Genomic DNA, 102,235 nt, shown 5'->3' with positions numbered 1-102,235 from the left:
AAGAGGATTAGCATTCATAGGGACGGCGGTGGATTGGTTAATTTTGTTGTTTTGGCGAACTCAAAACTAACCGGTTTTACCGCCGTCTCCTACTTTTTCACGCTAACCTGCGATGAACCTTTTATTTGTGCAAGGAAAGTTCCGGGCGATTACATGCCCAGGTAAGCCTCACGAACCTTCTCATTGCTGAGCAGTTCACGGCCGGTGCCCTCGATCACCACCTTGCCGGTCTCCAGCACATAGCCACGATCAGCCAGGGCCAGCGCCTGGGAGGCGTTCTGCTCTACCAGGAAGATGGTAATGCCCTCTTCCTTGAGCTCTTTGACGATGTTGAAGATCTCTTCGATGATCAACGGCGCCAGACCCATACTGGGCTCGTCCAGAAGCAGCAGCCTCGGCTTGGCCATCAGGGCACGCCCCATGGCCAACATCTGCTGCTGACCGCCGGAGAGCTCACCCGCCAGGTTATGACGCTTCTGACGCAGGATCGGGAACTTGGTGTACATCCGCTCCAGATCGTCCATCACCTCGGGGGTTTTGCCCCGGGTGTAGGCGCCCAGCAGCAGGTTGTCGTGAACGCTCAGGTCCTTGAACACCTGCCGGCCTTCAGGCACCTGAACAATGCCATTAGCCACCCGCTGATCGGCACCGATCTTCGACAGATCCTTGCCTTCGAAGGTTATCGCACCTCGGTCTGTCGGCTGCAGACCGGAGATGGTCATCAGCAGGGTCGATTTGCCGGCGCCATTAGCGCCGACAAGCGACACGATCTCGCCGCTGTTGATGTGGATATCCACATCATGCAGAACTTCAATCTGGCCGTAGGACGTTACCAGCCCCTTGATGGACAGCATTTCCTGTTTGGCATGGGGCGCCGTCACCCGGTCCGCATGCTTCAGGCCAAGACCACCGAACTTCTCTGGGGTGTAGCTGACAATCTGGTGCCGCAGTTCCCGGAACTCTTCCCGAACGCGCTCACCGAACAGCGGATCGTTTTCCACGTCCCGGGCTTCAATAATCTGCTGCCAGTCTTCTTCCGTCAGCAGTTTACGGGCCCGTGGGATAACCACGCCCTCTTCCTTGCGAATGTGCTTGCGCAGGGCTTCGGTGAAACGCGCCAGGGCATGACTGAATTCCTCGCGGCCTTCCGGCCAGCCTTCTTCGCAATCAGCCAACAACCGCCGCAACTCCACCAGCTTTTCATGACCGATGACATAGCCCTTCGCCAGCTTTTCCAGAAGCGGCGCCGTCTCAGGTGACTTCTCACTGAGCCGCTTGTAGAGCTCGATGTCCGTGGGTGTGCTATGGACCCGTTGGGAGAAGTGCTGAATGTAATCGAAAATGGTCGTTAACAGCCGCTCATCGGGCCGCTGATCGTTGACGTTCATATCACTCAGAAGCTGATCCAGCAGATCCAGAATCCGCCACAGCGCCTGGTGTTCATGAACAATAATCCTTACGGCCTGCTCACTGCGTGACTGGGCAGGCGCCATTTCAGTGTTTTGCTCGCTCATGTGAAATGTCTCCTTGCTCAGCCACCCAGATAGGCGGCGATAACATCCGGATTCTGGCGGATTTCCTCAGGGGTTCCCTCTGCCAGAACACGGCCGTAGTTAAGCACCAGCAACCGGTCAGATATACCCATAACCAGTTTCATATCGTGCTCAACCAGCATTACCGTGGTGCCCTGATCCGCAATCTTGCGGATCAGATCTTCCAGCGCAGCGGTTTCAACCGCGTTCAAACCGGCAGCCGGCTCGTCCAGAAGGATAACCTTGGGTTCAGCGGCCAGCGCCCGGGCAATTTCCAGGCGCTTGAGCGCGCCATAGGACATGGCCGAGGCTTCCGTATCCAGGTAATCACCACAGCCCACATATTCCATAAGTTCTGCAGCACGCTTGCGAGCCGCAGCTTCGTTGCGACGCAGGGAGGGTAAACGGAACAGAGTGGTAAACAGGCTGCTTTTGAGCTGCAGGTGGCGGCCCAGCATCACATTCTCGATGGCCGTCATATTCATGCAGATCTGCATCTGCTGGAAGGTGCGGCACATGCCCCGCTCTGCCAGCTCATTCGGCTCAAGTTTCAGGGTGCTTTCACCGTTGAGCAGGATCTCGCCCTTGGTGGGCGTATAGAGCCCGGTGATCAGGTTGAACAGCGTTGTCTTGCCGGCACCGTTGGGGCCAATAACCGAATAGACCTGACCGGCTTCAACAGAAAAGCTGACACCTTCCACGGCGTGGACACCACCAAAGGCTTTATCCAGCCCCTTTACTTCGACCAGTGCTGTCATGCCTCACCTCCCGCTTTCTTGCGCATTTTCTTGGACACAAACGCGGTCAGTGTGGGCAACAGGCCCTTGGGCATAAAAATCATGGTAAGCATCAGTATCAGGCCGAACATCACGTGCTCCAGCTCCTGGAAATCCGCCAGAACCTGGGGCAACAACTTGAGCACCACGGCACCGAGAATCACACCGAAGGTAGACCCCATGCCTCCCAGCACAACCATGGTGATGAAAAGGATCGAGAACTCGAAACTTGCCACCGCAGGCGTAATAAAGCCCTGGAAATGGGCATAGAGGCTACCCATCAGGCTGGCGTAAATGGCAGAGATCACGAACACGAGGCTCTTGTATTTTGCAGTGTTTACGCCGACAACGCTGGCGGCCACTTCCGAACCGTGAACCGAACGCAGTGCCCGGCCAATGGGCGACTCGATAAGGTTCAGGGCAAACCAGACTGCCACCAGAAGCACGACGCTGGCGAAGATATACCAGGCCTGAAAGCCTTCAATCTCGATGCCGAGCAGCGAATAGCTACCAAAAGCGCTCAGTTCCCAGCCAAACACTTCGAATGCCGGAACCGGCATGCCGTCCGGCCCGCCGGTGAGTGCCCGTTCGTTGTTCAGGATGATGGCAATGATAAAGCCCACAGCGAGGGTCGCCATGGACAGATAGTGGCCCTTCAGCCGCAGAATCGGCCGCCCGACGATCCACGCAATAAAGCCCACAACAACTGCTCCCACCACCAGCGCGGGCACTGAAGACCAGCCGTAGGTGCCGGTCGCGATACCGGTAAAGTAGGCGCCAAGACCGAAGAAACCGGCGTGGCCAAGACTGATCTGGCCAGCAAAACCCACCAGGAGATTAAGACCAACCACCGTAGCGGCAATGATCGCCATCTGGGTAACCAGTTCATAGTGGAACGGGTTACCGAGAAAAGCGGGCAGAATAATGAGAATGAGGGCAAGGATCACCAGCCCCCGGAGGCGCGACTGCATAAACGTATTCAACATCAGACGCGCTCCACTACCTTGGCACCAAACAATCCGCGGGGCATGAAGAACAGCACCAGCAGGATCATGGAGAATGCCACGGCATCCTTGTAGTCGGATGAGATATAACCGGCCGCCATGGCTTCAACGATTCCCAGCGACAGACCACCTACAACCGCACCAACACCGCTACCCAGGCCACCAATGGCAGCGGCCACAAAGCCTTTGAGCCCGAGAATGATTCCGATGTCGTAAGAGGTGAACGTGATCGGAGCAACCACGATGCCGGCTACCGAGCCCAGCAGTGCTGACACCATAAACGCCAGCATGAGAACCATCTGGGTCCGGATACCAACGAGACGCGCCGCCTCCTTGTTCATGGAAGTAGCCAGAATAGCTTTACCAATCAGCGTCTTGGTAAAGAAGAGCACCAGCCCCACTACCAGGATCGCACCGATACCCAGAACCCACAGGCTCTGACTGTTCAGTACCGCACCAAATACCTGAATGGGCTGATCTGTACTGAAATTCTGCATCACGTGGTATTCCTTGCCCCAGACTACCTGGGCAATACCGCGAATAAAGATCGACGCGCCGATGGTGATAATAATCAGGGTAACAACATCGGCCTGCTTGGCAGGCGCAATCGCGAAACGTTGCAGGGCGATGCCGAGGATGCCGGCCAGGATCACGGCCAACACGACTGCCACGATCATGGGCACACCCATGGCCGTCAGGGAAACCGTAGCCATGCCTCCAATCATCAGGAACTCGCCCTGGGCAAAGTTGATGACGTGACTGGCGTTATAGATCAGGGTAAAGCCGAGGGCTATCAGGGCGTAGGTCGCACCGATAGTAATCCCGGTGAACAGGTACTGTAAGAATTCTGCGAGCATAGCGGTGGTTCCGGTCGAACATCGGCTGGCGACCGCCCCCGGGAAGGGGCCACCGCCAGCCGCGAGACAGGTTAAAGGGGTATCAGTTAATCAGCTTCCATTCGCCGTTCTGGACTTCCAGAATCCGGAAGGATTCCGGATCAAGGCCGTTGTGGTCTTCCGGTGACATGTTGAACACACCAGTTACGCCGACATAGCCCTTGATGTTTTCCAGCGCGTCACGAACCGCTTCCGGATCGGTAGAACCGGCCTCTTCCATAGCGCGGACTGCAAGCATCAGGCCGTCGTAGGCGTAAGCACCGAAGGTGGACACCTTGGAGTTCCAACGGGCTTCGTATTCAGCCTTGTAGTTCTGAACCACTTCCTTCTGGGGGTCGTCGTCCGGCAGGGAGTCCGGCACCAGCAGCGGAGAAGCGGGCAGGCGCAGGCCTTCGGCAGACGAGCCAGCCAGATCGAGGAAGCTGTCAGAGGCGACACCGTGGGACTGGTAGAACGGAAGTTCCATGCCCAGCTGGGCATAGTTGCGGGTTACGATAGCCGGACCCTGGCCAAAACCGAAGTTCAGAACCGCTTCCACACCTTTTGTGTTACGGATATTGGTCAGCTGGGCGGTCATGTCTGTATCAGATCCGCTGTAGGTCACATCGGCCACAACTTCCATGCCCATCTGCTCGGCCACTTCCAGAGTCTGGGTACGACCGGAGCTTCCGAAACCACCTGTGCCGGAGATCAGGCCAAACTTGGTGATACCGCGATCCTTCATGTCGGTCAGAATACGCTCTGCCGCCATGCGATCCGTCTGGGGAGTCTTGAACACCCATTTCTTGACCGGATTGGTAATAACCACAGCGCCGGCCAGAGAGATGAACGGCACTTGTGCCTGTTCAATCAGCGGTACCGCCGCCATGGTGGCGCCGGTAGTACTGCCACCAACGATGATATCGACACGATCCGAACGGATCAGGCGACTGGCAAAGTTACGGGCAGAGGAAGCGTTGCCAACGTCGTCATAATGAATCAGCTCCAGCTGACGACCAAGGACACCGCCTTCTTCATTGATTTTTTCGACATACATCTCGAGCGTTTTCAGCTCGGGATCGCCGAGGAAGGATGCCGGACCTGTGACAGACAGGAACGACCCGATCTTGATAGGTTCAGCTGCCTGGGCGCTCATCATCATGAGACTGGCGGCTGCAACGGCTGCGCATTTTCCTGCGCGACGAATCACTGTTTTAAACATTGTTTTTGTTCTCCCGAATTGTGCAGGGGCTTGAGTATGTTTTTGTTTCATCGTCCGTGACTACGACAGTCCCTTTTCTTCGCTCCCGGTAAAATTCGATACCATTGACGAATATCAAACGAAGTTATTGTATCATAACTCTCGTGTCAACTGATTTCAGGGAGTGCGGCCACAGCTCTTTCAGTAAAGCCGACACTGGCGCAACGCGCCAGCACGGCTAATAGAAAGACAAACCTTTACCTGACACGTAAGAACCGCATAATACGTACAACGTGTTTCATTGATTCTTATTTGCGAACTCAGGCCATGACTGCAAAAAGCCAACTAGAATTGCTCGTCAAGAATTTCCAGAAGAAGCGACCGCTACGCGCCGGCTCACTCATCATCACCATTTACGGCGATGCCATCGTTCCCCGCGGCGGCAATGTTTGGCTGGGCAGCCTGATGAAGCTGGTTGAGCCCATGGGGATCAGTCAGCGACTGGTCCGCACCTCAGTGTATCGCCTGGTCCAGGAATCCTGGCTGCAGACCGAAAAAGTGGGCCGTTGCAGTTATTACAGCCTGACCGGCCCTGGACTGCGCCGGTTCGAGCAGGCCTTTCAGCACGTCTACAACCTGGACACGGAGGAATGGAGTGGCAGCTGGTGCCTGGTATACCTGAACCAGCTGTCCCCGGAGCTGAGGCAGAAAGTCCGGGAGGAACTGAAGTGGCTGAGTTTTGGCAGCATGGCGCCAGGCCTGATGGAACACCCCCGATTCACCCGCAGCGAGTTGATCCCCATGCTCCAGGAATGGGGTGCACTGGAAGATACCATTGTGATGCAGACCATGCCCATGGAGCAGAAGAGCCCAAGGGCGCTGAGACTGCAGGTTCGCGAAAGCTGGAACCTTGAGGAACTGGGTGGCCGCTACCGGCGCTTCCTGAGCCAGTTCCGCCCCTTGTGGCGCGAACTCCAGACCGAGGACACACTCAGCCCCGAAGAGTGCCTGATTCTCCGGGTCCTGCTGATCCACGAATATCGGAAAATTCTTCTGCGCGACCCACTGCTGCCTGATGAGCTGTTACCCGGTGACTGGGAAGGCCGCAGTGCCAAGCAGTTGTGTCGAAACCTCTACCGACAAATCTACATGCGGGCGGAGCAGTGGCTGGACGAGAACCTCGAGAACGCCTCCGGCCCCCTTCCAGGTCCCGGAGAGAAGTTTTACAAGCGCTTTGGTGGCCTGAGAGATACGGCAGCCCAGACCTCCCTGAAGACTGAACCGGAAGTGCTATAACCGCCGATCAGTCAGATGATTGTCCGGCAGCGGTAGAAAGCTGCTTTCTGGTTGCCAGGCGCCCCTCTCGACGAATCTGTGCGTTTTTGTATCGGCGCTGCTGGTCATCCGTCTCCGGAATCACTTCCGGGACATCCACTGGCCTGTCATCTTCGTCCAGAGCAACAAACGTGAAAAAGGCCGAAAGAATATGCCTGGTATCGCCAGTGTAGCTGTTCTCGGCCTCTACCCTCGCACCGATCTCCATGGACGACCCCCAGCTTCTATTCAGCGACAGGCTGAACAAAAGCGTATCGTTACCCTTCGCCGGCGCCCTGAAATGGATTGAGTCTACAGCTGCCGTCACACAAACATGGGCGGAGTGGCGCTCAGCCACGACCAGCGCCAGCCGGTCACATTTCGCCATGATCATGCCGCCGAACACGGTGTTGTGGGAATTCATGTCGTTCGGAAACACCTTGTACACGTGTTTCTCAATCGCCGATGCGGATACCGGCTTTGAAGGCTTTCCTGGCATGATTTCCTTTCCTATTCGACTGAATTTTGATCAAGGACGCAATTCAACCGGCAGCGGCAGGTTCGCCCTGGCGCTGCTGCGCCCGCCGTGCGAGATGAAGCATAACCACACCCAACGCCATCACCACCAGCGTTAGCCACAGGCCGTTGGTGTAATTGCCCTCAACATCGGCGAGATAACCGACCACTGCGGGCGCAATCATCTGGGCGATACCGTAGCTGAAGGTCAACCGACTCATGGGGCGTGAGGGGTTCTCGGGGAAAACCCGCCCCACCATCGCCAGCATCATGCTGACGATGCCGATAAAGCTGGCGCCGTATATCACTGAACTGAGCATCACACTGGCCAGACTGGTATTCACGATCAGCATCAGGATGCTGACGGAGTTCAGGGCATAAGCCAGATAGAGCGCCAGCCACTGCCCCCAGCGGCGGGAGAACACATCCCATAACCAGCAGGCCGGCGTTGCAGCAAGGCCAGCAATCAGCCAGACCAGCCAGCCCTGCCCCTGAAGCTCGGGCATGGATTCCGCAATCGCCACCAGGAAAGTGGCCGTCACCACATAGCCCACACCGGCGCAGAAATACGCCAGCTGCAGGATCCGGATGAACCGGCTTCGCTCATCACCGGCCTTGGCCGCACCTGTTTTCGGCAAGGCACAGGCCCGGTAGTCCGGCATCCAGAGCCAGGCAGGCACCAAAAGTGCCAGGGCCACCAGCCCATAAATCACCCATTGCTGATCCCAGGTAAACGGATCCTTGATCAGCTCCGCTGTGACAGCAGTAAGGACAATCCCAAGGCCGATACCGGAAAAGAACACGCCAAGCTCGGATTTCTGGTTGTTCTTGATCAGCCAGCTCATCAGCAGACCGGCGCCGAGCAACATGCCTGCGGAGGTACTCAAGCCGGAGATAAAACGCAGAATGGACCACACCCACACATTGGTGGTGTACCCCATGAGAACCGTTGAAACCACGGCAACCACCAGCCCGAGCTGGTAAAGCCTTACCTTGAGACCAAGATCACTGATCCGGGTAATGAGTACCGCGCCAGTCAGGTAGCCGGCGTAGTTCACCGTTGCCAGCATGCCGACAACGGATTTGCTCAGCCCCAGGGCCGCGACCATCTCCGGGATCATCGGCGTGTAGGAAAACCGGGCAATCCCCACCATGACCACAACAGCAATCACGCTGGCAACCAGCACTTTTATTGTTTCTATCGGCTTCACAGGGTGTCCTTACTTCGGAACGACTTTAACTCAGGCGCGGCCCAGGAACTTGCGCTCCTCCACGTTAATGCGAATGCGATCTCCGGTGGAGATGTGCTCTGGAACCTGCACCACCAGACCCGTGGCGAAGCGCGCAGGCTTGGTTCTGGCCGTCGCCGAGCCGCCTTTGACAGACGGATCCGTCTCTTCAATTACAAGCTCAACGGTGGGGGGGAGTGCGAGTGCAACGGGAGAATCCTTGAGCAGGATGACCATCACACCCTGGGTATCTTCAGAGATGAACAACAGCTCGTCAGCAATCGCGTCGCGGTTCAGGCTGTACTGGGTGAAATCCTCAGTATCCATGAACACATACTCATCGCCATCCGCGTAGGAAAAGGTGGCTTCCCGGCGGGTAAGGTCGGCCAGGTTGAGCATGTCCGAATCCTTGAAAGTCTCGTCCAGCTTCTGACCGGTTACCACATCGTACATGCGCATGCGGTAAAGACTGCCGCCAGCCCGGCCCTGAGGCACTGAACGCTCGATGTCCTTTACAAAATACACCCGACCATCGTATTCAACGGCGGAGTTCTTTTTGATTTCACTGGCTCTGGGCATGTCTTCTGTTTCCGTAAAATTTGGGGTTTTGGGGCTGCTGATATACCACGACTTCGCCCCGGAATCGATAGCTCTTAGCTCACAAGGGCTCGCACATCCGACAGGAAGCGGTCTACCTGTTCATTGGTCGTTGCCCAGGAACACATCAGCCGGGCACTGCCACCGATAAAGTTATAGAAGCGCCAGCCTTTGGCCCGCAGTGCCGCCTGCAAAGGCTCCGGCATCTCCACGAAAACACCGTTCACCTGTCTCGGGTAGCGTAGCTGGATTCCTGGAAGGCCTTCCAGCCCCCGGGCAAGGCGCTGGGCACAGGCATTGGCATGGCGGGCATTCTCCAACCACACATCGCCTTTCAGAAGCCCGCACCAGGGTGCCGAAATGTAGCGCATCTTGGAGGCCAGCTGGCCCGCCTGCTTACACCGCCATTCGAAATCCTCCGCCAGAGAACGGTTGAAGAACACCACCGCCTCGCCAAGCGCCAGGCCATTCTTGGTACCGGAAAAGCACAGAACATCGACACCGGCCTTCCAGGTAATCTCTGACGGATGTACATCCAGCGCAGCCACCGCATTGGCGAAGCGGGCGCCGTCCATGTGGATATTGAGCTTGTGGTGATCTGCGACCGACCGAATAACCCTCAGCTCCTCGGGTGTGTAGACCGTCCCAACCTCTGTGGCCTGGGTAAGGCTGAGCGCCTTGGGCTTGGGGTAGTGAATATCGGTCCGCTTGGTTACCAGGTGTTTGATGCTCTCCGGTGTCAGCTTGCCGTTCTCGCCCTGCCCCAGAAGCAGCTTGGCACCGTTGGAGGCGTACTCCGGGCCGCCGCATTCATCGGTTTCAATGTGGGCCAGCTCGTGGCAGATCACGCTGTGAAACGACTGACCGATCGAGGCCAGGGCCAGAGAGTTGGCGGCGGTGCCGTTAAACACGAAGTAAACGTCACAGTCGGTATCGAACAGCGTCCTCAGTCCATCCGCTGCCTTTTGCGTCCAGCTATCCTCGCCATAGGCTGGTTCATCCATCCGGTTGGCCGCTTCCATGGCTTTCCAGGCCTGCGGGCACACACCACTGTAGTTGTCGCTGGCAAACTGTTCGGACTGGGACACAACGCGCTCCTGAATTCTGAAAGGAAAGCCTTTAACGTTATAGGAACCACCCATCATTGCCAACTTGCGTTCCATCCCAATTCGGGTGAAGCCGGGGGAATGACAAAGCTCGATACTTTATACTCGTGCCTCTGAAAGCCAGCAGAACAAGGACTCTCCCGCCATGAGGCGCTTCAATATCGCCAGCATTCCTGGCCGGATCATCACCGCTATCCTCGCAATTGCCTGCCTGGCCGGCAGTTATTACACCATGACCACCGGTCTGAGCCAGCTCACCGAGGCACGGCAACTGGAACGGCTACCTGAGACGCCCGTCGGCGCTTTGACCACAGGCCCTTATGTGGTCGCAGGCGAAGTCACGGATCAGTTGGGAACTCTGGAAACGCCCTACTCCAAAACCGAGGCGGTCTACTATCGCTACAAACTGGAGGAGGAATATCGCGACTCCGACGGTGATCTGCGCATCCGCACCCTGGATTCCGGCGCCCGCGGCGGCGACTTCCAGCTCAGGGACCAGACCGGCTCAGTCAATGTGGCTGCGGGCAGCGATCTGGAGGGGGTCGAATGGAATCTGGAGCGAACCTATCGCAATCAGTCCGGCCGCAGGATCTACTCGGAGTGGGCGCTCATTCCCGGACACACGGCGCGCGTCATCGGCCAGTACAGCAGCGAAATCAGTGCCGTTACCTTTTATGACCTTGAAGACTTCAGCCTGCCGGCCATGGTTTCCCGGAACACGCTGGCCGTGGACAGTGGCGACCGCTTCTTCGAAGCCGCCATCCGCATTTCCATCGCAACTGGCCTTCTGGCTCTCGGTATCGCGCTTTCGCTTCCTTTGATCAGAATTCACCGGTTCTGGATCTATGTTCTGGTAATGACCATTGCGGTGTCCGGCACGCTCTCGGTGCTTGGCATCAACAAACTCCGGCAGGAATGGTCTGCCATCGCCGATTTGTATGAGGCCCGCTATCAACAGATTGACGAAGCCGACAACCGCTCGCTGGTGCTTGCCGACGTGTCCGCTCTGCAGCAACTGATCCGCCAAAGCACCAGTGGCTGGCTGGATCGCTGGATGTTCCGGAGCGTGGTCCAGAATCGCCTGCCAGTTCCTGAACTTGATGAGCAGACCGCCGGCATTGCCCGGTCCATCGTGGCCAGCCAGCCCGAGGGCCGATACCAGCACGCCTGGACCAGCCGCGGACTCGCAGCAGGCAGCATTATTGCTGCCCTGCTGCTCTTGTGGTTGTCGATCCGGACCGTCAAATTCAAGCGCCTGATCGAAGCGGTTCCTACCAGCAGCACCCGGGGGCTCAGTTTTGGCGTCTCGGAGCTCAAGGCGATGGTGGATGTCGATGATGACCACCCGCCCCTTCGGGACCCATTGAAGAATGAGAAATGCGTGGCCTTCGACTACAAGGTGGAAGAAAAGCGGGGTTCCGGAAAAAACGAAAAATGGCGAGTCATCGAGCATCGGGAAGAACGAACGCCTTTCTGGCTGGAAGACAGCGAGGGAAAGGTTCTCGTCCAGCCAGACGGTGCGAAGATCGAATACCCGCAGTACCATTCGGAGCGCCGGGGCGACAGGCGTTACACCGTCCGCTTCCTCGACACCTTCGTGAACGTCTACTGCCTGGGTTTTGCCGGCCTGGATCGCGATCAGCCGGACAGACTCACGATCCAGAAGGATGATGCCTCACCCTTCCTGATCAGTGGGAACGAAGAAGAGGACATTGTGCTGGATCGGGGGGCACGGGGTTTTGCGGGCATAGCCCTGACGCTCGGCCTGTTCCTGTTCTCCACTACCGCCCTGTTTGCCGCGGATGGCGGCTTCAGCCCGGACAACCTGATTCTGTCTGCCCTGACAGTACCGATCGTCCTGCTCGTCTACACCGGCATACTGCACTACAACGACATTGTTTTTCTGAAGAACCGCGTTGATCGGGCAGCGGCCAATATCGACACCATTCTCCAGCAACGCCATGAGCTGTGGCCCAACCTGGAGAAATTCGTAAAGGCGTCTCTGGCCCATGAAAAACAGCTGCTGAAAGCCATTGCCCAGCTGCGCAGTGCGGACCCTGTCGAGATGAGCTCAAAGGGCCAGGCGGACAATCTTATCCAGTTTGAAAAGAAGGTAACAACTGCCCTCCAGGCCCGGATCGAGGGATATCCGGACCTGAAGAACAATGAGGTTATTCAGAAGTTCATGTCGATCATGTCAGAGACGGAAAACTACCTTTCGCTCCTGCGAAACAGCTACACCGAGAGCGCGATGATCTACAACACCCGGATCCAGTCGTTCCCTGACGTGATCCTGGCAAAACTGTTCCGTTTCCGCGAAGCACCGCAGTTCAGTTCGGAAACGTGAACTAGCCGTTCAGGCCAAGGTGCTCGGCATCCTGCTCGATACAACGATCCAGCAGCGCCAGATAGTCCGCTTTGGCCTTCACCTTGGTTTCACGGTGGGCGCGCATGTTCAGGGTTTTGAAATGGAGCGCCAGCTCGGTGGCCCGCTCAACCAGTTTGTCCTGGGCAACCACTTCATCCAGGAAGCCCGCCTGCACGGCTCCTTCCGGATTGTAGATCTCAGCGTTCACGACCGAACGGTAAAAGTGGGCCGGCGCCAGTCGATGGCGGGCAATTTCAATCCCGGCGTGGTGCATGGTCATGCCGATTGCCACTTCGTTCAGGCCAAGCTTGAAGGCCCCCTCAACACCAATGCGGTGATCCACTGACAGCAGAATGAATGCGCCCTTGGCGATGGCATGACCGCTACAGGCACCAATGATCGGCAACGGGAATGCGGCCAGACGCCGGGTAAAGCTGGAGCCGGTTTTTACCAGCGCGGCTGCTTCTTTCGGCCCCTTCTGCATTTCTTTCAGATCATATCCGGCAGAGAACACCCCTGGCTGCCCGGTCAGGATCACAACGGCCTTGTTCTGCTCGGCCCGATCCAGCGCCGCGTTGAGCCCCTCGAACACTTCATGGCTCAGGGCATTGGCCTTGCCATTGCTGATGGCAATCGTGGCAACACCGTCTTTCAAGTCATAACTTACCAGTTCAGTCACCTGTTCTACCTCTCTACCGGAATTAAAGTGAGCGTTTGTTTACTTCGATGGACCTGATTGTGGGTTAGGCGCGCCAGAGATTCAATATCCATTGGTCATGTCGCCAAAACCTGGCCGAAATTTGAGACAGTCAGGTATCCGGTAAGGTCGCAAAGCGCGACACTCAACTCCAATAACGGCGAACTGCGCAAACGCTGGCTGCTTTTGAAGACTAACCCTATGCTCTAATTTCAGGCGAAGCGCGTCGACTCAATCGGAATGAAAATATGTCCTACAAAAAGGTGATCTTGAGCGAGTTCGGTGGGCCAGATGTCCTGGTCGTTGAAACAGTTACGGAGGTCCCAGAGCCCGGACCAGGTGAAGTCCGCGTAAAAGTTCTGGCATGCAGCGCTGCTTATACCGACACATTGATACGTCGCGGCATCTATCCTGATGTTAAACAAAAGCCCCCCATTACCCTCGGCTACGACATGATCGGCGTTGTCGATAAAGTGGGCGACCAGGTAGGTCATCTCGCTAAAGGCGATAAGGTCGCCGAACTCACTATCCTCGGCTCCTATTCGGAGTACATGGTTCTCGCAGCCGAACAACTCGTTCAGGTCCCGGAGGACCTTGACGACCTTGAAGCCCTGTCTCTTATTCTCAGCTACGTAACGGCCTTTCAGATGCTGACTCGGCTGGCCGGAGTTCAGGCCGGCGACACTGTCCTGATCCATGGTGCAGGAGGTGCTGTCGGAAACGCACTGGTACAACTTGGGGCGGCAATGAATTTGAAGATGTACGGAACAGCCTCAATCTCCCAACACGATGACTTACGGAATCTCGGTTGCGAACCAATCGACTATAAAACAGATGACTTTGTTCTTCAGATGAAGTCGTACGAGCCACAGGGAGTCAACGCAGTGTTTGATTCCTTGGGCGGAAATCACTTCAAGCGTTCTCTCAAAGTGACCGCAGACCGAGGGACGCTTGTTGCCTATGGCTCATACAATGCAGCGTCATCGGGAGGTTTAATTAAAGACTTCTTACTCGTTAGCTTGTGGGGCTTGTTGCCGTGGCTACCGTCCACAGCTTTCTATTCCATAGGGGCTTGGCATAACAAACATCACGACTGGTTTAAAGAAGATCTGTTGACGCTTTTCAAGTGGCTATCTGAGGGAAAGATCAGCCCCGTCATCAGTCAAAGAATGAAGCTGGAAGAGGCTTCGCGGGCGCATGGGCTTTTAGATAGCGGCCAGGCTAAAGGCAAAATTGTGTTGATGGTTGGGCTATAGTCCGCCAATTGGGACTCGATAGTCAAAGCAGACCTATTGGCCCGGTTTCTTCGTCAGTTCAGTGGTCAGCAAGTGGCAACGCGAACATTCAGATTGGGATAATGCTATGCGGCTAATTCCGGACATTGGGGGAATCACGAGAGCCAGCCTGAGAGATTATCATCCAGCCCGAGACTGGCGAGGACAACACCAACAACAAGACCTGCAGGCAGGCTAAGACGCCGCAACAGCGGTGTTTCACGCACCCTCTCAGGTCTACGTGCTGGCCGTATCCCACTCGGAAAAAGCTTTTTACCCAAGCGGTCATGCAAGAACACGATAAAAAACAGTACAGCGGACAACACTGCAATGTTGAATACCGCAGCCCAAGCCCCGATAAACATCAATTGAACCAAGCCGTTAATTGCCACCCCAAGCAATACACCAATAACGACGTTTACTGCTGAGCTTGCCAGATGGCCGGCCTGTGCAAAAAATGCGGCAGCCCGCTGGGCACGCACCTCAGATTCCTGTTTGTCGGGCTTTGCATCTGGTTTGAGCCGCGACCAGATGACCAACGCCATGACAACGCAGATGAAGGTTAAGGCTATGAGAAAGTCGACTATGGTGAACATGAGGTCACATTTGCTCCAGCCTGAGCATGAACGATAAAAACGCCACTCTCTTCACTGATGTGCCGGACCCGCAGCAGCCAGACCTTTCACCATTAAAGGTCTGGCCGCGGCAGTTTGGGTAGCAGGGCCTCCACGTTAATCGTGTAGGTAGAGAAAAAAGCTTCCGCCGCTTCAATTAGAGCAGTCTCGTTTTCAAGTATCCCAAGATAGACCGGCCACTCGGCGTCTATCAGTTCCGTGCTGTAAAGCTCCGGATCGACGCTCCCCAGCTGTGCAAGAAACCGGAACTCCGTCTCGTTCATGACGATGTAATCGCACCGTTTGTGCAGAAACATTTGCAGCATCTGCTGGGCATTGTAGCCGTCATGGCGCACCAGATGGCTCCCGATCCGCGCCTCAAGTCGATCACTGTAGACAAACCATCTGCGAAGACAGATACCTCCCTTGAGGTCATCGAAGGAGTCCGGTTGCCGGCCAGGTTGCGCGAACACACGGTCACGCCAGGTCAACAGCGGCCCTACGGCGTGCATTCGTTCCGGCAAAGGCATCCATAACGGGTTGGCGAAAACCGCGTTGGCTAGTCCTCGCTCCAGAGCCCAGGCCTGGCGTTTGCGCGCCATGGGGAGGAAATCGGCTGCGATGCCGGTCTGTTTGGTGAACTCATTGATCACCTCGACCAGAATGCCCTCGTTGAGGTTGTTGCCGTAATAAAACGGGAGAAAGCTCTCGTCCGAACCCATAATCTTGAGCGTTTGGGAAGAAGCCGGGAGGAGCCAGAATGCCATGATGATAAACAGGACTGCTCTCATTCGGTCCTCGTTGGAGTGATCAATCGGGTAAGGCCGTCGCTTGCCCGACTATGCCTTGCTGGTCACAGACAGTTTGGCTCGAATTCTGGCTACATACCATTAGAAAATCGATGTCGCTGCAAAGTCAGCTTTACCCACAAAAACTGTGGATAACTTTGTGGGAACAGCTCGGATAGGTGCCTTCAGCCCTGCAATGGCAGGGCCTCATCAATTGTGGCGTTTTAATGACCGGCCAGCGAATAAATAGCCTTATCAGGTTAGCGAATACCCTTGGACTGCAGCCATTGATTGATCTGCACCTGATTCATGGCGCCGCTCTGGCGGGCCACTTCCCGGCCATTCTGGAACAGGATCATGGTAGGGATGCTGCGAATGCCAAACTGGCTGGCCGGACCCTGGGCCTGCTCGGTATTGAGCTTGGCAAAGCGCACCTTGCCCCGCCAGTCTTTCGCGGCCTGTTCGAACTGGGGCGCCATCATTTTGCAGGGGCCACACCAGCTCGCCCAGAAGTCCACCAGCACGGGGAGATCACTGCGCCCGGTATGGGCAGCGAAACTCTGGTCTGTAAGTTCCAGTATCTGGTCGGGCCACAGCGGTTGCTTGCAGGCGCCGCAATTGCCGCCAGATGACAGTTTATCCGCAGGCACGCGATTTACCTTGTGGCAGTTGGGACAGACCAGGTGTCGGATGTCAGTCATGATCGATTACCTTCAGGTGGTGTACTGGGATAAATGATCAGGGCAGACCAGACGAAATCAAGCCACGCTTCTTATTAGTCGCCTCGCAAAAGCGGCGAGGCAATGAAAACCGTGCTTAGAAATCAGACATTACATCCTGAAGATCCTGCTTGAGTTCTGCAGGCTCAGTGATCCATACCGTTTTGTCGAGGCCGGGAAACACACCCACATCGAGGCCATCCTTGGTCAAGCCGGGAACCCATTTCCGGAAAAAGTCTGGCAGCGAAATACTGCGGGGAGTCAGCTCATCGCCGCCGTTGGCGTATTCGGAGGCAAACGCCGAAGCTGGCCACACGGGCAGGTATTCCACATCGCCGTCGTCCGAGGCGATTTTGAGGAACCGACTCTCGCCGTTAACCAGAATCCAGATTTCCCGTTCCTCGGCCACCTGGCTCAGGAAGTAGTCGTACCGCTCTTCACCATCCATTTCCATTACTTGATTGAGGTCTTCACTGCTCATGTCAGGTACGCCACTCCAGTCGTTTGCTTTTGGGTATTCGACGGAGACTAACACGTATTTGACGGAGTCTGGCGACCGCTTTTCCAAAACATTATCAGCAACGCTGCAAGGGCTATGTTGCCGAACAGCATGAAGGGATACATTTCAGGTGAGATTCTCAACCACTCACCGGTGAAGTTCATCATGGAGTGGAAAATCAGGACCGCCAGAACCATGCTGAACCACAAGACACTATTCGCGCGTAAAAGGAGCATCACTGAGGTCAAACCTCAAAACCGCGCCTGCCCCACATTAATCGGAGCTTCCGAATGAAAAAGTACTTTGCCCTCCCGGCTCTGTTTATCGCAATCCCGAGCTTTGCACAGCCGGCACCTGCGCAACCGGGATTCAGTGGTGAAGTCTCACTGAATGCGGTAATTGTCTCCTCAACGTCCAACTTTAACGTCGATGGCGATACAACCATCAGTTCCTTGGAGAACAAGGCAGACAGTGAGTCAAAGGGCCTGATTGCGCCGCTTGGCAATGTTGCCTACACCTTTGGCGAAGGACTGAAACAGCAGATTTACTTTGGTACCACACGGGAGGACATTGCGGTCGGCACCCTGGCTGTGCAACTGGGGTATAAACACAAACTCAGTTCCGGCACGGAAGTGGATGTTTCCTTTTTGCCCACGGTGATTTCGGGAGAGACCTGGCAGAACCCTTATCAGCTCAACACGCCAAGGAAAGAAACAGACATCTCGGGCAACGCCTACCGCCTGCAACTGAACAGTATTTCCGGCTCCGGTTTCAGTCTGGATCTCGCCTATGCGACGACGGATGTTGAGGATGATCTGACCGCAGGGACAGACCTGGCCCGCGATGCCGACAGTTACTACGCCAAGAGCAGTTACCGCTTCACCGTCTCGAGGACCAGCTTTGTCTCACCCTCTGTCCTTTACATTCAACATGACGCCGATGGCAGCGCCAGCAGCTTCGATGCCTATGGCGCTGAAGTCAGCTGGTTCAATATTCTGGGCAGGCACAGCCTGGTACTGACCGCAGGTTTCACAAAGCGGGACTACGACAGCGCCAGCACATTGTTCAGTAAAAAGCGTTCGGATGATGAGTTCAGCCTCTTTGCAGCCTACGAGTACCCGGAGTTCATGGGCTGGAAGGATTGGTCGTTTATTTCGTTTGCCGGCTATGGCGACACCCAATCCAACCTGACCTTCCACGATGAATCCTCGTACCTGTTTGCGGTAGGGCTGAATTACAAGTTCTGATTCGGCCTGGCCCTCAAGCGCCCAACCTGGGCTCAGTTCTCCACCACCCGGGCCCTGAGCCTGGGCAACTGGGCCGGGTAATGTTCCTGGATGAAGGTTACCATGCCCTCCCGGATGGCACATCTGAGGTCCCAGTTCTTGCTGGAATCGGCAGCGCTCATCAAGAAACGCACCTGGATCGCCTGGTCACTGGAATCGGTGACCTGTACTGATGAAAACTCACCGTCCCAGATCCCGGAATCATGCAGCAAGCGGGTGAATTCCTGCCTCAGCGGTTCAACCGGCATGGTGTAGTCCACCCAGATAAAAACTGCCCCCAGCAATTCTGAGGTATTTCTGGACCAGTTCTGGAACGGGTTCTCGATAAACCATTGCAGCGGAACAACCAGGCGACGGAGATCCCAGACGCGCAAGACCACATAGGTCGCTGTCACTTCTTCCACCCAGCACCACTCGCCCTGCACATGCAGCACATCGTCTATACGGAAGGGCTGGGTCAGGGCAATCTGCATGCCCGCCAGAAGGTTGCTGAGGACGGGGCGGGCCGCGAAGCCAAGAATCAGGCCGCCGACACCCGCGGAGGCCAGCAGGCTGGCCCCCATATGCTGAACAGACTCAAAGGTCATCAGGGCAGCGCCCAGGCCGATGATTACGATGAGAATGTTAAGTGCGCGGACCAGGAAACGGGTCTGGGTTTCAACCTTGCGCGCCCGCTTCCACTGGCCTTCCAGCACCGGATTGAGCGCGACAATGACCTCACCAATGGCCGAGGTCAGTCGAACAGCCGCCCAGGTAATAGCAAGGATGAGCAGAAGGGTGGTGATTTGCTGAATCGCCGCCATCAAAGGCAAATCCGGTGGGGCAGTTTCCAGAGAACCTGCCAGGGCAAGCAGGCAAAAGACCACACCAAGAGCACGGGCAGCGGCATCGAGGAACAGCCGGAGAACCGTTCTGGACTCTGAAAAATGCCGGAATACGGCGAGGGCCAGACGGTAAACGATGTAGGTTATCGCAACCGCCAAAATCGCCGAAAACCCCGGCCACAACCACGCCGTGAAACCGGCTTCAAACGATTCCAGCATCAGCCCTCCCGGAGCTTTCAATCAGAGGAGTCAGCCTGCGAACACCTCCGTGTGTTCTGCTCGGCTCTGTACAAGCCTAGACCAGCCCCTGCTCCCGTGCCATGGCCATGGCCGCTTTCGGCCCGGTCCAGAGCGATGGAAGGATAATCAGTGAAACCGGAATGGCTGTCAGCACAATGAACTGCTGGAGCACACCAATCTGGCCGGCGCCCATATACAAAAGAATGGCCGCCATCAGTGCCATGGCACCACCCCAGAACACACGGATCCACGGGTTCGGTTCGTCATGGCCTGCCCCGACCATGGCAATGGAATAGCTCATGGAGTCGCCGGTGGTGGCCACGAAAATGGTTGTCAGCAACAGAATCGCCGCCGCCATCCAGGTGCCGCCGGGCAGGGCCTGAGCCACGGTCAGTGTGGCGACATCAAAGCGGAAGTTGTTCAGTGCTTCGGTCAGGTCGAAGGTACCGGCAAGCTGGTGATAGATGCCGGAGCCACCGAGCAGGGTGAACCAGATGGTGGTCGCGATGGGGGCCAGAACGGCCACCGCCAGAACCATTTCACGAACTGTCCGGCCCCGGGAAATTCTGGCAACGAACACGGCCATCAACGGCGTATAACCAATGAACCAGGCAAAGAAAAATACCGTCCACCATTTCATCCACCAGGCCGGTGCCGTTTCAGCGGTCATGGTGGCCATGGCAAAGAACGAGGTGACGTATTCACCCATCGACTGGGTGTAGGTATTGGCCAGGAACAGCGTGGGGCCGAAGACAAAGATGACCCCGGCAATGACCAACGCCAATATCACGTTAAAACGGCTCAGCAACTGAATGCCCTTATGCAGACCGGTCATGGCAGAGGTCATGTAGACGCCGGCGAGCACCACCAACACGGTCAGCTGGGTGCCATATCCGTCCGAAACGCCAAACAGCTCATGCAACCCAAAGCTCATCTGGGTGGCCAGAAAACCAATGGGCCCGACGGTTCCAGCCACCACGGCAATCACACAGAAGGCATCGATAACACCGCCAAGGCGCCCCTGAATGACCTTCTCACCAAACACCGGGTACAACAGCGTTCTGGGCTGGAGCGGTTTGCCCTGGCCGTAGTGAGCCCGGGTCAGTACCAGAGCTGTAAGCGAGCCGAGCACGGCCCAGGCCAGGAAACCCCAGTGCGTGAATGACTGAGCCATAGCAGGAGCTACCGCTGCAGCGGAGCCAGCTTCAGTATCAAACGCCGGCGGCGTAACAACAAAGTGGTACACCGGTTCACCGGCGGCAAAAAACACTCCGCCCCCGGCCAGCAGGGTGCACATGATCATGGACAGCCACCGGAAACGGCCAATCTCCGGTCGATCCAGTCCGCCGATTCGGGCCGCACCGGCCCGGCTCAGGGCTGTTCCTATGGCTATGAAGAACGTGAGTAACAATAGCACCTGGAAAAACGAGCCCAGATACGTTGCCGTCCACGCAAACCCGGCTCCGATCAGGTCGGACACGTATCCGCTGTCGACGATAGAGGCTCCCACGAACAGAAGTATGAAGCCGATTGTCAGCACCAGAACAACGGGATCGCTATCAGAAAGTGGCCCGCTTCTGGCTCCTGGAGCGGGTCGGGATTTCACGGTCATAAGATCTGCCTCCGGAAGAAAAAGCCGCGCAGGCTACAGGAAGTGAATGAATCATGCACGGAGATTTCTGAAAATACGCATGGTCTGATGAAATATGCCACCGTATTGTTAGGATTCTATCTTTCGAGGAGATCACTCTTGTCGCATCTGCACCTGGCCATACTGCTGGGCATGACCGTGGCACTCGGGCCACTGGCGCTTGATGCCTACCTGCCCGCTTTCCCGGAGATTGCCGACGGCCTGGGCATTGATCACGGGCACGTGGGGCTCACGCTCAGCGCCTATGTCACCACACTGGGTCTTGCCCAACTGGTAGGCGGCCCCCTGTCTGACCGATACGGTCGCAAACCGGTGCTTTTCGGGGGGCTGCTGATCTTTATGGCAGGCGCTGTCATGGTATCGCTGGCTGATAGCCTGTCCGACATGGTGTTCTGGCGGATAGCGCAGGGTATTGGTGGCGCCTTCTGCGCGGTGTCGGTGCCTGCCATTGTCCGCGACGAAGTCAGCGGACAGGACGCTGCCCGGCTGTTCGGGCTCATTGGTCTGATTATGTTCATAGCGCCCGCTGCGGCACCCTCGCTGGGTTCACTGATGCTTGCACTCGGCGAGTGGCAGTGGATATTCCTGATGCTGGCCGGCTATGCCGCGTTTCTTGTGCTGACCCTGCAGGTGGCGCTTTTCCCGAGGCTTCAACCCCGCACACCGACAACCACGCCTATTCGCTCCCTGGTGACCAATTACCTGCTGGTGCTCAGGCACAAAACCACCATGCGCTTTATCGGCATTCAGGTTCTGTGTTTCAGCACCATGCTGTTATTCATCACCCATTCCTCATTTATCTATCAGGAATGGTACGGCCTCTCCAACAGCACGTTTGCCATTCTGTTCGCTGCCAACATTGCGTTCATGGCAGCACTGAACCTGATTAACCGTCCGCTGCTGAGGCGATTTTCCTCGGTGCAGCTGGTGCGCGCCCAGGTTATTGCACAATGCCTGGCTCTTGTCGCCCTGGTTGCCAGCGTGCAGTTCCAGGGGCCTCTCTGGCTGGTGGCGGGGTGCATCATCGCTGCCATCGGCTGCCAGGGCGGCATCGTGCCCAACAACATGGCGAACGCCATGGAGTTCTTCCCGAATCTCAGCGGCACTGCGGCGGCTCTTCTGGGCGCATCGCAGTTCACCATTGCCGGGGCAGTCAGCACCCTCTCTTCGGTCTCGGGTGACCAGACACTCCTGAGCATCGCAGTTTCAATGCTTGCCTGTTCATCAGGTGCCGTTGTTCTTGCCCTGGGCGCGCCTAGGGCGGTCTCGCGAGCCAAAGGAGCTCGTGTATCCGAATTAAACGCCGGATAGATCAACGCTGATGGTCTGTCTACCCATGTGGCAGCTGTTCCCGGGCGATGTTTACACCCCTCACTGTGTAGCAGAGTTATCCAGGCCTGGCATTTCCTCAGCGATATTCAAAAGGCTCTTGGCTCATTATTCGAGCTATCGTGCCATCCTCGCGCATATCCTCGAGAGCCTTATCGATCTCTGCTAACAAACCGAATGCTCGACCAGTCTTAGCCAGGCCTATTCGGAAACCAACTGACTCGAAGGGCCCTTCATGCGCCACCATCCTCGCTTTCAACAGCGGATAATCATGGAGCGCATAGTCCGCTGCCATCCGGTTGACCAGAAAAACATCTATCCAGTGACGATCCAGACGCCTGAAATTACCCAGAATTGATGGTGCTTCATCCACCATAAGATTCGATTGCACTACAGCAGTGTTAAATGGCTCACCATAATTGAAACCTGTCACCACCCCTATTCTAAGCCCCTGCAAATCGGCAAACCTCGAACGCGGAAGGGCGTGGGGGCTATCAATTCGGTACCAAAGCACGTTGGTATCGGAAATGATCGGGCGACTCATGAGTAGAAACTGCTTTCGCTCCTCGTTTTCGGTGAGCAGCATGATGCCGTCAACGTCGCCATCCTCTGCCATTTTGAGGCATCGAAGCCAGGGAAGGATTCGCAACTCGACCGGTCGCGCAATTCGGCCTGATATCTCATGCAAGAAATCAACTGCATATCCACCGATGGCTAAACCATCGTCATTACCATAACTGTAAGGTGGCCAGTGGCTGTTACAGAAGAGGAGAGGCTCGTCGGACACCTCATCACCATAGACAGCCTGAAAAGAGAAGAACAAAAACAAAAACCAGCCTAGAACCTTCATCGGGACGCACTCGAGAAAAATACGCTTCAGCAGACCTGTACATGAGGCTTACAATCGAATTGTGAACGCCCTCAGACTTATTGTAGCCGCTTTTATACCCCGACGAATTGACTAAATGCTGGAAGGTTTGACCAAAATTTACTTGGTTGGTCAGCTTTGCTTGAGGAAACGAAAGCAGCCGCGGAAAAAGAACCGCGGCTGGGATAGAGAAGTTACTTCTCAACCTGTTCGAAGTAGCCAGTCAACCGCTCCTTGTTGGTGGCAGCTGCTGCGGTCAGTTTATCGACGGCTGCTTTTGCAGCGCCATAGTTCGCCGGCTCACCTACCTGAATCACGCCAGCCATGTTCAATGCCGCGTGGGGCGTGCACTTGTAGACGTACACTCCTTCCTCATTCAGCGTCACTGTGATGCCCTGGTTCATGGCGCCCTGCCAACCTTCCGCGCCCTCAGGCACCTCAACGGAGACAGAATTATGGGCAGGATCGACCAGGACAAACTTAACCGTGTCACCGGGCTCAGCTTTCACAAAGCCTGGCTCGAAGACCATGGCACCGTCAGCGCCGGAGTTTTTCATCTCAACAACGTGCTCCGCTGCCATGGCAAAACCGGAAACCAGGGTCAGTGCTACTGCGGTCAGACCGTTCTTGAACGTAAGTTTCATTTTGACTTCACCTCATTGGTTGGTCGTTGAAAATACTCGAGACATTACGCGCCTTAAACACAGTGGGATTCTTTTCCGGGCTAAGGGCATATCCTTATGGGAATGACACTCGTGTTTCGCCAGCGATCGAGCCTGAGAACCAAAGAGGGCCTGTTTCGTACAAACCTCATCGTGTCTGAGGAAATTTAATGATGGCGGAACTTAACATCGACGGTATACACCACCAGCTCTCTCAGGTTGGAGTAAGCAGGCAGTTCGAGCAGGAGCTGCGTTGCAGTCATGCGGGAGAAACCGGTGCCGTGTGGATTTACCGGGGGATTCTGGCGACGCGCCCCCGAAAAGAGCTGCTGGATTTCGCAACGGAGCACCTGGCGTCGGAGAGCGAGCATCTACGTTTCTTTAACCAGCTTCAGTGCTGCTATCGCCCAAGCCTGCTGCTGCCACTGTGGCGCCTGGCCGGTTTTTTGACGGGTCTTATCCCGGCATTGATGGGAAAACAGGCGGTTTTCGCCACGATCGAAGCCGTGGAAACCTTTGTTGACCTGCACTACCAGGAGCAGATCAAAACGCTTTCTCCGTATGCATGGCGCGAGTCGGAGCGGGCTATACTTGCAGGATTCGAGAAATGCCGGCTCGACGAAGTCCACCATCGTGACGAAGCCGGGCAAAATCGATCCGCCGAAGCGAGTCTTCTTCTAAGGCTATGGACAGGGCTCGTGGGGGCCGGTTCCAAAGCGGCTGTCCAGTTTGCCCGACTGATTTGAGAGTCATTCCATGAGCCTGATATCCAAACCCTTCGATGACAGCGGCGTTGAAATGGTGGACGAGATTGCCCAATACGGTACGGCCATCTCGAAACGGCTCGAACAATTCCGATCGAGACATCAGCTGCGTCACGACACACCCGGAGGTTACTCAGGCATAGTGATCGCAGCCTCCATCTGCAATGCGATGGGAGACAGCATCAAACGCTCGAACCAGGAGCCTTTTCGTGCCGAGTATGCCCGAGCGGCCGAAACGTTTTTCTTTGAACATGTATCCCCGGATGCACCATCAAACCCTACACCTCTTGACGATTGCCGTTCTTCTCACGAACTCATACAGGTCGTAAATACCTTATTAGCAGACGACCAGATACTGCCCGCGGATGGCAGCGTTTCACTCCAGACCGTCATGATGGCTCTGGTCTGGTCGGCACTAACTTTTGCAATGGAGTCTCTACCGCCGGAGCAAGCTCGCTCTTATGTGCAGCAGCGGATCCTGCACGGAGGCTCAGAATCGGCTCGCCATTAGTCAGAAAGGGCTTTATGCAACAAAAGACGATCACCGACGAAACCTTGAGGATGGGCGTGGACGTCCTGGCGGAGAAAGATCCTGATCTTTACGGTATCCGAGCCCGACTCGGATACCCGCCAATCTGGACCCGCGAACCCGGCTTTGCCTCATTGGTGCACATCATTCTTGAGCAGCAAGTTTCGATCAAAGCCGCGGCCACCATGTTTGAACGGCTCGCGTCCCACCTTGAATCGGTAACTCCTGATTCAGTAAAGAGGGCCGGCGAGTCTGGACTCAGGAGTGTCGGGCTCACACGGCAGAAATCCCGGTATTGTGTTGAGCTGGCCAATCGGATAGCCAGCGGTGCGCTGGATCTCTCCCAGCTCGAAGCACTTGACGATGCGCAGGGCCGAAGTCACCTTTTAGAAGTACCCGGTTTGGGCCCCTGGACCGTCGACGTCTATTACATGATGGCGCTAGGGCGGCCGGATGCCTGGCCTCAGGGAGACTTGGCACTGGCATCCGCAATACAGGACATCAAAAATCTGGATGCCCGACCAACAAACTATGAGCAACTGGGCTTTGCCAAACAATGGGCGCCGTGGCGAGCGGTAGCAGCCCGCATGCTCTGGATGCATTACCTGGACGCCCGAGGTCAGTGAAGGAGGAATTGTGATCTACGAAACCGAGATGAAACATCTTGCCCGCTGTGTTGAGTTGGCTTCAATGGCGGTTGATAGCGGAAATCCGCCTTTTGGTTCTGTGCTGGTGGATGAAACCGGCGCGGTCAGATACGAAGGGCATAATGAAACTGCCGGTGGCGATGAAACCCGGCACCCCGAGTTCGAAATAGCCCGTTGGGCTGCCGCCAACATGACCCCGGATGAGCGAGCCGCCTCAACGGTGTATACCTCAGGCGAACACTGCCCGATGTGCGCGGCAGCCCATGGCTGGGTCGGCCTTGGGCGCATCGTTTATGCAAGCTCGTCAGAACAGCTTTCAAGCTGGCTGGACGAGCTGCACGTTACGCCACCACCCGTGGCAACGCTTCCGATCAACCAGGTCGTTCCGGGTATCCCCACTGAGGGTCCTTTCCCTGCGCTCTCAGATGCCCTGCGCGAACTTCACAAGCGCTATGCTTTGGCCGGTCGGAACAAAACGTAATTTCCCAGCAGTGCCAGCGTGGCACCCAGTACCGCCGTTGTTGTCCACTCAAACCCCTCGAGCCAGGTCGAAACGCTCAGGGCAACCACGGGAAAAAGCACCGTCGCGTAGCCGGCCTTGTCGGCGCCGAGCGTCTGAATCACCGTGATGTAGCAATAGAACGCGATGATTGAGCCGGGAACGGCCAGGAAGACAGTTGCGCCCCAGAAAGTCGCTGAGGTGGGGAGTACCCACTCAACACCCTGAAAAAGGCACCAGATGCCAAGAATCACCGCGCCGTAAACCATGGCCCAGGCATTGGCCAGTAACAGCGGCACCTGAGACATCCGCACCTTGATGCTGACCAGGTTACCCATCGAAAACCAGAAGGTGCCGCCAATGGCGAACAGAATGCTCGTGGCTGTGGCGTTACCCAGTTGCAGATCGTGCCAGAACAGTAGTGCCACACCTGTGATCCCCAGAGAGATCGCCGGATAAAGCCGGGCGGTAGGCCGGAGCCTTAACCAGAGCCAGCCATTCAAAGCGTTAAACAAAGCGGCCAGCGAAAACACCACCGCCAGCAGACCGCTTGTCATCGATTCTGCAGCACGATAAATCAGCAAAAAGTTCAGGCTGTACAGGGTTGCTCCCTGCAGCACCAGCCAACCGTGCTGTTTCAGGGTCAGCTTCTCCAGCCTGCGCACCATGGCAAGAACCACGAGTGTCACGACAGACGCCATAACGAATCGGTAAAACACGGATATATCGACAGGTGCTGCTTCGACCTGCAGGCGAATCGCTGTCCAGGTTAGCCCCCAGATCAGTACCGTCAAACCATAGTGAACAGAGATAGGCATGGCAGTGATTCCTGTTGCTATCGGGAACAATCGTTGAGCAGGGATCATCATATGACTCAAACAACACCAAAACTTGTCAGATCCTGCTGAACCATGGATGATTCTTGCGGAGGCTCCCTATGCAGACCGATTCTGAATCCATGCCCAAAAGCCCAACGCAATCGCGCCCGGCAAATCGCGACATTGTCGATACCCTGAGAACCGCTGGCGTCGCACCTCAGAAAATGCTTGAACTCGATCAAGGGCGGGCTCTGGCGCAATGGCAGAATCGTCAGGGCGAGGTGCGTTACGAACGGCCCCGTCACCATGCATTGAGCATTTACATAGACAAGGGCGAACAGGCCAGAAGGGTATTGAACGGTAAGGTTGTCAGCCAGGGCTTTCCGGGTGCCGTATGCCTGTTCCCGGCGGGCAGCCGCTCAAGTTGGCAAATCAGCGGACAGTTCGAGTTTTTTCATCTCTATTTCAATGACCTGGACGTCGCCCGGTGCGCCGAACAGACTTGGGATGCGGATCCGGACAAGCGCCAGCTTTCCGAGCTTTACCACGCCGAAGACCCGGTTCTCGCCCAGGCCGGAAAGCTCCTCGCGCTCAGCGACTGGCAAGCACCCGGCCAGACCATGGCAATGGATCACCTCGCACAATGGCTTCTACTGCAGGTCGTCAGCCGCCACTCTGATATTCGGCAACCCCTTCCGGAAGTCACAGGGCAGCTGTCACTTCGATACCGCCGGCTCTTGCAGGAACGCATCGATGCGGAACTGGGCCAGGCGTTAACGCTCGCCAACATGGCCAGTTGGGTCAACCTGAGCCCCTATCATTTTGCCAGGGTTTTCAAGGCCACATTTGGTTGCGCGCCCTATCAATACGTCCAGGAGCAACGATTAATCCGGGCCCGCGACCTTCTCCGTAACAACAGGCACAAAATCACGGCCATTGCACTCATGTGCGGATTCAATGATTCCAGCCAATTCAGCCGTGCGTTCAAAGCAAGGTTCGGAGTAACCCCATCGACCTACCGTGCAGATGCGAACTTAAACCACTGATCCCGGAGACTTATGCGCATTCGCGTAACCCATCAAAGGATTACTCTTGTTCTGCAATTGATACTGCTTGGTGAAGCAGTGTTCGCGATCTGGGGCCAACGATGGTTCACCGCTTTCTTGACGGCCATGATTATCGCCATCACCTTCTTCCCGTTGCTGTTTGAACGCCGTTTCCGAATCCACATTCCACCGGAACTGCAGCTAGCCGCCATAGGGTTTGTGTTTGCTTCCCTGTTTCTCGGAGAGATCCGTGATTACTACACGCGGTTCTGGTGGTGGGATATGGCGCTCCACACCACGTCGGGATTCTTGTTGGGTATTCTCGGCTTTCTCCTGGTGCACATTATGAACGAGACCGAAAAGATTCACGTGCACATGAATCCCGGCTTTGTCGCATTTTTCGCATTCATGTTTGCACTGGGTGTGGGCGCACTGTGGGAGATTTTCGAGTTCACCATGGATTCCCTGTTTGGCATGAACATGCAAAAGCCCATGCTTGGTGATCCTTCCGGGCTGACGGATACCATGTGGGACCTGATCGTCGATGCGACCGGGGCACTGGTCATTTCCGTATTGGGCTGGCGCTATCTGAAGAACGCGGACAAACGCTCCTTTCTGGAGCGCTGGATTGACTCTTTTATTGCTCGCAACCCACGATTTTTCAAGAAATGAAAATCGGGCATTCAGTCACTCCACAAGGCCTGACCGGGGCACCAAACACGCCATCGCTGTGAGTGAAACGTCTCGAAATACGCCCTCCGCGGCCACAACACTCGGGAATCGGTCGTAAAGCATCCGCCGACACGTGGAGGTTCGTGCCTCGGCTTTTTTGACGCAATCGCCATGGGCTTTGGTTTCACTGCCCTCGCCCGTGGCGTCTGAGCAGAAGTCCGGAATCTGCCCAAAAATCCAGTCGACGGCGGCGCTCAACTCAACCGGATTGGCCCGCAAATTGGAAAGGCGGCTGGCATCAACTGGCTCGGGTTGCTCGCGGGTCTGATCCCAGAGAACAAACAGCAGGGCAGCAGCTACCAGTACAACAGTGACCTTGGGAAACTTCATGGGCGCCTTTTCATTCCGGTGAATCAGATCGCCGATCATAAACGCTCAGGCATCTGCTGTCCCGGTTTCCTATACTAATCAGGATTTCACACAAAAGGGCTTTCGACGGAAAGCGCCCTGCCAATTAAGCCAAAAGGAGTTTTGCAAATGACCACACTGATTGTTGGTCTCATTCTGTTTCTCGGCGTGCACTCGCTTTCCATGATTAACGAGCCGCTGCGTAACCGGTTGAACGCGTCCATGGGCGAGGGAGCCTTCAAAGGACTGTATTCCGTGGTGTCCCTCGTCGGTCTGGTTCTCATCGTCTGGGGTTACGGCGCCGCCCGGATGGATCCGACGCTGATCTACATGCCGCCCGCCTGGCTCAAGCATGTGTCCTTCCTGCTTCTGGTGCCTGTGTTCCCATTGCTCTTCGCCACTTACTTCCCGGGGAAAATCAAGGCAAAACTGGGGCACCCCATGCTGGCTGCCGTCAAACTCTGGGCTCTGGCTCACTTGCTGGCCAACGGGATGCTCCACGACCTTCTGCTGTTCGGCTCCTTCCTGGCCTGGTCCGTAGCCGACCGGATCTCCATGAAGCGCAGAACCCAGCGGGCCATTCCAACGCTGCCAGCCACCAAAGCCAATGACATCATTGCGATCATTGGTGGCCTTGCGGTGTACGTGATCATGGTGGTCTGGGCCCACCAGTGGCTATTTGGCGTAGCACCGGCCTGAACGACCGGCGCTCAAACGGATTAGAGGCCCTGTGCTCCGCGGCGCAACCAGTCATGCACGAACGCAAGCTTGCGTTGCGCCGTTTCCGAGAGCACAAACGGATAAAGGTCAGACAGCCCCATGGAACGGTTCACGTGGTTAACCCGAATGGCCAGTGACGCAGCAACGTTGATCAGCATCGCCGTGTCGGGCTCCGAGTATGGATCCCAGCCCTGTCTCGGCACCTCGGGCGATGTCAGACCGGCTGAAACAAGACTGTCAGTGATGTCCGTCAGGTGCAGCAGGTGTGCGGCAGTCTCCGCCCAGTCTTCGTGTGGGTGTGCCGAGGCGTAGCTGGTCAGGTAGAACAGTCTCCAGTCTTCCGGCGGACCTTTATGGTAGTGATGTTCGAGGGCCGCCGGATAATCGGCGCGCTCGTCACCGAACATCTCCCGGAATGCATCCAGAAAATCTTCCCGCAAACTCAGCCGCCACCAAAGCATATGAGCGATTTCATGGCGCATATGGCCGACCATGGTTCGATAGGGTTCGTCCAGGGCTTGCCTTCGGGTGGCACGAACCACCGGATCCGCCTCTGCAACACTGATCGTTACCACACCATTCGCGTGCCCCATGGCAACCGGGGTCAGGCCTTCCGCCAGCATGTGAAAAACCGGGCGCGTGCCTGGATCCTCCGGGCGAAACCAGTGCCAACGGCCGAGATTGTCCAGCACCCAGCGCTTCGCAGCCTCAGTTTCGGCCCAGTTCGGCATGGCATTGAAAATATTCGGGTCTGGCGCCAGCGCGGTCATCGCGCAAGACCGGCAGAAAGCCCCCTGTTCGGGCGCAATCCAGTTGCAGCCAATAATATCCCGATTAACACAGAAGGGAGGCATGGGAACAAACGCCCTTGCCTGGGGGTCGTAGGCGACCGGTGTACCCTGGGCAGTGGTCAGATTATCAAACCACAAATTCCCGGAACCAACCGGGTTGGAAAAAACCTTCATAGAGCTGGTGCTCCTTTTGAACGGCAGCGTGCCTGAAAATGAATTGCCGCTTTCCCGAACCTATACTTTATGGCGAAGGAACACCAGCCCGAGCGAAAAATCCACTGACCTGGCGCTACATTCTGATTACCAGATCATCATAATCAAAGCGCACTTTCGGCAGGCCTGAACTTCGGTCACGAGCACTGCGATAGCCCAGAGCGACGATAGCCGAACTCTCCAGACCCAGTTCTGCCAATCCAAGCACCTCATCGTAGGCTTTTTGGTCGAAACCGGTCATCGGGCAACTATCGATTCGCATTGACGCGGCTGCAGTTAGAAGAGTGCCCAGTGCGATGTAGGCCTGTTGGTGTGCCCAGGCCTGCTTCTCCAACCGGGATTTGGCCGCAAGGGCCTGTTTCATATGTCTCACATAGCCCGAGATGTCTTCTGCAGGCACGCCTCGGGTTTTCACAAACTGGGTGACATACCTGTCGACAGTATGATCACCAATGTCTGTCTGCGCCGCAAAAACAATCAGGTGCGAGCAGTCCAACACTTTCTGCTGGCCAAAGGAATAGGCCAGCAAAGCCTGCCGCAGCGACTTACTCTCCACAACCAGGATTTTGTAGGGTTGTAGTCCATAGGAAGAGGCGCTCTTGCGGGCCGCATCGACCAGCGTTTCCACCGTCTGGGCATCGAGCTTCTCGGGCGAAAATTCACGGACGGCGTAACGCCAGTCCAGGGCTTCGTGTATGTTCATAAAGTTGTCTCCTTCGGGTTGAAGCAGCAACTCTATGAGACCGTAGTGACTAAAAAAACGGATAGAATAGAACTACATATTTTCCATGAAGGAAATAATGAGGAGGTCACCGCAAACACCTAGTGCACTTTGCACTACTCCCAGTAGGGTTTCTCCCCAAGATACTGATCGAGGTGATCAAGCAGCAGGCGGACCTTGGTGGGTTGCTTGCGCCCGGGTGGGAATAGGGCGAATACAGTGTAGGGTTTTGGTGGGAAGTCTGGCAGCAGGGGAATCAGTGCGCCTTTTTCAATATCTCCCTGAACCAGAAACCGCGGCAGGAAACCAACGCCGACTCCCCTCAACAGACTCTGGCGGATCGCCAGGCTGCTGTCCGTTCGATAGTTGCCGTTGACCCTTACCTCCCGATCGCCCAGCTCCCAGACTCCGGGTCTGTCATGCAGCGAAAACGTCAGACAGTTGTGCTGTGTCAGGTCTTCCGGGTCGTGGATCTCCGGGGCACCTTCCAGATACCCGAGCGATGCGCAAACAATATTTCTGGACGTTCTCAGTGGCCTGGCCATGAGGCTCGAATCGGCCAGGGAGCTTCGAACCCGAATGGCGATATCGACGCCCTGCTCCACCAGATCAACCATTCGATCACTGAGCTGAAGGTCGATATCGATTTCAGGATAGTCACGGAGAAAACTGTCGATGGCCTCTGTTATGTGGGTCAAACCGAACGACATGGGCACATTCAGTCTTATCGTCCCTCGGGGCTCCGCCTGGAACCCTCTTGCCTCCAACTCGGCGTCTTCCAGCTCATCCAACAGCGACTGAGTGCGTCTCAGAAAGGCGAGCCCGGCATCGGTGAGGTTCATGCGTCGGGTGGTTCGGTTGATGAGTCTCGTGTCCAGATCCCGCTCCAGAAAGGCAATGTGCTTGCTGACCGTTGCTGCGGTGATCTCAAGGTCGTCCGCAGCCCGGGTAAAGCTGCCCAGCTCCGCAACGCGCCTGAAGATCGTCATCGCTACCAGCTTGTCGGTGGCCACAGAACCCCTGATTATTTCTGATTTGGAAGGAGTATTGTTCGAATGCACCCAATTATCAACTGAATCAACTGCGGCAAACTGGTTCCTGGTGATATCCCTCCACAACCCGGAGTACTTGGTGATGATAGCCTCGATGCAGCGTGCAATTCTCCCGCCCCAGGCCGCAGTCTGGGGACTTCTGCTGGCCAATGGATTTCTGATCGCGCTGATGCTGGCGCTGGCAAAAGCGGCGACCTCCCAGGGTATGCCGGCCATCACCTATGCGTTCTGGCAAACATTGATAGCAGGAGCCGTTCTGCTGCTGTGCGCCCAGAAACGCCGTTCTCTGTTGGAACGTCGCCTGACCCGCTATTTTCTCATCAGCGGTTTGACTGGTATCGCGATCCCGAATGCCATCGGGTTTTATCTGGTCACCAAACTCGGAGCCGGTTTCACGGGGATCATGTATGCCCTGCCACCCATATTTACGTTCCTGCTCGCAACCAGCATGGGGCTGGAAAAGCGTAGCTGGATCAAACTGACCGGGCTATCCATTGCGGTCGTCGCCTGCGCCTGGATTGTGCTGCAACGTCATTCAGAGATCAGCAACCCGAACATACTCTGGTTCGCCATGGGGCTTATTATCCCGGCCATGCTGTCCATCGGTAACGTCTATCGCTCAGTAGCCTGGCCTGATGGTGTAAAACCCATGATCCTGGCATCGGGTACACTGTTGGCGTCGGCTTTCACGCTTGGCCTTTTCGCAGGTCTGACGGGGACCTCAATTTTTCCGGAAAGCACAGAATTTCACCTCCATGGCATTGTCGTGCTTCAGGGCCTGCTAACCGCGCTGACCTACCTTTGCGCCTTTGAGCTGCAGCGTCGCTCCAACCCGGTTTTCTACAGTCAGCTCGGTGCAGTAGCGGCCGTATTCGGGTTGCTGATCGGGGTTATCTGGTTCAGGGAAAACTACTCGTTAACCATCTGGCTGGGAGCGTTCCTGGTGATCCTTGGGCTCAGGATCAGCAACAGGAAGAGCGTGCAAACCGCCGCAACCTGAAACCATCAACCAGATTCATAACCACCCCTCAAACAAATTCATTTGTCTAATCGGAGCCCCGTTCCTAGGATGGTGACTTCTGTCACCCACAATAAGAATCACACCCCGGGGAACCAGGTACCATGACTTTCCGCTCCGTACTGATTGCCAATCGCGGCGAAATCGCAATCCGCATTGCCCGAGCCTGCAACGAACTGGGATTGCGCTCTGTGGCCGTATTCTCTGAAGACGACGACGCCAGTCTGCATACCCGTATGGCCGATGAGGCAGTGGCTTTACCGGGCCATGGCGTAAAGGCCTATCTGGATGGAGCGCAACTGATAGACGTCGCAAAGGCCCATGGCTGCGAGGCGGTCCATCCTGGCTACGGTTTCCTGGCGGAAAACGCCAGTTTTGCCCACGCATGCGAACAGGCCGGGCTGATTTTTATCGGCCCTTCGCCAGAGGTGTTGGAGGGGTTTGGTGACAAGTCGGCTGCCCGGGCCCTGGCGGAAAGCTGCGACGTTCCTCTGATCAAGGGCATCAACAAAACGGTGAGCCTTGGCGAAGCCAGGGCTTTCCTGAGGGAGCATGGCCCTCTTATGCTCAAGGCGATTGCAGGCGGTGGTGGCCGCGGCATGCGGGCGGTCTATTCCGAAACAGAGCTCGAGCAGGCTTTCCAGCGCTGCCAGTCTGAGGCTCAGTCAGCCTTCGGCAGTGGATCGCTATACATTGAACAACTGATCAGGCGTGCGAGACACATTGAAATCCAGGTAATTGGCGACGGTACCGGGGCCGTCAGCCACCTCTGGGAGCGCGACTGCAGCATCCAGCGGCGCAACCAGAAGCTGATCGAGATTGCGCCGAGTCCTTCATTGGACGCCTCGATCCGGGATGCCATGATCGACTGCGCCCTGAAGCTGGCCCGATCGATTAACTACCGCGGACTTGGAACCTTTGAATTTCTGGTGGACCAGGACCAGCCGGGCCGCTTCTATTTCATGGAGGCCAACCCCCGCATTCAGGTTGAGCACACTATCACCGAGGAAATCACTGGTGTTGATCTTGTGCAAACCCAGCTGCAGTTACTTGCGGGGCACAGCCTCGCGGATCTGGCCCTTGAGTCTGCACCAACGATGCGGGGATTCGCGATTCAGGCGCGGATCAACAGCGAAACACTTCACGCCGATGGTCATGCCACCGCCGCTACTGGCACGCTGAGCACCTACGAGCCACCGTCGGGCCCCGGTTTACGAGTCGATGGCTATGGTTACGCCGGCTATTCCGTCAGCCCGTCGTTTGACTCCCTGCTCGCCAAGCTGGTTGCCCACGGTAGCGATTATCCATCGACGCTCCGACGGCTGTATCGGGCCCTTTGTGAGTTCCGGCTGAACGGTGTCAGCAACAATATTGGACTGCTCCAGAATCTGATCCGCCACTCAAGTGTTGAAACCTGGGCGGTTACTACCCGTTTTGTCGAAGACAACCTGGCAGCCCTGATCCCGGAAGAGACCAGTACAAGCCATCCACACCTGCACTTTGGCAACACATTTGTCGCGGAGGACCCCGAGAGCCCGGGCGACACAGCCGCACCGGCAGGCACCATAGGCATCGAAGCGCCCGGTTCAGGCACTGTTGTCAGTATCGATGTTGCACCGGGAGATTCAGTCGCCATCGGCGACCCGATCGCGGTGCTTGAAGCCATGAAAATGGAATTCGTGGTCAAGGCAACGCAATCCGGCATCGTCCACACAGTTGCCGCAGAATCAGGGAAAACGGTGAACGAAGGGCAGGCGCTGGCCTACCTGGAACCCGCCGACGTGGACGCCAGCGGCACTCAGACCGAAGAGAGGGTTGATCTGGAGTACATCCGGGCCGATCTCGCCGAAGTCTCCGAGCGCCACGATCTTCTGACCGATGAACGCCGCCCGGAGGCAGTCGCCAAACGCCGTAAAACCGGGCAGCGAACCGCTCGTGAAAACGTTGAGGATCTGCTCGATCCGGACAGCTTCAACGAATACGGGTCCCTCGCACTGGCGGCACAGCGCCGCCGCCGTTCGGTGGATAAGCTGATTGAAATGAGCCCGGCGGATGGCCTGATTACCGCCATCGGCAGCGTGAACGCCCCCGAATTCGGAGCAGAGGCCGGCCGTTGCGCCACCATGGCCTACGACTACACCGTGTTTGCCGGCACCCAGGGGCTGGCCAACCACCGCAAGGCAGACCGCATCCTGGCTCTCGCCGAGCAATGGCGCATTCCGCTGGTTCTGTTTGCGGAAGGCGGCGGCGGTCGCCCATCCGACACCGACACCAATGGCGTGTCCTTCCTGGACTGTCATACCTTTGTCAGCATGGCACGGCTCTCCGGCGTGGTCCCCACGCTCGGCATTGTCTCTGGCCGATGCTATGCCGGCAATGCAGCCCTGCTGGGCTGCTGCGACACCATCATTGCCACCGAAGATGCCAATCTGGGCATGGCAGGGCCCGCGATGATTGAGGGCGGCGGCCTTGGGCGGTTCAGCCCGGAACAGGTAGGGCCGGTTTCCGTCATGGGGCCCAACGGAGTGATAGATATCCTGGTCAAGGACGAAGCAGAAGCTGTGCGCGTGGCGAAGCAATACCTGTCTTACTTTCAGGGCCCGGTGAAAGACTGGCAGTGCGCCGATCAACGACGGCTCCGCCACCTGATTCCGGAAAACCGGATGCGGGTCTACGATATCCGCCAGGTCATCGAAACCCTGGCCGATCAGGACAGTGTTCTGGAACTCCGCCGGCAATTTGCCCCCGGGCTGATCACGGCACTGGTGCGCATTGAAGGCCGCCCAGTGGGCCTGATCGCCAACAATCCCGCCCACCTGGGCGGGGCGGTCGATGCCAACGCGGGGGACAAGGCAGCCCGCTTCATGCAGCTGTGCAACGCCCACAACCTTCCGATCGTGTCACTGTGCGACACACCGGGCTTCATGGTGGGACCTGACGCCGAAAAACAGGCCACCATTCGCCATGTTTCGCGCATGTTCGTGGCAGCAGCCAAGCTCAACGTGCCTTTCTTCACCGTGATTCTGCGCAAGGCGTACGGCCTTGGCGCCCAGGCCATGGCAGCGGGCAGCATGCTCACGCCTTTCTTCACGGCCGCCTGGCCCAGCGGTGAGTTCGGGCCCATGGGCTGGGAAGGCGCCGTGCGCCTGGGCTTTGCCAAAGAGCTGGCCGCCCAGCCCGATGAGGAATCAAGGCAGAAGATGTTCGATACCCTGGTTGCCAAGGCCTATGAGCAGGGCAAGGCACTCAACGTGGCCAGCTACCTGGAGATTGATGCGGTGATCGACCCGCAGGAAACGCGGGCGTGGTTGATCAGGGGCCTCAATTCTACGTCCGCCGGAGAACCTGACGGACGTGGAAATCGGCGGTTTGTGGACACCTGGTAAACGTCAGTCTCAACAACTTGTGACCTTGGTAACCTTGACACGAAACTCGCGTGCTGCACACGGCAAGGTCTCGGGCACTTCCTTTGTGTCACCGTAGCAACCGTTCACATTGTTCAACATCGTTTCCATGACACCACGATGCTGAACACTTGCGGAGCCCGGACAATAGACTTCGAAATAGACATCAAGGCATCCAACCTCTTCCGGCTTGATGTTTGGGACAGTTCCGAAAACGTGCTTGGAGGGTCCGGGACAAGATCGGCCATAAAGTTTTATACCCTGCTGCATTGCTGCCAGATAAGCCGCCCGACGAGCCTCGCGCTCTGCCCTCTCACGCTCTCGCGCCTGCTGGCGCTCCAGTATTTCCTGCTGACGCGCCAGTCTACGGGCCTCTTCAGCCTGACGGCGCTCTTCCGCTCTTTGGCGGGCTGTTTCCTCAGCCTGTCGACGTGCCTCAAGCCGTCTCCGCTCTTCTTCGGCACGTTGTCGCCTGTCGATCAGCTCAGCTTCCCTACGTTCTGCCTCGGCGAGCTGTTGAGAGCGCCTACGTTCCATCTCGCGTCGCTGCTGTTCCTGCTGACGTTTTATGGCCTCCTGGCGGAGTCTTTGCTCTTCATACATACGCTGTTGCATCTCAAGCTGCTGTCTCTGCTGGGCCAACTGGTTTTCGGTGAACTGTTTGAATTGCTGTACCGTCTGGTTCAGCATCATCATCGTGTTGTTGGAGTTGGAACCGGACGGCTGATCAGAGGCGGGCTCACGACAGTACCTTGGATTCTGGTACCCGTCCACACAGTCCTCGTACTCTCTGCGAATCGGACAGTTTGCACTGCACTCCTGAATCCGGCGCTCCATTGCCAGGCGTTTTTTCTCTTCCTCGGCAATTTCGTACATCTCCGTTCGATAATCTCGGGCCTCTGCCAAGCGCTGCCGTGACGATTCATCGAAAACGAGCCGCTCTGCCTCTTTTAGCTGCCGGTCGGCGCAGGAAAAGTTCCGCGCGTCCACACATTCATAGGCCTTGTCGACGGCGGCGCTGAAGTCCTGACGATCCAGCCGGTCCAGTTGTTCCAGCATTTCAAGCTGTTTCAGCATCTCTTCCATGTTGTCACTGCCGGGTTTTGGCTGATTGGCCGCCACTGCCTGGACAAAACAAGCCAAAACAAATGCAAGCAGAAAAGGGGGCTGGCGAACGGTCTTCATTACAGCGTCCTCAGGTAGGCAAGGTTTTCGTGGGTCTGTTCGATTTCAAGACTGAAATTTCTCAACGCCCGGACACTCCCGTGCCACTCGGGCAGCCAGTCGTTTACCAGCCGTTTGGCAATGACCAGAGATCCAGGCTGATCGCAGTCTGTCCCAACCGTTGGAAACAGCTGCATGAAGTCGGGGCCCGGTATCCCCTTCGACACCGGCAAACGCCCCTGAAGCTTCCGAACCGGTTGCAGGAAACACTGCTCAAGCCACCGCCGATGAGTATCTTGTTCCATTTCATTCAAACTGTTCTGAAGCGAAGCCATAATTTCGGGATCACCCAAAAGACTCATCAGGGATTGAAGGCGGGCCTGCTCAAGGCCTATCAAGGCCCTTTCCTCCAGCAGCAAATGAGCTTCCCGGGCATGCTGATCATGAGAGTAGACATCCAACAGCAAATCGGATTTCAGTGTTTTCAGCAGGCGCATCTTCGCCGGGGTGCGAAGATATTCATCAAGTGATGAAGGTGTATTCCAACCTGCGGTGCGGCTAACCAGTTCGAATGCCCGTTCGTAATAGGGTCGGGTGCTGGGGAAGTAATATCCCTCCCGTTCGGCGTTTGTCAGAGACTCAAGAACACGGCCATCTGCCAGTTCGCTGCGCCTGAGCGCTTTGAAAAAAGAGTCCGGGCGCAGATACCCCGTTTTCAGATTACCCGCTACTGTGGGTTCATCTGACGCCTGTTCCACGAGGGCTGCCAGAGTGTCTTGCAGGAGGGTGGCACAATTATTCGTGAAAAAGCGGTAGTTGCCCCTGAAGCTCCAGTGAATCTCCGACAACTCTCGCACCACTTGTTCCGTTTCTTCGGGGCGTAAGTTCAGGGGAACTGAGAACAGGTTCCTGTCCGCAAGTAAGGTATTGGTTCGGTAAGCTTCCATAAAAGAAAAGCCGGTCAGATGGGCGTCGTATCCGCCGAATGCTCCTTTGATCAGACTCATTTCAAGTTCATTTATGCGGGCAACGTAGCCAAGGACCACATGATCGAAGATATTTTCGTTGCACTCGGCATCACTCGAGGACCTGGAGGGGCAGACAATGAGTCGAATAGACAGATGACCGAATCGGGAGGCAACCGACTCGCCTGGCGAGGCAAACATTATGTGTATGCTGCGGACAAGATCTGGCGCTACGGAAAACTGATACCCGCCTTTTTCACGGTCCAGCAGATAAAAAGGGACGGTTGGAGGGCACTCTCTGTAGTCCAGGGGCTCCCCCAGCCTTTGTGAGAAATAGTAGGCATAGGCCGGGTGCCGACATTTATAGGACGGATCGGAGCGGTGCTTCGATAGTTCAATCAGGAAGTCTGCATCACTGCCCTGTTCTCCTGTCACCAGCCTGCTCAGATCCGAAAAGCGGTCGTCGGGTTCTATCGATGCTGCACCAGATCGATCCAACTCAAGCGTGCTTAAGCTGGAGCAGCCTCCCAACGCCAAAAGCGCCAGGGCAGAAAGAAGCAGGCGGAATTTCACGGCGAAAAAGCGTCAGCGTTTGTCCGCGGCCCTTGCGACCAGAGAGTCCGGGTTCGCCCAGCGGGCCGCAGCCGTTTGGCGACGCAATGTTTCCAACCTGTTGTCCTTGATCTGTTGGTCCGTGGTCGTTACCGGAGTCGAAAGCAGTTCTGCTGTGAACGTCGGCGCGACAATCCATGGGGCCGAAATAATTTGGGAAGAACCCGGATCATCGCCGTAGACCCCGAGAAGAGCAGACTCGGACATCGCAAAATATTCCATCTTGCTTGCCTCGAGATCATCAATTTTTTGCTGACGTTCCGCCTTCGCTTCCCATTCGGAAGCTGCCTGCGTATTGGCAGGTACACCATCTCCCGAGCGATACCGCTGCGCCATTCTCCTCATGGCGTCGGCATTGCCAGAGCGGGCGTTCGACAGCTCCTTCTCAAGTTGCGCCTGGGCCGCTTTTTCAGCGGCAATCCGGGCCTGTTCCCGACGTCGCTGTTCTGCTTTTTCCGCGGCTATTCTCGCCTCTTCCTTGCGCTGCGCTTCCTGCTTCTGGCCATACGCTGTCAGGGTTTTCTCTGGCAGGGAAACACGAACCCGCTCAGGCACACCGGCACGAAGTTCAATTCGTTTTTCGAATACCTGTTCAAATTCCCGACCGGCCGGGCGAACCACTCGCAGCTCATGAGCCCCAGCAGTTGTCAGAATCGGGAGTTTTGCATAATCCTCGCATTCGAATTGATAGACACCGTCGAGATACACGGCCGCACCGTTTGTGTCTTCCTGGCAATCAATGCGGACAAGGGAGTTAGAAGCGAGAACGGCCGAAGAGAGGGAGAACAGCAGGAAACCCAACAACAACTTCATTTTTTTACCTTTCCGGAATCAAGGTCTGATTACATATCAGTAATGTGATCACGAATTCGCCAATTGATCAAGATCAAGTTGGGTCAAAACTGGCTTCTGCCTCGCAGCAAAATCTGAAAATCATCAATACTGTCGTCGCCATCCAGGGGGAAGGCAAAATCCAGGTGCAGCATTCGTTGCACCTCGATACGGCTGGACGCCAGCCTCATGCCGAAGCCAACATCTTTCAGCACGCCTTCGTCCGGCCCACTGTTCCGGTCGTCGGTGAACCACGCACGGCCTACATCGGTGAACAGTACACCGCCTACCCGAAACAGTTTGAACGGATGCCAGTCCGGGAAATAACGCCGCTCCAGGGTCCATAACACACGGCGGTTACCCTGCTGGTACTCACTAGGGTAACCGCGCAGCCCATTCTCACCGCCAATGAGCAATTGCTGGTCGGCTGTCAGATTGTGTGCTGCCGTGAAAGCGAGGTTGGTGTACCAGCTGTTCCAGCGCTCCGAGCCTCCATGAAAATACTGAACGCCCACTGTCCCAATAAGGTTTTCCACCCGATCTTCATCGAGCCGGTAAGTGCCACTCTGGCTCAGTGAATAGCTGGCGTAGTTGGTCTCCGATACATGCAGTACATCCCGGAAATCCATGTTCAGCACTATGCGGTCCTCGGTGGCACCCAGCCCACTACCGGAGTAGCCGAGCTCGGTTCTCCACACAAAGCCATCCCGCACATCCTCCACTCGCTGGAGCCGCGTCAGATTGGTCATTTTCCGGAAGCGGTTCTGGCGGTAATCAAAGCCAATCCAGGGGTAACTGAGAGTCCGGTCGTCGGGCAGGATGTCGAGATTGGGTTCGTTGGGCAAACGGTCGAACACGAGTGCATCGTAGCGGTAGCCGGCAAGTAATCTCAGCTGCCGGTCTTTCCTCTCCGCCAGGCGCCAGCCTCCGTCGATACTGAAGAACTCGTGACTGCGCCGATAATCGGCAATGGCCTCCGCGCCAACGTAGCGGGATTCCTCCCGTACGTCGTCGATGCCGCTCAGGCCAAAGCGCCAGTTTGTGGTCTCGCTGAAGAAAGGCCTCTCGAGGTAGGCGCCCCGGCCCCGTCCATCGCTTCTCTCATCAAATGAGAAGCCCGCCTGCCAGTGGGAGCCCAGGACGTTCGGGTCATCAAAATACAGACTGGTTTCGGTGCGGTCCGGGTCTTTCGCATAGCCGATGCCAAGGCTTTTGCCTGACCCGGCAAAGTTGGGATCAGACAGCCCGAAGTTAGTGGTATTCTCACCTCCAGATCGCGACACGCCAACGCTGGGAAAAAGCGTCCAGGTATCCCGCGTCAGAACACTTACCTCGATTTCGTCCCCACAAACCTGGGTGACGCCCACCCACGCTGCGGTCAAATATTCCCGCTGACGCAGAACCCGCTCGGACTCGGAAATAAGCTCGGCCTCGAAAACATCGCCTTCCTCGAACACCAACTGGGAGCGCAAGGCAGATTCCCAGGTAGGCGTGTTGAGTGCGTTCAAAGTTCGATAGAGCGCGTTGTTCTGCTCCGGATCAGTGGTATCAAAGATGGGGCGGCGAAGAATACGGATACTGCCAATGCGCGCGCCCTCCGGAATCACCAGATCAGTCTGGCGGGCGAGCTGATCCCTCGGTTTGTCCAGATCAATGGCTTCCGGCTGAATACTACTGGCAATGCAATCGTACCTGCCCGACTCGGCAGCAGCGCAGGACCCGGCGAAAACCAGACCTGAAACAACAAGCGCTTTCCTGAACACCATACTGACCTCTACAACCGCATAGGCAATAATTTAGCCCAGCGTTACCGCACTGTCAGCGGTCCGGCGGCCGCCATATGGGAACATCCTCCTGCTTCGGCTCTTCCCAGTCCCGATGCATGGCGCTGTTAAGCGCTTCTTCGAGTTTCATGAAGAGTTCACCGTAGCGGGGACTGAACCGGATACCTTCCTCGATTTCTTTCCAGGCTTCGAACAGCTCATCCTCGTGGGCTTTCTCATTGTCCAGGAAAGCCCAGGTCATCTGACGGGCACGCATTGGATGCACCCCCATGGCGGTCAGTGCATGGCCGCCAAGTTCAAGTGCCGAATGATAGGTTTCACTCACCACATCATCGGCCCCTGCCTCCCGCAACCGGTATCCGTGGCCTCTGTCGAAAGCGCGGGCCAGCACCCAGACACCTGGGAAGAACTGCTTTACGTGCTCCACCATCTGGACCGAACGGTCACGATCGTCAATGGCCACTACCAGCAGCCGGGCCTGTTCGATGCCCGCAGTTTCCAGCAAATCGGGCCGAGTCGCATTCCCGAAGAAGCTCTTGATATTGATCTGCCGGAGGTTCTCGATCTGCTCGATCTCGTGGTCCAATGCAACAATAGGAACATTATTGGCCCGCAACAGCCGGCAGACAATCTGGCCGAAACGACCAACACCGGCAACGATAACCGGCGCCTGTTCGTCGATGGTATCCGCTTGCCGCTCGTCGTTTTGTGAACGACGATAACGAGGCAACACGATCCGTTCGTAAACGATAAACAGCAACGGCGTCAGGAACATCGACAGCGCCACCACCAGTGAGAGGACCTGGGAGGTTTCCACCGCAATCACACTGTTCTGGACACTGTAAGTCAGTAGTACAAAGCCAAATTCACCAGCCTGGGCCAGGCTCAGGGTAAACAACCAGCCGTTGCTGCCATGAACCCTGAAAAGCAGGGCCAGACCGAGGAGAATCGCCGCCTTCACGGCAATAACCGACACCGCAAGGGACACGACCGTACCCCATTGCTCTGACAGCACGTCAAAATTGATGCCTGCGCCCACGGTGATGAAGAACAGCCCCAGCAGAAGTCCCTTGAATGGTTCGATATTCGCTTCCAGCTCATGGCGGAATTCACTGTTGGCCAGCACCACGCCGGCCAGGAACGCCCCAAGCGCCGGCGACAGGTTCACCAGGCTCATCAGCGCGGCGATCCCGATCACAAGCATCAGCGCAGTGGCCGTAAAAACTTCACGCAACCCCGACTGCACCACATAACGGAACAGGGGCCGACTCAGGTAATGACCACCGACAACCACAGCAGCGATGGCTGCCACCACAACCAGCCCATGGGCCCAGCCAGGAAGACTGTCCACCAGGCTCAAGTGGCTGCCATGGTCATCTGAAGTGCTGCCGACAGCCATTAGCTCCGGCAACGCCAGCAACGGAATCAGTGCGAGCATGGGAATGACCGCAATATCCTGGAACAGCAGCACCGAGAAGGCACTGCGACCACCTTCGGTTTTGACCAACCCCTTTTCGTTGAGGGTCTGCAGGACAATCGCAGTGGAAGACAACGCAAAGATCAAACCGACGGCAAGTGACGTCTGCCACTGGAGCCCGAGCCAGGCGGCCACCGCCATGCCGGCTGCTGCTGTCAGCACCACCTGAAGCCCGCCAAGGCCAACCAGGCGGACACGCATGGCCCAGAGTGCTTTGGGGTCCAACTCCATACCAACCAGGAAAAGCATCATTACCACGCCGAACTCGGCAAAATGCTGGATAGTGTTGGCTTCCTGCCCCACCAGCCCTGTAACCGGACCGATCACCACGCCCGCCACCAGGTAGCCGAGGACCGACCCCAGACCAAGACGTTTTGCCAGGGGCACGGCGATCACTGCTGCCACCAGGTAGATAAAGGCCTGGACGAAATAAACGGTCATCAATGGTTTCCTTGAATCCGAACCGGTCGGCTAAAGATTTTCCGGAAGATCATTCCTGCAAGAGCTTTTCAGCTCAGGCCCTGAAATGCTTCCTTCACGTGAGAAGCAAGCGCATCGTTCAAGGGGTTGGAACCCCGCCTTACCAGGGCCAACTGATAAGAGCCGATGTCCGGCAGGCTGCCCCCGACCACCTCTTTCAGGGGCGGGTGTATCAGGCTTTGCGGAAACGGTGCCACAGCAAGATCTGCCAGCATTGCCGCCTCCTGACCTGAACAATGTTCACACGTATAGGCAATTCTGTAGGAAATACCCGCTCTGTCCAGTGCCCGCAGCGTCATCCGGCGCCAGGCGCACCCTTCATGAGCCATGGCGATGGGCAACGGTGAACGCTGGTAAGCGGATGACCCTTCCCTACCAGCCCAGACCAAAGGCTCTTCATGAACCAGCTCACCGCGGCCAATACCGGCCTCGTCCGCCACAGTAACCAGGGTCATATCCAGCTCACCCGCGTCGAGGCGGGCCAGGTTTTGCTTGCTTGAGCCCACAACCACATCAACCAGAACCGCGGGATAGGATCTGGCGAATTCCGCAAGCACCTCAGGCAAAATCCGGGTGCCGACGTCATCGGACGTACCAATTCCCACTTTTCCTTCGAGGGTCGGCGATATGAAGTGCTGGACGGCTTCCTCGTTCAACCGCAACAACCGCCGGCTGTAATCGAGCAGAACCTCACCCTCCGCCGTCAGGGTGACGCGCCGCGGTTCTCGAATAAACAGGGTTTTGCCCAGGTTTCTTTCGAGCTGCTTGATTTGCATGCTCAGGGCGGAAGGTGTCCGGTGCACTACTCTGGCCGCACTGGTGAAGGTGCCACTCTCAGCGATGGCTACGAAACTCCTCAGGACATCGTTATCAAGTAGCGGGATCTTCACGAATGCACCTCTCGAGTCGATTTTTGTGGCCTGAAACTGACTTAAGCATAACTGAACGAGATCTTAAATTCTTTTCGTTTGATTGAAGACTTGGAGGAGATCAGAATACTCACTGAAGGCACCCGTATGCGAGTTACACAACGTCCAAGCGAGCTGGTGCAGCCATTTACCAACTGTCGGGGCCGTAGACATGCAGAAGAGCACAGAGCATCAATCAAGCGCCGCAATCCAGCCGATCACCTCATGGTTTGAAGGGTATGCCAGGCGCCAGAAATTCCGCCGTATGGCGCAGTCGTTGCTGAAGGAAAAGGATGACACGCTGTCGGATCTCGGCTACGACCGCCATGATCTGGAAGGCGCCCTGCACCTTCCTATCCGGAACGATGCGATGCAATACATTGAGGTACGTCGCTCCAAACGTGCCATGGAAGCGCGCAGGACAAAAAGCCCTCGACTCGCCGGCTAACTGCGGGCCAATTCCGAGAACCGTACCAGGTTAAACTCGCCTGTCAGCACATCGGCCAGATGGCTGATGTGCTCCGGCGTAATCTCACAACAGCCACCAACAACGCCCGCGCCGTCCTCCAGCCACTGTTTCACCTGAAGCGCATACACCCCGGGAGACACGTCCGGCCTGGCTTCCAGTTCATCCACCAATGCTCCGCTGGCCATCGGCTCAACCGTTTTGAACGCGTTAGCGTAGCCACCCGTTAAGGGGAAAAGGCCGGCCAGTTCAGGCATTGCCTGCGAAATCACTTCCGGATCGCAGCAATTGAGCAGGATAGCCGTTGGCCCGAACGGCTTAACCGCTTCGACAGCCTCTGCAAGCGTTTCCCCGGACCGAAGTTTGCCATCCGTTTCCAGCCGGAACGCCACCCCAAAGGGCTTGCCTGATTCACCGGCGGCAGCACAGGCGGCGCTCGCCTCCAGCGAGTTCGTCATCGTTTCGATGAGGAAGACATCTGCCCCACCCTGAAGTTTGACCAGAATATCGAACTCCGATTTCAGATCCTCGAACGTCCGGGCAGGCTGGCTCCGATAACTTCCGACCAGGGGCGGCAGGCAACCGGCGATATCAACGTCGGCGCCCGTTAACGCGATGGCGCGCTCCAATACCTCGAACGCCCGTTGATGGATTGCACCGATCTCGTCGCCAAGGCCTTCTCTGGCCAGTCGCGTTGGCGTTGCGGCATAGGTGTTCAGTGTCAGGGTACGGGCGCCCGCCCTGATAAAATCAGCATGGACATCGGTAACAACGTCCGGCTGTTCCCGCATTACCGCCACTGACCATAGCAGTGACGTAACATTCATGGCTCTGCGGTAGATTTCCTGGCCCAGGCCGCCATCAAGAAGTGCAACAGATTTCATAAATTAGCCAAAATACTCCTGAATCCACTCGAACAGTTTGGTGGTTGTCATGTCGCCGAGCGCCATCTGCTGAAAGTCATTCCCTACCTCATCCTCAATGGTCACGAACTGATAAAGAAGAGTGCCAGGCTGATCATCGTGCAGTATAAGCGTAATTCTTCGGCGTGTGCGCAGACAGTCAATGGTCATCACATCCGCCGGTATACCCGCATCACGCATACCACGGCGAACCTCCACCACCGGATTGATGTGCTGGTGGGCTGCCTGAATTCGCGCATGGGCATCACTGGCAAGGTCGGACAGGGTTTTCAGGGGATCTTCAGACATTGGAATCCTTATGCAAAGACAAACGCTCAGTTCTTACTGATCTCAGAGTAGCACTCGGCCAGGTAGTCTATGAAGGCATTCACCGCCGGCAACAATCAAGATCAGCCCCCGGCTGACAGGGTCCCATGCCAGACCGGCAGGGCCAGATCCTCCGGATCATCATTCGGACCGCCGGTGCGACTTTTGAAAGCGCCTTCTTCAATCGGTATCCGGAATAATGCCGTTGCCTTTCTCTCCTTGTCATTGGGCGCCCTGACCTGCTCCCACCGCCCTGGTTCTATCTGGTTGATGATCGCGCGGAACGCGGCATCAAAAGCGGCATCGTCATGTACCGGCTCAGCTCGCCCATACAACACCAGGGACTCGTAGTTTGCGCTGTGATGGAACGCCGACTTGGTCATCACCCATTCATTCGTCACTGCGAACGAGATGCAAAGTAATACTCCAGACCCGAGGCGCCGGGACAAGCGTCCACCGTTCAACGTGTGTAGATAAAGATCATCACCAAGCCGCCAGGCAGTGATCGGGATGATGCGAGGCTCGCCATCTTCCACAAATCCGACATGCGCCGTTTTGAGCCGATCAATCAGCCTGTAGGCTGTTTCTCTGTCATAGCTTGCTCGCTTTACTGCCCGCTGCACCCTGCTGCGTGGGCAGGAAGTCAGTGGGGACGCGCTGGTCCCGGTCAAATCAGTCGTTGTCATCAGAAGCTCCTTTCCGGTCTTGCACTTCACAAAATGTACTTCTATTGAAAGGCACTTCTGATACCATCAAAAGATCCAGATTGTGACTTTTGATAGGACCAGTTGATGTGATCGACGATATCCGGCTGGACAGCGCGCGTCCGCTGCAGCATCAGCTGTATCAACGATTATCCGAACGGATACTCGACCAGCGATACCTACCCGGGCGCCAGCTGCCGCCAAGCCGCCAGATGGCAAAGGACCTGGGCATCAGCCGCAACACGGTGAACGCGGTATACGAACAGCTCAAGGCCGAGGGCTTTCTTCAAAGCCGTGCGGGCAAGGGCATTTTCGTCCATGAAGATATCAAGTCGGCCGTGAACCCCTCAGGGCCGGGCCTTGGCAAACCTCGTGGCGACTCTATGGAACTGCCACCGCTGCCTGCACTTCCACGGGGGAAGTCGAAGCCTGTTGAAGACGCCAGTTTGCCATTCCAGCCGGGCCTGCCGGACCTTGACGCGTTTCCGATCCGTACCTGGAACCGGATCATGCACCATCAGGAAAGCCGCCGGTCACTGCGGGGATATGACAGCATCCAGGGGTATCAGCCCCTGAGACGCGCCATCGCCGCCTACCTGAGAACCTCCCGCGGTGTTCGCTGCGAAGAAAGTCAAGTCATCATCACCAACGGTGCACAACAGGCGCTCTCGCTGCTTGCGGATGTGTTTCTGCAGCGAGATGACAGCATCCTGTGTGAAAACCCCGGATACCGTGGCGCCCGAAATGCACTTGGCCGTTTTGGCAACCCACTGATTCCAATACCCCTTAGAAACCAGGTTCTGGACGTAGAAGCGTTGCCCGGCCTTGAGCCTGCCAGGGCCAGACTCCTTTTCTGCACACCCACGCACCAATACCCCATGGGCGGCATCCTGGACCTGTCCCAGCGAATGGCGCTTGTTCAATGGGCCCAGCGCAATGAGTGCTGGATCATCGAGGACGACTACGACAGCGAGTTCCACTTCTACAACAAGCCCTTCGCCGCCATTCAGGGCCTGTTCGAGAATGCGCCCGTGCTCTACATGGGCAGTTTCAGCAAAACGCTTCTGCCGGCATTACGGGTGGGCTATCTGGTGGTCCCGGAGGCGGTAGTCGAACCCTTGCTCTGGGCGAAGCAGATTAGCGGTGGCGAAACGCCCCTTCTTGCCCAGGCAACCATCGCCGAATTCATTGAGAGTGGTCAGTTCACACGCCATCTGCGGCGCATGCGCCAGCTATATCGGGACAAGTGGCAACTCTTCCAGAGCCAGGTTACGGAAAAGCTCGGCGGTCTTGCTCAACCGGTGGCGGAAAGCGCCGGGATGCATCTGGTACTTGAAGGAGATTTTGACGACTGGGCGCTCAGCCAATGGCTGAAAACCAGAGGATTTGGCAGTACACCGCTGAGCGCGCATTTTCTGGGAGATTCTGCCAGAACCGGCCTGGTTATGGGGTTTGCCAGCGCCAACGAGCGCGAAATAGCCAAGTGCGTCACTGAGCTCCGGGACAGGCTAACGAACCAAACTCAGTCGAACTAGCTTTCAGATCTGCTGAAGTACGTGGAAAGTTCAGCCGCCAAAAAATCAAAGACCGTCCGAACCCGCAGGTTCATCCTGAGCTCCCGGTGGGAGACGAGCCAGACATCGCCGCCGAAAAACTTACCCTCGAAGACTCTCTCAACGTCAGGCTCTGCATCACCCAACTCAACGGGCATCATACCAATACCGATACCGGCCCGAGTCATCTGCCAATGAACCAGATGGCTGTCCGTCCTGGCAACAAAATGCTCGTCCTGCAGCTTGATGCCACGTTGCGCCAATGCGCCCATGTAAGCCGCGTTGTTCGAAAGAAAGCCAATGAACGGACCTTCATAAAGATTCTCAGGCAACGGCGATGGCAGCGTGGCAAGGATTTCCGGCCTGGCGTAGTGAGTCGCTAAAAATGCTCCTACCTTGCGGGCGATCAGATCAGGTTCGGTAGGCCGAAAATTACGTATGGCAATATCTGCTGCGCGGCGGCGAAGATCGCTGGCTTCGTTGGAGGCAACAAGATTGACGCGTACGCCCGGATACTGAAGTCGGAGTCGTTGAATAATCGGCGGCAGAATGTAGGCCGCAGTGATCTCCGATGCTGAAATCGCAATCTCGCCTTCAATGGAAGTTGCCCGACCGGTTGCCGCAAGCGAAAGGCTGCTGGCAGCCTCCCCCATTGCTCGAACATAGGCCAGCAAATCGAGACCCGCCTGCGTTAGCTCCAACCCCCGACCACCCCGCTCAAAAAGCGCGGTGGACAGTTCTTCTTCCAACGCAGCGACCTGCCTGCCAAGGGTTGGCTGAGATACCCCCAGAGCTTTTGCTGCAGCAGACAGAGACCCTTCCTCGGCAGTCACGAGAAAGGCTCGAGCCCGGTTCCAATCGAACTTAACAGATTGCCAATTCATTCACTATTGCATATCAGACATACAGTTATGGCAATACTACCAACAGATTTGCACAGATAGAATAGGTTCACTGAATTTATGCCGCCAGGCTGGAAAGGAGAGTTCATGAACTCATCTGTCAATTTCTGGAACCGCAGCGCTGCCCGATACGCCCGGCGCCCTATTGCAGACCGGAACGCCTATCTGAGAAAGATCGCCCTTACCCAAACGTACTTCCACCCTGGAATGGACGTGCTAGAGTTCGGCTGCGGCACCGGGTCTACAGCTTTGATCCATGCCCCCAAAGTCCGCAGCTACCTTGCAACCGACGCCTCTTCCCGAATGATCGACATTGCCCGGGAGAGAATGGCAGGAAATGGTCTAAACAATCTTCTTTTCGTCGTTGCCACGCTTGAGGACATGCAACATCGGCAGCAAGCGTTCGACGCGATTCTGGGGTTAAACATTCTGCACCTGCTTCGAGACCCAGAGCGTGCCATAGGCCAGGTTTTCAGCATGCTCAAACCCGGCGGTGTGTTCGTTAGCAATACCGCCTGCCTGCAGGACACGCGTCCATATCTCAAGCCAGTAGCCTGCCTGGCCCGGCTACTGCGATTTGCACCCTATGTAAAATTCGTATCGCGTCGTCAGTTGGAAATGCATCTGGAAAATGCCGGATTCCAGATCGATTATCGCTGGGTACCGGAAAACTCAAAAGACGTTTACTTCCTGATTGCCAAGAAACCAAAGTAATGCCAAGGCAACTGTCACAAGAGAAATGTCGACTAATGGAAAGAGCTGTTGGAAAAAACCAGGGACGGGTGGCAAGCTGCAGGTCAGCGCCATTCAAAAGGAGAATTCAATGGGAAGTTCCAAACTGGTCGGCATTGTTTTATTGGTCATTGGCATTGGGCTGCTCTACTTCGGCTACCAATCAACACAGTCCCTGGGAAACCAGCTTACCGAGACGGTCACAGGCCGATTTACCGACGACACCATGTGGTATCTGATCGGCGGGGCGGCCGCGGCTGCAGCCGGCGCTTTCCTGACATTTTTCAAGAAATAATCCTGCCGGTTTTTCACCGCTGGGGCCTGACCAGAAACCAGCTGGCCAGGACCAGCGCGCCGAACATCGTGTAAGCCAGAATAAACACCCAGTCCGGAGCACTGTAGTAGAGGAGGGACTGCAGCCAGTACTGGATGAACGATCCCTCATAGCCCGCCTCCCCGGCCTTGGCCCGAAGCGCCATTTCCCAGCTCGTAAGCGGGCATAACACGCCCAGCCAGGATTGCAGAACCACAACAGCAATAACCGCCAGGTGGCTCAGGCGGAACCAGAAATTGCGCACCCAACGCCAATTCAGGAAATAGCCAGCAAAGGTCGCCACCAGCCCCAGAATGACGAAAATGACCAGCATCGTGTGCAGGACCAGGAGTGCATCAGCGAATATCAGGTACCACTGAGGAGTCATAGCAAACCTCCAAATCGGGACTTGCCCGACTGTTCGAAAAATTGCCGGAATCCTAAGCCATTACGTAACGGGCGCGGCCCTGTTTTTTCGCGCAATACAGAGCTTCGTCGGCCCTTCGGATCATGTCGTCAATGGAATCGAACTCGTTGGCCAGTCCCTGACAGATTCCGATGGAACAGCTGAGCACCTTGCTATCAGGGCTATCCTCGTTTGGCACAGCACTCTCCTGCCATTGCTTCAGAACCTCAGAAGCAAGCAGCTCAAACCGGTCGGCATGCTCGCCCTCAATCACAGCCATGAACTCCTCGCCACCATAGCGTCCTAGGATATCTGTCTGCCGCTTGAATACCTGCCTCATGATGTCCGCATGCAGACGAATAGCCCAATCCCCCTCCTGGTGGCCATAGCGATCGTTGAACTGCTTGAAATGATCCAGATCCATCATGAATACGGCGAGCCGCTGGTTGGAACGCCGCTGCAAGGCAAACAAGCGCTCCGATTCACTCATCAGAGCACGCCGGTTAAGTAACTCCGTAAGACCATCCAGGGTACTCAGGTCAACCAACTGCTCATTGGCATCCTCGAGCTGACCCAGCAATCGATCAATCCTGTGCCTGCCAATCACACCGACAAACAGTGAGCCAACCACGAACCCGGCGTTCATCCAGGTTCGCTCGCCGTAGACCGAATCCAGCAGCATCAAACCGACAAAGCCGAGGGAACTGATCAGCATCGCGGTTAACGCGTAATAGAATTTCATTCCGAAAACAAAGAAACCGAAGAAGGCGTACAGCAGCGTGCCCTCATAGGGAAAACTGAATGCCGCATGCTCCCAGGCCACATGAATGAGGTAGTAATTGGCGTAGGTGATGCTGAGAACAGTCGCCAGGAAGGCCGTTTGTGCGAAACGGAGAAATTGCGGCGCGAAGGTGAAAGCAAGCAAGCCGGCAAGAATCGGAAGCTGGATGAGAGCCCTGCTGGTGATGTAAGAGCCCGCCAGTTCGGGCGGAATCAACTGAAGGTCACCAATCATGAACAAAGAGATCAGAATGCCGCCAACCACGATGGAGAATCGCAGCATAAGCATGTCGCGGGGGGATACGGTATTTGATTCAACCGACGGGATCGGCATAAAAGAGCTCATAGCGCACTTAATTCCCTGTACATGCCGAATCTAAACAAATTCTCGCCCTGACCACCAGTAAATAAGCGAATCAAAAGAGGTACCACCATTACGATTTTGGCGCGGGCCTCACTCGAAAATCAGAATTTTCACCATTCGACGGGCCGGGTCTCTGCCGCTTTTAGACGGCTCGATGTCGTATTGGATTTACCTGCCATCAGCAATTAGAGCCACATTGATTAAAGGCCCTGCCCGAAATGCGGCAGCGCGGTGGCATTCAATGCAGGTAGAGAGGATCCAAAATGGCACAACTACCGAAACGGGCAAAAGTCGTCATCATTGGCCAGGGCGGTATCGTTGGCTCGTCGGTAGCGCACCACCTGATCGAACAAGGCTGGGATGACATCGTGGGTCTGGAAAAATCCGCGATTCCCTCAGATATCGGTTCAACTTCCCACGCATCGGATTTCTGCTTCACCACCTCCCACGACAAGCTGAACATATACACCACCAAATACAGCCAGGCGTTCTATGAAAAGCGCGGCAATTATGTGAAATGCGGCGGCATGGAAGTGGCCCGGTCTGACGACGACGAGCGGATGGACGAGCTTCGCCGCAAGGTGGGTTCCGGAAAAGCGTTCGGCACCAATGTCAGCATGATTTCGCCCAAACAGGCAAAGGAGTTGTTTCCATTACTGGACGAAAGTCAGATCCAGGGCGCCATGTGGGACCCGGATGCCGGCTTGGTGGTGCCCCGCTCCCAGAGTGTTGCCGGCGACCTGGTGGAAGAAGCCGTGGCCACCGGCAAACTGCAGGCCTTTGCCTATACGCCGGCCATCCGCATTGATGTCCAGGACGGCCAGGTACGTGGCGTGGAAACCCACAAGGGCTACATTGAGACCGAATACGTCGTTCTCTCCATGGGCATCTGGGGGCCCCTGATGGCCAACACCGCGAACGCGACCCTGCCACTGATGCCACTGGAGCATCCGTTGCTGTTTTTCGGCCCCTACGAAGAGCTCAATGGCACCGGCAAGCAGATCGTCTATCCACTGTTCCGCGACCAGGGTAATTCTGCCTATGTGCGGGACACCGGCGACCCAACCACCACCGAAGGCGGCCGTATCGAATGGGGCTATTACGAAGCGGAGAACCCACGGCTGGTCTACCCCGGCGCCATTGCGGAGCCCGGTGATGCGCGGATGTCCCCCTCAATGCGGGATCTTTCTCTGGATCAGGTGATGGATGCCTACGAAAAGGCCATTGAGATGACGCCGATCCTCGGCGAGCTGGGGTGGGAAGAGAAACACTCCTTCAATGGCCTGCTGTCCGTGACGCCGGATGGCGGTTCCCTGATGGGCGAATCGCCGGAAGTCCGTAATTTGTGGTTTTGCGAGGCAGTCTGGGTGAAGGATGGCCCGGGTGCGGGCAAGGTACTGGCGGACTGGATGACCCACGGCTCCCCACAGATGGATCCCCACAGTGTCGATATCGCGCGCCACTACCCGCTGCAGAAAACCCCGGACTTCGTGTATAACCGCTGCTACGAGACGGCCAAAAAAATCTACACCCCGGCGGTTCATCCCCGTGAACCTTACCTGACCGGTCGCAAGATGCGAACCAGCCCTTTCTACCTGCGGGAAGTGGGTCTGGGTGCTTACTTCATGGAGGCCGCGGGCTGGGAGCGTGCTCACGGTTATGCAGCCAACGAGTCCACCCTGCTGGCGAAATATCGCGACCGGATCCCGGTGCGGGAACACGAATGGGACGCTCGACACTTCTGGGAGGTATCCAACGCCGAACAGCTTGAGATGAGCGAATCTGTGGGCATGATCAATCTCTCCCATTTCGCCATCTTCGATATTTCCGGCGCCGACGCGGAAGCGCTTTTGGAATACCTGTCGGTTGCCAAAGTCGGCGGTACCACCCCCAACGGCAAAGGTGTCTACACCCATTTCCTCGACGAGCGCGGGGGCGTGCGTTCCGACCTGACCATCATTCGGCGGGGTGCGCAAGACTATCGGGTCGTCTGCGGCGGCGACACCGGCCATCGGGACTATTGCTGGATCACCCGTATGGCCCGGGAGAAGGGGCTGGACAGCATCCAGATGCGTGATCGCACCGACGAACTGGCGACCCTCGGCCTCTGGGGGCCAAAGGCCCGGGAGACATTGGCCCAGTTCGTTACCGACCCGGACCAGTTGTCCGCGGACAATTTCCCGTTTGCCACCGCCCGGGAACTGAACATTCGAGGGGTCCCGGTCTGGGCCTTCCGGATTTCCTACGTGGGCGAGCAGGGCTGGGAGCTCTATTTCCCCTTCAGCTATGGCCTGAGAATCTGGGATCTGCTCTACGATGCGGGCGTTACGCCGGTGGGCATTGAAACCTACGCCAATACCCGTCGCCTGGAGAAGAGCCTGCGACTGCAGAACGTGGACCTGGAAACGGAATACAATCTCTACGAAGCCGGTTTGCAACGGCCCAAGGTCAAGGAAGCCGATTTTCACGGCAAGGTCGCGTATTTGGAGCAGCGGGAGTGGCCCCGACAATCGGCCTACCTGTGCACCATGACCATGACCGAGCACCGGGATGCCAACGGCATTCTGCGCTACCCGGTTGGCCAATGGCCGATTCTGGACCCACAAACCGGTGAAGTGCTGGTGGATAGCCACAGTCGCCGCTCTTACAACACCAGTGTGGCCTGGGGGCCTTCAGTGGGGAAAATTATCCTGCTGGGTTACATCCCCGCCGAGTACGCCCAGGAAGGGCGTGAGCTGACCCTGGAATACTTCCAGGAGCACTTCCCTATCCGAATCGAAGCGGTGGGTTACCGGGCACTGTTTGATCCGGACAACGAGCGGGTCAAATCCTGATCACTTATTGCACGATTTAGGGGCAACAGCTAGTGTTCAGGTAGTGATGGTCGGCACAGGCAATCCCGTGGCTGGCCGTTGCGACTGGCCCAGGCAGGGCCAAGGGGGTGTTTATGACCACTGATACCGGTTCGCAAACAGACAGGCCGATTCGGCAGCCCTATCGGGTCGGCTTCCTGCTGATCGACAACTTTACCCTGATTGCCCTCGCCACGGCGGTTGAACCCCTGCGGGTGGCCAACCAGTTGGCGGGCACCGAACTCTATTCCTGGCAACTGCTCACCGCCGAGGGCGGTTACGCCCGTGCCAGTGACGGTATCACCATGGTGCCGGATGCCTCCATTCAGGAAGCGCACAGCTTTGATCTGGTCATCGTGGTTGCCGGAATTGACGTCACCCGCAGTTTCTCCCGCAGAGAAGTCCAGTGGCTGAAACAGATGGCCCGGCGGCATGTCCTGCTGGGAGCTGTCTGTACCGGCCCCTATGTGCTGGCCAGTGCCGGCCTGCTCGACGGCTACGCCTGCAGTGCCCACTGGGAATGCCTGGAAGCCATGCAGGAGGACTTTCCCCGGGTTCAGACCAACAACCGCCTGTTTACGGTCGAGCGTGAACGCATGACCTGCACCGGTGGCACAGTGCCAATGCACATGATGCTCAGCTTCCTGGCCCGGCGGCATGGCCAGGAACTCAGCAATGCCATCTCCCACATGTTTGTCTGCGACCGGGTCCGGGAAGAAAGTGAGCAACAGCCCATGCCCATGCATCCGGGCCTGGCCCGCGCGCAACCCAAGCTGGCGGAGGCGGCCCAGCTGATGGAGTCCAATATCGAAGAGCCGATCGAGCTGCAGGAACTGGCCACCCTGGCAGGCATATCGCGCCGGCAACTGGAGCGGCTGTTCCTGAAGCACATGGGGTGCACGCCGTCGCGCTATTACCTGAGAGTGCGGCTGAACCGGGCGCGCCGTCTGCTCAAGCAGACTTCCTGTTCCATCGTGGAAATTGCCTCCATGTGCGGTTTCGTCTCCGCCACCCATTTCAGCCGTTGTTATCGCAAAACCATGGGGCGCGCACCCAAGTATGAACGAATGGAAGTGTTTACTCCGGCCAGGGCCGATGGCCTCCTGACCGACACCATGGCCAGTTTGCCGTCTTCATCCCTGCAGGCCCTGAAGCGGGCCCGGACCGAGCCCACTTACGGAACCTTTGAGGATTCCCCCGAGCACACAGCCTCAGGTTAGTCCCACCACAAGGCCATTTTCATCCAGCGCAATGTCCAGGGCCGCGGGGCGCCGTGGCAGCCCTGGCATGGTCATAATGTCGCCACAAACCGCCACCACGAAGCCGGCTCCGGCCGCCAGGCGCACTTCCCGCACCGGCAACATATGCCCGGACGGCGCGCCTTTCACCGACGAATCCACAGAGAAGCTGTACTGGGTCTTGGCAATGCACACCGGTAGGTGGCCAAAGCCCAGGCTTTCGTATTCTTCCAGCTGTCGTTTGGCGACAGTTGTGAACTCCACGCTTCCGGCATGGTAGATACGGGTGGCGATGGCGCGAATCTTGTCCGCCAGGGGCAGGCTGTCCTCGTAAAGAAACTTCACCTCGGGCCTGCCCTCGTCCATCTGGTCGAGCACAGCCTGGGCCAGCTCAGTGGCGCCTTCACCACCGGTTGCCCAGTGATCTGCGGGCACTGCCCGCACGCCCAACTCCTGGCTAATGGACTGGACCAGCGCCATCTCCTCCTCGGTGTCATCCGGGAAACGGTTGATACACACCACCGGGGTCAGGCCAAACTGCTGCAGATTGCGGATATGCCGCTCAAGGTTGGCGGCCCCTTGTCGCAGCGCCGCCAGGTCGGAAATCCCCAGCTGGCTGCGGGGAATACCGCCCTGCATTTTTAGGGCCCGGATGGTGCAGACCACCACGGCGGCGTCCGGGCGTAACCCCGTGTACCGGCACTTGATATCAATGAACTTTTCCGCGCCCAGGTCGGCGCCGAAGCCGGCCTCGGTAACCACCACGTCATTCAGGGCCAGCGCAGCCCGGGTGGCAGTAACGGAATTGCAGCCATGGGCAATATTGGCAAAGGGCCCACCATGAATAAACACCGGATTGTGCTCCAGGCTCTGCACCAGGTTTGGCTGCAGGGCTTCTTTCAGCAGTACGGTGAGTGAGCCCTCGACACCCAGGTCACGAACGGTCACCGGCGACATGTCCGAACGCCGTCCAACTATGATATTTCCCAGGCGCTGTTTCAGGTCCACGCGGCCATCCGCCAGGCAAAGGATGGCCATGATTTCCGATGACACCGTGATATCGAACCCGGTTTCCCGGGGCACGCCATGGGCAGCGCCACCGAGCCCGGATACCACATTGCGCAGGGAACGATCGGTCAGGTCCAGAACCCTTCGCCAGCTGACGTAGCGCGGATCCAGGCCAGCTTCATTGCCCCAGTGAATGTGGTTGTCGATCAGTGAGGCCAGAAGATTATGGGCGGTTGAAATGGCATGAAAATCACCATTGAAATGCAGGTTGATGTCTTCCATCGGAATCACCTGGGCCCGGCCTCCGCCGGCTGCCCCGCCTTTCATGCCAAAGCAGGGCCCCAGGGACGGCTCCCGCAGACACACGGAGGAGCGCACACCCAGCCGGTTGAAGCCATCGTTCAGCCCTACACTGGTGGTGGTCTTACCTTCCCCTGCCGGGGTTGGCGTGATGGCCGTCACCAGTACCAACTTGCCTCTGGGTGCCGAGTTGGACGTATCCACGTAGGCCATGTCCAGCTTTGCCTTGTAATGGCCAAAGGGCACCAGGCTCTCCGCCGGCAAACCGAAACGCTGCTGCGCCAGCAGAAGGATCGACTGGGGCTGGACCGAACGGGCAATCTCGATATCCGGAGTGCCAGGGGGCGGAAACTCCGTAGCTGCCGGTGTCTCGGGCGTGAGTTGATGGTACTGAAAACTCATGACACCGCCTCCTTCTTGTCGTCGACAGACCCACTGTGCTCCCGAATCCATTGCGCTGACTGGCGCAGGCCTCCGAACGGAAACAGATGAATGCCCCGCAGCAGGGTCTCCGGGTTTTCCAGGCAATACTGCACCAGCGCCCGGACCATATCGTCGGGTTTCCAGGCACCCAGCATTCGGGCACTGCCAGGGCGCCGAAGCAGCATACGTGCGGATGCGCCTACCCCACACATAGCTGCATAAGCGATAAGCGTTTTAACCCGGGTTGGGCCCGCCATGCCGATATAAACGGGCACCTCTTCCAGAATGTTGCCCAGCCCCTGTAGCCAGTCGATCACCACCTCAGCGTCGAAGGTGAACTGGGTGACCACCCAGAGCCTTGTGGCAGTAGTACGGGCGTATTCGCGCTTGATGCTCAATGCCTGTGCCAGGGTTGCCCGATCCGCCCTCGGATGGCCGTCCGGATGAGCCGCAACACCGATCCCGTGGAACCGGAACTGGGCCAATAACCCCGATTCGAGCACCGCCAGAGTGTCGGGAAACGGGCCGGCCACCGCATCGCTGTCGCCCGCGATCAGCAGCAAACGGTCTACCCCGCATTCATCCAATTGGGCCAACCAGTCCCGCAACTGGCCCCGGCTCTGGGCCATTCGGGCAGGCACATGGGGCACAGGCTGCATGCCCAGATCCAGCAGACGACGGGAAGCTTCCAGCGTGTCACCGAACTGCCCCCTTGGCAGGAAGGGTACGTACACGCAGGTGCCTGCCGGCAGAAGATCCGGCACATGTTCTGTCGCCAGGATCTGGCGGGGTGTGGCCTCGATGGACGCCGAGCGCACCAGATCACGAAACAGTGCTGCTGCCTCCTCATCGGGCCGATTGAATGCCTGTTGCTCTCTCACCAGTGTCATAACCGCGCACCCCATTGCCAACGGTGTTTACCAGACAGCTGCTATCGCCGGTCCTTCCCGCTCTGTTAATCGGCGAAGTCAATTCCCTTGGCCCGGGCTCTTTCGCGGGCGTTGGGATTCACCGAAGGCCGGAAGGGTACTTCTACCACTTCCGCCTCCACAGCGGTTGAGCCATCCGCCGCGGCGTATTCCACAGGAAGATGCACAGTCAGCCGCGTGCCGACGACTCTAAGGTCAAACGGCACGTAAGCCAGCGCGATGTTGGTCTCAAGCTCCGGGGAGTACCAGGGGGAGGTAACATAGCCCTCCGGGTCGCCGCCGTCCGGGCCGCTGATCAGCCAGAAATCGTTGGAGTAGTCAGTCACCTTGCCGCCGCCAAAACGGATGCCCACCATGATGTGGCTGAAAGGCGGGCGACCGGCGTCCAATTGCTCACGGACCTGCTCAAGCTTTTGCTTGCCGATGTAATCGGCCTCCTTGTTGCGCGGCACCTGGTAAGCCAGGTTGCACTGGAACGGCAGGGTTTCCTGATCCACATCCTGCCCCCAGGACAGAATACCCGCGGCAATCCGGCGATGGTGGGCAGGCGCGATGACCCGGAGGTTGTGGGGCTCGCCCGCCGCGAGCACGGCGTACCAGAGGTCCTCGGCATATTTGGTGGCATCCTTGAGGTAAATCTCGTACCCCTTCTCTCCGGTAAAGCCGGTCTGGGAAACGATCACGTCGTGGCCGGCCACCTGGCCTTCCATCAAGCCGTAGTAGGGAATGTCCCGAACGGCGTCGCCAAACAGGTCCGCCATCAGGGCTTCAGACTTGGGCCCCTGAATCTGCACGGGCGCCACATCGATTTCCGCAATGGTGACATTGAATCCCATGCCAACGTTTACGCCCCGCATCCACAGCTCAAGATCACTGTCGGAGAGCGAAAACCAGAACTCGTCCTCGGCGACCCGCAGCAGAACAGGATCATTGATGATGCCGCCCTCTTCGTTGCACAGAATGACGTACTTGCCACGCATGGGCTTGATCTTGGTCGCATCCCGGGTGATCACGTAATTCACGAACCTCTCGGCATCCGGGCCTTTGACCTGGATCTGACGCTCAACCGCCACGTTCCACATGGTGACGTCGTGGATCAGCGACTCGTATTCCAGCATGGCACCGCCGTCTTCCGGGCGGACATAACCCCGGGGGTGGTACATACGGTTGTAGACCGTCGCCCGCCAGCAGCCAGCCTCGTAGGCGAGATGCCAGTACGGTGACTTTCGAACCCGGGTGGAAATCAGCATCTCCACCGGCGTGGGGCCGGATTGGCGCAAGTTGATGGGAACGCGCCGATCAGACTGGTCGACGCTGTCGGGCTGGCGTGCAGCACCGGCCCGTTGTTGTGGATAATCCAGAAGTGCTTGCTCGAATTTAACAGCCATTGCTATCTCCCCCTTGCCGGGTTGTCGATAGCCCTAATGTGGCCCTCTTTGATCTTTTCGGAAGGAACCAATACGACACTGAGTCGACTAAAAACGTCAGAGGTGCCGCAGCCGTTCTAAAGGATCAACGTCAAACCACCGGTAACAACAGCGAACAGAATAGATAGCCAGATCACGGTCATCCAGGGGAACGGCGGTGGGGGTGGTTCAATCGCCAACTCTTTTTCCAGGTAGTTTCTGAGCAGGCGGGTGTTGCGGGTGTTGGCTTTGTATACCGCGTCAAAGGCATCACCCACCACCGGCAGCAGGCCACCCAGGAAATCAATGCCCATGTTGCGCAGCATGCGAAGCTTAACAGTCTTACTGGCGCCCGCCCGTTGCGCCTCCAACAGCACGTAGCCGGCGAGCACCAGCCCGGCGACGTCTCCCACCACAGGCAGCAAGCCAATCACAGCCTCTGCACCAATCCGTACATTGGTAAACGGAATCGCAATGTTGCTGTCGGTAAACCGGCTGAATTTATCCAGCCGCTCGAGAATGGCTCTTTGCCTGGCTTCGGAAGGTTTCGGCATGTCTTCTCCAGTTCAGGTGCTCATTCAGGCTTTGCGCCGATTTCCTCGAACGCCTGTACCAGGGTGTCGGGTTCCTGGGCGCCAGAGATCAGGTACTTACCGTTCACGATGAATGCCGGCACAGCAGAAACGCCGGCCTGCTGATAGGTGGCTTCGTCCTCCCGGACCACATTGGCGAATTCATCAGAATCCAGAATTTGCTTGGCCCTGGCGCGATCCAGCCCGATGCTTTCGACGCAGCCCAGCAACACGTTCGGGTCTGAAACATCCTCTGCCTTTCCGAAATAGGCCTCGAACAGCGCCTGCTTCATCTCCGTCTGTTTGCCCTGCTCACCGGCCCACTTGACCAGACGATGGGCATCGAAGGTGTTGCAGGTGAAGCGTTCCTGCATTTTCTCAAAGTTCAGGCCCAGGTCCTTCGCAATCGTCATCATCTGGTCCTGAGTGGCGCGCATCTCATCCTCGCTGCGGCCGTACTTGCGGGCCAGCGCCGGCAATATCGGCTCACTCTCGCCAGTGTGATCCGGATTGAGTTCGAAGGCATGCCATTGGAGCCCAAACTCGTACTCGGGCGCCAACTGTTTCATGGCCTGCTCCAGGCGCGCATAACCAATCGCGCACCAGGGGCAGGCGATATCTGAAACTATGTCGATTTGGATCTTTTGCATGGGGAATCCTGTCAATTGGTGGACGGTTCAAAAGCATCAAGAAAGGTCTGGAAATCCCGTTCCACACACTCCGCATAGTGGGTGGCAATCGCTCCCACCAAGGTAACAAATTCGCCCTCCCTGTCTTTCGTCAGTCTCTGCAGGGACTTTTCGAACATGAACGGCTGGTCCGGATTCAGGTGGCGGCTGGCGCGCTTGTGCTCGGTGGCCAGGATTTCACCCCAGGTGCCGGCCATCTTCAGGAAGTGCTTTTTCTTATCAAGCTTCTCAGTCGGAAAATCATCCTTGAAGGGTGACCGTTCCCTGACCGAGAACACTTGCCCCTCATATTCAAGCCAGCCAAGGTAACGGTCCGGATGCTCTGACAGGGCGCGGAATGCCGCTTCGTGCCTCACGCCCTCATTGGGATAGACACGCCGGTAGGCCTGCAGTTCCGGTTCTGACATGGCAAGCAACAAGGCCGGCCCACCCTGCTCCTTGATGTCGAGGATGATGTCATCATTCTGCGACCCGTCCTCGCCTTCAATCAGGGCATAGAATCGCATGGTGCCAAGGGAGCCTGTGCCGGCACTGATACGGCGAACCACATCCTTGAGCCGGTAAAAGTCATGCTTGCCGCCCTGTTCTCTTTCTTTTCTGTAGGCCTCGAACGATGCCACGAACTGTTTGCGGGCGACCGGAGACAAACGCTTGAGCTTGGGGTTGCTGGCATCGAAAGCCCGTTTGCCGTTTTTTTGCAGGCGCGTCCACTTATCGAGCATGCGCTTGCGGTCCTTCTTGCGACCAACCTTCTGCAGAAATTTCTTCAGCGGCTTGCCGGTGGTATCTGCGGTGTAATGCACTTCCCGCTCCAGATCACCCTTGCTGTAGTCAGTTGCAGTCTTTAGATAGCCTTTCACCAGAGCATTAAGGGCCTTGGCGCAGGTGGATTCATCAAAGCTGCCATTGGCCCGCGTATCGAGCACAAGGCTGATCGCCAACCGCCAGAGATCGTACTGGTAATCCGACACCACGGCGTCATCAAAGTCGTCCAGCCCGTAAATCACGTCGCCGTCGTGATTGGCGAAGGCCCCGAAGTTATACACATGGGCATCACCCTGTATCCACGTCTGGGTGCCGGCCACCCCACCAAACAGGGCAAACCGCCAGTCGTTATACATGTCCTGCCAGAACAGATGGCTGGTGCCACGGAAAAACCGGTAGGGCGATTCAGCCATGGCCGCAAACTTTTTCTTGCGTGCCGGTGCATCAAGCTCGGCGTTGTTCTCGTTGATCGCTTGAATGACCTGTTGATCGCGGTTGTGAAGCGTCAGATCCTTGATCATATTCAGCTCTCTTGGGAAGTTTTCGCACAATGGATCCAGCCTAACATGGAGACTGGTCAGCCATCTCCCGCCAGATGCTCCCGGATCAGCTCCGCCATCTGCCGTGCAGGTTCCGTCGGGCGGCCCGATGGCCGATGCAGCGCCATCTCGATGGACTGCAGGGCCGGCATACCGCTTCGTTCGTCCAGAACACGCAACTGGGGCGTGAGCATATCGCGGGTTACCGGCACCACCGCCAATCCGGCCACTACCACTGGCATCAGCCCCGTCATCGACTGACTTGAGTAGGCCAGGCGCCATTGCCGACCCGCAGAAAACAGCGCCTGCTCCGCCACCTCCCTGAACACATCAGCGCCCGGTGAGTAGAGCGCAAGAGGAACAGGATCTGTGAGGGACGGCTGTTTCTCGGCGCCCACGGCCCACACCAGTGGCTCCCGGCGAATCACCTCGCCCCCGGGAGAACGGGTCTGGCGTGTTACAACCGCCAGATCCAGCTCACCGGCCTGCACCTGCTGTAAGAGCCTGACGCTCGAACCACAGATAACCTGAAGCTGAACCGCCGGAAACAACTGGCTGAAGTGGGAAAGAACGGAGGTCAGCAAAAACGCATAGTCTTCAGGGATACCCAGGCTCAGCTGTCCTGAAACCTGCCGCTGCCGGAGCGAATCCAGTGCCTCGTTGTTAAGGGCCAGCATCTTCCGGGCGTAGTCGAGCAATTGCTCGCCCTCGGCGGTAAACCGTATTCGCCGGCCCTCTCGCTCGTGAAGGGGCACTTCCAACAAGGCCTCCAGACGATGCAACTGCATGCTCACGGTTGACTGGGTATAAGCAAGCCGGTCTGCGGCAGCGGTAACCGTTCCGGTATCGGCAATGGCCACCAGCGTTTGCAGCACGTTCAGATCAAGAATCCGGGGACGCAAACCATCATCTCCTGTGATGTTTTTGATCAAAAACCGTTGTTTTTGTGATGCTTAAACCGAGTATATCCTGCCACTGTCAAATCGCAACACACCGGCTATAGGAGGACTGCCCATGAGGATTCTGAACGCGACCATCGGTCTGCCAAACATCCTGAGCATCATCGCGGCTCTGGTTGCCGTGGTGCTCTGGGCGGTGGCCCCCTTGCTCGTCGATGCAGCGCAGTCCATCCCGCCCTTCCAGCTTACGACCATCGCCCTGATCAGTGGCGCGCTGGCGGTGCTGCCCATGAGTTTCCGGGGGCGCGAAGCGCGCAGATCTGTGAAAGTGTCCTGGCAATGGCAACTGGTGATTTTCGGTCTTGTGCCTTTGCTGGTACTGGGGGCGGTCGGCGCCTATCTGGCCGGTTTGGGCATGGCGCCCACGGCAGAGGCGTCTCTGATCACCTATACCTGGCCGGTGATGTTCATCCTGATCAGCCAGTGGGCTTTCCATCGGCGGATCGCCCTCCCGGTTGTTGCAGGGGCACTGATTGCCTTTTCCGGGGCGGCTTTGCTGCTGGGCCCGGAGGCCCTGAGTAATGGTTTCTCAGGCAATCTGACTGGTTACGGATTGGCTCTTCTGGCCGGAGGGTGCTGGGCCCTGTATTCGTGGATATGCCAGGCAACACCCGTAGCGATCGCTCCGGTAATGCCCGGCCTGTTCCTTCTGGCAGGCGCCGGCGCGGCCGCCGCAGATACCGTTTCCGGTTCCGCCCATGCGCTGCCTACAGGGACCGCGCTTGCCGCTGGTGTCGCCCTGGGCCTGGGGCCATACGGACTGGCCATGGTGGCCTGGGATCTCGCCCTTCGGAAGGGGCCTACAGCCCTGGTGGGCAGCCTCGCCTATGCGGTGCCTGTACTGGCCGCTCTTTTCCTGGTACTGGCAGGAATTGCCGCGCCAGACTGGCGGCTTCCGCTGGCTGCGATACTCGTAGTTCTGGGATCGCTGGTGGCCGCCGGCGAAATCAACCCGGACTCGTCACCGAATTCCTGTTACTGAGTCGATCGTCCTCCAGGAGAACGCATGCCTTATCCAGCAGCAGGTTCAGTGCCTTGTTAACAATTAACTCTGCGCTGCCTGCTCCTCCCGCAGTTTTGCCCTCACATTCATCAACACCTTCCCATAACGGTTTTCGCCCCTCCGATCCCGACCACAGCCCCAGAAATAATCGAAATTGCTGTTTTCAACGATTTTTGTGTCACCGGTATCCAGCAGAGCTTCCGCCAGCTCGGGGTGGGTGCGGCAGCGCACGTAGATCCCCCGCGTCATAACGGTTTCGCGCACCTGCTTCCAATCCCGCCGCAGGCTCTTGTAGCGCTTGCGTCCGAGCTTTCCGGCCTTGCCGGGCGTATCGGCCTTGCGCACCTTTTCCTGGCGGTTGTCGTCGGTGAACTTCATGCCCTGGAAATAGTGTTCCACGGTTGGCCAGACTTTGCCTTCCAACTCGAAACTGTAGGGGGCATGGGTACCCAGAGGGTTTTCCGGGTCGGTTCGTGACATAAACAGGTCGTTTTCGCCATTGTCGTCAGGGAAAAGAGCCATTGTTGCGATCCTTGAGAAGAGAAGTGGTATTGAGTTCGCCCAGTATCAACGAGTCAAAGCCAATGGTCACGCCAATAAATCTGCTCATCTGCCAGACTCGAGATCTCTCAGATATCCAGCACCAAGCTGTGCAATCTGGCCCCGAATCCAGACCACTCGCTCCAACACATACGAGGATGGCGGGTTGACACGCAAAACGTTCGGATTCGGGAGCACGGCCGCGAGCAGAGCGGCCTGGTACTCAGTGAGGTGACGGGCAGGCTTGCCGAAATAGGCCTGGCTGGCGGCTTCAACTCCATAAATACCGGGACCAAACTCCGCAATGTTCAGATAGACTTCCAGCACCCGCTGCTTTGGCCAGAGGCCGTCTATAACAAGCGCCAAACCCGCCTCAATGGCCTTGCGGATAAAACTACGCCCGTTCCAGAGAAAGAGGTTCTTGGCCGTTTGCTGGGTGATGGTGCTCGCCCCTCGAAGCCCCTCACCCGCCCTGTATTCGGACAAAGCCTGGCGAATGGCTTCAAAATCCACGCCCACATGATGCGGGAAGCGCTAATCCTCGCTGGCAACCACCGCCAGCGGCATCCAGGGAGAGATCTCGCGCATGGGCACCCATTCCTGAGCGAGGGATTTGCCCGTGCTTTGAAGCTGATAGCCCAGCATGAAGGCCGACGTGGGTGGATTCACAAACCGCAACATCAGAACGATCAACAGGATCAGTACGATAGCGCCACCACATAGCAGCGAAAACCATCGCAAGAGCTTGCGGGCGCCTGATGCTCTGGTCATCTATTCAAGCCTTCATCCTGGTGCGAGCGAGTTTCCGGCCATAATTGACCAACGGTCCGAAGAACGCGCAAACTGCTGCTAGTGATTCTGCAAGAGCGTATGCCATTACCATGCCTGCAAAAGTAAAAACCCGCATTCTCTTTCATTCGCGACGCCTGAATATATACCTGGTCCGGTATCCAGAGGGCCATAAGGTAGGGCCGCACGTGGATATGGTTTCCGAGGGCCGGCTTTACAAACTCAATTGTGTTCTGGCCAGGCCCAAGGCAGGTGGCGAATTCATCTGCGAGAAGAACATCTTCAACCTTTTCGGGAGAGTGTACCTGTTTCGCCCGGATCTCTATCAGCATCGGGTATCAAAGATCGAGCGCGGAAATCGATGGCTATTGAGTTTTGCGTTGACTTCCGGCCTTCATAACTCAAGCAGGACAGTGTCATGATGTATTTTGCCCATGAAATGAGCCGCGCTGCGCTGATGCCCTTGCGCATGATGACAGACACACAGAGTAAATTGCTCAGGCATCCTCTCAGCCCCCTGTCCCGCTTGCCGGGCGCTCGCAGTATTGCCTCCGCCTATGGCGTATTTGGCGATTTAACCCGGCGCTACCCCAAACCAGCTTTCAATCTGCACTCAACGGTGTGCGACGGTGAGCAGGTGGACGTCAGTGAAGTCATTCTCCAGCGAAAACCCTTTGCCCAGCTCAAGCATTTCCAGCGCGGTGTATCGCGGCCCGATGACCCGAAACTCCTGATCGTTGCGCCCTTATCCGGGCACTTTGCCTCGCTGCTGCGCGGCACCGTCAAGGAAATGCTGCCAGACCACGACGTCTACATCACCGACTGGCGCGATGCCTGCCGGGTGCCCTTGTCGGCTGGCGACTTCGGGCTGGACGATTATATCGACTACGTTATCGATTTTATTGAACAGCTTGGGCCAGACACCCATGTACTGGCGGTTTGCCAACCCGTCGTGCCTGTGCTCGCAGCCACTGCGATCATGGCCGAAGATAAAAACCCGGCAACACCGCGCTCACTGGCTCTCATGAGCGGCCCTGTAGACGGCCGTATTGCCCCCACCGCACCGTGCGAGCTGGCCACCAAACATAATCTGGCCTGGTTTCGGCGCAACCTGGTTCACCCGGTACCGGCGCCTTACCCGGGGGCCATGCGGAAAGTGTATCCCGGATTTCTGCAACTGACCGGATTCGTGAACATGAACTTCGACCGCCACGTTGACGCCTACCGGGGCCTTTTCAAGTCCATGCGTGACAGGGAAGTCGAGAAGATCAGACGTCATCGGGAATTCTACGACGAATACCTCGCCGTCATGGATCTGCCGGCCACCTATTACCTGGACACGATCCAGCGGGTCTTCCAGGAGTTTCACCTTGCCCAGGGTTGCTTTATGCATCGCGACCGAAAAGTGAACCCGGCCGCTATCGACAAAACAGCACTGATGACGATTGAAGGTGAAAAGGACGACATTTCCAGCCCCGGACAGACCCGGGCCGCCCATGACCTGTGCGTGAATATCCCGGACGCCAGACGCCTACACCATCTGCAAAAGGATGCTGGCCATTATGGTGTCTTCAATGGCAGTAAATGGCGCGAATCCATTGCGCCCCGGCTAAAGACATTCATTCGCAACGCGTGACAGGCGTCACATTTTCTTGTCGCGATTCAGGTGCTCTGCTAGCTTGAATGAGGTGATCAATAATAAGGAATAACAATCAGAGCGGACTACCGCTCCAGGGAGGATTTCATGCAGGATCTCAAGGGCAAGGTCGCCCTGGTAACCGGTGCCTCACGCGGCATCGGTCGTCACATCGCACTGCAACTTGCGCAACGCGGCGCCGACGTCGCCATCAACTACCGCTCCCGCCAGTCCGAAGGCGAAGAAGTTGCCAGGGAAATTGAGGCAACTGGCGTCCGGGCACTTTCCTTCAAAGCAGACCTGTCCAAAATGCCGGAAGCACGCAGCCTGGTCCGTCAGGTCCAGGATCAGTGGGGCCGCATAGACATTCTGGTGAACAACGCCGGCATCACCAAAGACAAATCCATGAAAAAGCTTACCGACGACGATTGGAACGACGTCCTCGATACCAACCTCGGTAGCGTCTACGCCACCTGCTCCGAAGTATTGAAGATCATGATGGACCAGAAATACGGTCGCATCATCAACATCACATCTTTTGTCGGGCAGGCCGGCAACTTCGGGCAAGCCAACTACGCGGCCAGCAAGGGTGGCATTATCGCGTTTACCAAGACCCTGGCACTGGAAATGGCCAAGTACAACATTACTGTCAACGCCATTGCCCCGGGCTTCACAGAAACCGAAATGCTGGCCCAGGTCCCCGAGAACATCCGCGAACAGATCATTGCCCGGGTTCCGATGGGGCGTTTTGGCAAACCGGAGGAAATTGCCCGCGCCGTGGTTTTCCTGGCCGCAGAGGGGGATTACATCACCGGCCAGCAAATCAACGTTAACGGCGGCGTTTACATGTAATACGTGAAAGGCAGAAGGCGAAAAAATGGCTGATAAACCAATAAAAAAGCAATCAACGCCTGACTTCGAACCCAATGTGGTAAGCCACTCTCTGGCGCGAGTGGGTGTCCATGGTGGTCACCTGCTCAAGCGATCCATAATGCGCCGTTTGCGCGGTGGCCCGCCGAATCCGGCCAGCGTGGGGAGCATGACCAAACCCTTTGTCACCCTGACCGGCAAACTTGCAACCCAGCCGGACACGCTTCTCTTTGCGCAGATGCGACTGCTAAAGGACACCAGCCTGTTCTGGTCTGGCCTGCTGGCCCACGGTATAGGCAAGAAACCATTGACCGTAGCCGAGCCAGAGCCCGGCGACGGCCGCTTCCGTGACCAGGCCTGGAACGACGTCATAGCGTTCAACGCGCTCAAACAGGCCTACTTACTGTCAACTCGCTGGGTTATGGACACCATTGACGATGTCCGGGATATGGACGAACACGATAGACAGAAAGTCCGCTTTTTCACCAGCCAGATGACCGATGCCCTCGCCCCAAGCAACTTCATTCTGAGCAATCCGGAAGTATTACGCACAACCGTCAAGACACGGGGGAAGAACCTGCTGCGAGGCCTGGCCAACCTGCTTCGCGATCTGGACGAAGGCAAGGGCCCCATGCCTTTTCGCATGTCCGATCCGGACGCCTTCGAGGTGGGAGACAATCTTGCCAACACCCCCGGCGACGTGGTGTTCCAGAACGATCTGATGCAACTCATCCAGTACCGGCCGACCACCGAGACCGTCCATCGCCGGCCTTTGCTGGTGATACCGCCCTGGATCAACAAGTACTACATCCTAGATCTTGGTGAAAAGAAGTCCTTCATTCGTTATTGGGTGGAACAGGGGCACACCGTGTTTGTGGTTTCCTGGGTAAATCCCGGGCCAGAGCTGGCACACAAGACCTTTGAAGACTACATGCTCGAAGGTCCGGTCGCCGCTATGGATGCCATTGAGCAGGCAACGGGTGAGCGAGAAATCAACACCGTCGGCTACTGCATCGGCGGCACCCTGCTGGGTTGCACTCTGGCCTGGCTGGCCGCTCGCGGGGATGACCGCGTAAAAAGCGCGACGTTTCTCAACAGCATGATGGATTTCTCGGACGTCGGAGATCTGGCTGTCTTCATCGACGAGGACTCAATCGCCAAAATCGAGAAGGCCATGAACAAACAGGGCTATCTTGAAGGCGCCTCCATGGCAACGGCCTTCAACATGCTACGGGCCAACAGCCTGATATGGTCGTTTTTCGTCAACAATTACCTTCTCGGCCGCGATACGGCGCCCTTTGACCTGTTGTACTGGAACTCGGACGCCACTCGCATGCCAGCAGCCATGCACAGTTTCTACCTGCGCAATATGTATCTGAACAACCGGCTGCGTGAACCCGGTGGCATTACCCTGGCCGGCACGCCAATCGATTTGAGAAAGGTGAAGGTCCCAAGCTACTTTGCATCCGCCATTGAGGACCACATCGCACCCTGGGTCTCCTGCTACAAAGGCGCGAGTAACCTGGGCGGCCCACTGCGCTTTGTCCTTGGCGGCTCAGGACACATCGCTGGCATCATCAATCCGCCCGAGAAGAAGAAGTACGGTTATCGCCTGAACGAAGACAACCCACCCAACCCGGAGGCATGGCTGAAAGGTGCCGAGCAGTTCGAAGGTTCCTGGTGGCCCGACTGGGTAGCCTGGGCAGAACAGTTCGGTGGCGGAGAAGTGAAGGCCCGCACTCCGGGAGAAGGCAATTTGCCCGTGATCGAACCCGCACCGGGAGCCTACTTGCGCAACGAACCGGCACCGCCAACCCCGGCAGCCCGGAAGCGGCGGCAACTGCCTCGAAAGAAATCGGCTTCCCAAAAGCAGAAGGCCACATCATCCGAGAAAGTCAGCCCAACAGGCACTCCTTAGCCTCATTGATGCGTGCCGCCAGATAATTGCTGCCACCATGGTCCGGATGCAGCTTCTGCATCATCCGCCTATGGGCCTTGATGATCTCATCCCTGCTTGCGCCGGGATCCAGTCCCAGGATGTCCAGAGCTTCGCTTTCAGTCAGAGGGCCGCCGGCGCTGCCATTTCCGCCTGCATGGGCGTCCCCAGAGCCGGCCTCATCATCGGCGCGCCAGGAATCACCGAATCGGCGGTCAAGGTAGGTTTCGAGAAGCCGGGCAGAGTCCTCGTCCTGCGCACGGCAATAGCGAAGCAATTCAAGGAACTCAGCCTCACTCAGATCCGTCAGCTCACGTCCCTCCATGGGCCCCTTCAGGATCTTGCCGCTCATGGTTCCGGAATCGTGGTCCAGGGTCATTTCCAGGATGTCGCTGGACACGTGCGATTGATTGCCAGATTTGGCCTTGGCACCACCGGCCATACCACCAAGCCCTCCGCGCAACAGGGAGGGCAGCAATCGACGCAACAATGGATAAAGAAATGCCAGCCCTGCGAACAGGAAATGCAGGCGGCCGGTCGCAGCGAGTAACACCAGGACGCCGATACCGGCTAATAGAGCAAGCTTGACAATGGCAACATTGCGCTGGCTGGCCGGCTGGCTACGCAACCAGACCCAGGCAACAACCGCAACAACGATGACAACAATCGTTAATGGCACTCCGTTACTCCGGGCTTGCAGGCCCCTCAGTGGATGTCTACCGGCGCTACCGGATCTGCTTGGTCAGGCGCTTCACTTCCGGGGAACTGCGGCTGGAAAAGTCCTGCAGGGCTTTCGCGCCCCCGGAAGCATAGACCGCAACCGCCGCCATAAGATCCTTGAGAACCTGAGGACTGTTACGATCGAAGGGCGCATATGCGCCTCCAGACAGCTTGCTCACCTGCTGGAAGACCCCCCTGGCATGGGCATCATTGCCCTCGTGGAACATAAACACCGGCGTGCGCAGCATGCCCAGTTCACCGGCGGTATGGCAAAGCTCGTCTACCGGTTCCTCGCAGCAGTCTCCGATAAACACCACCGCCTTGACGGGCTTTGCGCGGGTTTCTTTGACCGCATGGGCCAGTACCCGACTGATCTGGGTGCGGCCACCGAGGCAGGAAACGCCGTTCATCAGGTTCAGCAGTTGTCCGGTCTCAGTCACGAACCCTGTAGCCTTGAACTCACCGAAGCCACGGTAGTAGCAAAGCTGAATGGCAAGGCCACCCAGATCCCGGGTTGCCATAAACAGTTCGCTCTGCAGATGGCAGGCTTGATCCCAGGTGGCCTCCCGGCTCGCGGTGGCGTCCAGCGCGAAAATCAGCCGGCCCTGCCCGCTGCCCTGTTTAGGCAGGGTGCGAACCTCGTTGATAAACTGATCGATCGCCTGTTTGTCGGATCGGGTGCGTAGTTCTTTGTCGGACATAGGCTCCTGAAAATCGCAGCGTCTGAAGAATCTGACGCTAAAATAGTAGGGCATTGATCGCACAATTCACAGGCTTGGCAAGAGGCAACGCATGGCGGGCACAGGGCGTTGGTATCGAATCAGGACTTTGGCCAGATTCCGGCTGTCTGTTCTGGCCCCGTTTCTGTTTGCGTCCCTCGCGCTACCATGCGCGGTGCAGGCCTCAAACAGTTTTTACCTGCTCTATCGTCAATGGCAACCATACGATTGGCCAGAGAATCTGCCGTCTACCAACGAGGTGACCCGTTCGCAGCGAGGGCTCGGCTGGCAAAACCAGGGCTCTGTCAGCACCTTCGGTATCGATTACGATTACCAGCCACTACGGATCCGCACCGGCGACCCGGCCCATAACGGGCACCTGCATCGGTTAACCTTCGGTGGTGAATGGCAGCATCGGCTTTACCGCCTGGAAGCGAGGGCCGGCATTGCCGGCACCTCCAACATGTTCAAGTACCAGGACTTCCACAGTGATATGGTAAACGGCCGGATCGCTCTGTTCCGGGCCCTGGATGAGACCAGCGACCTCAGCCTCGGCATCGGCGGCGACCATCGCTTTGGCTCTTTCCGATGGCTTCCCCGGGTACGCTGGCAACAGAGCAACGAACGTGGGCACTGGTTGTTCGACCTGCCGGTTTTAATCCAATGGCAAAGCACCGGGCAACTATGGGAATTCCGAGTGGAGCGAAACGGAGATCGCTGGGCCACGCTGGATAAGGCCAGGGAAATCCAAAGCGCGCTCTATTTAGAAGAGTGGAGAACAGAACTGACGTACCGGCTTCACGACGGAGGCGGAGCCTGGCCGACAGTGGTTGTTGGCGTAGGCGCCAGCGTGGATACCCGTGTCCGGTATGAGGACCTGAACACGGGCACGGTGGATCTGAGCCTGGGTGAGGCGCTGCTGGCCAGCCTCAGGCTCGATTGGTAGATCCTAAATCAACCAGACAGCGCCGCCCTCACCTTCTTGCTCAGGTGCCCCATCTCAACCCGACCAAGTACCTGGGGCTTGAGCTCGTTCATCACTTTGCCCATGTCCTGCATCCCCTGAGCGTCGGTTGAACTGATGGCCATTCGGATCAACCCATCCAGGTCATCCTCGTTGAGGGCAGCCGGCATGAACTCTTCAATGATCACCATTTCGGCACGCTCTTTGTCACCCAGCTCTTCACGACCGGCGTCATCATACTGGCTCGCGGCGTCGCGGCGCTGTTTGAGCATCTTGTCCAGCACCTTCAGGACGTCCTCGTCGTTGAGCTCGCGGCGTTCGTCAATCTCGATCTGCTTAACCGCAGACTGGGCCATGCGCAGGGTAACAAGCCGGGTTTTATCCTTGTTCCGCATTGCCTCCTTTACCGCGTTGTTCAGTTGTTCCTTCAGAGTTGGTGCTGTCATTTCCGATCTCCTGTTATGTCTGTTTTCTGTTTATATGGGGACAGAATCCGGAAAATACAAAGGCCCCTCGGTGAGGGGCCTTTGACATCGTAGGAGGAATTGCAGGGGTCAGCCTGCCGTTTACATCTTACCCTCCGCGATCAGCAAGCGGCGTTCGTGATGAAGGCCCTTGAACAGGCTGTACATCATCACCAACAGCACCAGCGTAAAGGGCAGCCCAACACTCAGGGCGCCGGCCTGCAAGGCGCTCAGCGCTTCCTTTCCGCCCACAAACAGCAGCACACCGGCAATCGAACCTTCAATGACCGCCCAGAAGATGCGCTGGGCTTTCGGGGCGTCGGTCTTGCCACCTGAGGTGATGCTATCGATCACCAGGGAGCCGGAATCCGATGACGTCACGAAGAAGGTCAGCACCAGGGTAATCCCGATAAACGAAGTGATCCCCGACAGTGAAATATTCTCGAGTGCCTGGAACATGGCCAGCGATACATCGGTCAGCCCCTCGGACGCCAGCACGCCAATATCGTTCTGCACCTGATGGAGCGCGCCGCCGCCGAAGGCACTCATCCAGAACAGAGTGATAATGGTCGGGATGATCAGCACGGCAGTGACAAATTCACGCACTGTGCGGCCGCGGGAAACCCGCGCGATAAACATACCAACGAACGGTGACCAGGAGATCCACCAGGCCCAATAAAACACGGTCCAGCCATGGAACCAGGTGGTGTCTTCCTCGCGCCCGAACGGGTTACTGAGCGCGACCATATTGGACGCATAGGAAACCGATGTATCCCAGAGCCACTGGAACACGGCAAGCGTGGGGCCGGCAAAGATGACAAACAGGAGCAGCAATCCTGCCATCACCATATTGGCGTTACTCAAAATCCGGACACCGCCGTGAATGCCTCGAATCACAGAAAAGGTGGCTACGGCCGTAACGCCGGCAATGACGCCCACCTGAATATTCAGGCCCCCCTCAATATCGAACAGGTAGGAAATACCCGATGCCGCCTGTTGGGCACCAAAGCCGAGCGAGGTCGCAAGACCAAAGATCGTTGCCAGCACAGCCACGGTATCGATCACGTTGCCCGGCCAACCCCAGACCTTATCCCCGAGTATCGGGAAAAAGGCAGAGCGGATAGTTAACGGCAGGCCCTTGTTAAAGGCAAAGAAAGACAATGAGAGCCCGACAATCGCGTAAATCGCCCAGGGATGCAGGCCCCAGTGGTACATGGTTGCCCCCATCGCCAGGCGCGCACCTTCTGCGGTGTTAGGCTCAACGCCAAGAGGCGTTCCATACCAATCGGTGTAATAGGCAACCGGCTCGGCAACCGACCAGAACATCAGCCCTGTCCCCATGCCTGCCGCAAACAACATGGCAAACCAGGACAACAGGGAGAATTCAGGCCTGGCATCAACCCCGCCAATCCGAATCTTGCCCACTGGCATAAAAATCAGTGCCAGGCAGAAGAGAACAAACAGGTTTGCACTGAGGAGAAAGCCCCAGTCGAAGACTGCGATCGCACCATTCTTGGCGCTATCGAGCAATTCCTTTGCACCCGAAGGAAAAATGAGTGTTCCGACAACAAAAGCAACGATCAGGAACGCGGTTAGAGGAAACACGATGTTGTGGATATCAAATCCAAACTTCTCGATATTATCCTGACCTGCTACGTAGTCGGTCTGATAATCATCTTTAATGACGTCACCCAATGTGAGGACTCCTATGACTGCAAAATGCGGCAGTCGGTTGGAAAATTTGCCTCCTTAAGTGCTACGCCAATATTTTGAACTCTAAGAATTAAAATTTCCAACCTGTCTCCGGAACTCAGACCAAGCCCCCCGGTAAACACGCATCCAACTTCGTTCGCATCACGCTGAATCAAATACGTTACTTACTCTGGTAGACTTTACTTCCTCGAACACGTCAACAGGCCCACAACCATGAGACTCAACCCCTTTAACACCCGGATCGGCCTGGCACTGGGGGGCGGTGCGGCAAAAGGCATTGCCCACATCGGCGTTCTGAAGGCTTTCGAGGAAGAGCAAATCAGGATTCACTGTATTTCCGGCACCAGCGCAGGCGCTCTCATCGCGAGTTATTACGCCTTCGGCCGCCCGGCGGAGTCCATCCTTTCCATATGCTCGACCCTGAACCTCTCGAAAATCATCAACTTTACCTTCGAGCGTGGCGGCCTTTTCAGCACCAATGCCATTCGCGAGATGATCCACCGTGACCTGGGGGATGTCAGGATCGAAGACGCCGAGATTCCCCTGGCCATCTGCACAACGGATATCGAAACCGGCGAACAGCTGATCTTCCGGGAAGGCAACCTGGCGGATGTTGTTTGCGCGTCCATGGCGGTGCCTGGCCTGTTTGTACCGGTAGAGATCGATGGACGAACACTGGTGGACGGCGGGCTGGTTGAGAATGTCCCGATTTCACCATTGGCAAAAATGGGGGCCGGAATAACTGTGGCGGTGGATCTCAGCCATGTCAGCCGATACCCGAAACCGGACAACACCTTCGATGTCATCACTAACGCCATCAATATTGGCATCGATTTCAACACCCGCAAGCAACTCAGGAGCGCCGACATAGCCGTGCCGCTGGATCTGAGCAGCTATAGCCTTACCAACAACGCAGACCGTGTTGAGGAGCTGTACCTGGAAGGTTATCACCCCATGAAGAAAAAGATTCGTCAGGTGCTCTGGTACAAGCGGATGCACTTCGCCATCAGTCTTCTGAAAACAACTGGGACATTAATGCCCTTCAAGGTGCCGGAGATTCTCAAGGAACTCAAACGCCACGGCTTTGCGGTGCGCAATCGGCATTAGCCACACAATCACCTTCAGCGGTGAACCAAAACGCTCTTTGAAGCCTACTCTTCACACCCGATCATTTTTCAATGCGAACGGAGCTTGCGCATGATTACAGTCCACCACCTCAACAATTCCCGCTCACAACGCGTTCTCTGGATGCTGGAAGAGCTGGGTGTACCCTATGAGATCAAGCATTACCAGCGTGATCCCAAAACCATGCTGGCGCCGGAAAGCCTCAAAAAAGTACATCCTCTGGGCAAATCTCCGGTGATTACCGACGGAGATCTGGTGGTGGCCGAATCCGGCGCCATTATTGAATACCTCGCCCACACCTACGGCAAGGACACCATGCTGCCCGAGAGCGGCGGCCAGGCCTGGCTCGACTACACCTACTGGCTGCACTATGCCGAGGGTTCACTGATGCCGCCGCTGGTCATGCGCCTGGTGTTTGAAAAGGTCAAAACCAGCCCGATGCCGTTCTTTATAAAACCGGTCGCCAAAGGCATTTCAGACAAAACCAATGAGATCTTCATCGGCCCGATGATCAAGACCCATCTGGATTTTTTGGAAGGCCACCTGGCGAAAAATACCTGGTTTCTGGGTGACAAACTGAGCGCTGCGGATATTCAGATGAGCTTTCCTCTCGAGGCCTCGGTAGCCAGAGGTATCGTCGGCAGAAACCGCCCCCATATCACCGGCTGGGTGAAACGGGTTCACGCCAGACCGGCTTATCAGAAGGCTCTCGAGAAAGGCGGCGACTACGATTTTGCGTGACTGAAGGGTCGAAAACTGCAGCACAAAGGCCAAAGCCCCGCCAGGGGCCGAGGGGCTTTGGCAATAAATACAGGCGCTGGAGATCAACCGGTTACCCGATTGGTCTCTAAACGTAGAAGTCCAGATCTTCCTGGGCTTTCAGCAAATCCCGCATCTTGACGGGGTCATCCCCGAAGAAGAACACAAGTCCCCAGTGGGTGCCAAAAGCGGATCGATCCGGAACGGTCTCCTCCGCCGGTGCCACCAGCTCGTGGGATTCAAAATAAGGATGGTCAATGCACTCTTTGGGCATTTCCAGCCTGCTGACCACTCGACGCCTTGGGTACACACCAAAGCAACCGGCATAGCCCTTGGCGTCGACCACTTCGCGGGGAAAGAAGGCCTCGACCTCTTCTTTGGTGCTCTTGGGATCAAACACCAGCATGGAAGCCTGGTAGGCATTGAACCCATAAGCGCGCTCAATCAGTTCGAAGGCCTTGAACCCTGGCGGACGGTAGGCAACCTCGCCAAAGTACATGGTGCCGTCGCTGGTCACGAAATATTCCGGATGAATCAGACCAAACTGAATATCGAATGTTTTGATAAGCAACTCGATCTGCTTGGTGATCGCATTCCGCCAGCTTTCCAGTTCCTTGGTGGCGGGCACAAATACCGAATAACCCAGGGTGACGTACTCCGAAATATTCAGGAACTGGATTTTTCCATCGTGGATCCACGCCTCAACCGCAAATTCCCAGCCATCCAGGTGAGACTCCATCAGCAGGGGGTATTCCTCATCCGGAATCATATCGATTTCTTCCAATGTCCGGATCATGCGGTGACCAAGGCACCCGGCTTTATCGAACGCCTTCACGTGAATAGGATCGTCCGGGTCACCATCGAGCTTGAGCAACGTCTGGTTGACGCGCTTCATAAATCGAATGATGTCGTCTTTTTCGTGGGCTTCTTCGAAGATCCCGACCCGTATCCCGCCAAGCTGGGCGCGACGCTTCATCAGCGCCTTGTCCCGGAACAGAATGGATTGGCCATACATGCGGGGATTGTCGAGCAGAACCGAATTGATCGCCCCGGACCATTCAACAGTTTCTTCGAACAACGGAATAGCAACATCCACGCCCTCCGCTTTCAACTTTTCAGCGATTTCCATCGAGCGATCGTTCAGGCGAACAAAATCCCAGGCAATGAAAGGAATATTGTTGGCGGTGCAAAAATCCGCCGCCCAGTCTGGCGCCACCACAATGTATCGACGGTCAAAGTCCTGTGCGGCCTTGATTGCATTAACGCTCCAGCCAAGCAGGGCAATATAGCCCTTGTCAGGATCTTTCGGTTTTTCGGTGCCTTTGGACGAGGGCATCTCCGGGTCCCGCCAGGCAAGTACGTCCTGGGACATTTTGGATTCTGGCGTGATCGCCATAAGTTAACTCCTTTTATTCATTACAAGGCAAAGGGCATTGCTTACAACCCGATGCATCAGACCAGAGTGTCCCGGCCAAACCCGGAAAATAGTTTCCATACTGACTAATCTAGACCCTTATAGACCAGGAGACTAGCTATACTCCGCCCAAGTGTTCGAAAACTTCGCAAGGAATATTCCTATGACGCCTGAACTGCCAGAGTTACAAGAGATACTGATACGAAGCGAGGAAGGCGCCCCCGCGTCCTGGGATTTCGAACCAACAGCGGGCATTGTCATTCTGCTTCCCACCGGGGATCGCGGCGCTATCGCATCCACACCCTGGGGTGATTTTCTCACTCGAACGCTCTCAAGGTATCCGGAAACCGAAAACCCGGTGCATTTCTCCACACCTGGTGGTGGTCGTGCCGCGGCGGTCTCCGTCTCCGAGGCTACAACACCTTTTAAAGCCCTGACACTCGCCCGCAAAGTGATTGGCCCGTTACTGGCCGAGCACCCGTCGGAACTGACCGTCATTTCTTTCTTGAATGATGATCTTTCTGCTGGAGCTATGGGCGAGGCACTGCTGGCGGCTGTACATGCAGGCCTGTTCCAGCTGCCTCGCATTTCGGGCACGCCTCAGAAGCCGAAAACGCTTGAGACCATCCACTTTTACGGCTCCGGCTTTAAACATGCCGACTTCAAACACGTTGAAGCAACGGCTGAAGGCAACAACCTGGCCCGGTGGCTTACCCATTTACCAGGCAACTATCTGACCCCAGGCATTTATCGGGATTTGGCCGAGTCACTGGCAAAAAAGGAAGACTGGGAGGCCCATTTTTACGATCGGGACGAACTGGAACAGCTTGGCGCCGGGGCATTCCTCTCCGTAGTCGAAGCAAGCCCTGTGAGGGACGCAGGCATACTGCACCTGAAATATCGCCCCAATGGCGCTGGCGACAAGCCATTTGCCCTGGTAGGCAAAGGCATCTGTTTCGACACTGGCGGCAGTAACCTGAAGGTCGGCGGCAGCATGCTCGGCATGCACGGCGATATGCAGGGCAGCGCGGTTGCGCTTGGCGCATTTCTGGCCATAACCCGCCTCAAGCTGTCTCAACCGGTAGATTGCTGGCTCGCGCTTGCTGAAAACCACATCGGGTCCCGGGCCGTGAAATGCAACGATGTCATCACTGCCCTCGATGGCACCACCATTGAACTGATAAACACCGATGCTGAGGGAAGAATGGTGCTTTCCGATACGCTGGCACTGGTATCCCGCAGTAAACCTCGGGCAATCATTGACTATGCAACCCTCACGGGTGCGGTCGTAGCCGCTCTGGGGCAACGGATGGCCGGCGCCATAACCAATCGCCGTGACTGGGTAGAGCCCATAATCCAGGCCGGAGAAGGCTGCGGAGAGCGAGTCTGGCCGTTTCCGTATGAAGACGATTATGACGAAGACCTGGAGTCAAAAGTTGCCGACACCCTGCAATGCCGGACCGCAGGCCCTGGCGATCATATATACGCAGCGCGCCTGCTCGGGCGTTTCGTGGAAAAAGACATCGGTTGGATACACGTCGATATGGCGTCCTCCGGAACCCATAAAGGCGGTTTGGCCCACATACCCACAGACCTGCAGGGTTTTGGGGTGCGCTTCGGTGTGGCGTGGTTCGAAAAGCTGATTAAAGAGTAATAACCTCAAATCAATGATAGATGCAACGTGAGGCGGCCTGAATCTGCACACGGTGGATTCAGGACTCTCCCGATAACAGCACCCCTCGCCACTTAAGGACTTCTAGCCCGGCCGAATGTTCTGATTCACCCGGAACAGATTCTCGGGGTCATATTTCTGTTTGACCTCCACTAATCGCTTGTAGGCGTCGCCGTAGGCAAACTCGACCCGCTCCGTCTCGTCGTGCGAAAGAAAATTGATATATGCGCCACCACTGGCATAGGGCTTGGCAGCCTCAAAGAACGCGCGCGCCCACTGGCGGCAATGCTCGTCTTCCCCGGGTGTTTCCCAGCGTCCATGAACATTCATCACGTAATTTGCGTCCCGACTGGAATAGGCCATGGCGTCATGCGCCACCCGCCCGGTCTGGCCGCCGATCGAGGCAATAAAAATCTCGCAGTGGGGCGACGGCAGCTTCTCCCCGAACTCCAACGCAACTCGAACCACATCGTCGGTCAGCTTCACAAAGTTGTGGGACTTCCAGTAATTCCGGGCTCCGTCCGCCAGCAGCGGGTCAAACGCCTGCTGCCAGTTGGCGTAGGGCTGAACACCAACATGCTCGCCGTGCGCATCACCGAACGAACGTAAGGGTGCGATCAGCTTCTCGCCCACTTCCGGGTTCCCCGCATAGCAAATCGCCAGGGCAACAATCGGCTCACCATGAACCGACTCAGGCAGGAAAGGCAACGGAGGCGCATGCCGAATCACCAGCCACACATTGAGCTCGTCGGGCATGGTTTCAGTGAAACGTGCAAACTGCGTCAACACCGACTGGGCCTGATCGAAGGGGAATACCATCAAGCCGCTCAACAGCTCTGGCCCCACCGGATGTAGCTGGAACTCGAACCGGGTGACAACACCGAAGTTACCTCCGCCACCCCGAGTGCCCCAGAACAGGTCCGGATTCTCTGTAGCGCTGGCGCGAGTCTGGCGGCCATTGGCGGTCACCATATCGGCAGAGATCAGGTTATCAACGGTCATGCCATGTTTCCGGCTGAGCCAACCAAAGCCGCCGCCCAGGGTCAGGCCTGCCACGCCTGTGGTGGAATTGATCCCCAGCGGCGTGGCCAGCCCATGCATTTGTGCAGCCGCGTCAAAGTCCGCCAGTGTGCAACCAGGCCCAACGAAGGCTCGCCGGTTTTCAACATCCACCTCTATGTCCTTCATTTGCGACAGATCGATCATCAAACCGTCGTCGCACACGGCGTTGCCCGCGATGTTGTGGCCACCGCCCTTGATCGAGACCAGCATCGACTGATCCCGCCCGAAGTTAACCGCGGCCACCACATCCTCTGCTGAATGGCATTGGGCAATCAGCGCCGGTTTCCGATCAATCATTGCATTCCAGATCTGGCGGGCCTCGTGATAACCCGCATCTGTCGGTTCGAACACAGGGCCACCAAACTGCCCCCTGAAGGTATCTATCGTTCCTTGCTGCAACTGAGTCATAGCCATCTCCTTGCCCCTTGGGGCTCCACTCTCCATCCTGCGCCCTTTCGGTGGGAACACCAGCGGGTTATTAGACTGTTTGAGGACTATGGCGGAACTGTTAGCCGCTTTTGGTCAGGGGAGTGGGGAACATTGGCACTGGGCACCGGGAGGGTGTAGTTTAAAAATTGAACGCAATGCGTCGATCACCCCTACCCTCTTCGGGATGCCACCGCATTTGCAGGAGCACCCCATGAACACCAATGAAGGCCTTGATCTGGTTATCGTCGGCGGGGGCATCGGCGGCATCATCTGCTTGAAATACGCCAAAGACGCCGGACTGAATGTGATTCTTCTGGAGCGCGGTGACCGCATTGGTGGCTTATGGCGAGACCTCCCTTACTGGCAGGACATTCAGTTCCGCAAAGAAGACTGGACACTTGGCAGCCTGCCCCTTGCCGGGGAGGACCAGCGCAACATACTGAGCAACATTGAAGCCTGGGTGGAGCACTTCGGGCTTTCTCCGTATATCCACTTGAATGCGACCGTCACAAGCGCACGGCCGAACGAGAGTGGCTGGCAAATAACCACCAACACCAAGACGCACCAAGCAAAATGGCTCATCGCCGCGACCGGAGGGCACAATCGCCCTAAGGTCCCACCCGTTGAACGAGTTGATTCTTCAATCACCGAATATCACTCTTCCGCCTTGCGCGATCCTGAGGAATTGCGAGGCAAACGGGTGACCGTGGTGGGAGGTGGCGCGTCGGCTTACGATCTGCTGGATCTCTGCTTTGCTCACGGTGCCGGCAGTGTTGCGTGGATTTATCGCTCCACCAAGTGGATGCGGCCAACGCGGCGAATCAAACACCTTGGAATCGACATGCGCACCCTGGCCAGGTACCAGATGCTCTGCCTGCCAGCGGGTCTAATACATCGATTGACTAACAAAGATCTTCGGGCGAGGTATGCGAAAGCGGGTATCAACGAAATAATGCCAGAGGGCGATTTCGACATCCGGCGCGACCAGCTTATCCCTGGCCGGCCAGGGATGCTCATTAACTTTGCCGGCATTGAGCGCCATCGGGGAGAAGTGCGCTCGCTCTGCGGCAACACCATTGAGCTGGCAAACAGTGAAAAGCTGGAAACGGATCTGCTGCTCTGGGGTACCGGGTATGGCGTTGATCTCGGATTTCTTGGCCTGGAGGCCGTAAACGGGGCGAAAAACCTCGACGAGATCGGTAGTCGCTGCTATTCCCGCTTCCTGTCTTCTGACGCCCCCAATCTCTTCCTGCTGGCACCAGGCGTACTCGACACCAATACCTCAACGCCCTGGGCGTACGCTCATGTGGCCAAATCCATCATGACCCACATCAGGGGAAGACCGGTGTTTGTGAAGCCTCCATGCAAAGCTTTCACGAACCACTTCGATCTCATCAAACTGCTGGCGCCAAAGGATCGCGAGAACTACACATTCGGCATCTGGTACCTGAAGTACCTCTGGCTCGCACTCTGGCACCCATGGAAAAGACCGATGCCTATTCCTTGAAGGGCAATGCTGACCTCGGAGTCGGGGCGTGGATCCGCAGCTACCTGTTACTTTTTCAGGTTAATCTGCTTCGATCCCTGATAGGCAACTTGTCCACTTTTACCCTTCCCCACGTACTCAACAGACCCGCCTGATTTCAAAAAGGCAGCGGTCTGCTCTTCGATCGTTGCGGAGGTTAACGTCACTTTTTCGGGCTTCTTGCTCATAATAAAATCCAGGTTAACGTTGGCTTCATTACCAACATCGGCCTTTCATCATACCCTAAATGGCGAAAAATTGTTCGTTTCCTAAAGACCAAGTGTAGCCCGCACCCTGATTCCGCTTGTGCTGGTATCATTCAATGCGAACAAACTTACCGGAGGACTTCACTGCATGGAGACCGCTGACATCTTCCTGGCACTGCTGTTCGGCTGCATCGGCTTCGGGTATTTCATGTACGGACGGCGCAGGAAAAACATCGTCACCCGATATTGCGGCATTGCCATGATTCTTTATCCATATCTGGCCAGCAGCGCCTGGGAGATGCTGGCCGTAGGTGTGGGACTGATGGTTGTGCCTCGGTTTATCGAGCTCTGATGGCGTTGAACTGATCTCACTCCGAAGCGGGCAGACTCCCGCCCAGCATGTTTTCGATAACCGCTGCGTTGTAGAAAGTTTCAACGCCCTGGATTTTTTCCTCTCCCACACGAAACCAGATTGCCAGGCGCACATCTCCGATTGGCTCGAAGTAGGTCCGGTAATCCAGGATCGCAAACACGTGCTCACCCTCGGCACTCAGTTGTCGTAGAACAAGGTCTTTCTGAATGGCAAACATACCGAACTGATAGGCCAACATGTCGTCCCGGCTGAGGAAACGCATATTCGGACCCACGTATTCGAAGCCCTCGTCGGCAAGCAGGTCCTTGGCTTCATCCAGCCGCTGGGCGCGGATGTTTTCGATGAACTGAGCCACAATTTCCTTTGGCTGCATGAACACACTCCAGAATCAGGCGCTGACAATGTTGATTGCTCCCACTACCATAAACAGTAGCCTATTCGGCCCCGGCAGCAACAAAGCCTCTAACTAGCCTTGAGCAGAGGGCTGAAGGCTTTTAGAAAACCGCACTCGGGCAACTGGCGGAGGTGGAGCATGGCTAAGGCCGAAAACTGGTCGCAGAAAGTAACTGAATCCAGCGATGCCTTGAAGCTTGAGCATGGCGTATTCTCCCTAAAAGATCCCAGGGAAATCGCCCTGTCACTTAAAAAGTCTGCTGAAGAGAGCGCCCGGCGCAAATCGGACCCTTACCGGTCCGCGATGTCTATGCTGACGTTCTACATCAATCGTGCGGGCAAACAACTGCCAGCAGAACAAAAAGACCGGCTGGAGGCCGCCAAGGATGAGCTACGAGCCCTGTTCGGCAAGCACCACCGCTAGGAAACCCGTGAATACGCAGCCCTAACCCTCTCCATGGCAATCCGTGCATCATCCGGCTCAAGGCCCTGCTTTGCCAACTGCGGCATCACCATTCGACCGATACTCTTGCAGCGGGATCGGGGGATGTTGTGCTTCTCGAAAACGTTGGCAATGAACTGCGGTTCGGCGTTCGGATTCGATTTAAGCAACTTACCAATTTCCCTGGCACAGGCCTGTTCTTTCGGATCAATGTTCTTTTTGGCTCGCCAGATCAAAAATCCAACGACAACAACGAACATGCCGACGATCAGAAATTTCATGGACTTCTCACTTCCTATCTGGGTGATGAAAACCGGATGGACTAGACCTCAGAACACACCCGTCTCTGCCAACTGCCGGATGATCTGAATGGTTTCCACGTCTGTGGCCACATAGGCCTCGTGGAGATACTGATCATAGGGCATCGAATCACCGCGATTCTCGATGCTCGCCGTGTGATATCGGAACCGAACGAAAAGCGATTCGGGTTCCGGCTCCTCAATATCCATGACAAGCGTTGCAGCCGGAACGTTTTGAGTTGGCTGGGTTCGATATTCGATCCTTGCCTCATGCCAAAACGTGACTTCGTCAATCACCTGTAGCCCCGGGAGCTGCAGGCAACGCTTCATATAGGCCGGCTCCTGTTCGAGAATCTCGTAATCATCAACGCCTACCAGGAATTTGTCCGGGCGCCGGGCTCTGAGCACCAGGCCTTCCCACACCTGGAATCGGGTCAGCATCGGTATCTCTGGCTTGGTCACGTCGTTTATCTGAACGATGTGTTCAAAAGTCACTTGGCCTCCTCAAGACTCCATCGACATGAATTAGCGCAATACGAAAACGAGAAGCGTCACGCCTATCGTGATGTTCACAACCCAGATGGTCAAAGAAACCTGCTGTCGCTGGCTCAAGCGTCTGATTGGATTAGTCATACTGGAACCGCTCCGACAGGATGCGATGACCGGGTGTGCCCCGCTTGACCAGTTGATCTTCAACGACATCCATCATGATCGCCGGACCACACATCACGAAAACCCATTCGCGGAACTCTTCCTCCGAAAAAACCCGATCTATCAGCCCGCCATCGATAAAGCCCGTCTCTCCTCGCCAGGTTTCTGGTGGTTCTGAGAGCACATAGACGACATCTTCTTCATCCAATTCATCACGATAGGCAATCTGGTCGATCACCCGATTTCCGTAGATCAATTTTACCTTTCGCGGATCGTCGGTCAGACGCATTTGTCGGAGTATGCCCAGCAACGGAGAGAGGCCGACACCACCTGCAATGAGAGCGACTCCCGGTTCCGTGCGCCCATCCACCGAAAGATTGCCATAGGGCCCGTCGAGATAGGCCGCGGTGCCAGCTTTAATCTGACCAATGGTTCGCGTGAAGTCACCGAGCTCTTTGATCATGAAGGATAGCTTTGGCCCGGTCGCAGGCGCTGAGGAAATGGAGAACGGGTTTTCTTTCATCGAGAAGGGAGTGTGCCCCACATTCAGCCACACAAATTGCCCGGCTTTGTAATCCAGGCCCCGATGCCCCTCTGGCTCAACGATCAGTTCCCATTGCCTTGGGGTCAGATGGCTCACGGAGGCAACGCGCCAGGGGTGGGCCCTCTGCCTGAGTGGAACCAACAGGTAAACCATGAGCAGTGATCCGACCGCCACTCCCGTCATTGCCAGCCAAAACCAGGTCATCACAGGTTCTGATCCGTAACGCCCTCCATAGGCCGTGTGGTGCAACAGAAGCAGTGCAATCAATAGCGCGCCGACTCCATGCATAAGCCGCCACGTCTCGTATTTATAGTCGAGTTGGGTACGCCCTATGGCCAATAGAACAAGGGTTGGAAGAAGCAGAAAGGCGCCAATGCCGGATAACAGCGCAGACACATCCGTTGAAAGCGTCAATTGACGGGTAGGATCCCATGGGCGAGGACCACCTGAGGGCGTCCCCTGATAGAGAAAGGGATGGACAAGCGCAAAGACCAGCGCGGTGCGGGCCATGATCTGGTGAAACCGCATGGTCACATCCATGCCCACGCCATTTGAAATGACCTTAAAACGGCCGGACAGAATGAATTCCATGAGGATCATCGAAAAGGCGAGAATGCCAAGTCCGGATGCAAGTTCCTGGTGCCATTCGCGCGGAGGCCCTCCAACCAAGGCTGACAAGACCAATGGCAAGGTGACGGCGCCAAGGTAAATAATGATCAATAAAAGCGGTTTCATTTCCAGAACCCATGGCAACACGTTCGCAACGCACACAACCTGCGCGTACAGGATGTGTTTAACTATAGTCATCAATCAGCAGAGGACAGTTTTTCGTGCGGCCTAAGTCCTGGGTAAGCCATTTGCGCCCTCACAAAATACCGTTTCGGCGCCGATTCACCAGGGCGTCCGTCGCGCTAATCATCAGAACAACGGAAAGTGGCGGAAAGGAGTTGCTCTTTATTCAGCGGGCCCGACGGGAGGGTGATCCATGGTCCGGCGACATGGCCTTCCCCGGCGGCCGTCTGCAACCCGAAGATAGGTCTGCCCGAGCTGCTGCCGCGCGGGAAACACTGGAAGAAACCGGCATTGACCTTGCCCGCCACGGTCGCTATCTGGCCCGGCTATCCGACCTGATAACCCGCCATCACAGCCGTTGGCGTCCGATGGTTGTCACCCCTTATGTATTTGAATGGCAGGGGCCCAAGGCCGTTTTGCTCAACCATGAAGTCGAGCGGGTGGTCTGGGTCCCTCTGGACTTCCTCGCCGCCGGCGAGAATCAGAGCCAGCTTCCGTGGCCTACGCCCATCGGCACCCTGAACATGCCCTGTTGCCGCTATCAAGGTGCCTGTATCTGGGGGCTGAGCTACAGCATGTTGCAGGAGTTGCTGGCGACGGGCGTCAACGCAAGGTCAGAAATACCCCAGTAACCTGCCGAGAATCAGAACACTGATCCAGACTACCAGAGACAACACCGCCCCTGCCCTAAAGGCTGGAGGCATAGGAGCCTCCATCGGAAGGCTACGGATATCCTGGCGTTTCAACATTCGCGCCAGAATCGACGCGTTGGAAACACCCAGGACGACGAGCGCAATTTTCGCCTGGAACAGCGAAGATCTGGCGTAATCTGCGGCCGCGGTGGCAAACAAAAGCGCACCGCATACAACCGCCAGCGCCAAACCAATCGCCGCCGTTATGCGCAGCACATCGACAAACACCATCACGGGATACTTGCGCCAGAGCCCAAGCAAGCGCAGATCGAGCGGCACAATGCCACCAACCAACAGAGCAACGCCGAGAATATGCCCGGCATTGACCAGCGGGTACATGTAAGTCGAGTTGCGCAGGGCTGAGACAAAGGCCAGATTTTCGACGGAAACCAGGGCTTGCTCAATCATCCCCGGGATCAGGACTTACGGCCGGGATACAAATCATAGTCCTGTCCGTCGATCACAACCCGCTCAGCCTTGACCAGCCGCTCGCCTTCTCGGGCGGAGCGATGACCATGCACGGTGATTTCCCGGCCCTGGCTCAACATTTCCCTGGTGAGCCCAACACGGTCGTTACGCCAGGGCTGACCAACTTCCACAACCCAATTCTCGCCATCCGCACGTATCGTGACTTCACCATGGGGATTACCCAGGCGCACAGACTGGATCACTCCGGTGATTTCAAATTCCTCGTCGGTCGCCCACGCCCAACCGTGATGGGCCTGCGCAGCAGAGGCGGCGAGAAAAGCAGCAAGAACAGCGAAACAAACGAGATAGGTAAAACGAAGCTGAGGCATATCCAATCCTCTTATTGCGATTTATCGGGGCAATGACTCACGCACAATTCAATGTCCAGGAAAATGTACGAAATGGCCATTACACCAGACCAGGACAGATACGCCACAGATGCAGGTTCCCGGGCTCCCAGCAGTCAACACATCGACTGCTGCAAAGAACCCGGGCCAGGCAGAGGATTACCGAGTCGGCGGCGCCATGAACTCGGGCCCAACGGGATCAGTTATGCACCGATCCAGAATTCCATCGATTTCGGCCATCGCATCCTTGTCGAGAGACCAGCCTTCGATCTCGCCCACCGGATCCAGCTGGTCAGGCCGTCTGGCGCCCCAGAGCGCGGTTGTGACGCCTGGCTGGTCCACCAGCCAGCGAAGGGCCAGCGCCAGCACATTTTTCTGATAGCGCTCTTTGGCAAAGGCATCGAGTTCGGCCACCGCGTTCAGGTATTGGCGATAGCGATCACCCTGGAACTTCGGATCGTTCTTGCGAAGATCATCACCGGTGAACTGGGTGTCTTCTTGCATTTTGCCGGTCAGCAAACCGCGGCAGAGCCCGCCGTAAGTGATGGTGGCAATATCGTTTTCCCGGCAATGGGGAAGGATTTCCTGCTCGATATCCCGCTCAAACAGATTATACGGAGGCTGCAAACCGTGCAGGGGCACGCTTTTCTGCAGCTCATCCATCTGGGACGGCGTAAAGTTACTGACGCCAATGGCGCGAATTTTCCCCGCTTGGTACAGCTTTTCCAGCGCCCGCGCAGTTTCCTCCATTGGCGTCTTCGGATCGGGCCAATGGACCTGATAAATATCGATCCGGTCGGTCTGAAGGCGTTTCAGCGAATCTTCGACCTCCCGCTCGATGCGTGAGGCAGTAGAATCCCGCCAGACCTTGTCGTGATCATCGTTCCAGTTCAGAGCGACTTTGGTGGCCAGGGCAACCTGATCTCGCCGGCCATCGGCGAGGGCCTTGCCCACTATTTCCTCGGAGCGCCCAAAGCCGTAAACCGGTGCCGTATCGATCAGACCGATACCTTTATCAATAGCTCGGTGGATAGTCTCGATGGACTGGGCTTCGTCCGTTCCGCCCCACATCCAGCCGCCAATGGCCCAGGTGCCGAGCCCGACGGGTGTTACCTGAATGTCGGTGTTTCCGAATCTTCGCGTCTCCATGCTTCCTCCCGTTGTCGTGAAAATCATCTGGAGAAAATGTGGCACTGTGAATGCTTAGTGCCATAGACATGCGTGGGAGAGCTCATGAATTCAACCCGATAGCGCAAAATCTGTCCCGATTGCCCACACGAGTCCCGAACAATCGGGACAGATTTTCGGATATCCACTACAAGTGTAATGTAACGCCGTTTTCGTTCGCCTGCTCCAGGCAGACGGTGATAAATGTGCAGAGCGATCTTCCATGATCGCCCGCCATCCAACAACGACTGAGTTATTTCACCGCGCGAGATCCTCGATATTCCATATCGCCCTTGTTCTTACCAAGCCCTTTTCCTTTATCAGTTCCGTTGACCGCGGAGGTAGTCATAGCAAAGGTCATTACAGAATGCGCAACGGCATCAGACATCTCATCAAGCGCCTGCAGGCTGATATTATCGAAGGTGTCACAGGCGAGGTGGTAGCAGGGGTCATATTGATCACCAGCAGTACCGCCGTATAGAGCCGCTTCATCCGGTGTCTTTATCCCCTCTGCCCCAGTAAAAAGACCGCCGGCAGGAATGCCTATTTCAATGAAAGGTCCGTAATCGGAGCGTCCATCGAATGCAGTGGGCTCAACCGGCAGAGAGTTCGCCGCAAAATAGTCCAGAAAAACGCTTTCAATCACTTTTGAACCGTTAGGTCCTGCAAGGGGAGTAGCAGAGCCATCACCGTCATAGACAAAGCGGACAAAATTCGGCGAGCCGATCATGTCGAAGTTCAGGTTCAGCGCGATGTCTTTGATTTCACGAGGAGTTAATTGATCAACGTAGTGCTGTGCTCCCAGCAAGCCGGCCTCTTCCGCCCCCCACCACGCAAAGCGAACCTTGTTTCTGGGACTGATTTGCTGGTTAGCCATCTGGATAGCAACCTCCAGAGTGGCGGCTGAACCGCTGCCATTGTCCTGGATACCCGGACCTTCAGAGACCGAGTCAAGGTGCGCACCGACCACCACAACCCGGTCATCCCGCCCTTGGGGAGAATTCGCAATTACGTTAGATGTCGAACGAATTTCAGAGCTGGCATCTACAACGAGCTTCACTTCAACTCCGCCTGCCGAAAGCTCAACACCAACTTCGAAGGCAGCCCCGACCACTGGAACGGAGAAGCCCGGCTCACCAAGCGTACCCAGAAAATTCTCGGTACGCCCTGGCTGGCCTTCATTGAAGATAATCACGCCAATGGCCCCGGCGTCTGCTGCATTCTGCGCCTTCTGGGCAAATGAACATGATCCCCTTTGAACCACCGCAATGTTGCCGGATGTAAAACCGGAGAAATCCGTTGCCTCACAACCACTGGTCGAGGTGTTTACTTCCGTTCCAGGCGGCAAGGCCAAATCCACTCCTTCTGCGACGGCCGACACATCGCCACTACCAGAATAAGTCATGGTGGCAAAGCCATTGGTACCAAAGTACTCATAGGCGATGGCGTCGGGGGATGTCTGCTCCAGAATGGCGGGCGCATTTTCCTCGAAAAAAGGGTAGTCGAACTCCTGAATCGTTACGTCATACCCTGCTGAAGTCATCCGATCGACGACATAATCCACCGAGGCCTGATAGCCGGGCGATGACGCCTCCCTGGTTCCTCCATTCTCATCGGCCGCTTGCTGAAAGGCTGCCTGGTGACTGCGAACACCATCGAGGGTAACCGCCTCTCGAAGGGTGTAGGTATCGACGCTTTTAGCTGCGAAGACAGGTAGGCCGGTCGTTGCTGCGACCACTGCAATGGCAAGAGGTGTACGATTAAACCTGACGTTTAACATGGCATAGCTCCTTGCTGCTTTATTTTTATCTTTCCCTGGGCACCACTCGCGTCTTGCCGCAGAATCAGCTGCGACCCATAAAGCCTATCAGGTATCTTTCATTCCGCCAGTTTCGGCCAGCCGGGGCAGAAAGGTAATTCATGCCTGGCCCCTCAAATGCTCAGTGATGGTGCCCACCGGGGCCATGGGCGTGACCATGGGCCAGCTCTTCCGAGGTGGCGGCGCGCACGTCAATCACCTCAATATCAAAGGTCAGTGTTCTGCCGGCCATCGGATGATTGGTGTCGACATCGGCAAACTTGTGGCCCACCTTGGCAACAACCACATGGCGCGGCCCCTGCTCCGTCTGAACCTGCGCGACCATGCCCGCCTTCCAGCGCTTGGCACCCATCAAATGCTTGATCGGCACCCGCTGGATAGCATCGGGCTTCCGGGGCCCATAGGCTTTATCGGGAGTGACGGTAACGCTGAATGTATCGCCGGCATCGCGACCTTCCAGGGCTTCTTCCAGGCCCTTGATGATGCCGCCATGGCCATGCAGATAGGCGTTCGGCTCGCCACCATGGGAGTTTTCAACAACGTTGTCCTGTTCATCGCGCACGCTGTAGTGGAACAAAACCACCTGATTCTTTTCGATTGGCATAAGGCTCTCTTCTACGTTTAAAGATACGCCATTGTAACCGGCAGCGGCTGTGACTTCAGAGCGGAAATTGGCTTCATCCCTTCCAATACGCCTTGCTGGCCTCATCCATCGGAAAGAAATGCTCAATCCGCAAATTCTGAGCAGTCACATCCAGCGGCGTGCCGATAGTTGCGATGGTGGAGAAGATCCTGAGCTGTTGATCCCCCAGATTCAGCGTGAAAGGAATCGCCGGGTAGTCCAGGTGTTCCACCACGTGGCTTTTCCAGTTCTGGGGAACGCCGGGCACCGTCAGGGCCTGCTCCAGCAACCGGTTGGGCTGATCCCGGAAGGGACCGGCAAGATGCTCATGGTAGACCCGCTGCAGCATGTGACAGGCAATGTTCTCCCAATCAACCACGAAGGGTTTCATGCCGCGCTCATCCAACAGCGACAGCAAGAAGTTCGGCCGGGCCGGAAAATGGGCCCCCAGCTCGATCATCCTCGCCATCATCGCCTGCATGGCCTGGTTGGCCATCACCAGATAATACTCGTGGTCGAACACCACCGACGGGTAAGGCAGGTGTCCCTGCAACAGGTGTCCAAGCGCCTCCCTGATCATGGCCATGCCAGGCGCGTTCAGATCCTGGTCGGAATAGACCTGGCTGTATCCCGCCGCCGACAAGAGCCGATTGGTGCCGGCCAGGTCTGCCTGCAGCATCTGCGCTAAATGCAGAACCATGCCTTTGCTGGGCTTGCTTCGACCGGTTTCCAGAAAGCTGATGTGTTTGGGCGATACCTCACACGCGAGGGCAAAATCCATCTGACTCAGACGCTTGCCCTGCCGCATTTCTCTGAACAGAGTACCAAAAGCGCTCATTGGGTTTCCCGTAAATTCCGAGTGTTCAGTCATTATCGTAGCTGAGGGTAGGCGGAACCATTACCTCACAGGTAATTGAGACTATCACCGCCCGGGTAGAAGCTTTGCAGTGTAGTTCAACACACTGCGAAACCCGATTGAGGTGATCCCATGAAAAACCTGATCCGTCGATTCAGCGTGAAGCAAATCCTTCTGAGCGATGTCTTCGTCTCCGCACCCCTGGCGTTGGCTCTCATTCTGGCCGCTGAGCCGATTGCCCAGTGGGCCGGTGGCCCCGGTGCAACTTTCTACCTGGTGGTCGGCATCGTGATGCTGCTGTGGTGCGTGGATATGGCTGCCATGGCCATCAATGAACGGTGGCAGGAGAAGTACCTGAACGTGATGATTGCTGCCGATGTTGCCTGGAGCCTGCTGGCCGCCGCCCTGATGGTGTGGTTCGCAGAGAGCTTGCAGCCTCTGGGCTGGGTGCTGTTCGCCCTGAACGTTATGGTTCCACTGGACATGGCGTGGATGAAGCGGATTGCTGGCAGTAAGCCTCAGCAGCCAGCGTTCGGGTGATGGCTCATCACTCCGGACGCTACCCATATTGGGTAGATTTTTACCCAATATGGGTTTTCACGAGATCACAGGCGTTACTGGCGCAACCTCTTGGCGAGTTCCAAGAAGTCCTACACTTAATACGCCTTACGAAAATTCCCCCGATAATCAAAAACCCGCTCCTGCACCTGCCAATAATGCTTCTGCTTGCGGGCAATCACGAAATCCGGCGCCGGCAGCAAGGCCTCCAATTCAACCACCTCACCCGCTGACCTGAACACTTTCGGGGCCTGGCTATTGGCAAAACGACGCCCGAACAGTTTGTTAAAAACATTGCCCTGGCCCGGTTTGCTGAAATCAAACGACTCGCTGAGTTCTTCACCATCCTCTCCGTGATAAGTGATCCTCAGTTTGCTGCCATCAGCAACCAGCGATATCCCGGCGCAGCGGATGACCATGGCATCCTTGAGTTTCAGGGCATCCCGGAGCTGGTCATCCGGATCGATAATGGCTTTCTGGCACTGATGGCAGTTGCGGGCTGCGATATCATTCTCGGCTCCGCAGTGCGGGCACTCCTTGAAACGGAAACGATAATCGCACTGTTGCGGGCGCCCGTTCTGCCCGGGAGGACCATCCCCTTCCAAAGGCTCCAGCAGCCCCTGACACCGTCGGCCGTAGTGCTCCATCACTCGGCCGTCACTGTCGGTTTTGCCCCAGAAGATATTGGCAAACCCGCAGCCCGGGCAGAACACCTGCACCGGCTCGCTGTCGGGATTCGGTTTTGGCTCCCCCACTTCCGGATGATGCAGATTCACATGGTTGCCGGCGTAATCGATCACCAGGCAATCCTGCTTGCCCTCGTCCAGACGAAGACCACGCCCCACAATCTGCTGATACAGGCTCACCGACTGGGTGGGCCGAAGAATGGCGATGAAGTCCACATGGGGCGCATCAAAGCCCGTGGTGAGCACGGACACGTTCACCAGATACTTCAACTGCCGCTGCTTGAAGCGCTGAATCAACAAGTCCCGATCCTTCAGATCGGTCGCGCCGGTTATCAGGGCGGTCTGGTGATCCGGCAGATATCCGGTGATCTCCCTCGCATGGTCTACCGTCGCCGCAAAGATCATCACCCCCTGACGTTCGGCAGCCAGCTCCATCACCTGCTCAGTGATGGCTCGAGTTACCCGCTTGTGTTTGCCCAGTAGCTCGTTCACGTCCTTCTCGGCGTATTCGCCAAAGCGGTCCTGAGGCAGCGCCGAGAAATCGTATTGCGCCACCGCCGCGTTCACCAGCTCCGGCCGGGTGAGATACCCCCGGTTGATCATGTAACTCAGCGGCAGCTCGTAAATGCAGTGCTGAAAGGGCTTGTCATCCCCACCCCGGACAAAGCCCCGGTAGTGATAGCGATAGATCCAGCCCATGGCCAAACGGTAGGGGGTGGCAGTTAGCCCGAGCACCTTGAGGGCGTCGTTCTGCTGCCGCAGCAGCTCAATGATCCGCTGATACTGACTGGTTTCCTCACCGCTCACCCGATGGCACTCATCAATGATAACCAGCGAGTATTCATCCCGGAACTGGTCCAGATTCGCCGACACCGACTGCACATTGGCAAAGGTTACCTGGTGGCGGCTTTCCTTCCGCTTCAGCCCGGCGGAGAAAATTCCGCCGGTTAACCCGTAACTCTGGTACTTGGCGTGATTCTGCTCCACCAGCTCCTTTACGTGGGTCAGCACCAGGATTTTCCGCTTGGCAAGGCGCGCCAACTCGGCAATCACCAGACTTTTGCCAGCACCGGTTGGCAGCACGATAACAGCGGACTCATCGGACTTTCTGAAATGATTCAGCGTGGCATCAACCGCTTCCTGCTGGTATGGCCGGAGTTTGAAAGGAGCATTCATTCTGGAGGGCTTGGTCGTTCTCAGGATGACAATACTCCCATACTAACAAATAACGGCGCCATTACCTGCTGGCGCAGAAAGCGAGATCGGCGCTCGCGTAAACGCCTCGCCTTACCCTCCAGCACAAGGGCGCCTATACTTCCCGTACCCGGCATTTCCTAACCTCCGTGGCCCCATATAAAACCATGAACAGCGCAGCCCCAGAGCGACCCATCACGCCCGATCCCGCTGACAACGGGCTTTCCCGCCAGGAAGCCAGTGCCCGGCTGGAGCAATTCGGTTACAACCGGCTGCCCGCCCCTCCGGTGCCGGGTGTCGTGGAGCTTTTTGCACGGCAATTCCTCAGCCCTTTTATCTACATCCTGCTGATCGCCTCCGCGGTTTCATTTGCACTCGGCCAGACCCCAAGCGGGGTTTTCATCCTGATCGTGCTGCTGATCAATGCAGTTATCGGCACGGTCCAGGAGTTTTCGGCCCAGAAGGCAGCCGCCGCGTTGAAGCAAATGATGAAAGGCACAGCGCATGCTCTTCGAGACGGCCAGATTGTCACCATAGACGTCGAAGAGATCGTTCCCGGCGATATTGTTCTGCTGTCCTCCGGCGACAAGGTGCCGGCTGATATTCAGTTACTCAGCGCCAGCAGCCTGGCGGTGGATGAGTCCATGCTGACGGGGGAATCCCTGGCGGTTGCCAAGAATGCCGGTACCGCCAGCGACGACAGCACACCGCTCACGGAGCGCGCTGACCAGTGCTTTGCGGGCAGCATCATCACCCATGGGCGCGCACGAGGCCGAGTAATAGCCACCGCTTCCGATACCCAGCTTGGCAAAATCGCCCAGGGAGTCACCGGCAAAACATCTGCCGAGCCGCCTCTGATGATCCGGATCCGCAAGTTCACCTATCAGGTCGCCTTCGGCATTTTGGCGGCTATTGCCGCCCTGGCAGGCCTCATGATGCTGGATGGCGGTTATTCCATCGAGGACATGATTCTCATGACCATCGGCCTCGCGGTTTCGGTGATTCCCGAAGGCCTGCCTGCCGCACTGACCGTTGCCCTCGCCATCGGCATGTCCCGCATGGCAAAACGCAATGTGATCATTCGCAAGCTTGTCGCCGTGGAGGCCCTCGGTTCCTGCACCCTCATCTGCTCTGACAAGACCGGCACTCTGACCGTCAACGAACTCACCATTCGCAGGGTGATGCTGCCAGATGGCCGCCAGTTCGAGGTCACCGGCGAGGGCGTGGCCCCGGGAGGGGAGATTACAGGCCACGCCGGCGCCCAGGTGGATGCGACAGGCCAGGAGACACTCAGGGAACTCTGTGTCGCGGGCGTACTCGCCAATGAAAGCCACCTGGACTACAGCGGCGGCGAGTGGGTTTCCCAGGGCGATATCGTGGACATCGCCTTTCTGGTGATGGCCAAGAAGCTGGGCATGTCCATCACCGACCTGAGAACCCGGCAGGAACAGGTCGCCCTGATCCCCTATGAGTCGGAAAAGGCCTACAGCGGGGTGGTCAACCGGATTGGCGATCAAACCGTCATCTATGCCAAAGGCAGCCCTGAAAAAATGCTGGCCATGTGCAACCGGATGGCCAGCAAGGACGGCTCCATAGCAATCGACAAGTCGGCTCTCGAAAGCCAGTTCACCGAGCTCGCGTCCCGGGGCTATCGGATTATCGCCCTGGCAAAGAAAACCACGTCACCGGGCGATCATGAGATGGCCGATATGATCTTTCTCGGTATGGTCGCCATGATCGACCCGCTGCGCCATGAAGCTTTTGAGGCCATCGAAAAGTGCCGCACCGGCGGCATTGAGGTGGCCATGGTCACGGGAGACCACCCTGCTACCGCAAAGTCGATCGCCGTGGAACTGGGCCTGTGTGACGCAGACGCAACGGTTGTTACGGGCCCCATGCTCGATGAAGCCAGCGCCAGGGGCCAGGTGGCCGCCGACCAGCTCATTCGTCAGGCCCGGGTATTCGCCCGCATAGAACCCACCAAAAAAGCCCAGATCGTGGACAGCTTCATGCGTGACGGGCATTTTGTCGCGGTCACCGGGGATGGCGTCAACGATGCGCCGGCCATGCGCCAGGCTCATGCCGGAATCGCCATGGGAAAACGCGGTACCGATGTGGCCAAGGAAACCGCCGACCTGATCGTCACCGACGATAACTTTTCCTCCATCGTCGCCGGCATCGAGCAAGGGCGAGTGGTTTACAACAATATCCGCAAGGTTATCGGGCTGCTGGTTGCCACGGGTTTCTCGGCGATCCTGCTTTTCTTCCTTTGCGTGCTGGCCGGCCTGCCAATGCCCATGATCGCCGTACAGCTCTTGTGGCTTAACCTGGTTGCCAACGGTTTCCAGGACGTGGCCCTGGCCTTCGAGCCGAAGGAAGGCGGCGAATTGTCCGTAAAGCCGCGCTCACCCCACGAGCCCGTGTTCGATAAACACATTATTGAACATGTTCTGGTGGTGGGCTCATGGATGGGCCTTGTCGCATTCCTCAATTTCCAGTGGACGCTCGATCAGGGCCAAAGCATTGAGGATGCCCGCAACCTGACGCTTATGCTGATGGTGCTTTTCGGCAACATCCACGCGCTGAACAGCCGCTCGGAGTTCCGCTCGCTGTTTCGTATCCCCCTGCTCCGCAATCCCTTCCTGATGCTGGCTGTTCCCCTTGCGCAACTGGCGCATATTGGTGCCATGTATGTTCCGGGGCTCTCCGATGTCCTGCAGATTCAGCCGATATCACTGGAGCAATGGCTGCAGTTGCTCGCACTCGCCATGAGCCTTCTGGTTGTCGAGGAACTGCATAAGATACTGATCAGGAGGCGGCGTCAGTGAATCTGCCCCGATATCCCGATAAGCTGGAACCAGATTTTCTTCAGGGCGATGAAAGATGATTGATTCCAAAGCAGCCATCGATGCAGGAGAGCACAAGTTACACATGATCGACTTCCGCAGCGACACAGTGACCCGCCCCACCCCTGAAATGCGCGAAGCCATGGCCTGCGCCGAGGTGGGAGACGACGTGTACGGCGACGACCCTACCGTTAACAGTCTGCAGGCCTACGCTGCCGAACGGCTGGGCTTCGAATCGGCACTGTTTACCGCCACTGGCACCCAGGCCAACCTGCTGGCGATCATGAGCCACTGTGGCCGGGGCGATGAATACCTCTGTGGCCAGTCGGCACATAACTATCGTTACGAAGGTGGTGGCGCCGCTGTGCTTGGCAGCGTTCAACCGCAACCCATCGAGAACGAGCCGGACGGCAGTATCAACCTTGAGAAAGCCAAAGCCGCCATCAAGCCCGACGATTTCCATTTCGCCCCTACCCGCCTGCTCTCCCTGGAAAACACCATCGGGGGCAAAGTGTTGTCACTGGACTACCAGCGCCAGGCCCGGGCTTTTTGCGGCGAACACGGCCTGCTACTGCACCTGGACGGCGCCCGGGTGTTCAATGCCGCAGTGAAATCCAACTGCGACGTAACCGACATCACCAGGCACTACGATTCGGTCAGTGTTTGCCTCTCGAAAGGGTTAGGCGCGCCGGTCGGTTCTTTGCTGCTGGGTTCCAAAGCCTTTATCGAGCGGGCGACACGGCTGCGTAAAATGGTAGGTGGCGGCATGCGCCAGGCCGGCATACTGGCCGCTGCCGGGCAAATCGCGCTGGAAAAAGGGCCGCAGCGCCTGATTGAAGATCACGAGAACGCCGAGTACCTGAGCGCCGGCCTGGCCGACATCCCGCAGCTGGAGATAAACCCCGCCAGCACCCAGACCAACATCGTCTACGCCCGGTGCAAATCCGGCAGAGCCGCGAAACTGCGGGACTACCTGGCGGACCAGGGCATCCTGATTACAGCGGGAGCCCCCATTCGCTTCGTGACGCATCTGGATGTAAACCGCCAGGATGTCGACCGGTTGCTGGATGCAATCCGGCGGTTCTATCAGGACTGAGAGGGCCCCGGTTTTCTCAATATTTAAAAACTTTGCTATGCAGGGCCATTTAATTAGCGTACTGTTCTTCTCGTTGGAAAGATTTAGCAAAGCATTTCACGAATAAGACCTCTTGTGTTGCCACACCTTTTGTCCTGTTTTTGATCCTGCACGTTTTTTTGTTTCCCGCATATCGCTGATTAAAGATCACAACGATCCTTTGACGGCACCTTATTTGATTAATTTCAGGATAATTATTTATGTCTACAGTTACCGGCAACGTTAAGTTCTTCAACGAAGCAAAAGGTTTTGGTTTTATCACTCGTGAAGGCGGCGCAGACGTCTTTGTTCATTACAGCAATATTCAGGGTGGCGGTTTCAAAACTCTGGCCGAAGGCCAGGAAGTTGAGTTCACCGTGACCCAGGGCCAGAAAGGCCCGCAGGCAGAGAACGTTATTGGCCTGTAAATAACAGCCAATACGTCATGAAGAAAGGCAGCCTCGCGCTGCCTTTTTTTATGTGTTTCTCGGGGCTCGTACTTCAGAAAAACAGTAACGGAGACACCCCAAACCGTTTGCCAAGGGCTTCCATATGTTTGCGGGTCAGCTTCTTCCCCTCGGCACCGTTGAGAATCTTGCTCACGTTACCCTTCGAACCTAACTCCGGCAAATCAGCCACCCCAAGACCGTGTTGAGCCATCAGGGTTTTCAGTGCCGCAATCCCTCTGTCGGTTTCGGCAACGGCAGCATTAAAGTCGAAAAACTCCGAAGCCTGATCCTCCCAGCGCTCAATACTGCCTGAAAGAATCTCAATGAGCAGCCTGTTGGCTTCGTAGTCGTCCACCAACTGATCCATCAACTCCAAGGCTCGCTCATAGTCATCCTGGGTCTCGATATGAGCTACAAAAGGCACTCGAGCCAGCGCTTCTCTGATTTCAACGAAAGCAGGCGATACCATAAGCCTCACTCCTTATTGCGGCGATATTTGTCGGTCAGTCGGTCGTATTCGGCGTGGCTACAAATGTGTTTTACGTACATGCGGTTATCACGAAATTCAATGAAGGCAATCATCCGCAAGTTGTTTCCGCCAATGTCGATCACCCACCATATGTCCCGGTATTTAAAGTTGTCCAGCGACGGGAATACCTGACGTAACTGTTCCGGACTCTCAAACCTTCCATTTCGCAATGTCGTATAGGTATTCACCAGCGCCTCCCGATCATTGGGAAACTGCCTGGCTGCATCGTTAAAAGGCTTCCTCGAAATTATGTGCACAGAACTTCCCTGTTTCCTTTTTTGAAACTTGAGCATGCGATTTCAAAAAAGGAAACCCTGTGCATCAAGGAGCGAGCCCTACCGGTTTCAATGCCTTGCCTTGGTCACCACATCCGGATTTACCGGTGGCGCTTGAAACAAATCCACCTCGTTCGTGTCTATAAACGGAGGAGAACCCAACATGAAAAGACCACTGTTATTCATCACCTTCGCCCTATTCTTCACTGCCGGCGCCTGGGCTTCCGAGCCTGCCGTGTACACGGGTCTGCTAAGCAATACCGGAGCCGGCGGCTACGACACAGTCAGTTATTTTGAGACCGGAAAACCAACCAAAGGCTCGCGCGACTACACTGCAGACTATCAGGGCGTGACCTGGCGATTTGCGAACGCAGAAAACCAGGCACGTTTTGAAGCCAGCCCTGAACGCTTTGTACCCGCCTATGGCGGCTACTGCGCCTGGGCCGTCGCCCAGGGCTATCTTGCGAAGGGAGACCCACAACACTGGGCCATTCGGGACGGCCGTCTGTATTTGAACTATAACCAGTCTGTTCAGGACCGATGGCTGAAGGACACTGAGAGTTTCATTCGGCAAGCCAACGCAAACTGGCCGAAAGTTCTGGAATGACGAGAAAAGCCCAGACCGGAGTTTTTTATGAACTACGAACACGCAGTTGTAGAAGTAAAAGGAGGCGTTGCCGTACTGCTATGCAACGGGTGCGGCATCGCAATCGCAGAGGGCACCAAACACGAGGACCGTGAGCATTACTGCACCATGTGCATGAGCGGCAATTGCAAAGCAAAATTCAAAAAGGGAGATTAAAAAAATACTCCGAAGTCCTCCGGGAAAGAGGCTGTAAACCAAATTGTGTAACTGCCCACGACTGAGTAATCTTTTCAAAAGGATACCATCGTGGGTACGCAATTGGACCAAGAAAAACTTAAAGCTATGGCCGCCGAGCTGGCCAAGGAC

102 protein-coding genes and 2 pseudogenes are annotated in these 102,235 nt (G+C 56.7%); 38 read left to right on the top strand and 66 right to left on the bottom strand.

From position 1 onward, the window contains the following. Positions 1-149: 149 nt before the first annotated feature. The 6 genes and pseudogenes from KEHDKFFH_RS20405 to KEHDKFFH_RS15845 form a co-directional block, all read right to left on the bottom strand. A complete protein-coding gene (locus tag KEHDKFFH_RS20405) occupies positions 150-854 on the bottom strand; it encodes an ABC transporter ATP-binding protein (RefSeq protein WP_240339515.1) in 705 nt (234 codons plus the stop codon). A gap of 210 nt (positions 855-1,064) precedes the next feature. After that, positions 1,065-1,493, bottom strand: a pseudogene (locus KEHDKFFH_RS20400) (hemerythrin domain-containing protein); the annotation flags it as partial. A gap of 38 nt (positions 1,494-1,531) precedes the next feature. Next, positions 1,532-2,290, bottom strand: a complete 759-nt coding sequence (locus KEHDKFFH_RS15860; protein WP_104322812.1) for an ABC transporter ATP-binding protein — start codon at positions 2,288-2,290, stop codon at positions 1,532-1,534. Beyond that, positions 2,287-3,294, bottom strand: coding sequence for a branched-chain amino acid ABC transporter permease (locus tag KEHDKFFH_RS15855; RefSeq protein ID WP_104322811.1), 1,008 nt, complete (start codon positions 3,292-3,294; stop codon positions 2,287-2,289). The genes KEHDKFFH_RS15860 and KEHDKFFH_RS15855 overlap by 4 nt, the downstream gene beginning before the upstream one ends. Beyond that, positions 3,294-4,169, bottom strand: coding sequence for a branched-chain amino acid ABC transporter permease (locus tag KEHDKFFH_RS15850; RefSeq protein WP_104322810.1), 876 nt, complete (start codon positions 4,167-4,169; stop codon positions 3,294-3,296). The genes KEHDKFFH_RS15855 and KEHDKFFH_RS15850 overlap by 1 nt, the downstream gene beginning before the upstream one ends. 82 nt (positions 4,170-4,251) lie before the next feature. Beyond that, positions 4,252-5,409, bottom strand: a complete 1,158-nt coding sequence (locus tag KEHDKFFH_RS15845; protein WP_104322809.1) for an ABC transporter substrate-binding protein — start codon at positions 5,407-5,409, stop codon at positions 4,252-4,254. A gap of 306 nt (positions 5,410-5,715) precedes the next feature. On the opposite strand from KEHDKFFH_RS15845, the gene paaX reads away from it, so the two are divergent. Continuing rightward, positions 5,716-6,684 (top strand): phenylacetic acid degradation operon negative regulatory protein PaaX, encoded by a 969-nt coding sequence (paaX, locus tag KEHDKFFH_RS15840; protein ID WP_104322808.1) that lies wholly within the window; start codon positions 5,716-5,718, stop codon positions 6,682-6,684. Positions 6,685-6,691: 7 nt separating this feature from the next. On the opposite strand, the gene KEHDKFFH_RS15835 is transcribed toward paaX, so the two are convergent. From KEHDKFFH_RS15835 to KEHDKFFH_RS15820, 4 genes are all read right to left on the bottom strand, one after another. Then, positions 6,692-7,201 (bottom strand): acyl-CoA thioesterase, encoded by a 510-nt coding sequence (locus tag KEHDKFFH_RS15835; protein ID WP_104322807.1) that lies wholly within the window; start codon positions 7,199-7,201, stop codon positions 6,692-6,694. A gap of 43 nt (positions 7,202-7,244) precedes the next feature. Next, positions 7,245-8,429, bottom strand: a complete 1,185-nt coding sequence (locus KEHDKFFH_RS15830) for a YbfB/YjiJ family MFS transporter (protein WP_104322806.1) — start codon at positions 8,427-8,429, stop codon at positions 7,245-7,247. Between the two features lie 30 nt (positions 8,430-8,459). After that, on the bottom strand, positions 8,460-9,026 hold the full coding sequence (gene efpL, locus KEHDKFFH_RS15825) for an elongation factor P-like protein EfpL (protein ID WP_064228173.1): 567 nt from the start codon (positions 9,024-9,026) through the stop codon (positions 8,460-8,462). A 74-nt stretch (positions 9,027-9,100) separates the two neighbouring features. Beyond that, a complete protein-coding gene (locus KEHDKFFH_RS15820; RefSeq protein WP_241956535.1) occupies positions 9,101-10,186 on the bottom strand; it encodes a threonine aldolase family protein in 1,086 nt (361 codons plus the stop codon). Between the two features lie 109 nt (positions 10,187-10,295). On the opposite strand from KEHDKFFH_RS15820, the gene KEHDKFFH_RS15815 reads away from it, so the two are divergent. Further along, a complete protein-coding gene (locus tag KEHDKFFH_RS15815; protein WP_104322805.1) occupies positions 10,296-12,497 on the top strand; it encodes a LemA family protein in 2,202 nt (733 codons plus the stop codon). 1 nt (position 12,498) lies between these two features. On the opposite strand, the gene KEHDKFFH_RS15810 is transcribed toward KEHDKFFH_RS15815, so the two are convergent. Then, complete coding sequence (locus KEHDKFFH_RS15810) at positions 12,499-13,197, bottom strand: crotonase/enoyl-CoA hydratase family protein (protein ID WP_104322804.1); 699 nt, start codon at positions 13,195-13,197, stop codon at positions 12,499-12,501. A gap of 266 nt (positions 13,198-13,463) precedes the next feature. On the opposite strand from KEHDKFFH_RS15810, the gene KEHDKFFH_RS15805 reads away from it, so the two are divergent. Continuing rightward, positions 13,464-14,471 carry a medium chain dehydrogenase/reductase family protein gene (locus KEHDKFFH_RS15805; RefSeq protein ID WP_104322803.1) on the top strand — a complete coding sequence of 336 codons (1,008 nt, stop codon included), beginning with the start codon at positions 13,464-13,466 and terminating at the stop codon, positions 14,469-14,471. Between the two features lie 134 nt (positions 14,472-14,605). On the opposite strand, the gene KEHDKFFH_RS15800 is transcribed toward KEHDKFFH_RS15805, so the two are convergent. From KEHDKFFH_RS15800 to KEHDKFFH_RS15785, 4 genes are all read right to left on the bottom strand, one after another. Continuing rightward, positions 14,606-15,085, bottom strand: coding sequence for a hypothetical protein (locus KEHDKFFH_RS15800; protein ID WP_104322802.1), 480 nt, complete (start codon positions 15,083-15,085; stop codon positions 14,606-14,608). Between the two features lie 92 nt (positions 15,086-15,177). Next, positions 15,178-15,894 carry a substrate-binding periplasmic protein gene (locus KEHDKFFH_RS15795; protein WP_104322801.1) on the bottom strand — a complete coding sequence of 239 codons (717 nt, stop codon included), beginning with the start codon at positions 15,892-15,894 and terminating at the stop codon, positions 15,178-15,180. Positions 15,895-16,151: 257 nt separating this feature from the next. Continuing rightward, the gene (trxC, locus tag KEHDKFFH_RS15790; protein ID WP_104322800.1) at positions 16,152-16,592 is read right to left on the bottom strand and encodes a thioredoxin TrxC; all 441 of its coding nucleotides are present in this window, start codon (positions 16,590-16,592) and stop codon (positions 16,152-16,154) included. A 115-nt stretch (positions 16,593-16,707) separates the two neighbouring features. After that, the gene (locus tag KEHDKFFH_RS15785; protein WP_104322799.1) at positions 16,708-17,091 is read right to left on the bottom strand and encodes a DUF2750 domain-containing protein; all 384 of its coding nucleotides are present in this window, start codon (positions 17,089-17,091) and stop codon (positions 16,708-16,710) included. Between the two features lie 308 nt (positions 17,092-17,399). On the opposite strand from KEHDKFFH_RS15785, the gene KEHDKFFH_RS15775 reads away from it, so the two are divergent. After that, on the top strand, positions 17,400-18,356 hold the full coding sequence (locus KEHDKFFH_RS15775) for a DUF2860 domain-containing protein (RefSeq protein ID WP_104322798.1): 957 nt from the start codon (positions 17,400-17,402) through the stop codon (positions 18,354-18,356). 32 nt (positions 18,357-18,388) lie between these two features. On the opposite strand, the gene KEHDKFFH_RS15770 is transcribed toward KEHDKFFH_RS15775, so the two are convergent. Together KEHDKFFH_RS15770 and KEHDKFFH_RS15765 are read right to left on the bottom strand one after the other, a co-directional pair. Beyond that, entirely contained in the window at positions 18,389-19,438 is a 1,050-nt protein-coding gene (locus KEHDKFFH_RS15770; protein ID WP_104322797.1) for a mechanosensitive ion channel family protein, read from the bottom strand. A 76-nt stretch (positions 19,439-19,514) separates the two neighbouring features. Beyond that, entirely contained in the window at positions 19,515-21,071 is a 1,557-nt protein-coding gene (locus tag KEHDKFFH_RS15765; RefSeq protein WP_104322796.1) for a BCCT family transporter, read from the bottom strand. 138 nt (positions 21,072-21,209) lie between these two features. Here KEHDKFFH_RS15765 and KEHDKFFH_RS15760 point away from each other — a divergent pair, with 138 nt between their 5' ends. Continuing rightward, positions 21,210-22,421, top strand: coding sequence for a multidrug effflux MFS transporter (locus KEHDKFFH_RS15760; protein ID WP_104322795.1), 1,212 nt, complete (start codon positions 21,210-21,212; stop codon positions 22,419-22,421). Between the two features lie 97 nt (positions 22,422-22,518). On the opposite strand, the gene KEHDKFFH_RS15755 is transcribed toward KEHDKFFH_RS15760, so the two are convergent. Then, a complete protein-coding gene (locus tag KEHDKFFH_RS15755; RefSeq protein ID WP_104322794.1) occupies positions 22,519-23,289 on the bottom strand; it encodes a substrate-binding periplasmic protein in 771 nt (256 codons plus the stop codon). A gap of 212 nt (positions 23,290-23,501) precedes the next feature. Then, complete coding sequence (locus tag KEHDKFFH_RS15750; RefSeq protein WP_104322793.1) at positions 23,502-23,951, bottom strand: pseudoazurin; 450 nt, start codon at positions 23,949-23,951, stop codon at positions 23,502-23,504. A gap of 191 nt (positions 23,952-24,142) precedes the next feature. Here KEHDKFFH_RS15750 and KEHDKFFH_RS15745 point away from each other — a divergent pair, with 191 nt between their 5' ends. Genes KEHDKFFH_RS15745 through KEHDKFFH_RS15730 form a run of 4 tightly spaced genes read left to right on the top strand, consistent with a single transcriptional unit; the run spans position 24,143 to position 26,390 of the window. Beyond that, a complete protein-coding gene (locus KEHDKFFH_RS15745) occupies positions 24,143-24,715 on the top strand; it encodes a demethoxyubiquinone hydroxylase family protein (RefSeq protein ID WP_241956533.1) in 573 nt (190 codons plus the stop codon). A gap of 10 nt (positions 24,716-24,725) precedes the next feature. Beyond that, a complete protein-coding gene (locus KEHDKFFH_RS15740) occupies positions 24,726-25,244 on the top strand; it encodes a hypothetical protein (protein ID WP_104322791.1) in 519 nt (172 codons plus the stop codon). A gap of 14 nt (positions 25,245-25,258) precedes the next feature. Continuing rightward, positions 25,259-25,888: a DNA-3-methyladenine glycosylase family protein gene (locus tag KEHDKFFH_RS15735; RefSeq protein ID WP_104322790.1), complete on the top strand. Its 630-nt coding sequence runs from the start codon at positions 25,259-25,261 to the stop codon at positions 25,886-25,888. Between the two features lie 10 nt (positions 25,889-25,898). After that, the gene (locus KEHDKFFH_RS15730) at positions 25,899-26,390 is read left to right on the top strand and encodes a nucleoside deaminase (protein WP_241956532.1); all 492 of its coding nucleotides are present in this window, start codon (positions 25,899-25,901) and stop codon (positions 26,388-26,390) included. Here the strand turns inward: KEHDKFFH_RS15730 and KEHDKFFH_RS15725 are convergent. Beyond that, positions 26,360-27,226 carry a DMT family transporter gene (locus KEHDKFFH_RS15725; RefSeq protein WP_104322789.1) on the bottom strand — a complete coding sequence of 289 codons (867 nt, stop codon included), beginning with the start codon at positions 27,224-27,226 and terminating at the stop codon, positions 26,360-26,362. The two genes, KEHDKFFH_RS15730 and KEHDKFFH_RS15725, sit on opposite strands and share 31 nt — an antisense overlap. Before the next feature lie 119 nt (positions 27,227-27,345). Between KEHDKFFH_RS15725 and KEHDKFFH_RS15720 the strand changes: the two genes are divergently transcribed. Beyond that, complete coding sequence (locus KEHDKFFH_RS15720; RefSeq protein WP_104322788.1) at positions 27,346-28,272, top strand: helix-turn-helix domain-containing protein; 927 nt, start codon at positions 27,346-27,348, stop codon at positions 28,270-28,272. 12 nt (positions 28,273-28,284) lie between these two features. Next, positions 28,285-28,944: a DUF2238 domain-containing protein gene (locus KEHDKFFH_RS15715; protein WP_104322787.1), complete on the top strand. Its 660-nt coding sequence runs from the start codon at positions 28,285-28,287 to the stop codon at positions 28,942-28,944. Between the two features lie 15 nt (positions 28,945-28,959). Here KEHDKFFH_RS15715 and KEHDKFFH_RS15710 read toward each other — a convergent pair whose 3' ends face one another. Next, positions 28,960-29,373, bottom strand: coding sequence for a hypothetical protein (locus KEHDKFFH_RS15710; protein ID WP_104322786.1), 414 nt, complete (start codon positions 29,371-29,373; stop codon positions 28,960-28,962). 108 nt (positions 29,374-29,481) lie between these two features. Here KEHDKFFH_RS15710 and KEHDKFFH_RS15705 point away from each other — a divergent pair, with 108 nt between their 5' ends. Beyond that, positions 29,482-30,051 carry an NnrU family protein gene (locus tag KEHDKFFH_RS15705; RefSeq protein ID WP_104322785.1) on the top strand — a complete coding sequence of 190 codons (570 nt, stop codon included), beginning with the start codon at positions 29,482-29,484 and terminating at the stop codon, positions 30,049-30,051. 20 nt (positions 30,052-30,071) lie between these two features. Here KEHDKFFH_RS15705 and KEHDKFFH_RS15700 read toward each other — a convergent pair whose 3' ends face one another. The 3 genes from KEHDKFFH_RS15700 to KEHDKFFH_RS15690 form a co-directional block, all read right to left on the bottom strand. Next, positions 30,072-31,037 (bottom strand): zinc-binding metallopeptidase family protein, encoded by a 966-nt coding sequence (locus KEHDKFFH_RS15700; RefSeq protein WP_104322784.1) that lies wholly within the window; start codon positions 31,035-31,037, stop codon positions 30,072-30,074. Positions 31,038-31,152: 115 nt separating this feature from the next. Continuing rightward, positions 31,153-31,779: an NAD(P)H-dependent oxidoreductase gene (locus KEHDKFFH_RS15695; protein ID WP_104322783.1), complete on the bottom strand. Its 627-nt coding sequence runs from the start codon at positions 31,777-31,779 to the stop codon at positions 31,153-31,155. Between the two features lie 134 nt (positions 31,780-31,913). After that, positions 31,914-32,810 carry a LysR family transcriptional regulator gene (locus KEHDKFFH_RS15690; protein WP_104322782.1) on the bottom strand — a complete coding sequence of 299 codons (897 nt, stop codon included), beginning with the start codon at positions 32,808-32,810 and terminating at the stop codon, positions 31,914-31,916. Positions 32,811-32,931: 121 nt separating this feature from the next. On the opposite strand from KEHDKFFH_RS15690, the gene KEHDKFFH_RS15685 reads away from it, so the two are divergent. Both KEHDKFFH_RS15685 and KEHDKFFH_RS15680 read left to right on the top strand, forming a co-directional pair. After that, positions 32,932-33,849, top strand: coding sequence for a DMT family transporter (locus KEHDKFFH_RS15685; RefSeq protein ID WP_241956531.1), 918 nt, complete (start codon positions 32,932-32,934; stop codon positions 33,847-33,849). Between the two features lie 122 nt (positions 33,850-33,971). After that, positions 33,972-37,253 (top strand): carboxyl transferase domain-containing protein, encoded by a 3,282-nt coding sequence (locus tag KEHDKFFH_RS15680; protein WP_104322781.1) that lies wholly within the window; start codon positions 33,972-33,974, stop codon positions 37,251-37,253. Positions 37,254-37,262: 9 nt separating this feature from the next. Here KEHDKFFH_RS15680 and KEHDKFFH_RS15675 read toward each other — a convergent pair whose 3' ends face one another. The 6 genes from KEHDKFFH_RS15675 to KEHDKFFH_RS15650 all read right to left on the bottom strand — a co-directional run bounded on the left by KEHDKFFH_RS15675 (position 37,263) and on the right by KEHDKFFH_RS15650 (position 45,474). Next, positions 37,263-38,456, bottom strand: coding sequence for a hypothetical protein (locus tag KEHDKFFH_RS15675; RefSeq protein WP_104322780.1), 1,194 nt, complete (start codon positions 38,454-38,456; stop codon positions 37,263-37,265). Continuing rightward, positions 38,456-39,835, bottom strand: a complete 1,380-nt coding sequence (locus KEHDKFFH_RS15670) for a lipoprotein N-acyltransferase Lnb domain-containing protein (protein ID WP_146084223.1) — start codon at positions 39,833-39,835, stop codon at positions 38,456-38,458. The genes KEHDKFFH_RS15675 and KEHDKFFH_RS15670 overlap by 1 nt, the downstream gene beginning before the upstream one ends. 150 nt (positions 39,836-39,985) lie before the next feature. After that, positions 39,986-40,825 (bottom strand): peptidase associated/transthyretin-like domain-containing protein, encoded by an 840-nt coding sequence (locus KEHDKFFH_RS15665; RefSeq protein ID WP_104322778.1) that lies wholly within the window; start codon positions 40,823-40,825, stop codon positions 39,986-39,988. An 83-nt stretch (positions 40,826-40,908) separates the two neighbouring features. Beyond that, positions 40,909-42,609 (bottom strand): BamA/TamA family outer membrane protein, encoded by a 1,701-nt coding sequence (locus KEHDKFFH_RS15660; RefSeq protein WP_104322777.1) that lies wholly within the window; start codon positions 42,607-42,609, stop codon positions 40,909-40,911. A 52-nt stretch (positions 42,610-42,661) separates the two neighbouring features. Continuing rightward, complete coding sequence (locus KEHDKFFH_RS15655) at positions 42,662-44,545, bottom strand: monovalent cation:proton antiporter-2 (CPA2) family protein (protein WP_104322776.1); 1,884 nt, start codon at positions 44,543-44,545, stop codon at positions 42,662-42,664. Positions 44,546-44,613: 68 nt separating this feature from the next. Continuing rightward, entirely contained in the window at positions 44,614-45,474 is an 861-nt protein-coding gene (locus KEHDKFFH_RS15650; RefSeq protein WP_104322775.1) for a LysR substrate-binding domain-containing protein, read from the bottom strand. Between the two features lie 190 nt (positions 45,475-45,664). Between KEHDKFFH_RS15650 and KEHDKFFH_RS15645 the strand changes: the two genes are divergently transcribed. Beyond that, entirely contained in the window at positions 45,665-45,940 is a 276-nt protein-coding gene (locus KEHDKFFH_RS15645; RefSeq protein ID WP_241956530.1) for a hypothetical protein, read from the top strand. On the opposite strand, the gene KEHDKFFH_RS15640 is transcribed toward KEHDKFFH_RS15645, so the two are convergent. From KEHDKFFH_RS15640 to KEHDKFFH_RS15630, 3 genes are all read right to left on the bottom strand, one after another. After that, a complete protein-coding gene (locus KEHDKFFH_RS15640) occupies positions 45,937-46,842 on the bottom strand; it encodes a homocysteine S-methyltransferase family protein (protein ID WP_104322774.1) in 906 nt (301 codons plus the stop codon). The two genes, KEHDKFFH_RS15645 and KEHDKFFH_RS15640, sit on opposite strands and share 4 nt — an antisense overlap. A 3-nt stretch (positions 46,843-46,845) precedes the next feature. Next, complete coding sequence (locus tag KEHDKFFH_RS15635) at positions 46,846-47,169, bottom strand: hypothetical protein (protein ID WP_104322773.1); 324 nt, start codon at positions 47,167-47,169, stop codon at positions 46,846-46,848. 101 nt (positions 47,170-47,270) lie between these two features. Further along, positions 47,271-47,873, bottom strand: a complete 603-nt coding sequence (locus KEHDKFFH_RS15630) for a pyridoxamine 5'-phosphate oxidase family protein (protein WP_104322772.1) — start codon at positions 47,871-47,873, stop codon at positions 47,271-47,273. Between the two features lie 107 nt (positions 47,874-47,980). Between KEHDKFFH_RS15630 and pdxR the strand changes: the two genes are divergently transcribed. Continuing rightward, entirely contained in the window at positions 47,981-49,426 is a 1,446-nt protein-coding gene (gene pdxR, locus KEHDKFFH_RS15625; protein ID WP_104322771.1) for a MocR-like pyridoxine biosynthesis transcription factor PdxR, read from the top strand. On the opposite strand, the gene KEHDKFFH_RS15620 is transcribed toward pdxR, so the two are convergent. Further along, positions 49,423-50,328 carry a LysR family transcriptional regulator gene (locus tag KEHDKFFH_RS15620; RefSeq protein ID WP_104322770.1) on the bottom strand — a complete coding sequence of 302 codons (906 nt, stop codon included), beginning with the start codon at positions 50,326-50,328 and terminating at the stop codon, positions 49,423-49,425. The two genes, pdxR and KEHDKFFH_RS15620, sit on opposite strands and share 4 nt — an antisense overlap. A 105-nt stretch (positions 50,329-50,433) precedes the next feature. Between KEHDKFFH_RS15620 and KEHDKFFH_RS15615 the strand changes: the two genes are divergently transcribed. Both KEHDKFFH_RS15615 and KEHDKFFH_RS15610 read left to right on the top strand, forming a co-directional pair. Beyond that, positions 50,434-51,060 (top strand): class I SAM-dependent methyltransferase, encoded by a 627-nt coding sequence (locus tag KEHDKFFH_RS15615; RefSeq protein ID WP_104322769.1) that lies wholly within the window; start codon positions 50,434-50,436, stop codon positions 51,058-51,060. A 109-nt stretch (positions 51,061-51,169) separates the two neighbouring features. Then, positions 51,170-51,373 carry a DUF3185 family protein gene (locus KEHDKFFH_RS15610; RefSeq protein ID WP_104322768.1) on the top strand — a complete coding sequence of 68 codons (204 nt, stop codon included), beginning with the start codon at positions 51,170-51,172 and terminating at the stop codon, positions 51,371-51,373. A 13-nt stretch (positions 51,374-51,386) separates the two neighbouring features. Here the strand turns inward: KEHDKFFH_RS15610 and KEHDKFFH_RS15605 are convergent, their stop codons facing one another. After that, the gene (locus tag KEHDKFFH_RS15605; RefSeq protein WP_104322767.1) at positions 51,387-51,779 is read right to left on the bottom strand and encodes a DUF2784 domain-containing protein; all 393 of its coding nucleotides are present in this window, start codon (positions 51,777-51,779) and stop codon (positions 51,387-51,389) included. A gap of 52 nt (positions 51,780-51,831) precedes the next feature. Next, positions 51,832-52,923, bottom strand: a complete 1,092-nt coding sequence (locus KEHDKFFH_RS15600) for a GGDEF domain-containing protein (RefSeq protein WP_104322766.1) — start codon at positions 52,921-52,923, stop codon at positions 51,832-51,834. 281 nt (positions 52,924-53,204) lie between these two features. Between KEHDKFFH_RS15600 and KEHDKFFH_RS15595 the strand changes: the two genes are divergently transcribed. Both KEHDKFFH_RS15595 and gbdR read left to right on the top strand, forming a co-directional pair. Beyond that, a complete protein-coding gene (locus KEHDKFFH_RS15595; protein WP_104322765.1) occupies positions 53,205-55,775 on the top strand; it encodes a GcvT family protein in 2,571 nt (856 codons plus the stop codon). A gap of 113 nt (positions 55,776-55,888) precedes the next feature. Beyond that, positions 55,889-57,013, top strand: a complete 1,125-nt coding sequence (gene gbdR, locus KEHDKFFH_RS15590; protein ID WP_104322764.1) for a choline metabolism transcriptional regulator GbdR — start codon at positions 55,889-55,891, stop codon at positions 57,011-57,013. Here gbdR and KEHDKFFH_RS15585 read toward each other — a convergent pair. The 7 genes from KEHDKFFH_RS15585 to KEHDKFFH_RS15555 all read right to left on the bottom strand — a co-directional run bounded on the left by KEHDKFFH_RS15585 (position 57,005) and on the right by KEHDKFFH_RS15555 (position 64,564). Next, the gene (locus tag KEHDKFFH_RS15585; RefSeq protein WP_104322763.1) at positions 57,005-58,741 is read right to left on the bottom strand and encodes a formate--tetrahydrofolate ligase; all 1,737 of its coding nucleotides are present in this window, start codon (positions 58,739-58,741) and stop codon (positions 57,005-57,007) included. The two genes, gbdR and KEHDKFFH_RS15585, sit on opposite strands and share 9 nt — an antisense overlap. After that, positions 58,738-59,652: a methylenetetrahydrofolate reductase gene (locus tag KEHDKFFH_RS15580; protein ID WP_104322762.1), complete on the bottom strand. Its 915-nt coding sequence runs from the start codon at positions 59,650-59,652 to the stop codon at positions 58,738-58,740. Before KEHDKFFH_RS15580 ends, KEHDKFFH_RS15585 begins: the two co-directional genes overlap by 4 nt. Positions 59,653-59,717: 65 nt before the next feature. Then, complete coding sequence (locus KEHDKFFH_RS15575; protein WP_104322761.1) at positions 59,718-61,079, bottom strand: glycine cleavage T C-terminal barrel domain-containing protein; 1,362 nt, start codon at positions 61,077-61,079, stop codon at positions 59,718-59,720. 116 nt (positions 61,080-61,195) lie between these two features. Next, the gene (locus tag KEHDKFFH_RS15570; RefSeq protein ID WP_104322760.1) at positions 61,196-61,651 is read right to left on the bottom strand and encodes a DUF4112 domain-containing protein; all 456 of its coding nucleotides are present in this window, start codon (positions 61,649-61,651) and stop codon (positions 61,196-61,198) included. A 20-nt stretch (positions 61,652-61,671) separates the two neighbouring features. Continuing rightward, a complete protein-coding gene (locus KEHDKFFH_RS15565; protein WP_104322759.1) occupies positions 61,672-62,319 on the bottom strand; it encodes a DsbA family oxidoreductase in 648 nt (215 codons plus the stop codon). Positions 62,320-62,330: 11 nt separating this feature from the next. Further along, a complete protein-coding gene (locus KEHDKFFH_RS15560; protein WP_104322758.1) occupies positions 62,331-63,644 on the bottom strand; it encodes a DUF2252 domain-containing protein in 1,314 nt (437 codons plus the stop codon). 56 nt (positions 63,645-63,700) lie between these two features. After that, positions 63,701-64,564, bottom strand: a complete 864-nt coding sequence (locus KEHDKFFH_RS15555; RefSeq protein ID WP_104322757.1) for a LysR substrate-binding domain-containing protein — start codon at positions 64,562-64,564, stop codon at positions 63,701-63,703. A 112-nt stretch (positions 64,565-64,676) separates the two neighbouring features. Between KEHDKFFH_RS15555 and KEHDKFFH_RS15550 the strand changes: the two genes are divergently transcribed. Then, positions 64,677-65,603: a DMT family transporter gene (locus KEHDKFFH_RS15550; protein WP_104322756.1), complete on the top strand. Its 927-nt coding sequence runs from the start codon at positions 64,677-64,679 to the stop codon at positions 65,601-65,603. 63 nt (positions 65,604-65,666) lie between these two features. Here KEHDKFFH_RS15550 and KEHDKFFH_RS15545 read toward each other — a convergent pair whose 3' ends face one another. Beyond that, positions 65,667-66,146 (bottom strand): NADAR family protein, encoded by a 480-nt coding sequence (locus KEHDKFFH_RS15545; protein ID WP_104322755.1) that lies wholly within the window; start codon positions 66,144-66,146, stop codon positions 65,667-65,669. Between the two features lie 84 nt (positions 66,147-66,230). Continuing rightward, positions 66,231-66,935: pseudogene (gene mtgA, locus KEHDKFFH_RS15540) on the bottom strand (monofunctional biosynthetic peptidoglycan transglycosylase). Between the two features lie 110 nt (positions 66,936-67,045). Here mtgA and KEHDKFFH_RS15535 point away from each other — a divergent pair. From KEHDKFFH_RS15535 to KEHDKFFH_RS15520, 4 genes are all read left to right on the top strand, one after another. Then, positions 67,046-67,375, top strand: a complete 330-nt coding sequence (locus KEHDKFFH_RS15535) for a 2OG-Fe(II) oxygenase (RefSeq protein WP_104322754.1) — start codon at positions 67,046-67,048, stop codon at positions 67,373-67,375. Continuing rightward, on the top strand, positions 67,372-68,589 hold the full coding sequence (locus KEHDKFFH_RS15530) for a polyhydroxyalkanoate depolymerase (RefSeq protein WP_104322753.1): 1,218 nt from the start codon (positions 67,372-67,374) through the stop codon (positions 68,587-68,589). Before KEHDKFFH_RS15535 ends, KEHDKFFH_RS15530 begins: the two co-directional genes overlap by 4 nt. 108 nt (positions 68,590-68,697) lie before the next feature. Further along, on the top strand, positions 68,698-69,441 hold the full coding sequence (gene fabG / locus KEHDKFFH_RS15525; protein ID WP_064227784.1) for a 3-oxoacyl-[acyl-carrier-protein] reductase: 744 nt from the start codon (positions 68,698-68,700) through the stop codon (positions 69,439-69,441). 25 nt (positions 69,442-69,466) lie between these two features. After that, positions 69,467-71,377, top strand: coding sequence for a PHA/PHB synthase family protein (locus KEHDKFFH_RS15520; protein WP_104322752.1), 1,911 nt, complete (start codon positions 69,467-69,469; stop codon positions 71,375-71,377). Here KEHDKFFH_RS15520 and KEHDKFFH_RS15515 read toward each other — a convergent pair. Together KEHDKFFH_RS15515 and KEHDKFFH_RS15510 are read right to left on the bottom strand one after the other, a co-directional pair. Continuing rightward, complete coding sequence (locus KEHDKFFH_RS15515; RefSeq protein WP_422385698.1) at positions 71,355-71,837, bottom strand: DnaJ domain-containing protein; 483 nt, start codon at positions 71,835-71,837, stop codon at positions 71,355-71,357. The genes KEHDKFFH_RS15520 and KEHDKFFH_RS15515 overlap by 23 nt on opposite strands. 283 nt (positions 71,838-72,120) lie before the next feature. Then, the gene (locus KEHDKFFH_RS15510) at positions 72,121-72,816 is read right to left on the bottom strand and encodes a hypothetical protein (RefSeq protein WP_104322750.1); all 696 of its coding nucleotides are present in this window, start codon (positions 72,814-72,816) and stop codon (positions 72,121-72,123) included. 91 nt (positions 72,817-72,907) lie between these two features. Between KEHDKFFH_RS15510 and KEHDKFFH_RS15505 the strand changes: the two genes are divergently transcribed. Beyond that, positions 72,908-73,780, top strand: coding sequence for a hypothetical protein (locus KEHDKFFH_RS15505; RefSeq protein WP_104322749.1), 873 nt, complete (start codon positions 72,908-72,910; stop codon positions 73,778-73,780). Positions 73,781-73,788: 8 nt separating this feature from the next. On the opposite strand, the gene KEHDKFFH_RS15500 is transcribed toward KEHDKFFH_RS15505, so the two are convergent. Together KEHDKFFH_RS15500 and KEHDKFFH_RS15495 are read right to left on the bottom strand one after the other, a co-directional pair. Further along, positions 73,789-74,244, bottom strand: a complete 456-nt coding sequence (locus KEHDKFFH_RS15500; RefSeq protein ID WP_104322748.1) for a GatB/YqeY domain-containing protein — start codon at positions 74,242-74,244, stop codon at positions 73,789-73,791. 120 nt (positions 74,245-74,364) lie between these two features. Continuing rightward, positions 74,365-75,957 (bottom strand): BCCT family transporter, encoded by a 1,593-nt coding sequence (locus KEHDKFFH_RS15495; RefSeq protein ID WP_104322747.1) that lies wholly within the window; start codon positions 75,955-75,957, stop codon positions 74,365-74,367. A gap of 231 nt (positions 75,958-76,188) precedes the next feature. Here KEHDKFFH_RS15495 and KEHDKFFH_RS15490 point away from each other — a divergent pair, with 231 nt between their 5' ends. Next, positions 76,189-77,082, top strand: a complete 894-nt coding sequence (locus KEHDKFFH_RS15490; RefSeq protein WP_104322746.1) for a patatin-like phospholipase family protein — start codon at positions 76,189-76,191, stop codon at positions 77,080-77,082. A 90-nt stretch (positions 77,083-77,172) separates the two neighbouring features. Next, the gene (locus KEHDKFFH_RS15485; protein WP_104322745.1) at positions 77,173-77,841 is read left to right on the top strand and encodes a glutathione S-transferase family protein; all 669 of its coding nucleotides are present in this window, start codon (positions 77,173-77,175) and stop codon (positions 77,839-77,841) included. A 106-nt stretch (positions 77,842-77,947) separates the two neighbouring features. Here the strand turns inward: KEHDKFFH_RS15485 and KEHDKFFH_RS15480 are convergent, their stop codons facing one another. Next, positions 77,948-79,255 carry a carboxylate--amine ligase gene (locus KEHDKFFH_RS15480; RefSeq protein WP_104322744.1) on the bottom strand — a complete coding sequence of 436 codons (1,308 nt, stop codon included), beginning with the start codon at positions 79,253-79,255 and terminating at the stop codon, positions 77,948-77,950. A 181-nt stretch (positions 79,256-79,436) separates the two neighbouring features. On the opposite strand from KEHDKFFH_RS15480, the gene KEHDKFFH_RS15475 reads away from it, so the two are divergent. Then, positions 79,437-80,927, top strand: a complete 1,491-nt coding sequence (locus KEHDKFFH_RS15475; protein ID WP_104322743.1) for a M17 family metallopeptidase — start codon at positions 79,437-79,439, stop codon at positions 80,925-80,927. Positions 80,928-81,029: 102 nt separating this feature from the next. Here the strand turns inward: KEHDKFFH_RS15475 and KEHDKFFH_RS15470 are convergent, their stop codons facing one another. Continuing rightward, positions 81,030-82,415 (bottom strand): FAD-binding oxidoreductase, encoded by a 1,386-nt coding sequence (locus KEHDKFFH_RS15470; RefSeq protein WP_104322742.1) that lies wholly within the window; start codon positions 82,413-82,415, stop codon positions 81,030-81,032. 232 nt (positions 82,416-82,647) lie between these two features. Between KEHDKFFH_RS15470 and KEHDKFFH_RS15465 the strand changes: the two genes are divergently transcribed. Beyond that, a complete protein-coding gene (locus tag KEHDKFFH_RS15465; protein WP_158253205.1) occupies positions 82,648-83,943 on the top strand; it encodes a flavin-containing monooxygenase in 1,296 nt (431 codons plus the stop codon). Between the two features lie 47 nt (positions 83,944-83,990). Here the strand turns inward: KEHDKFFH_RS15465 and KEHDKFFH_RS20255 are convergent, their stop codons facing one another. Then, a complete protein-coding gene (locus KEHDKFFH_RS20255; RefSeq protein WP_162841249.1) occupies positions 83,991-84,149 on the bottom strand; it encodes a hypothetical protein in 159 nt (52 codons plus the stop codon). Between the two features lie 166 nt (positions 84,150-84,315). Here KEHDKFFH_RS20255 and KEHDKFFH_RS15460 point away from each other — a divergent pair, with 166 nt between their 5' ends. Next, on the top strand, positions 84,316-84,519 hold the full coding sequence (locus KEHDKFFH_RS15460) for a hypothetical protein (protein ID WP_104322740.1): 204 nt from the start codon (positions 84,316-84,318) through the stop codon (positions 84,517-84,519). Positions 84,520-84,535: 16 nt separating this feature from the next. Here the strand turns inward: KEHDKFFH_RS15460 and KEHDKFFH_RS15455 are convergent, their stop codons facing one another. Next, positions 84,536-84,913 (bottom strand): nuclear transport factor 2 family protein, encoded by a 378-nt coding sequence (locus KEHDKFFH_RS15455; protein ID WP_104322739.1) that lies wholly within the window; start codon positions 84,911-84,913, stop codon positions 84,536-84,538. 159 nt (positions 84,914-85,072) lie between these two features. Here KEHDKFFH_RS15455 and KEHDKFFH_RS15450 point away from each other — a divergent pair, with 159 nt between their 5' ends. Then, on the top strand, positions 85,073-85,357 hold the full coding sequence (locus KEHDKFFH_RS15450; RefSeq protein ID WP_104322738.1) for a DUF3175 domain-containing protein: 285 nt from the start codon (positions 85,073-85,075) through the stop codon (positions 85,355-85,357). On the opposite strand, the gene KEHDKFFH_RS15445 is transcribed toward KEHDKFFH_RS15450, so the two are convergent. The 3 genes from KEHDKFFH_RS15445 to KEHDKFFH_RS15435 all read right to left on the bottom strand — a co-directional run bounded on the left by KEHDKFFH_RS15445 (position 85,354) and on the right by KEHDKFFH_RS15435 (position 87,604). Beyond that, positions 85,354-85,656 carry a hypothetical protein gene (locus KEHDKFFH_RS15445; protein ID WP_104322737.1) on the bottom strand — a complete coding sequence of 101 codons (303 nt, stop codon included), beginning with the start codon at positions 85,654-85,656 and terminating at the stop codon, positions 85,354-85,356. The genes KEHDKFFH_RS15450 and KEHDKFFH_RS15445 overlap by 4 nt on opposite strands. A gap of 48 nt (positions 85,657-85,704) precedes the next feature. Further along, positions 85,705-86,169, bottom strand: coding sequence for an AtaL-like protein (locus tag KEHDKFFH_RS15440; protein WP_104322736.1), 465 nt, complete (start codon positions 86,167-86,169; stop codon positions 85,705-85,707). Between the two features lie 130 nt (positions 86,170-86,299). Beyond that, the gene (locus tag KEHDKFFH_RS15435) at positions 86,300-87,604 is read right to left on the bottom strand and encodes a ferredoxin reductase family protein (RefSeq protein ID WP_158253204.1); all 1,305 of its coding nucleotides are present in this window, start codon (positions 87,602-87,604) and stop codon (positions 86,300-86,302) included. 95 nt (positions 87,605-87,699) lie between these two features. Here KEHDKFFH_RS15435 and KEHDKFFH_RS15430 point away from each other — a divergent pair, with 95 nt between their 5' ends. Next, positions 87,700-88,293, top strand: coding sequence for an NUDIX hydrolase (locus KEHDKFFH_RS15430; RefSeq protein ID WP_104322734.1), 594 nt, complete (start codon positions 87,700-87,702; stop codon positions 88,291-88,293). On the opposite strand, the gene KEHDKFFH_RS15425 is transcribed toward KEHDKFFH_RS15430, so the two are convergent. The 6 genes from KEHDKFFH_RS15425 to KEHDKFFH_RS15400 form a co-directional block, all read right to left on the bottom strand. After that, positions 88,276-88,761, bottom strand: a complete 486-nt coding sequence (locus KEHDKFFH_RS15425; RefSeq protein WP_104322733.1) for a hypothetical protein — start codon at positions 88,759-88,761, stop codon at positions 88,276-88,278. The two genes, KEHDKFFH_RS15430 and KEHDKFFH_RS15425, sit on opposite strands and share 18 nt — an antisense overlap. 8 nt (positions 88,762-88,769) lie before the next feature. Then, positions 88,770-89,150 carry a DUF6152 family protein gene (locus tag KEHDKFFH_RS15420; RefSeq protein WP_104322732.1) on the bottom strand — a complete coding sequence of 127 codons (381 nt, stop codon included), beginning with the start codon at positions 89,148-89,150 and terminating at the stop codon, positions 88,770-88,772. A 177-nt stretch (positions 89,151-89,327) separates the two neighbouring features. Beyond that, positions 89,328-90,317 (bottom strand): aldo/keto reductase, encoded by a 990-nt coding sequence (locus KEHDKFFH_RS15415; protein WP_104322731.1) that lies wholly within the window; start codon positions 90,315-90,317, stop codon positions 89,328-89,330. Between the two features lie 271 nt (positions 90,318-90,588). Further along, the gene (locus KEHDKFFH_RS15410; protein ID WP_104322730.1) at positions 90,589-92,115 is read right to left on the bottom strand and encodes a M28 family metallopeptidase; all 1,527 of its coding nucleotides are present in this window, start codon (positions 92,113-92,115) and stop codon (positions 90,589-90,591) included. A gap of 160 nt (positions 92,116-92,275) precedes the next feature. Beyond that, positions 92,276-92,758 (bottom strand): FKBP-type peptidyl-prolyl cis-trans isomerase, encoded by a 483-nt coding sequence (locus KEHDKFFH_RS15405; protein ID WP_104322729.1) that lies wholly within the window; start codon positions 92,756-92,758, stop codon positions 92,276-92,278. Positions 92,759-92,831: 73 nt separating this feature from the next. Then, positions 92,832-93,614 (bottom strand): helix-turn-helix domain-containing protein, encoded by a 783-nt coding sequence (locus KEHDKFFH_RS15400; RefSeq protein ID WP_104322728.1) that lies wholly within the window; start codon positions 93,612-93,614, stop codon positions 92,832-92,834. Positions 93,615-93,764: 150 nt separating this feature from the next. Here KEHDKFFH_RS15400 and KEHDKFFH_RS15395 point away from each other — a divergent pair, with 150 nt between their 5' ends. Beyond that, positions 93,765-94,172, top strand: a complete 408-nt coding sequence (locus tag KEHDKFFH_RS15395) for a hypothetical protein (RefSeq protein ID WP_104322727.1) — start codon at positions 93,765-93,767, stop codon at positions 94,170-94,172. Positions 94,173-94,288: 116 nt separating this feature from the next. Here the strand turns inward: KEHDKFFH_RS15395 and radD are convergent, their stop codons facing one another. After that, the gene (radD, locus tag KEHDKFFH_RS15390) at positions 94,289-96,052 is read right to left on the bottom strand and encodes a DNA repair helicase RadD (RefSeq protein ID WP_104322726.1); all 1,764 of its coding nucleotides are present in this window, start codon (positions 96,050-96,052) and stop codon (positions 94,289-94,291) included. A 185-nt stretch (positions 96,053-96,237) separates the two neighbouring features. On the opposite strand from radD, the gene KEHDKFFH_RS15385 reads away from it, so the two are divergent. The 3 genes from KEHDKFFH_RS15385 to KEHDKFFH_RS15375 all read left to right on the top strand — a co-directional run bounded on the left by KEHDKFFH_RS15385 (position 96,238) and on the right by KEHDKFFH_RS15375 (position 100,458). Then, complete coding sequence (locus tag KEHDKFFH_RS15385; protein WP_104322725.1) at positions 96,238-98,898, top strand: cation-translocating P-type ATPase; 2,661 nt, start codon at positions 96,238-96,240, stop codon at positions 98,896-98,898. Between the two features lie 103 nt (positions 98,899-99,001). Then, positions 99,002-100,012: a low-specificity L-threonine aldolase gene (ltaE, locus tag KEHDKFFH_RS15380; protein ID WP_104322815.1), complete on the top strand. Its 1,011-nt coding sequence runs from the start codon at positions 99,002-99,004 to the stop codon at positions 100,010-100,012. A gap of 239 nt (positions 100,013-100,251) precedes the next feature. Next, entirely contained in the window at positions 100,252-100,458 is a 207-nt protein-coding gene (locus tag KEHDKFFH_RS15375) for a cold-shock protein (RefSeq protein ID WP_104322724.1), read from the top strand. A 73-nt stretch (positions 100,459-100,531) separates the two neighbouring features. On the opposite strand, the gene KEHDKFFH_RS15370 is transcribed toward KEHDKFFH_RS15375, so the two are convergent. Both KEHDKFFH_RS15370 and KEHDKFFH_RS15365 read right to left on the bottom strand, forming a co-directional pair. Next, positions 100,532-100,948: a helix-turn-helix domain-containing protein gene (locus KEHDKFFH_RS15370; RefSeq protein ID WP_104322723.1), complete on the bottom strand. Its 417-nt coding sequence runs from the start codon at positions 100,946-100,948 to the stop codon at positions 100,532-100,534. A 5-nt stretch (positions 100,949-100,953) separates the two neighbouring features. Beyond that, positions 100,954-101,265, bottom strand: coding sequence for a type II toxin-antitoxin system HigB family toxin (locus tag KEHDKFFH_RS15365; protein WP_104322814.1), 312 nt, complete (start codon positions 101,263-101,265; stop codon positions 100,954-100,956). A 181-nt stretch (positions 101,266-101,446) separates the two neighbouring features. Between KEHDKFFH_RS15365 and KEHDKFFH_RS15360 the strand changes: the two genes are divergently transcribed. Beyond that, positions 101,447-101,890: a YHS domain-containing (seleno)protein gene (locus tag KEHDKFFH_RS15360; protein ID WP_104322722.1), complete on the top strand. Its 444-nt coding sequence runs from the start codon at positions 101,447-101,449 to the stop codon at positions 101,888-101,890. A 78-nt stretch (positions 101,891-101,968) separates the two neighbouring features. Here the strand turns inward: KEHDKFFH_RS15360 and KEHDKFFH_RS20320 are convergent. Beyond that, a partial coding sequence (locus KEHDKFFH_RS20320; RefSeq protein ID WP_206748229.1) for a hypothetical protein occupies positions 101,969-102,235 on the bottom strand: 267 nt, incomplete at its 5' end.

Origin of the sequence: Marinobacter maroccanus (assembly GCF_002933275.1) — a bacterium.
In the GTDB taxonomy this organism is placed as follows: Bacteria; Pseudomonadota; Gammaproteobacteria; order Pseudomonadales; family Oleiphilaceae; genus Marinobacter; species Marinobacter maroccanus.
Note: the sequence above shows the minus strand (reverse complement) of the source record. Positions and strands in the feature narration are given on the sequence as shown.

What these genes read in the sequence shown, in the direction of transcription:
- KEHDKFFH_RS20405 (WP_240339515.1), bottom strand. Translation starts at nt 854, where the DNA reads ATGCTGTCCATCAAGGGGCTGGTAACGTCCTACGGCCAGATTGAAGTT.
- KEHDKFFH_RS15860 (WP_104322812.1), bottom strand. Translation starts at nt 2,290, where the DNA reads ATGACAGCACTGGTCGAAGTAAAGGGGCTGGATAAAGCCTTTGGTGGT.
- KEHDKFFH_RS15855 (WP_104322811.1), bottom strand. Translation starts at nt 3,294, where the DNA reads ATGTTGAATACGTTTATGCAGTCGCGCCTCCGGGGGCTGGTGATCCTT.
- KEHDKFFH_RS15850 (WP_104322810.1), bottom strand. Translation starts at nt 4,169, where the DNA reads ATGCTCGCAGAATTCTTACAGTACCTGTTCACCGGGATTACTATCGGT.
- KEHDKFFH_RS15845 (WP_104322809.1), bottom strand. Translation starts at nt 5,409, where the DNA reads ATGTTTAAAACAGTGATTCGTCGCGCAGGAAAATGCGCAGCCGTTGCA.
- paaX (WP_104322808.1), top strand. Translation starts at nt 5,716, where the DNA reads ATGACTGCAAAAAGCCAACTAGAATTGCTCGTCAAGAATTTCCAGAAG.
- KEHDKFFH_RS15835 (WP_104322807.1), bottom strand. Translation starts at nt 7,201, where the DNA reads ATGCCAGGAAAGCCTTCAAAGCCGGTATCCGCATCGGCGATTGAGAAA.
- efpL (WP_064228173.1), bottom strand. Translation starts at nt 9,026, where the DNA reads ATGCCCAGAGCCAGTGAAATCAAAAAGAACTCCGCCGTTGAATACGAT.
- KEHDKFFH_RS15820 (WP_241956535.1), bottom strand. Translation starts at nt 10,186, where the DNA reads ATGGGTGGTTCCTATAACGTTAAAGGCTTTCCTTTCAGAATTCAGGAG.
- KEHDKFFH_RS15815 (WP_104322805.1), top strand. Translation starts at nt 10,296, where the DNA reads ATGAGGCGCTTCAATATCGCCAGCATTCCTGGCCGGATCATCACCGCT.
- KEHDKFFH_RS15805 (WP_104322803.1), top strand. Translation starts at nt 13,464, where the DNA reads ATGTCCTACAAAAAGGTGATCTTGAGCGAGTTCGGTGGGCCAGATGTC.
- KEHDKFFH_RS15800 (WP_104322802.1), bottom strand. Translation starts at nt 15,085, where the DNA reads ATGTTCACCATAGTCGACTTTCTCATAGCCTTAACCTTCATCTGCGTT.
- KEHDKFFH_RS15795 (WP_104322801.1), bottom strand. Translation starts at nt 15,894, where the DNA reads ATGAGAGCAGTCCTGTTTATCATCATGGCATTCTGGCTCCTCCCGGCT.
- trxC (WP_104322800.1), bottom strand. Translation starts at nt 16,592, where the DNA reads ATGACTGACATCCGACACCTGGTCTGTCCCAACTGCCACAAGGTAAAT.
- KEHDKFFH_RS15785 (WP_104322799.1), bottom strand. Translation starts at nt 17,091, where the DNA reads ATGAGCAGTGAAGACCTCAATCAAGTAATGGAAATGGATGGTGAAGAG.
- KEHDKFFH_RS15775 (WP_104322798.1), top strand. Translation starts at nt 17,400, where the DNA reads ATGAAAAAGTACTTTGCCCTCCCGGCTCTGTTTATCGCAATCCCGAGC.
- KEHDKFFH_RS15770 (WP_104322797.1), bottom strand. Translation starts at nt 19,438, where the DNA reads ATGCTGGAATCGTTTGAAGCCGGTTTCACGGCGTGGTTGTGGCCGGGG.
- KEHDKFFH_RS15765 (WP_104322796.1), bottom strand. Translation starts at nt 21,071, where the DNA reads ATGACCGTGAAATCCCGACCCGCTCCAGGAGCCAGAAGCGGGCCACTT.
- KEHDKFFH_RS15755 (WP_104322794.1), bottom strand. Translation starts at nt 23,289, where the DNA reads ATGAAGGTTCTAGGCTGGTTTTTGTTTTTGTTCTTCTCTTTTCAGGCT.
- KEHDKFFH_RS15750 (WP_104322793.1), bottom strand. Translation starts at nt 23,951, where the DNA reads ATGAAACTTACGTTCAAGAACGGTCTGACCGCAGTAGCACTGACCCTG.
- KEHDKFFH_RS15745 (WP_241956533.1), top strand. Translation starts at nt 24,143, where the DNA reads ATGGCGGAACTTAACATCGACGGTATACACCACCAGCTCTCTCAGGTT.
- KEHDKFFH_RS15740 (WP_104322791.1), top strand. Translation starts at nt 24,726, where the DNA reads ATGAGCCTGATATCCAAACCCTTCGATGACAGCGGCGTTGAAATGGTG.
- KEHDKFFH_RS15735 (WP_104322790.1), top strand. Translation starts at nt 25,259, where the DNA reads ATGCAACAAAAGACGATCACCGACGAAACCTTGAGGATGGGCGTGGAC.
- KEHDKFFH_RS15725 (WP_104322789.1), bottom strand. Translation starts at nt 27,226, where the DNA reads ATGCCTATCTCTGTTCACTATGGTTTGACGGTACTGATCTGGGGGCTA.
- KEHDKFFH_RS15720 (WP_104322788.1), top strand. Translation starts at nt 27,346, where the DNA reads ATGCAGACCGATTCTGAATCCATGCCCAAAAGCCCAACGCAATCGCGC.
- KEHDKFFH_RS15715 (WP_104322787.1), top strand. Translation starts at nt 28,285, where the DNA reads ATGCGCATTCGCGTAACCCATCAAAGGATTACTCTTGTTCTGCAATTG.
- KEHDKFFH_RS15710 (WP_104322786.1), bottom strand. Translation starts at nt 29,373, where the DNA reads ATGATCGGCGATCTGATTCACCGGAATGAAAAGGCGCCCATGAAGTTT.
- KEHDKFFH_RS15705 (WP_104322785.1), top strand. Translation starts at nt 29,482, where the DNA reads ATGACCACACTGATTGTTGGTCTCATTCTGTTTCTCGGCGTGCACTCG.
- KEHDKFFH_RS15700 (WP_104322784.1), bottom strand. Translation starts at nt 31,037, where the DNA reads ATGAAGGTTTTTTCCAACCCGGTTGGTTCCGGGAATTTGTGGTTTGAT.
- KEHDKFFH_RS15695 (WP_104322783.1), bottom strand. Translation starts at nt 31,779, where the DNA reads ATGAACATACACGAAGCCCTGGACTGGCGTTACGCCGTCCGTGAATTT.
- KEHDKFFH_RS15685 (WP_241956531.1), top strand. Translation starts at nt 32,932, where the DNA reads ATGATAGCCTCGATGCAGCGTGCAATTCTCCCGCCCCAGGCCGCAGTC.
- KEHDKFFH_RS15680 (WP_104322781.1), top strand. Translation starts at nt 33,972, where the DNA reads ATGACTTTCCGCTCCGTACTGATTGCCAATCGCGGCGAAATCGCAATC.
- KEHDKFFH_RS15675 (WP_104322780.1), bottom strand. Translation starts at nt 38,456, where the DNA reads ATGAAGACCGTTCGCCAGCCCCCTTTTCTGCTTGCATTTGTTTTGGCT.
- KEHDKFFH_RS15665 (WP_104322778.1), bottom strand. Translation starts at nt 40,825, where the DNA reads ATGAAGTTGTTGTTGGGTTTCCTGCTGTTCTCCCTCTCTTCGGCCGTT.
- KEHDKFFH_RS15660 (WP_104322777.1), bottom strand. Translation starts at nt 42,609, where the DNA reads ATGGTGTTCAGGAAAGCGCTTGTTGTTTCAGGTCTGGTTTTCGCCGGG.
- KEHDKFFH_RS15655 (WP_104322776.1), bottom strand. Translation starts at nt 44,545, where the DNA reads ATGACCGTTTATTTCGTCCAGGCCTTTATCTACCTGGTGGCAGCAGTG.
- KEHDKFFH_RS15645 (WP_241956530.1), top strand. Translation starts at nt 45,665, where the DNA reads ATGCAGAAGAGCACAGAGCATCAATCAAGCGCCGCAATCCAGCCGATC.
- KEHDKFFH_RS15640 (WP_104322774.1), bottom strand. Translation starts at nt 46,842, where the DNA reads ATGAAATCTGTTGCACTTCTTGATGGCGGCCTGGGCCAGGAAATCTAC.
- KEHDKFFH_RS15635 (WP_104322773.1), bottom strand. Translation starts at nt 47,169, where the DNA reads ATGTCTGAAGATCCCCTGAAAACCCTGTCCGACCTTGCCAGTGATGCC.
- KEHDKFFH_RS15630 (WP_104322772.1), bottom strand. Translation starts at nt 47,873, where the DNA reads ATGACAACGACTGATTTGACCGGGACCAGCGCGTCCCCACTGACTTCC.
- KEHDKFFH_RS15620 (WP_104322770.1), bottom strand. Translation starts at nt 50,328, where the DNA reads ATGAATTGGCAATCTGTTAAGTTCGATTGGAACCGGGCTCGAGCCTTT.
- KEHDKFFH_RS15615 (WP_104322769.1), top strand. Translation starts at nt 50,434, where the DNA reads ATGAACTCATCTGTCAATTTCTGGAACCGCAGCGCTGCCCGATACGCC.
- KEHDKFFH_RS15610 (WP_104322768.1), top strand. Translation starts at nt 51,170, where the DNA reads ATGGGAAGTTCCAAACTGGTCGGCATTGTTTTATTGGTCATTGGCATT.
- KEHDKFFH_RS15605 (WP_104322767.1), bottom strand. Translation starts at nt 51,779, where the DNA reads ATGACTCCTCAGTGGTACCTGATATTCGCTGATGCACTCCTGGTCCTG.
- KEHDKFFH_RS15600 (WP_104322766.1), bottom strand. Translation starts at nt 52,923, where the DNA reads ATGAGCTCTTTTATGCCGATCCCGTCGGTTGAATCAAATACCGTATCC.
- KEHDKFFH_RS15595 (WP_104322765.1), top strand. Translation starts at nt 53,205, where the DNA reads ATGGCACAACTACCGAAACGGGCAAAAGTCGTCATCATTGGCCAGGGC.
- gbdR (WP_104322764.1), top strand. Translation starts at nt 55,889, where the DNA reads ATGACCACTGATACCGGTTCGCAAACAGACAGGCCGATTCGGCAGCCC.
- KEHDKFFH_RS15585 (WP_104322763.1), bottom strand. Translation starts at nt 58,741, where the DNA reads ATGAGTTTTCAGTACCATCAACTCACGCCCGAGACACCGGCAGCTACG.
- KEHDKFFH_RS15580 (WP_104322762.1), bottom strand. Translation starts at nt 59,652, where the DNA reads ATGACACTGGTGAGAGAGCAACAGGCATTCAATCGGCCCGATGAGGAG.
- KEHDKFFH_RS15575 (WP_104322761.1), bottom strand. Translation starts at nt 61,079, where the DNA reads ATGGCTGTTAAATTCGAGCAAGCACTTCTGGATTATCCACAACAACGG.
- KEHDKFFH_RS15570 (WP_104322760.1), bottom strand. Translation starts at nt 61,651, where the DNA reads ATGCCGAAACCTTCCGAAGCCAGGCAAAGAGCCATTCTCGAGCGGCTG.
- KEHDKFFH_RS15565 (WP_104322759.1), bottom strand. Translation starts at nt 62,319, where the DNA reads ATGCAAAAGATCCAAATCGACATAGTTTCAGATATCGCCTGCCCCTGG.
- KEHDKFFH_RS15560 (WP_104322758.1), bottom strand. Translation starts at nt 63,644, where the DNA reads ATGATCAAGGATCTGACGCTTCACAACCGCGATCAACAGGTCATTCAA.
- KEHDKFFH_RS15550 (WP_104322756.1), top strand. Translation starts at nt 64,677, where the DNA reads ATGAGGATTCTGAACGCGACCATCGGTCTGCCAAACATCCTGAGCATC.
- KEHDKFFH_RS15545 (WP_104322755.1), bottom strand. Translation starts at nt 66,146, where the DNA reads ATGGCTCTTTTCCCTGACGACAATGGCGAAAACGACCTGTTTATGTCA.
- KEHDKFFH_RS15535 (WP_104322754.1), top strand. Translation starts at nt 67,046, where the DNA reads ATGCCTGCAAAAGTAAAAACCCGCATTCTCTTTCATTCGCGACGCCTG.
- KEHDKFFH_RS15530 (WP_104322753.1), top strand. Translation starts at nt 67,372, where the DNA reads ATGATGTATTTTGCCCATGAAATGAGCCGCGCTGCGCTGATGCCCTTG.
- fabG (WP_064227784.1), top strand. Translation starts at nt 68,698, where the DNA reads ATGCAGGATCTCAAGGGCAAGGTCGCCCTGGTAACCGGTGCCTCACGC.
- KEHDKFFH_RS15520 (WP_104322752.1), top strand. Translation starts at nt 69,467, where the DNA reads ATGGCTGATAAACCAATAAAAAAGCAATCAACGCCTGACTTCGAACCC.
- KEHDKFFH_RS15515 (WP_422385698.1), bottom strand. Translation starts at nt 71,837, where the DNA reads ATGGCCGGTGGTGCCAAGGCCAAATCTGGCAATCAATCGCACGTGTCC.
- KEHDKFFH_RS15510 (WP_104322750.1), bottom strand. Translation starts at nt 72,816, where the DNA reads ATGTCCGACAAAGAACTACGCACCCGATCCGACAAACAGGCGATCGAT.
- KEHDKFFH_RS15505 (WP_104322749.1), top strand. Translation starts at nt 72,908, where the DNA reads ATGGCGGGCACAGGGCGTTGGTATCGAATCAGGACTTTGGCCAGATTC.
- KEHDKFFH_RS15500 (WP_104322748.1), bottom strand. Translation starts at nt 74,244, where the DNA reads ATGACAGCACCAACTCTGAAGGAACAACTGAACAACGCGGTAAAGGAG.
- KEHDKFFH_RS15490 (WP_104322746.1), top strand. Translation starts at nt 76,189, where the DNA reads ATGAGACTCAACCCCTTTAACACCCGGATCGGCCTGGCACTGGGGGGC.
- KEHDKFFH_RS15485 (WP_104322745.1), top strand. Translation starts at nt 77,173, where the DNA reads ATGATTACAGTCCACCACCTCAACAATTCCCGCTCACAACGCGTTCTC.
- KEHDKFFH_RS15480 (WP_104322744.1), bottom strand. Translation starts at nt 79,255, where the DNA reads ATGGCGATCACGCCAGAATCCAAAATGTCCCAGGACGTACTTGCCTGG.
- KEHDKFFH_RS15475 (WP_104322743.1), top strand. Translation starts at nt 79,437, where the DNA reads ATGACGCCTGAACTGCCAGAGTTACAAGAGATACTGATACGAAGCGAG.
- KEHDKFFH_RS15470 (WP_104322742.1), bottom strand. Translation starts at nt 82,415, where the DNA reads ATGACTCAGTTGCAGCAAGGAACGATAGATACCTTCAGGGGGCAGTTT.
- KEHDKFFH_RS15465 (WP_158253205.1), top strand. Translation starts at nt 82,648, where the DNA reads ATGAACACCAATGAAGGCCTTGATCTGGTTATCGTCGGCGGGGGCATC.
- KEHDKFFH_RS20255 (WP_162841249.1), bottom strand. Translation starts at nt 84,149, where the DNA reads ATGAGCAAGAAGCCCGAAAAAGTGACGTTAACCTCCGCAACGATCGAA.
- KEHDKFFH_RS15460 (WP_104322740.1), top strand. Translation starts at nt 84,316, where the DNA reads ATGGAGACCGCTGACATCTTCCTGGCACTGCTGTTCGGCTGCATCGGC.
- KEHDKFFH_RS15455 (WP_104322739.1), bottom strand. Translation starts at nt 84,913, where the DNA reads ATGCAGCCAAAGGAAATTGTGGCTCAGTTCATCGAAAACATCCGCGCC.
- KEHDKFFH_RS15450 (WP_104322738.1), top strand. Translation starts at nt 85,073, where the DNA reads ATGGCTAAGGCCGAAAACTGGTCGCAGAAAGTAACTGAATCCAGCGAT.
- KEHDKFFH_RS15445 (WP_104322737.1), bottom strand. Translation starts at nt 85,656, where the DNA reads ATGAAATTTCTGATCGTCGGCATGTTCGTTGTTGTCGTTGGATTTTTG.
- KEHDKFFH_RS15435 (WP_158253204.1), bottom strand. Translation starts at nt 87,604, where the DNA reads ATGAAACCGCTTTTATTGATCATTATTTACCTTGGCGCCGTCACCTTG.
- KEHDKFFH_RS15425 (WP_104322733.1), bottom strand. Translation starts at nt 88,761, where the DNA reads ATGATTGAGCAAGCCCTGGTTTCCGTCGAAAATCTGGCCTTTGTCTCA.
- KEHDKFFH_RS15420 (WP_104322732.1), bottom strand. Translation starts at nt 89,150, where the DNA reads ATGCCTCAGCTTCGTTTTACCTATCTCGTTTGTTTCGCTGTTCTTGCT.
- KEHDKFFH_RS15415 (WP_104322731.1), bottom strand. Translation starts at nt 90,317, where the DNA reads ATGGAGACGCGAAGATTCGGAAACACCGACATTCAGGTAACACCCGTC.
- KEHDKFFH_RS15410 (WP_104322730.1), bottom strand. Translation starts at nt 92,115, where the DNA reads ATGTTAAACGTCAGGTTTAATCGTACACCTCTTGCCATTGCAGTGGTC.
- KEHDKFFH_RS15405 (WP_104322729.1), bottom strand. Translation starts at nt 92,758, where the DNA reads ATGCCAATCGAAAAGAATCAGGTGGTTTTGTTCCACTACAGCGTGCGC.
- KEHDKFFH_RS15400 (WP_104322728.1), bottom strand. Translation starts at nt 93,614, where the DNA reads ATGAGCGCTTTTGGTACTCTGTTCAGAGAAATGCGGCAGGGCAAGCGT.
- KEHDKFFH_RS15395 (WP_104322727.1), top strand. Translation starts at nt 93,765, where the DNA reads ATGAAAAACCTGATCCGTCGATTCAGCGTGAAGCAAATCCTTCTGAGC.
- radD (WP_104322726.1), bottom strand. Translation starts at nt 96,052, where the DNA reads ATGAATGCTCCTTTCAAACTCCGGCCATACCAGCAGGAAGCGGTTGAT.
- KEHDKFFH_RS15385 (WP_104322725.1), top strand. Translation starts at nt 96,238, where the DNA reads ATGAACAGCGCAGCCCCAGAGCGACCCATCACGCCCGATCCCGCTGAC.
- ltaE (WP_104322815.1), top strand. Translation starts at nt 99,002, where the DNA reads ATGATCGACTTCCGCAGCGACACAGTGACCCGCCCCACCCCTGAAATG.
- KEHDKFFH_RS15375 (WP_104322724.1), top strand. Translation starts at nt 100,252, where the DNA reads ATGTCTACAGTTACCGGCAACGTTAAGTTCTTCAACGAAGCAAAAGGT.
- KEHDKFFH_RS15370 (WP_104322723.1), bottom strand. Translation starts at nt 100,948, where the DNA reads ATGGTATCGCCTGCTTTCGTTGAAATCAGAGAAGCGCTGGCTCGAGTG.
- KEHDKFFH_RS15360 (WP_104322722.1), top strand. Translation starts at nt 101,447, where the DNA reads ATGAAAAGACCACTGTTATTCATCACCTTCGCCCTATTCTTCACTGCC.